This is a genomic window from Spectribacter acetivorans (assembly GCF_031846305.1).
In the GTDB taxonomy this organism is placed as follows: domain Bacteria; phylum Pseudomonadota; class Gammaproteobacteria; order Nevskiales; family Salinisphaeraceae; genus Spectribacter; species Spectribacter acetivorans.
On the sequence record NZ_JAVRHY010000001.1, the window covers coordinates 170,591 to 285,933 of the forward strand.

Consider the following 115,343-nt stretch of genomic DNA (forward strand, 5'->3'; position numbering starts at 1 on the left):
GTAGCCGCTGCGCCTGGTCCAGCGCCGCTTCCACGCCCGAGAGCTGCATCACGCCCTCGCGGTAGGTGTTCTGGCAGTCGATCATGACCAGGGCGGCGTCGCGCAGGGAGACCGGATCGTCGGACAGGCCGGAGACCTGGCGCAGGGTGGGGTTGCTCATGATGGGTTGATTCCTAGATTGCAGGGCGGGGCCGGCCCCGGTCCGCGGACCGGTTTCAGCGCTCGCCGGATGAGTCGATGTCTTCGTAATTGTCGTCGCGAAAGCGTGGCGTACACACCGCCAGGAATACCAGATCGGCGTTGCCGATGTTGGTTATACGCTGTCGCTGACCCGGCGGGATGACCACGGTATCGCCGGGGCCGACCGACGCGGGCGGCTGATCGCCGACTTCCACACGTCCGGCGCCTTCCAGCAGCAGATAGCGTTCGGTCGTGCCGTGCAGGCGGTGCCAGCGTGTTACCGCGCCGGCAGCCACCCGGGCCCGGACCACGGATACCGCGTCATCGGCCGGATGGTTCCACCATTCCGTGATCGCGCAGCCCTCGCGGAAATCGTATTCCGCGCCGGCGGCATGCTTTTCGATGCGGGCGGTGGGTTCGGGCTGACTCATGCGGGTGTCCTTGATTGTCCAGTCCGGCAGGCTAGTGGTATCGACGGCAGGCGACAAGCTCATGACGGCCTCGACGACAACTGTCATGACTGGCGCGAAGCGCCGCGGCTACCCGGTAGCATCAGTTCCGCAGCGTAGTCATCCCGGTCGTATTGCCAGACTCTAGATCCGGTTCCAGCGCAGGCCGGGATATATGCCGAAACCCCGGTCGAGGGTAATCCACTCGCATCCGTGCTCGATTGCCAGCGCTGCATGATAGGCGTCGGGGATCTGATTACCGTGTACCTGGGTCTGTTCGCATAGTCCCTGGAAAATGCGCCAATGCCCGCCGCCCGGCCGCAAGGTGCTGACACCATCCCGGGCAAGCAGGGCATCGATAAATGACATCGCATGCGACGATGGCGAAGGTGGATCGAAAATCTTCGGATGCGTGACCACTCGCAGAAGGCCGCTCAGTACCAGCTCGGACACGCCGATCCGACGGCCGGCGGCAAGCACTTCATCCAGCCAGTGGCGGCATTGTCGGTGATGCGTTGTGTCCTCCCGGTAGATGCTGACCAGAATGTTGACGTCAGGACTGAGCATCCATGGCGTCCAGCAGGGCAGCGTTGTCCGTCAGATCGATGCCATGTCGCGCGCCATTACCAGCGAAGCTCGGCAGCGGTGGTGGTGTTGCGCGAGATCGCGACGTCCTGGTGTCATCCAGTGCGTCGCGCAGGGCCTGCTCAAGCAATTGGCGCATAGTCAGGTTGTGCTGTGCCGCGTACGCCTTGGCGGCGCGGAATAGCTCATCATTGATATCGACGGTCGTTCTCATGCATAAAAGCATAACATCCGATATGTCGATATGTCTGCCGATTTCACATTGCGGTTCGATCTATCCCCGGACAGGTGAGGGCGGACGGTTCGTGCCGGTGTGCGGGCGCACGCCAGGGGGTATCTGTTCTCCCGCGCTTGCCACCGATGACCGCGATGACATGGCGCGCAAAAAAATGCCCGGGCGAACCCGGGCAGAAGGGATGCCTGGTTTGGCTGCTGCTCAGTCGAGCGGCAGCGTCAGGAGCGAGCCGGCCTTCATGTCCGGCACCAGCAGCTTGCGGCCATCCGCGCTCAGGGCGATGTCCGCCGCGGCCTTGAAACCGTCGCGCAGGAGCATCGGGGTGGCGCGCAGGTCGTGCAGCATGAACACGCGACCGTTGTTCCAGTCACTCACGTAAAGATTGCCGTGACTGTCGCGGACCAGGCCGTCCGCACCGCCGAAGCCGTTGTTCAGCGTGGTGAGTTCGCCGGTGTCCAGCTGCAGCCGGAACAGACGGCCGTTACCGAAGTCCGCGACCAGCAGATGGTTCGGGCCGTCCATCAGCAGGCCGTTGGGCCGGCTCATGGCATCGCTTTCCGTCGCATCAAATACCAGTTCGACTTCGCCCTCGGGCGACACGCGATAAATCCCCGCGTTGTCGCCGGCCTCGCTGCCGCTGTCGGAGACGTAGACCCGGCCCTTGCCGTCGACTTCCACGTCGTTGAGAAACGTGGCGGTGCCGGGGAAATCACCGGTATCCGCGACCACGCTGGTATCGCCGTCCAGCCCGACGCGGCGCAGCCGGGTGTTGTCGGCCACGTAAAGGGAGTCGCGCCACAGATCGATACCCTTGGGGTCATCCATGCCCTCGGCCAGCGTGCGGCGGTTACCGTCCGGGTCGATCACGGTCACGCGGCCATCGCCGTCCTTGCCGAATTCGCCGATCTCGGTGATGAATTGCCGCCCGTCGGCGTGCGCAACCACGGACTCCGGCATGGCGAAATCGGCGGTCGTTTCCGATTCGCCCGCGTTCGTGTCTGCGTCATCGCCTTTGTAGCTGATGCGATAGATCACGTCGGCGTAATCATCGGATACCAGCAGGGAACCGTCAGGCATCTGCAGCGTGTCGACCGGGCGGCCCCAGGCCTCACCGTCCTGCAGCCAGCCGTCGACGAAGACCTTTTTGCCGGTGGCATTGCCGTCTTCATCGAACGTCACCCGCATCAGGCGATAGCCGATCGGCTCGGAGCGGTTCCAGGAGCCGTGCTGGGCAACGATCGCATCGTGCTGATACTCAGCCGGGAACATGTCACCGGTATAGAAACGAAAGCCGAGATTCGCGGTATGCGCGCGGAACTCCGTGACCGGGAAGGTCACTTCCTGCGGCGGTTCCTTGTCTTCCCAGTCGCTCTGGCGGTCGTCGCCGCCGGCGTAGTAGGGAAATCCGAAGTGCATGCCTGCTTCCGGCGCCGCGTTGAGCTCGCCGGCGGGCCGCTCGTCACCCATCATGTCGACGCCGTTGTCGGTGAAGTAGGGCGTACCGGTGTCCGGCTGGAAGTCGATGCCCACCGAGTTACGCACGCCGCGTGCGTAGACCTCCATGTCGGAACCGTCCGGGTCCATGCGGATCACCGTGGCTTCGATGCCTTCGGGATCGCAGATATTGCAGGGCGCGCCCACCGTGACGTAGAGCTTGCCGTCCGGCCCGAAGGCGATGTAGCGCCAGCCGTGATGCGCCTTGTCCGGCAGATCGGTGAAGATTTCCTCGCGCATCTGGGCGAACGGCATGTCGATATCGAAGCCGGCGCCGCCCACGCGGGTGATGCGATGCTGTTCGGCCACGTACAGATTGCCCTGGTGCATGGCCACGCCATTGCCCACCTTGAGGTCATCCATCAGGGTGACTACGCGGTCGGCCTTGCGGTCCTTGTTCTTGTCGACCACGCCGAACAGTTTCTTGCCGCGCGTGCCCACGAACACCGTGCCGGTGGACTGGCCGAATGCCAGCGAGCGGGCGCCCGGCACTTCCGCGTACACCTCGATATCGAAGCCGGGCGGGAGGTCGAGCTGGTCCAGACGCTCGTCCATCGAGGCTGCACCGGCGGCGTTGGGGGTCAGGAAGGTACCGGCCAGGGTCAGGGCGATGGCCAGGGGCGCTTGTTTGATCGTGTCGTACATATCGGCTCCCGTGGGAATGCAGGCGCGCCCCGCTTCGATTCGGCGTCCGGGGCGCTGGTGTGCGATGCACAATGCCTGAGACAATGATGCAATTCCAATATCAATACCGGATTAGGCGATGTCCTATGCGTATCTTGGTCAGGTATCGCTGGGTGCACTGCGCGCGGTGCTGGCGGTGGCGGATGCCGGAAGTTTCCGGCGGGCCGCGGAAACCCTGCATGTGGCCCAGCCTTCGGTGTCGCGCAAGATCGCCCAGCTGGAAGACCGCCTCGCTTGCCGGCTGTTCGAGCGCAACTCGGCGAGCGTGACCCTCACCAGCGCGGGACAGCTACTGGTGGCGCGTCTGCCGGCGCTGCTGGCAGAACTGGATCAGACGCTCGGCGACGCGGGCAAGGCCGCGCTGGGCCTGGCGGGGGCGATCCGTGTGGGATTTTCCGAGGCGGCGATGTCGAGCTTCCTGCCGCCGCTGCTGCGTCAGGTCAAGCGCGAATGCGCCGGCTGCGAGATCGAACTGATCGAGGCCACGTCCAACGAGATCGCGGCCGGCGTGGCCGAGAACCGGATGGACGTGGGGTTCAGTCTCAGCGCGCCAGACGACCCGCTGCTGGACCGGGTGGCATTGCCCAGTGAGGCGGTCGGCGTGGTACTGCCGGACGACCATCCGCTGGCGACGGCCGCGAGTCTGTCGTTGTCCGACCTCCGCGACGAGCGTTTCATCCTGTTCCCGCGCCACGTGAATGCCCGGCTGTACGACCGCATGATCGAGTGCTGCATGGTCAGCGGTTTCAGCCCGCGCATCGACCACCAGGTCACGCCCCGCAGCCGGGCCATCGCGATGGTGGCGGCCGGGGAGGGCATTGCCACGATCTCGGCCCGGCTTCAGCACCAGTGCGTGCCGGGGACGGTATATCGGCCGCTGGCGCCGCCGGCGCCCAGCATCGAGTTCACCATGCTGCTGCGCGCCGGCACCGACACCCACTGGTCGCGGGTGATGCGGGACTGCGCCGGCCGGCTGGGGCCGTCGCCGGCCGGCGCGGCCGAAGCCGGTTAGCTGTCCGCCTCGTCGAAATCGCGATCCGTCGGCGCGTTGGTGCGCGCCCGCTGGTCCGGACGGCTGTTGTCCGCATCGGGCGCCCCGTCGGGGCCACCGTGATCCTCGATCACGTTGCCGCCATCCCCGTTGCCGACCAGGCGCAGATTAGCCGGGGGTGCGTGACCTTGCCGATCCTCGCCGAAGTACATGGTGAGGTGGGGGAACGGAATCTCGATGCCGGCGGCGTCGAAGTGGATCTTCACCAGGCGGTTGTAGGCGCGGCCCACCGCCCACTGCGAGCCCGGGTTGGTCTTGATCATCACCCGGATGTTGACCGAGCTGTCGGCCAGCGCGATCACCCCGGCCACGTTGATGTCGTCGATCACGTTCGGACCGTGCGTGGGATCGGCCTTGAGATCCTCGAACGCCGCCCGCAGCGCCACGATCGCATCGTCGATGTTCTCGCGGTAGGCAATGCCGTATTCGCCCACGTGGTAGGCGAAGTCGCGCATGTAGTTGGACACCACGCCCACCGAGGAGAACGGCACGATGTGATACGTGCCCGACAGGTCGCGGATGGCCACCGACCGGATGCTGAGCCGTTCGGCGGTGCCGGTGACACCGCCGGCGGTAACCACGTCGCCCTTGTTCATCGCGTTCTCGATCTGGATGAACACGCCGGTGATCACGTCCTGGACCATGGTCTGGGCGCCGAAACCGATGGCCAGACCCAGGACCCCGGCGCCGGCAATCAACGGCCCGATGTTCACCCCGATCTGCGACAGCACGATCATCGCGGTGAACGTAACGATGGCCACCGCCAGCGCGTTGCGGAACAGCGTCAGCAGGGTGGTCTTGCGCGCGGTAGCTTCGCCGCTGGCCAGCTTGGCCTCGATCACGCTCGCGCATACGGTCCAGAAGGCCAGTGCCAGCAGCAGGATGATGATCACGTGCACCACCATGGCGATTGCTGACGCACCGGCGTCCGAAGCCAGCCACTGGGCCAGGTTGAATACCCGCCAGGCGTCCAGCAGCAGCAGCGTGACCGTGATCAACACCAGCAGCCGAGCCACCCGCAGCACGTTCGGCACATAGGCGTTGAGCCGGTCTTCAAGCAGCGGCAGGCGGTCGCGTATGCGCCCGGCAAGATGCAGCCGGCGGCCGATCAGGCGTGACATCGCCGACAGCACCACCATGCCCACGGCCGCCGCTATCAGCGTCTGTAGCGTGGCCTTGAGCATGAACGGCAGTGCCTCTTCGGGTCGCAGCTGGCTGACCACGAACAGGATGGTGAAATAGGCCAGCGCGATGACGTGCCAGGATTTCGATGCAATGCGCAGCAGAATCCCGGCTACCGCGCCATCGCTGGCCAAGGCTTGGTTTTCCAGGCGCTCACGGATCAGGTCGCGATTCTTGAGGATCACGGTGATGGCGTAGAGATAGGCGGTCCCCATCACGATCAGACTGACCACGGACCCCGCCGCGCGGGATAGCTCCACGTTGACGATGGGTACGACCAGCATCAGCGCATAGCCGATGTAGCCGCTGAACCAGCGCAGCCGCACGCTCCACCAGTCGGCCACGTGGCTGCTGATAGGCAGTGGGCGTAATCCCTCGTAGCGCGAGGAGAACAGCGCCCGGATCAGCGCCTTGAAGATCTCGATCAGCGCGAAGGCGTTGATGAACAGCGATTCCCGCGTTCCGATGGCGCCCGCGTCGCCGAAGGCGAACAGGGCGGCGGCGTAACCGCCGGCACAGGCAGCCAGGATCACCAGAATATCCACGCCCAGCGACAGCACCATGATGGAGCCGCGCTGGATCAGGGCGGACAATCCGGTTTCGGTGGTCTGTGCCCAGCGTCCGGCGCGGGCGTAGAAGGGATGCGCCAGCAGCCGCAGCACCAGGAACAGTGCCACCGTGATCGCGATGATCACCGCCAGTGAAAACGCGCTCTGGCCGAGGGCCCGCCAGTCAATCGCGGCGCGCGAGGACTGGTTGTCACGGAATGCTGCCATCGCGGCTGACACCTGGGTGCCGAGGTCTTCCGCCAGCGCCTGGGTGGTGCGGGCCACTCGCCGGGGCAGGGATACTTTCTCTGCCGGAATCGCCGCCGGCGTATCTGCTGCCGCCTCGTCCGCCGGAGCACTCCCTTCGTCCGCCGTGGCCGGTTCGTCCGCCATGCCGCGTAGCTGGGCGATGAGCTTCTCGCGGGCGGCGTCATCCTCGAGCAGGTCCGCCAGCGTGGCGTAGGAAACCTCCGCCTCTCCAGACGGTGCGGTATCGGCCTGCGCCAGCGCGGGCTGGCCCAGCAGCGGCGCCATGCCGGCCAGTATCAGCAGGACAAAACCAAGGGAACGAATGCGGATCGTATCGGCCACGATAGGTGCTCCGGTTGAATTCGGCTGCCCGCGCGCGAAGTCGCTCACCGCGCCCAGCAAGGTCGGGTAACCTAAAGAAATCGTCGGGAGAATTCAAAAATTTACGCGCGATGCGCGGCGGGGTTTCACCACCGCCGGTGTGTCGCAGTCCTGCCATCGAGTCACCGCATGAGCCGCCCCCTGACTAACACCGTCGACATTCCGGTTGCTGATACCACCGTTGGTCCGCTGCTACTGCTGCGCGCGGCCGACCGGGACTTCATCAGTCTGGCTGCGGTGGTGATCACGCCGGTCGACGCGAGACCGGCCCGGCTGCGCGCGCCCTTGCGGTCGGTGAAGCCGCTGGCGCTGGCCCGGCTTGCCGGGGTCGCAATCTGGCGTTTCGACTTCCGTCTGTCGGCCCGGCCGGATGCCGGTTACTACTATGGCGATCACTGGTATCCGGTGCGCGCCGATCTGACCGGCGATCTGGACCTGGCGTTCGTGGCCTGCAATGGCCGCGAGCAGGGTGATACCCGCCGGGACCTGTCCGAGCGCAATGCGCTGTGGCGGCACCTCGCGGCGGTAAATCGGGTGTCCCCGCTGCACCTGCTGCTCCACGGTGGCGATCAGCTCTATGCGGATGAGCTGCTGTCGCTGGACCCGGTTCTGCGGGCGTGGGCCGATCTCGATGCGCCGCTGCCGGCCGACGACGAAATTCCCGCCGATCTTGACCGGCAGATGCTGGCCTACATGGTCCGTCGGTACTGTGATCTCTATCGGCAGCCCGGCATCGCGGCGCTGATCACCCGCGTGCCCTCGCTGATGATGTGGGATGACCACGACATCTGCGACGGCTGGGGATCGCTGCCCGTCGAACGTCTGGACCACCCGGTGGGGCGGCTGGTGTTCTCGGTGGCGCGCCGGGCCTTCTGTCTGTTTCAGTTGGGCGTCGATCCGGATCAGCCCCTGCCGGGACCGATGTGGGACGCCGGGGGTGACCATGTCGGCTGGGGGGTGGCGCTACCCGGCGTGGATATCGTGGCACCGGATCTGCGCTCCCAGCGTCGACCGGATCGCGTACTGGCGCCGTCCGGCTGGCAAGCGCTGACACGGTCGCTGACCGCGACAACGGCGGAACGGGTTCTGGTGATTTCCAGCGTACCGGGGCTGGGGCCGCGCCTGTCCGGGGTGGAAACGCTGCTCGGTCTCTGGCCCGGATCGCAGAAGTACGAGGATGATCTGCGTGATCAGTGGCAGAGCCGGGCGCATCGTGAGGAATGGCGATGGTTTCTCGAAGCGCTGCTGGCCGTGCATGAGCGTGACGATCAGCGGGTCACGCTGCTCTCTGGCGAAATCCACCTGGCCACCCGCGGCGAGCTGGCCGCCAGTACGGTGCCACTGCATCAACTGGTAGCCTCGGGCATTGCCCATCCGCCGCCGCCCACCGGCTATGCTCGCGCCCTGGGCGCGCTGGCCAGACTCGGTTCGTCGCCGCTGCCCGGGCACCCCATCCGGATGCGGCCGTTACCGGGCCAGCGGCGAATCTACTGCAACCAGCGGAATTATCTGCTGCTGCGGCGTCGCGAACGGGCCTGGTCGGCCTGCTGGCAGCTCGAATACGACGGCCCGAGCCCGTTGCTCGGGCTGGACTGATAGTCAGGCCGGCGGATTGCCCGGCAGCCGCGTGATGTCGTCGGCCAGCCGGGCGCTGGGCAGGGCCGAGTCGCACCACAGCGCCTGGGTGGGTTCGACCCAGGCCGGATTATCCAGCGTACCGGCCTTGACGAATGCCATGCCGGGCAGCACCGCCACGTCCGAATACAGCGGCGAGCCGCAGTCCCCGCAGAAATAGCGGTCCACCGGCTGGCCGCTGGTGCCGGTATCGCGATAGCAGCGGGGCTGGCCGGCATCGAAGTGTAGCGCGGACAGCGGCACGGCGATCATCACCGAATAGGCCGAGCCGCTCTGCTGCTGACAGTTGCGGCAGTGGCAGACCGCGGACATCGCCGGCGCCTCGGTAACGGTGTAGCGGATGCTGCCGCAAAGGCAGCCGCCCGCGGCCGGCATGGGGGCCGTGCTCATGCCTTTTCATCCCCGGTCACGATCTTTTCCGCCCATTCGTCCAGGGTGATCTCGCCTTCCTGTTCGACCGCTGCACGCTCATGCGGGCGCAGCACGTCCTGCATGCCGTCGATGCGCTTCCAGCCGGCGACCGGGGTTTCCCGGTCCGCGGCGGGCACATAACGGGACTGCTTGATCTGCTTGTAGCGGTGGATATAACGAGGGCAGTTCTGCCACAGCTCGTGCAGTCCGACGCGTACCACCAGCTCGGCCTCCTGCCATTCACTCAGCAACGGGTCGGTGGCGCACACCGACCCGCGGCCCTGCAGGCGGATGCGGTGCGGGGTCTCGAAATCGATGAACAGCATGCCGATCTCGGCGCAACTGTCGATGTTGCCCATCGAGTAGTACATGCCGTTGCCGTCGTAGCTGGGGAAAGCCAGGGTCTGGTCGTCCAGCACCTTCACGAAGCCGGTCGGTCCGCCCTTGTAGGAGACCGTCGGGCGTCCCTTGGGGTCGATGGTGGTCAGGAAGAACATGTCGCGGGATTCGATGAAGGCCTTCGCCTCCGGGGTGATCTCGGTGGCCATGGCCACGTCCTCCACCCGATCCGCGATTCCGCGGGTGCCGAAATGGTCCTGAAAGGCCCGATGTGGTTCTTCGTATAGTCGGCTCATGGCTCCTCCACCATCGCTGCAACAGAGCGCAGCATTGGCCCAACATCGGGCGGCGGTCAAGCCCGTTGTTGCGGACCGCTCACGAGGTCAGTCCGCGTGCCGGTGAAAATCCATGCGGGCGATCAGCGGCAGCACCAGCAGGCCGTAGGCCAGCATCGGCCAGATCGGCAGTTGCGGCCGCTGGAACAGCTCCGCCAGCAGGCCGCCGGCCAGGGGCACCGCGAAGGCCATGCCGTAACCCACCGCGAACATGCCGGCCGAGAAGGTGCCGGTATCGCCGGGCGCCACCACATGCGGCGCGGCTGCCACCATCAGGATCAGCTGGATGGCGGTGGCGCTGCCCAGCAGCACCGCGGCCACCAGCGCGGCGTTGCCGTCCAGCCACAGGAATGCCAGTCCCCCGGTGACCGCCATCACGCCGGTGATAAGAACCGGCTCGCGGCGGGCCACCAGACGCGGGGCCATCGGCACCATTACCAGCGATGCCGCCCCCTGACTGAGGTTAAACCAGAACAGGGTGGTGGCCAGCCGGTCGGCCTCGCCGCGCGCACCTAGCAGATCCGCCATATAGGCATTGGTGCCGAAGAACAGCGTGGAGGCTGCGCCCAGAATCAGCCCGAACGACCACATGCGCCGGTCGCCGCCAAGAATCGAACCCGGGGTTCCCGGTTCCGCATCCGGGGCCCGGTCGGACGGGCGGGTCAGCAAGACGGCAATGAGCAGGGCGGGCAGGGACCACACCAGAAGGGTCAGACGCCAGTCGTTGCCGGTCAGCGGCATGATCAGCGGCAGGGTCAGACCCGCGCCCAGAAACTCGCCCAGCAGCATGCCGTTCATGTAAACCGCCACCGCCAGTGCGGTGAATCCCGGGCACCAGCGGGCCACGATCGCCGGCAGCGCCGGCTGCATTACGGCAATGCCGAAGCCCATGACCGCGGTGGCGGCAAACAGCAGCGCGGCGGGTGGTGCCAGGCCGCGAGCGGCCGAGGCCAGGGCCATCAGCGCCACCGCCATCACCAGGGCCCGGCGGGCGCCCAGGCGGCCGATCAGCCAGGCGCCGGGCAGGGCGCCTAGGCCCAGCATCAGGACCGGCAGGGTGGTCAGCGCACCCACGCCGGCAGCAGCCAGGCCCAGCTCCCCGCCGATCTGCGGCGCCAGGGCCGGGGCCACCAGCACCGGCACGCGCAGGTACACGCCGGTGAACCAGAGCAGCGCCAGCAGCGCGAGACGGGACGGCGTCAACGGGACCCGAAACGATCGGTGGCGGCCAGCAGCTCGTCGCGATTGCCGGCCTCGAAGGCGGAATGGCCGGCATCCGGCACGATGCGCAGGTCGGCCTCCGGCCAGGCCTGGTGCAGGTCCCAGGCATTGCGCAGCGGGCACACCACGTCGTAGCGCCCGTGCACGATCACCGCCGGAATATGGCGGATGCGATCCACCCCGCGCAGCAGTTCGTCGTCGCGCTCGAAGAAGCCGCGATGAATGAAGTAGTGGCACTCGATGCGGGCGAAGGCCAGGGCGAAGCTGTCGTTGGAAAATGCCGCCTGCGCGTTGGGGTTGGCGTGCAGGAAACTGGTGGCTGCCTCCCACACCGACCAGGCCCGGGCTGCCGCGCGCCGCACGTTGCCATCGGGATCGGTCAGGCGTCGGTAGTACGCGGCCACCATGTCGTCGCGTTCCTCGGGTGGAATCGCCGCCACGTAGGTTTCCCAGGCATCCGGAAACAGGTTGCTGGCCCCGGACTGATAGAACCAGGCGATTTCCTGCTGCCGCAGCATGAAGATGCCGCGCAGCACCAGTTCGGTGACCCGGTCCGGGAATGCCTGGGCGTAGGTCAGCGCCAGTGTCGAGCCCCAGGAGCCGCCGAACACCTGCCAGCGATCGATGCCCAGGTGCGTGCGAAGTCGCTCGATATCATCGACCAGGTCCCAGGTGGTATTGGCCTCGAGGCTGGCGTGGGGCCGAGAACGGCCGCAGCCGCGCTGGTCGAACAGCACGATGCGATAGATGGACGGATCGAAGAACCGCCGGCTGCGGGCATTGCAGCCGCCGCCGGGACCGCCGTGCAGGAACACCACCGGCTTGCCCGCCGGGTTGCCGCACTGCTCGTAATACAGCGTGTGCAGGTCGGAGACGGCGAGTTCGCCCTGATCGTAGGGATCAATGTCGGGGTAAAGCGAAGGAGCTGGACACATGGGGTATTGGGAGCGAATGTAGCGTGCAATTGTGGCATGGGCGTATCACCTGACGATCCGATCTGGCTAAGCTCCTCGCTCAGGGATGCCGCAGACGTTGCCGTAGTCTTGCGCGCGGACACGGCTGAGCCTGTAGTGCCGTGAGTGCTGGCTTTGCTTGTCGGCTCGGTCCGATTGCTACCAGTATCCCCTCAAATCGTCGGCCGGCATTGCGACGGAATGAAGCCGGAAAATGGCGCAATCGATATCCGGGGTTTTCGGGAGGGTCCGCCGATCCCAGCAACGGATCGGCAGGCAGATTTGTGCCGGGCCCGCTTTTCCTTTTTCGCAACCGGGTAAACGCGTGGATTATTCGTTGCGCGCCGATGGGGCGACGCCTCCTTGCGTTACCGCGGTCTTTTTTGATACGAATCGGGAAAATAAGCGCAAACAGATTTGAAGTCTTCGCCCTTGGTGCTGGTGTTGCGTCTCGGCGCACCGTTGCAGTTCCGGTGGGTAACAGCGCAGAGGCTAGGTGTGGCTGTGAGATACCCGTACCACGTCGACTGCTTGCTCCTCGCCGTAACCCATACCTTTAAAGGGCGAGATGTAATCGAGGGGCAGTTCGAATCCCCTTTGGGTGTCAGACCTCGCTCGAGGGGGAACCATCATGGCTACGCGATTTACCAGGATCTGTTCGCGCACGGTAGCCGCTTCGGCCGCGCCAGCCCGTTCCTCGGCGGTGAAAGTGGCTAGAAAGACTTGCCTGATCACCATTGTATTTGGCGCGGCGCTGATCCTGGCAAGCTGCGGTGGAGACGGCGCCGGGCAAAGAGCACCTGCATCCGGCCTGTCCGGGACCGGGCAGAAGGGCCCGTTTCAGCCCGGTGGTACCGCCGTCGCGTTTCAACTGGGTGCTAATGGCGCCCGTACAGGAGGGCAAACTAGCAAGGCGGTGAACGACACCGGTGCCTACAGCCTGCCCGATCTGGACTGGAGCGGACCCACTGAACTCCAGATCAGCGGCTCTTTCTTCGACGAAACCACAGGTAACTTCTCCAGCGGTAATCGCACCCTGCGCGCGCTGACCGACGCACCCGAAGCCGCTAACGTCAACATTTTCACCCACCTTACGGCAGCCCGCATTCAAGCCCTGCTGGGCGATGGCATACCCTTCGGCGACGCGCGCACGCAAGCCCGGGGCGAACTCTCCACCATAATGGGCACCAACGCCGCACCGACCGTGCTGGATCTGTTGCAGGACAGCGACAACACCGACGACAGTGCCAACCTACTGCTTTTCTCGGGCGCGGCGCTTACTGCCGGCGGCGGGCAGAACGCCTTGGACGCCATGGCGGATGATTTTGCTGACGATGGCCTGATCAACGACGGAGGCAGGGATGCCTTCAACGCCATTGGCCAGGCCGCGGTCGGCAATGCCGACTTGCTGGCCGACGCCCGGACGAACCTGATGAATCAGTTCGGTGTGACGCCACCGGATGATGCTGATGGCCAAGCCCCGGCGTGGCTGCCTGAAGACACCGACGGCGACGGTGTCGCGGATATCGACGACAACTGCCCCGCGACCAGCAATCCCGATCAAACGGATACGGATGGTGATGGATCGGGTGACCCATGCGACGACCTGACCGATCGTGATGACGACGGCGTTGGAGACGCCAGCGACAACTGCCCGACGACCGCGAATCCCGAACAGGTTGATAGCGACGGGGACGGCATCGGGGATACCTGCGACAACTTCAATGATACCGACGGTGACGGCGTTGCCAATGCGTCGGATAACTGCCCGGCGGCAGCCAATCCCGACCAGGAAGATATCGACGATGATGGCATCGGTGATGCCTGCGATGAATTTAACGACAGCGACGACGATGGTGTCGCCAACGGCAACGATAATTGCTTCGCAACAAACAATCCTGACCAAGACGATGCCGACGGTGACGGGATTGGCGATGCCTGCGACAGCCTAAACGACAGTGACGGCGACGGCATCGCCGATGCGATTGATAACTGCCCCGGCATGGCTAATGGGAATCAGCCTGATGCGGATGGCGACGGCATTGGCGATGCCTGCGATGGCATCAACGATCGCGATGGCGATGGCGTGGCCGAGGGGCAGGACAATTGCCCGTCGATTGCCAATATGAGCCAGACCGATACCGACGGTGACGGCCTGGGCGACGCCTGTGACGAGCTGACCGACAGCGACGGTGACAACATCGCCGATGGTGAGGATAACTGCCCGGCGAATGCCAATCCGGCCCAGACCGATACCGATGGCGACGGCCTGGGCGATGCCTGCGACGACCTCAACGACAACGACGGCGACGGCGAGGCCAACGACGCTGACAATTGCCCGGACACCGCCAATCCCGATCAAGCCGATGTCGACGGGGACGGTGTTGGTGACGCCTGCGACGATCTGAATGATAACGACGGCGATTCCGTCGCCAACGCCGGCGACAACTGCCCCGACGCCGCCAATCCCAATCAGGCCGACGTCGATGGCGACGGCATCGGGAATGTCTGCGACGAGCTCAACGACAACGACGGCGACGGCGTCGCCAACGGCACTGACAACTGCCCCGACGCCGCCAATCCCGATCAGGCTGATGGCGATGGCGATGACATCGGCGATGTCTGTGACAATCTGACCGACAGCGACGGCGACAGTATCGCCGATAGCGACGACAACTGTCCGGCCAGGGCCAATCCGGACCAGATCGATACTGACGGCGACGGCATTGGTGACGCCTGCGACAACCTGACTGACAGTGACGGCGACAATATCGCCGACGGTGATGACAACTGTGCCGATACCCCCAATCCCGGTCAGGAGGACGTCGACGGCGATGGTGTTGGCGATGCCTGCGACGGCTTGAACGACAATGATGGCGATATCGTTGCCAACGATGTCGACAACTGCCCCGATACCCCCAACCCCGATCAGATCGACACGGACGGCGACGGTATCGGCGACGCCTGCGACGACCTGAACGACAACGACGACGACGGTCTGGCCAACGACACTGACAATTGCCCGGATATGGCCAACCCCGACCAGGCCGACGTTGACGGCGACGGTATCGGCGACGCCTGCGACGACCTGAACGACAACGACAACGACGGTGACGGTATTGCGAACGGCAGCGACAACTGCCCCGACACCCCCAATCCCGATCAGGCCGACGTCGACGGCGATGGTATCGGCGATGCCTGCGACGACCTGAACGACAACGACGGTGACGGTATTGCGAACGGCAACGATAACTGCCCCGACACCCCCAATCCCGATCAGAACGACGCGGATAGTGACGGTTTGGGTGACGCATGCGACGACATGACCGACGGTGACGGAGACGGCGTCGCCGACGACAACGACAATTGCCCGGCCACTCCCAATCCCGACCAGGAGGATACCGACGGCGACGGCTTCGGTGACCTCTGCGACATCGCGGCTGCCCCCGGCAGCATCACCGGCGCCGTCTTCGGGGGCGGGCAGCCAGCGGTCGGGGCGATGGTCACGCTGTATGCCGCCGGGGAAAGTCCGGGCGATGCCACCGTTGAACTGGCCGGCGCCATGACCGACGGCGATGGGCGTTTCACTATCGACCTGATGTCGTTGGTAACGAGCGGCGATCTGGCCGAGGGTCAGCTCGTCTACCTGACCGCGAGCGGCGGGGGCGCCGCCGGTGGCGGCGGTGTGAACAGCGCGAGCCAGCTAATGACCGTGGTGGGGCCCTACTGCGATCCGGCGGACTCCGGGTGCGATTTTCCCGATTCCGTCACCATCAACGAGCTGACCACCGCGGCCGCGACCTCGGTGCTGCAGGATTTCATCACCTTCGTGGATTGCCCGGATATCGTGGGCAACGCCACCCCCGGCACCTGCGCAGCCATTCCCGGTGCCATTGGCCTGAATGCCCGCGCCGGGACCCTTGGCGCCCTGGTGAACATCGGTAGCGGCCGGGCGTCGGATTTTCTGGACGCTAACGCTGCGGACAGCCCGGCTATCGCCGCCACCCGGCGACGGCTCAACAGCATGGGCAACATCCTGGCCGGTTGCGTCACCACCGACGGCCCGGAGGCGGCCGGCTGCGGCGATCTCTTCGACGTCACCATCAGCGCCGACAACACCCTGGCCGCGGCCTTCCAGATCGCGGCCTACCCGGCGGTGAACGTCGCCGGGGACAGTCTGTTCGCCCTCCAGCCCGCAACACCGGTCTACACTCCGGCGCTGAGCGCCGCGCCCGACAACTGGACCGTGGGCGGGCAGCGCTTTGCCTATGCGACCAACGCCGGCGACGACTCTGTGTCCGCGTACCGCCGCAGCGACACCAGCGGTGCGTTGGTCGAGCAAGCCGGTTCGCCGTTTGACTCCGGCACCGGGGCGAGATCAGTCACCGTCCACCCGAGCGGGGCCTTCGCTTACGTTACCAATACAGGCGACGGTAATGTCTCGGCCTACCGTGTTGACCCGGCCGCCGGCGAACTGACCCAGGTGGCCGACTCGCCGTTTGCCGCCGGTGAAGATCCGATATCGGTCACCGTCGATTCGAGCGGGGCCTTCGCCTATGTCGCCAACGAAGGCGACGACACCGTCTCGGCCTACCGCATCGATCCTGCCACCGGCTCGCTCACCGAGCTGGACGACTCGCCGTTTGCCGCTGGCACTGAGCCGCAGTCGGTAACCGTCCATCCGAGCGGTGGCTTCGCCTATGTCGCTAACGCCGGCAGCGACAATGTCACGGCCTACAGCATCCATCCAGCCAGCGGCGCGCTCGCAGAGTTGGCCGGCTCGCCGTTTGCCGCCGGCGATCAGCCGGTGTCGGTCAGCGTCGACCCGCGCGGTGCCTTCGCTTATGTCGCCAATGCCGACAGCGACAATGTCACGGCCTACAGCGTCGACCAAGCTAGCGGTGCGCTCACTGAGTTGTCCGGCTCGCCGTTTGCCGCCGGCGATCAGCCGGTGTCGGTCAGCGTCGACCCGCGCGGTGCCTTCGCCTACGTCACCAGTGAAAGTGGCGATAATATCTCGGCCTTCCACGTTGACCAGGCCACCGGCGAACTGACCCAGGTGGCCGATTCGGCGTTTGCCGCCGGTGAAGATCCGATATCGGTCACCGTCGATTCGAGCGGGGCCTTCGCCTATGTCGCCAACGAAGGCGACGACACCGTCTCGGCCTACCGCATCGATCCTGCCACCGGCGCGCTGACCGAGATCGACGCCGCCTCCCCGTACTTCGCCGGGCCGAGATCGTTCCCCTCCGACATCGCGGCGGCGCCGTCGGGGCGCTTCGCCTATACCGCCAACCCGGGCAACGACAGCGACGTCACCGCCTTTGCCATCGATCCGCTGACCGGCGCGCTGGCCCAGACGCCGGATTCGCCGATAAGCAGCCGTGCATTGGATAACGACGAAGCCAATGCGGTCGCCGTCGACCCCACTGAATCCTTCGTCTACGCGACCCAGAACAGTGCCACCGGCGACGGCGACGTGCTCGGCTTCACCATCGACGGCGCCACCGGCGATCTGACGGAAATCGACGACGGGCCGCTAGACAATCTTCCGGAGTCTCCGTTTCCTTCTGGTGACGAGATCAGCGATATCATTGTTGAACCGTCCGGCATGTTTGCTTTCGTCACTGAACGCATCACGTTGGCCACCGGCAGCCCGGGGAACATCCTGTCGTACAGCATCGACGGGCGAGGCGCGCTGCAAGGCGACGGCGGCTCCTTGTTTGGACAGGACGCTACCGGGGAACGGCCGGAAGACGTCGCCATCACTCCGAACGGTGAATTTGCCTACGTCGTTAACCGCTTCGGCGGCAGCGTTTCCGGCTACCGCGTCGACCCGGATGGCGGCACCGCTGGCGTGCTCATGGAACTGCCCGGGTCTCCGTTCTCCACGGGAACTGCCCCCACCGCGATACAGATCAGCCCGGATGGCGGCTTTGCTTACGTCACCCTGGGCGGAGACGATCTGCAGACTTTCGTGATCGACGCCACGACCGGCGCGCTCACCGAAGTGATGGGCTCGCAGGTATCCACAGGCGATTTTCCGTCGGATATTGCCATCGGACCCGACGGCGCCTTCGCCTACGTGCTGAACCTGAGCGACGACAGCATCGAGGTGTACGCGCTCAACGCCAGCGCTGGGGCCCCCGGCGACATGCCCGAGCAGACGCTGGCAGTGGAAGAGGGCGCGAGCGCGATCCTGATCGATCCGACCGGGCGTTTTCTCTACGCCACGAACGGGAGCTTCGGCACGTCGGGTAGAAACAACGTTTCGGGCTATAGGATTAATCCAGCCACGGGAGAACTCAGTGAGATCGACCTCGCTTCACCCTTCGCCGCGGGTAATGCGCCATCTTCCGTGACGACCGGGCCCTGACGGGTGTATCGCCTCGAAGAATGCTCCGGCCGCTTAGCGGCCTGCTTCCGATGCCTACGGCTTTACCCTCAATTCTCAGAGGGTGTTGGCCTCGAGGCTGGCGTGGGGCCGGGAGCGGCCGCAGCCGCGCTGGTCGAACAGCACGATGCGATAAATCGAGGGATCGAAGAACCGCCGGCTGCGGGCATTGCAACCGCCGCCGGGCCCGCCATGCAGAAATACCACCGGCTTGCCCGCCGGGTTGCCGCACTGCTCGTAGTACAACGTGTGCATATCGGAGACGGCGAGTTCGCCCTGATCGTAGGGCTCGATGTCGGGATAGAGCGAGCGGGGTGCGGGCATGAGGGTCGGCCTGGCGGGCGGATGCGCGGGATTGTGCCACGCGTCCCCGTCTGCCGGTCCTGTTGCTTCGTAGCGAATGCGGCCGGTTGACGTCACCAAGAAGCGAATCCGCCCGGGATAGCCGTGGCGCTGTCGCGCCTCGCTATGAAATAGGTAACGCTGTCATCGCGAGCGGCCGCAAGGCCGCGCGGCGATCTCCCGGCCGGATCATTGCACCATGGGGTAAGCAACCGGGTGAGACAGACAAGCCCTTTCGCGCCCCGCGATGATGGACGACGGCTCAGCGAGCGCCCAGCACCCGGGTCATGAACAGCCGGATGAAGGCGTCAAGCGGCTCGCGCGAGCGGGCGATCTTGGCTCGCAGGATGGCCCCTTCCCAACCGATGAGAAGAAACTCGGCCAGCTCGCGGGCATCATCCTCGGGATCGATCTCGCCGCCCGCGATCGCTTCGTCGAGGCAATCGGCCAGGCGTTCGCTCCAGTTGGCGAAGGCGCGCTCCAGTCGTTCGCGGAACGCCGGCTGCTGGGCCGCCAGTTCCTGCCCGAGATTGCCCATCAGACAGCCGCGACAGTAGTCATGGGCTTCGATCTCGTCGGCGCCGGCTTCCAGGTACTGCCGTAGCCGCTGGAGCGGCGGCGTTGTCGAATCCCCCAAAACCCGATCCAGGTACGCGGCATGGGTCTCGGCTACGGCGTCGATCACGGCCAGGCCGAATGTGTCCTTGCTGTCGAAGTAGTAGTAGAACGACCCCTTGGGGACCCCGGCGGCGCACAACACGGCGTTGATGCCGGTGTTGTTGTAGCCTTGGGTGCCAATGATCTCCGCACCCGTGCGAAGCAACAGGGCGCGTGTTTCGCTGCGGCTCATGTCGACAATATTAGACCAGTCGTCTAGTATTCGTCAAAATGAAGGCGATGATGCCCTGACGGGGTCGCCAGACGGCCGCGAAAACCGACGAGGAGCTGTGCCATGACGCCAAATCAACCCGAAGCCGTACCGCCCCGGCCCGAGGCGTCCGACGCCCGACCGGCCTGGGACCTGGAGCGGATTACCGCCGACCTGCGATCCACCCGCATGGACTGGCGCAGCGAAACCGGCCGCCTGCAGGAACTGGGCCGCCGCGATCTGCCCTCGCGCCGGGATCTGGCCGAGATCCTCGATCTGCTGCGCGGGGCGCTGTTCCCCATGCGGCTGGGGCCGCCGGCGCTGAGCGAGCGCAGCGAGGATTTCTACGTCGGCCACACCCTGGACACCGCCCTCAACCTGCTGCTGGAACAGGTGCGTCTGGAACTGCGCTACATGGCCCGGCACTGCGGCCAGCCCTGCGACGAGGGCGAGCCGGAAGCCGTGGCGCGCCGGATTGTGGGCGACTTCGCCACGGATCTACCGCGCATCCGGCGCCTGCTGGATACCGACGTGCTGGCCGCGTTCCGGGGTGACCCCGCGGCCAAGACGGTGGATGAGGTTCTGCTCTGCTATCCGGGCGTGGAGGCCATGATCCACCACCGGCTGGCCCATACTCTCTATGAGCTGGAAGTGCCGTTGCTGGCGCGACTGGTGGCCGAGCTGGCGCATTCCTCCACCGGCATCGACATCCACCCCGGTGCGCAGATCGGCCCGGGATTCTTCATCGACCACGGTACCGGCGTGGTGATCGGGGAAACCGCGGTGATCGGCGAGAACGTGCGGCTCTACCAGGCGGTGACGCTGGGCGCCAAGCGCTTCCCGGCCGACGACAGCGGCAATCTGCAGAAGGGCCTGCCGCGGCACCCGATTGTCGAGAACGACGTGGTGGTCTACGCCGGGGCGACCATTCTCGGCCGCATCACCATCGGTCGTGGCTCGACCATCGGCGGCAATGTCTGGCTGACCCGCAGCGTACCGGCGGACAGTCAGATATCGCAGGCCTCGCTGACCGACAACTGCCCGGACAACGGCGGCGGCAAGTAGTCAGGCTACGAGTTCGGCCAGCGAATCCAGGGCGTAGTCCGGGTTGCTGTCGGTGATCGGGTCGCCGTGGTTGTAGCCGTAGGTTACCGCTACCACCGGAAAACCCGCGGCGCGGCCGGCCTGCACGTCGTGGCGTGAGTCGCCCACCATCAGGCAGTGCTCGGGTGACACGCCGGCCTGCTCGGCGCAGTACAGCAGCGGTGCGGGATCGGGTTTCTTCTGCGGCAGGCTGTCCCCGCCCAGCGTCCAGCGGAAGTAGCCCTCGATTCCCAGTCCGCCGAGGATGGCCGGCAGAAAGGCCGCCGGCTTGTTGGTGACCAGCGCCAGGGGCATGCCGTGCTCGGCCAGGGCGGCCAGGCAATCCCGCACCCCGTCGAACAGGCGCGATTCCACGCAGGGCGCCGCCGCATACAGCGCCTGAAACCGGTCATGCACCGCCTCGGTACGCGCGGGATCCAGCCCGGCGTCGATCAGGGCTCGTTCCACCAGCTTGCGGGTGCCGTTGCCCACCCAGTCGCGCACCTTGGTCACACCCGCCGGGGGCGCCCCCAGTTCGGCGAGCACGGCGTCGGTCGCGGCCGCGAGATCCGGTGCCGAATCCACCAGCGTGCCGTCCAGGTCGAATACCACGAGCTCGATGCCCGCAAGCGCGGCGTGCATGGGCGTCTCCTATCAGGTGATGGCGCCGCCGAGGGCGAGCACCAGTAGGGTCAGGGCGGTGGCGGCCAGGACGAAGAATGTCGCTACCATGCCGACCATGCGGAATGTCAGGTTCTCCGGCGTGCGGGACACGCCCCAGGCGTGGCTGAGCCGGCCGGCCAGCAGCAGGGCACCCAGCAGATGCAGCCAGATCGCTGCGGCACCGAGCCCGGCCGCGGCATACAGCAGGATCAGCGCCAGCGGCACGTACTCGGCAAAATTGGCGTGCACCCGCATGGCCCGCAACAGGCGCGCGTCACCGGCGTCGCCCAGGGCCGTCTGGGTCGCCCGCCGCACGCGGATGACATTGATGCTCAGCGCAATGAACAGTAGCGCCAGCAGCGCGGCGTAGACGGAAACAATGGCCATGGGCGGGCAGCCTCGGATCAAGGAAGGTCGCGCATTGTCCGATGACCGGCAACGGATGACTACCCCGCGACCACGAATACCCCGAGTCCAACCAGCAGCAGCGCGGCCAGACGGTTGAGCGTGACCCGTGCGTGGGGGGCGCTCAGCCAGCGACGGGCGCGCTCGGCGGCCAGTACGTACACCGATTTCACCGCCAGGATCACCCCGGTGGCGAGCGCCAGCACCAGCAGACCGTCGGCGACACCAGCCTGATCCACCGACAGCACCGCCGGCATCAGCCCGAAATAGAACACCAGCGCGGTAGGGTCGGTCAGGGTCAGCAGAAAACCGGTGCCAAAGCCGGCCAGCCGAGCGCCCCCGTCGCGGCCGGCGGATGTCGATGGTGAAGCAAGCCAGGCCCGGATGCCCATGACCACAAGCACCGCGCCGCAACCGTAGCGGATCAGCGTGAATAGTCCGGCGTGGGCGTCGGCCACCATCGCCAGCCCGCCCAGCGCTACCGCGATCAGCACGGCATCGGCCGCGACGATACCCAGGACCATAACCATCCCGTGGCGCCAGCCAAGGCTGATCGAGCGGGCCAGAATCGCTGCGTCGGCCGGGCCGGGTACGACGGAAAGCAGCGCCATCGTCAGCACCAGCGTGGCCGCGCCGGCCGCGTCCAGGGTCATGCGGTTTTCCCCTTGTGCCGGCACCGGCGGCCGGCTCTGCTCATCGTCATGAGTCGGAAGTTTACTGCGTGCAGTTTGACTTCGGCGCGAGGCCTCCTAGACTAGGGGAAGATCAAGACTTAACCGTGGCAGGTGTTTCCGCCGCGCCCCGAGCGGCGCGGATAAACGGAAAAGCAAACGGGAAGTTGGTGCGAAACCAACGCTGCCCCCGCAACGGTAATCGACCCCGCGGTCGAGAGCCCGGAGACCGGCCTGCCATCGGCTATCAACGTCATTGCGGTGGGCGATGGCGTGGGGCATACCTTTCTTGCCGTCCCTCTGATAGCTGTTTGCAACAGGAACGCCCGCGCCGGGCCATGGCGCAGCGCGGGTGGTGTTATCCGGGGACAAGATGATTCGAACGCACACCGCGCCGGGCAGGGCGCTGGCGGCCGGCTGCATGCTGGCAGGGCTGTGGGCCGCGAGCGGCGCACTCCTGGCCGCTGATTCCGACACCGCCGAACTGGCGCCGATCGAGGTCGGCGCCGGCCCGCTCAACGCCGCCGACACCACGGAAGCGGCGCAGCGCACGGGCGCGGTGCGAACCATCGAGCGCGAGCGCTTCGCCAACCGCATTACCGATCTGGCCGGCGTGCTCGACGGCGAGACGGGCGTGCAGATTCGTCGGACCGGGGGGCTGGGCAGTCCCGCGGCCATCTCCATCCGGGGGTCGTCCAGCAAGCAGGTCCAGGTCTATCTGGACGGCATGCGGCTCAACGATCCGGTCACCGGCGGCGTGGATCTCGGTCTGTTCTCGCTGGCCGACATCGCCCGCATCCGCACCTATCCCGGCAGCCCGCCGGCGCGCTTCGCGGAAGCCGGCGTCGGCGGGGTCGTCTCGCTGACGTCGCTGGCCACCGGTCGTGATCCGGTGACCCGCGCCACCCTCGGCGCCGGTTCATTCGGCGCACGCCGGGCCGGGCTGTTCCACAGCGGCGGGGACGGGGATCTCGGCTACTGGCTCTCCTATGACCACCAGGCCGCAGACAATGACTTTACGTATCCCAATCAGGCCGCCTGGTTCAACCCGAACGACGGCGACACCACCACCCGCCGCAACGCCGATTTCGATCAGCATCAGCTGAGCGGCAAGCTGGGCTACCGGCTGGATGACGAACGCCGGTTGGATGCGCTGCTGCAATGGCGCGACACCGAGCGCGGCGTGCCCACCATCCAGAATTTCCGCGACAACCGGGCGCGTCTGGATACCCGCGATCAGCGTGTGCAGGTGCACTACGAGGATATCGGCGCCTTCGACGGCCGCCTGCACCAGAGCCACCGTCTGGTCTGGTCGGATATCGAGGAGCGCTATCAGAACCGGACCGGCCGGGTGGGGGTCGGGCGACAGGACGTGCAGACGGATACCCGCCGGATCGGCGGCAACAGCAGTCTGGGCTGGCTGCATGGCGGACACGTATTCGGCCTGACGGTGGATGCCTCGCATACCGGGCAGCGTCAGGACGACGCCCTGGATGCCGAAGGCGTCCTGCGGCGCGAGCGAGTCAAGCTGGTCACCGCGCTCAGTCATGAATGGCGCAGCGCCGGCGGTTTCCTTACGACCGAAGCCGCGCTGCGCCGCTTCGACGTGTTCGACGATATCGACACGGCCGGCGGCGGACGCCGCGACGACAGCGACGACAGCGACGAGGATCATCTCGGCTGGCAGCTCGGCGGGCGCCTGGCCGCAACCTCATGGCTGGGTCTCTACGCCAACGTCGCCCGGCAGATCCGGATTCCGACACTGCTGGAACGCTTCGGCCAGCGCGGCCTGTTCGTCGGCAACGCGGGCCTGGAGGCGGAAGAAGGCCTGAACGCCGAGATCGGCGCCTGCGCCGCCTACGGCCGGGGTCATGTCGAACTCACCGGTTTCCGGCGCGACCTCGACCCGGCGATTGTGGCGGTCTACAACGCCCGGGGCGTCGGCCGGTTCGTCAACATCGCCGCCGAGGTGGTCGGCGTCGAGTTCGAGGCCAGCTATCGTCCGCTGGACTGGTGGACGCTGACCGTCAGCGCCAGCACCCAGGATTCCGAGAACGACTCGCCCGGCATCGCCGACCGCGACGGCAAGCAGCTGCCGGGCGTTTACCACGACAGCGCGCGGCTCACCAGCGCCTGGACGCTGGGCGATTTTCGCCTGGCGCTGGATTACCGCTACGACGACGGCCTGTTCTACGACGCCGCCAATCTGCTGCCGGCCGACGCCCGCCGCACGCTCGGCGGCACGCTGGCCTGGGAACGGGAATGGTCGGGCGGACGCCGGACCGGACTGACCCTGGAAGTCAGCAACGCCACCGACGAGCTCTACCAGGACTTCAGTCGGTTCCCGAGTCCAGGGCGCAGCTATTTCGTGACGCTGCAACAGCAATTCTGATCCACAAGAAGGGAGATTCCACCATGCACAACACCAATCTATTCAAAGATCCCACAAGGGTCGCGGGTGCCCGGCTCATCGCCGTGGCGGCGGCTTCCCTGGCACTCACCGCCTGCGGGGGCAGCGGCGGCGGATCGGCGGGTGGCGGTGGCGCACCAATCACGGCCGACACCGCGGTGATCGCCACGTCGGGAACCGACTTCGGCAGCAATAAGATCGAGTTGGTGGATCTCGGCGAGGAGGGCGATATGACCATCATGCCGCTGGACAACACCGCGACCGATGCCGGCATCGCCGTGGATACCAAAGGCAGCGACTTCTACCGCATCGAGCAGTTCCAGGCCGATCGCATCAACAAGTTCAGCCTGGATGAGCCGAACACGAAAATCTGGGGCGAGGGCGGCTATTCGGCGCTGGCTCAGGGTGAACAGGGCTCCGCCAACCCCTATCAACTGGTATTCGCCAGCGACACCAAGGCCTATCTGCTGCGCTACGGCAAGCAGGATGCCTGGATTGTCGACCCCTCGGCAGCCACCGAAGATGAGTTCTGGACCGACGAAGTGCTGGACCTGTCCGCCTACACACCGGACGGCGCCCCGGCGCCGCGCATGTCCGCCGGCGTGATCGTGGACGGACGCCTGTTCATCACCCTGCAGCGCCTGGACGCGGCCTTCGATCCGGCCAACACCAGCTGCGTGGCGGTCTTCGATGTCGCCAACAATCAGCCGATTGCCACGGACGAGCCGCCGGATGATGCCTGCGGCGACGGCATCGCGCTGAACGGCCGCAACCCGGCTGATATCCAGTTCCAGCCGGGCATCGGCCTGCTGGTGCAGAACACCGGCGATACCTTTCCGGTCAACACGGAATTTTCCGGCGTGGATGTCATCAACCCCGACACTTACGAAGTCTCCACGCTGGTCACCGCCACCGAAGAGACCGGCATCGTTGACGACGTGGCCGTGGTGGATGACGACAACGGCTACTTCATCGGCTACCAGGGCACCAACGACAGCTTCATCACGATTGCCGACCTCCGCCGCTTCGACCCGGCCACCGGTGAGATCGACCCCGATCCTGTCGCCGGCCTGACGTCGCTGGATCTGCGGGACCTGGCCGTGGGTCCGGCAGGGCTGTTGTGGATTGCCAATGCTGATCTTGGCAATCCCCGTATCGACCTGCTGGAGCCGGGCATGGATCTGATCAGCAACTCCATTGCCACCGAACTGTTGCCCAGCGGGATCGATTTCGCGACCGCGGCACCCTGAGCGGAATCAGCCGACGGCGTCAGACCGGGTGGGCATGATTTATCGTGCCTGTCCGGTCTCGCCGGCGTCATCGCGCACGGCGTCCAGCCGGCGGCAGAGAATCCCGGCGCCCTCCAGAATTCGTACGCTGGAACGCTGCAGCAGATCCGCCGGCACGTGCACCAGGTTGTTGTCGCGCACTGCCTGAAGCGATGGCCAGCGCCGCCAGTCGTCCAGCCAGGGCGGACGCGCCGAGCCAGCACCACCGGCCACGATCACTTGCGGATCGCGTTCCAGCACGGCCTCCAGGCTGATTTGCGGTGCCAGGCTGCGGGTATCGGCAAACAGGTTGCGCGCCCCGCAGAGTTCGAGCACCTCGGCGATCACGTGATTGCTGCCGATGGTCTGCAGCGGGTCGTTCCAGACCTGGTAGAACACGGTCACCGGTGCGCGGTTGGCGTAGCGCTGGCGCAGCGCTGAAAGACCGTCGCGGAACGCTGCGGCGGCGTCACGGGCGGCGGCTGGCGTGCCGGCAAGCCGACCGAGGTCGATCACGGTTTGCGCAATATCATCCAGCGTTCGCGGCTGGTTCACGTAGACCGGAATGCCCAGCGACTGCATCCGGGCCAGGCTGGCGTCCGAGGCACCCGGTGCGGAGGCCCAGGCCAGCACCAGATCCGGTTCCAGTGCGGCGATGGCCTCCAGGCTGATGCCGCCGTAGCCGCCCACCTCGGGCAGCTCGCGCACCTCGGGCGGGTAGTCGCTGTGCGCCATGGTGCCCACCAGCCGGTCGCCGCCACCGGCGGTATAGAGGTTTTCCGCCAGATGCGGCGCTAGCGCGATGATGCGCTCGGCCGGCTGGGTCAGGCGTATCTCGCGGTCCATCGAATCCGTCACCACGACGGCCGATTCGGCCGTGGCGACGCCGGAGACGAACGCCAGGGTCAGGGCCAGCCCGCGCCGGCTAACCATGCAGCACCACCGGGGTGCCGGTGTCGGGATGGGCGATCACCCGGGCGTCGGCATCGAACAGCCGGCGCAGAATGGGTTCGGTCACGACCTCGGCCGGCCGGCCCTCGGCGATATGGCGGCCGTCACGCAGCGCGATCAGGCGGTCGGCACAACGGGCCGCCAGGCTGATGTCGTGCTGGATCATGACCACCGCCACGCCCTGATCGGCGAAGCGCCGGACCTGTCGCGTCACCAGCTGCTGATGCCCGATATCCAGCGCCGCCACCGGTTCGTCGAGCAGCAACAGCCGTGCGGGCGCATCCTCGGCGCGCCAGATCTGGGTCAGCACCCGCGCCAGCTGCACCCGCTGCTTCTCGCCGCCGGACAGATGGGTATAGGGCCGTTGCCGCAGATGCGCGATATCGGTGGCCGCGCAGGCCTCGTCGACAATGGCCTCGTCAATCCGCCGACCGGTGGCGTGGGGGCCGCGGCCCAGTCGCACCACTTCACGCACCGTGAACGGAAAACCCAGGGTCGAGAATTGCGGCAGCAGCGCCACCGCGCAGGCGCGCTCGCGAGCCGGCCAGTCGGCCAGCGGCAGGTTGCCGAAGCGGACTTCGCCGTGCTGCAGGACCAGATCCCCGATAACCGCGTGGATCAGGCTGGTCTTGCCGGCCCCGTTCGGCCCGATCACGCCCAGTACTTCGCCCGGCGCAACCTCGAGCGATATGTCGTCGAGCAGCGAGCGGCCGTTGATGGCGAGGCCCAGATTACGAATGGACAGCGTCATCAGGTCATGCCGTATTCGTGGCGGCGGCGCAGTAGCGAAATGAAGAACGGCGCGCCGAGCAGCGCCGTGAGCAGGCCGACCGGCAGTTCGGTGGGTGCCACCAGCGTGCGGGCGAGGATGTCCGCCCACAACAGCAGCACGGCCCCGGCGAGCGCCGAGGCCGGCAGCAGCCAGCGGTGATCCGGGCCGATCAGCATGCGCACGATGTGCGGCACCACCAGACCCACGAATGTGATGGCCCCAGCCACCGCCACCGATACCCCGACGCCGGCCGCCGTCAGCAGGATCAGCCGGCGCTTCACCGCATTCACCGGAATGCCCAGGTGCCGGGCTTCCGATTCGCCCAGCAGCAGGGCATTCAGGGCGCCGGCCTGGCGGGGCAGCATGGTCAGTACCGCCGCGGCAATCACCCCGACGATGCCCACCCGCGGCCAGTTGGCCCCCTCGAGGCCGCCCATCCGCCACAGGCTGATCCGCCGCAGCATCTCGTTGCTGGCATGGAACTCGAGCAGGCCGCCGGCACTGCCGGCCAGCGCCGCGATGGCAATGCCGGCCAGCAGCATGGTGGCCACCGAGGTACCACCGGGCCCGGTGGCCAGCCGGTAGACCAGCGCCACCGCGCCGGCACCGCCGGCAAAGGCGCCCAGCGAGATCAACGACAGCCCGCCCAGGCCGGCCAATGTCCCGCCGAACACGATCATCAGGCTGGCGCCGACCGACGCGCCGGCGGTCACGCCGATCAGCGAGGGGTCGGCCAGCGGATTGCGGAACAGGCCCTGCATGGCCGCCCCGCAGATGGCCAGTAGCGCCCCGACCAGGCCGGTAAGCAGCGCCCGCGGCAGGCGGATTGCCTCCACGATCAGGGCCGTGCGGCCGTCATCACCGATGCCGATAAGCGAGCCCAGAACCTCGGTGGCCGGCAGGGACACCGCGCCCACCATGATGGCCACGATCAGGCTGACGGGCGTCAGCACCGCCAGCGCCAGGGTCAGGCGAAGACCCGTCATGGCAGCCGGTCCAGGTCGATGGCCGCTTCGATCGCGTCAGCCAGACGGTTCAGCTCGGCTTCGCGGATGTCGTGCTGGCTGTCCGCCGCCGCGTCGGGCAGACCGGCCCAGGCCAGCAGGGCGTTGCAGCCGTCGGCGGTATCGAACAGGCCGTGCAGATAAGTGCCGGCAATCTGGTTGTCGGCCGAGACGGCGCCGTCGGGCCCGTCCCGTAACTGCAGAAACGGATTGGCCAGCGCGTCGCCCTCGGTGTGGCCGCAATGGATGCGATAACCACACACCGCGCCGCCGGCGGCGAGTGCGCCGGTGACGTTCTGCAGATGCTTGGTCTCGCCCAGCTCGGTAGCCAGCGCCAGCAGTCCCAGACCGGCGGTACTGCCGGCCTGGCCCTCGACCCCGTGCGGATCGGCCACCTGCCGTCCCAGCATCTGATACCCGCCGCAGATGCCCAGCAGCTTGCCCCCGTAGCGCAGATGGCGCCGGATATGAGTCTCCCAGCCCTGGTCACGCAGCCAGGTCAGATCGGCCCGCACGTTCTTGCTGCCGGGCAGGATGATCAGATCGGCCGGCCCGGGTTCGCGCCCGGGTCCGACCCATTGCAGGTTCACGCCCGGGTGCAGCCGCAGGGCATCGAAATCCGTGTGATTGCTGATGCGCGGCAGCACCGGCACCTGCACGTTCAGCGCCGTCTCCGAGGCCAGGCGCTGTTCGCTGCGGATTGCGTCCTCGGCTTCGAGATGCAGCCCCTGAAGATAGGGCAGCACGCCGAACACCGGCTTGCCGGTGCGGGCCTCCAGCCAGTCCAGGCCGGACTGGAGCAGGGCGATGTCGCCGCGGAAGCGATTGATCACGAATCCGATGATGCGATCGCGCTCGGAGGGCGAGACCAGTTTCAGCGTGCCCACGATCTGGGCGAACACGCCGCCCTTGTCGATATCGGCCACCAGCAGCACCGGGCAGTCGGCGGCTTCGGCGAAACCCATGTTGGCGATGTCGTTGTCGCGCAGGTTGATCTCGGCGGGGCTACCGGCGCCTTCCACCAGCACCCGGTCGAAACGCTGGCAAAGACGACGGTGCGACTCGAGGACCGCCTTCATCGCCGTGGCCTTGTAAGCCTGGTAGCCCACCGCGGACATGTCGCCGACCGGCCGCCCGTGGATGATGACCTGGGCGTCGGTGTCGCTGGCCGGCTTGATCAGCACCGGGCTCATGTCGGTGGTGGGTGCGACGCCGCAGGCCTGGGCCTGCACCGCTTGGGCCCGGGCGATCTCGCCGCCGTCGGCCGCCACGGCGCTGTTCAGCGCCATGTTCTGCGGTTTGAACGGGGCCACCGCGACCCCGCGCCGGTACCAGGCCCGGCCCAGGCCGGCCACCAGCGTGGATTTGCCGGCATCGCTGGCGGTGCCCTGGACCATGAGGGTGGTGGCGGTCATCGGGAATCGCGGCGGGTCAGTAGTCCACGCCGCGGCGGGCCTTGATGCCGCTGGCGAAGGCGTGCCGGACATCCTTCACTTCGGACACGGTATCCGCCAGTTCCCGCAGTTCGCGGCCGCCACCACGCCCGGTCACGACCACCGACTGTTCCGGCGGCCGGTTGGCGATGGCCTCGAGAACCTGCGTGGTGTCGAGATAGTTGTAACCCAGCATGTAGGTCAGTTCATCCAGCACCACCAGATCATAGGCCGGATCGGCCAGCATCGGCTCGGCCAGGGCCCAGGTCGCCTGCGCCGCGGCGATATCACCGCTGCGGTCCTGGGTGTCCCAGGTGAAACCGGTCCCCATCTGGTGGAAATCCACATGGGGGCAATGCTGTTGCAGATAAAGCTCTTCGCCGGAAAGCTGCACGCCCTTGATGAACTGGATCACCCCCACCCGGTGCCCGTAGCCGAGCGCCCGCATCACCATGCCGAAGGCGGAACTGGACTTGCCCTTGCCGTTGCCGGTAAGCAGCACCAGTACGCCGCGTTCGGTGTCCGCGGCCTCGATGCCGGCATCGACGCGGGTTTTCTGCTTTTCCATCGCCGCGTTGTGCCGGCGGGTTCTGTCGTCCGTGTCCATCGGGTCCACCCTGTTCGTCGTATTGCCGGTGCGCCGGCGGCGCACCGTTCGGGCGGGGAGGGTCGGGGACAGGTTGGCCGGACGGGCAGGGGCGCCCGGATACCGCCAGCCGGACCGCCGCCCACCGCAGCGCCAGAATCGATCACCACAGGCCGGTCTCCGGGCTTGCGAGCGGCTATTTGCCGGGGCCTGCGCCTTCCCGGACCATCCGGCCCAGTGGCGGTTGCAGACACCCATGACTCGCCTACCGTTGCGGGGGCAGCGCCGGACTGGCCGCGATTTCATCATCGCGATGCACCGGCTTCCCGTTTCACGCCGCCGCCATTGGCGGCAGCGAACCTGCAGGGCGCGAACAGTAGGCGCGCGACGTCATCGGGTCAACTTGCGAAGCTCCCCTCGGCGCGCCGGGACCGCCCGCCATGATCGGTCTGACGGCGGTTTTAGGGTGTGCTGGCCGCTCGTTGGATTTTTCGCCTATCCGCATAAGCGGATATACTCTGTTGCATACGTTTCGACAGCAGAACAGTCATGAGCGACGTCAAGGCGGCACTGGCCGAACGCATTCTGGTGATCGATGGGGCTATGGGCACCATGATCCAGAACCACGATCCGGACGAGAACGACTACCGCGGCGAGCGATTTGCCGACTGGGACAGTGATCTCAAGGGCAACAATGATCTGCTCACCCTGTCCAAGCCGGACCTGATCCGGGATATCCATGCGCAGTATGCCGAGCAGGGCGCGGATATCATCACCACGAATACGTTTTCAGCCACGACCATCGCCCAGGCGGATTACTCGATGGAATCGCTGGCGGCGGAAATGAACCAGGCGTCGGCGGCGCTGGCGCGGGAAGTGGCCGACGAGTACAGCACCGCGGACCGCCCGCGCTGGGTGGCAGGCGTGATCGGGCCCACCAACCGCACCGCCTCCATCTCGCCGGACGTGAACGACCCCGGCAAGCGCAACACCAGTTTCCTGGAGCTGGCCCAGGCCTATGGTGAAGCCACCGAGGCACTGCTGGACAGCGGCGTGGACATCATCCTGATGGAAACGATCTTCGACACGCTCAACGCCAAGGCCGCGGTGTATGCCTTCCGCAAGCTGATGCGCGAGCGCGGCGAGGATGTGCCGCTGATGATCTCCGGCACCATCACCGACGCCTCCGGGCGCACACTGTCCGGCCAGACCACCGAAGCCTTCTACAACTCGGTGGCCCACGGGCGGCCGATGACCATGGGCCTGAACTGCGCCCTGGGGCCGGATGCGCTGCGCGAATACGTGGCCGAGCTGTCGCGCATCGCTACTTGCTACATCCATGCCTACCCGAACGCCGGTCTGCCCAACGAATTCGGCGAGTACGACCTGGCCCCGGACGAAATGGCCAAGCACATCGGCGAATGGGCCGAATCCGGCCTGCTCAACATCGCCGGCGGCTGCTGCGGCTCGACGCCCGAACATATCGGTGCCATCGCCGAAGCCGTGGCCGGCGCCAGCCCGCGCCAGATACCGGACATCAAACCGGCCATGCGGCTGTCGGGGCTGGAGCCGTTCACGATCTCGGCTGCCTGAAGCTAGAAGAGGTAACCGCAGATTTCGCAGATTGGCGCAGATTGTTTTGGGTGAGCATCGGGACCCGCAGACATACGCAATCCTCGGTGCTGCCATGGAAGTGCACCGAGTCCTGGGGCCGGGCTTCCTGGAGGCTGTTTACCAGGAAGCCATGGCCCTGGAATTCGAGGCCCGCGATATTCCCTGTCAGCAAGAGTGCCGGCTCGACATTCGTTACAAGGGGCAACCGCTGGCGTGCTCGTACCGAGCCGACTTCATCTGCTACAACGAGGTCATTGTCGAGATCAAGGCTATTGAACGCATAACCCGGAATGAACAGGCGCAGGTAATCAACTACCTGCAAGCCACTGGTGCTGAGCGCGCGTTGCTGATCAACTTCGGGGAGTCCAGTCTTCAACACAGACGACTCGTCCTGTCGAGATCCCGGCCGCCTGACTAGCGCACCTGAAATCTGCGTCAATCTGCGCAATCTGCGGTTAAACGTCTTTCCTGGAAATTCCCGAAATCTTCGGATAAGTAAAGTTTATGGAACGTAACAATATCTTCGTCAACGTCGGTGAGCGGACCAATGTCACCGGCAGTGCCAAGTTCCGCCGCCTGATCAAGGAAGATCGCTACGACGAGGCGCTGGAAGTCGCCCGTCTGCAGGTCGAGAACGGCGCCCAGATCATCGACGTCAACATGGACGAGGGGATGCTGGACTCGGCCGAGGCCATGCGGCATTTCCTCAACCTGATCGCCGGCGAACCGGATATTGCCCGGGTGCCGGTGATGGTGGACTCCTCCAAGTGGGAGGTGATCGAGATCGGGCTGCAATGCATCCAGGGCAAGGGGATCGTCAACTCGATCTCGCTCAAGGAAGGCGAGGAGGCGTTCCTGGAGAAAGCCCAGCTGTGCCTCGACTACGGCGCCGCGGTGGTGATCATGGCCTTCGACGAGGACGGTCAGGCCGACGACGAGGACCGCCGCGTGGAAATCGCCGAGCGGGCCTACAAGCTGCTGCGCGAGAAGCTGGACTTCCCGCCGCACGACATCATCTTCGACCTCAACATCTTCGCCATCGCCACCGGCATCGAGGAACACAACAACTACGCGGTGGACTTCATCAATGCCACCAAGCGGGTGCGTGAATCCTGCCCGGGCGTGCACGTCTCCGGCGGGCTGTCGAACGTGTCGTTCTCGTTCCGGGGCAACGAGGGCGTGCGTCGGGCAATGCACTCGGTGTTTCTCTATCACGCTATCCCGGCCGGTCTGGACATGGCGATCGTCAACGCCGGTCAGCTCGACGTCTACGACCAGATTCCGGAGAAACTGCGCGAGGCGGTCGAGGACGTCGTGCTCAACCGGAATCCGGACGCCACGGAAGCTCTGCTCGACATGGCCGAGGAGTTCAAGGGCGACGGCAAGGAAAAGGCCAGCCAGGAAGACCTGGCCTGGCGCGAGTTCGAGGTCAACAAGCGCCTGGAACACGCGCTGGTCAAGGGCATCGACAGCTACGTGGTTGACGACACCGAGGAAGCTCGCCAGGCCGCCACCCGGCCGCTCGACGTGATCGAGGGACCGTTGATGGACGGCATGAACGTGGTGGGCGACCTGTTCGGCGACGGCAAGATGTTCCTGCCCCAGGTAGTGAAATCCGCCCGGGTGATGAAGAAGGCCGTGGCTCACCTGCTGCCCTACATCGAGGAAGAAAAGGCCGAGGCCGACAAGGGCAGCAACAACGGCAAGATCATCATGGCCACGGTCAAGGGCGACGTCCACGACATCGGCAAGAACATCGTCGGCGTGGTGCTCCAGTGCAACAACTTCGAAGTGGTTGACCTGGGCGTGATGGTGCCGCTGCAGAAGATTCTGGATACGGCGGAAGAGGAAAAGGCCGACATCATCGGTTTGTCCGGCCTGATCACCCCGAGCCTGGATGAGATGGTCAACGTGGCCAAGGAAATGCAGCGGCGCGGCATGACCCAGCCGCTGATGATCGGCGGGGCCACCACGTCACGGGCCCACACCGCGGTCAAGATCGACCCCACCTACGATCAGCCCGTGGTGTGGGTGAAGGACGCCAGCCGGTCGGTGCCGGTGGCCTCCAAGCTCGCCCTGCCGGATTCGCGCAAGACGATGCAGGAAGAGCTCAAGAAGGAATACGACGAAGTGCGCGAGCGCCACGCCAGCAAACGTCAGCAGAAATTCCTGTCGCTGGCCGATGCCCGCGCCAACAAGGTAAAGCTGGACTGGGACAACTACGACCCGCCGCACCCGGTGCTGCCCGAGGCCACCGACTACGCCCGGCGCCAGCCGGTGGCGGAAGCGGGTGAAGCGGTGGCGGCCGCGGGCGCGAACAGCGCCGCCCAGTCCGGCATGTACGTATTCGAGGATTTCCCGATCGAGATCCTGATCGAGACCATCGACTGGACGCCGTTCTTCATGTCCTGGGAGATGAAGGGCCGCTATCCCAACATCCTCAACGATCCGAACAAGGGCCCCGAGGCCCGCAAGCTGTTCGATGACGCCCAGGCCATGCTCAAGCAGATCGTCGACGAGAAATGGCTGACCGCCAATGGCGTGGCCGGCATCTTCCCGGCCGCCACGGTGAATGACGACGACATCGCGGTGCTGTCCGACGATCGGTCGCAGACCCTGCGCACGATCCACAACCTGCGCCAGCAGGCCGAGCACCGCGAGGGCGTACCCAACCGCTGCCTGGCCGATTTCATCGCGCCGCAGGACAGCGGCAAGCCGGACTGGGTCGGCGGGTTTGCCGTAACCGCCGGGCTGGGCTCCAACGCCAAGGTGGAGGAATTCAAGGCCGCCAACGACGACTACAGCGCGATCATGGTGGAAGCGCTGGCCGACCGCCTGGCCGAATCCTTCGCGGAGTGGCTGCACAAGCACGTGCGCACCGAAATCTGGGGCCACAGCGCCAACGAGGCCCTGCCCAACGAGGACCTGATCGCCGAAAAGTATGACGGTATCCGCCCGGCGCCCGGCTATCCGGCCTGCCCGGAACATACCCAGAAGGACGACATCTGGGAGCTGCTGGACGTGGAAAACACCACCGGCATCGAACTGACCGAATCCCGTGCCATGTGGCCCGGGGCGGCGGTATCGGGCTTCTACTTCAGTCACCCGGAATCCCGCTACTTCGTGGTCGGCCGCATCGCCAAGGATCAGGTGCAGGACTACGCCAAGCGCAAGGGCTGGGACGTGGAAACCGCGGAACGCTGGATCGGCCCGAACCTGGGTTACGAGCCCACGGAATAGGCGGGTGCGTCAGGCCGCCTCGATCTGGGACGAAATTCGTTCGGCGGTGCGCAGGAACGCGGCGATGTCGCTGCCGAGCATGGGGCGGCCGAGCAGATAACCCTGCAGGGTGTCGCAGCCCAGCGACTTCAGCAGACTCATCTGTTCGGCGGTTTCCACACCCTCCGCCACCACTTCCAGCTCCAGGTTGTGGGCCATGCCGATAATGGCGTTGACGATGGCACAGTCGTTACGGTCCAGCAGGATGTCGCGCACGAACTGCTTGTCGATCTTGAGCACATCCACCGGGAAGCGGTTGAGATACGACAGGCTGGCATAGCCGGTACCGAAATCGTCAATCGCGATGCGTATACCGCGCCGCCGCAGGCGGGCGAGCGCCTCGGCGGCAATGGTCGGGCTCTCGATCAGCACGTTTTCGGTGATCTCCAGCGTGAGCATCGACGACGGCAGGCCGTACTGGTCCAGGCAGCCGGCGATGCGCTCCACGAAGCGCTCGGCCACCAGCTCGCGCGGCGAAATATTCACGCCCACCGGGAGATCCAAGCCGACCTCTGTCCGCAAACGGGCGAATTCGCGACAGGCGAGGTTGACGACGGCGTCACCCAGGGCCGTCATCAAGCCGGCATCCTCGGCCAGATCGATGAAATCCGCGGGCGACAGTTCGCCGCGAACGGGATGTTGCCAGCGCACCAGGGCCTCGAAACCGATCAATGACGCCGTGCTCAACCGGAACTGTGGCTGGAAGCGCAGGAAAAGCTGATCACCGGCGGAGAGCGCCTCCCGCAGGTCCGTCTCCAGACGCAGCGTATCCGGGTCATCGTCGGCCTGGGCCTGGCTGAACCAGACGTGGCTGTCGGCCTTGTCGCGCTTGGCGTTGTACATGGCGGCGTCGGCGTGACGCAGCAGCGTTTCCGGATCGCGGCCGTGTTCCGGGTACATGGCGATGCCAAGACTCGCCCGCGGGTATAGCCGCTCGCCGTCGATGATCATCGGCTGGCTGATCAGCGACAGCAGCTCGTCGGCCAGTTTTCCCACCCGGGTGGCGTCCTGTGCGTCCGGGACCAGCACCACGAATTCGTCCCCGCCCATCCGGGCCACGAAGTCCTTGTCGGCAATCGCCTGACGCAAGCGGCCGCCGACCCGGCGGAGCAGCGCATCGCCGGCGTGATGCCCGCGCGCATCGTTGATCCGCTTGAGCCGATTCAGGTCGATCATCATCACCGCGAGCTGGCTGTCGGATTCACCGGCCTGCCTTACGGCCTGTTCGAGCTGCTCCTGCATCCGCCGGCGATTGGCCAGTCCGGTCAGCGAGTCGTGCAATGCCAGATGCTGGATTCTGGCCTCCGCCTTGCGCCGTTCGGAGATATCCGCGACCAGTGCCACGGCCTGCATGCCTTCGCCGGTGTTCATGGCATTGACCGCGATGCTGACCGGGAAAATCCGTCCGTGGGCATCCACCGCGTCAGCCTCGAAGCGCAGCGCGCCGCCCTCAGGCCCCCCACCGGCGAAGAAGTCGCGGGCAATCGCGAGTATCCGGTCGTGTTCGGCGGGCGGAAACAGGGTGATCATGTCGGCACCCAGCATGGTTTGCGCGGGGCGGTCGAAAATGCGCTCGGCCCCCGCGCTGAAGCTGGTGATCCGGTTGTGCTCGCCCACGGTGATGATCCCGTCCACCGTGGCTTCGACGATGGCGCGCTGGCGCTTCTCCGAGTCGGCATAGGCGCGACTGAGCTTGCCGGCGGCATCGAAGGCACGCCGTTCCGATCGCAAGAGGTTCCACAGCGTCGAAAAGACGAGTCCGGTCATCAGCAGTCCCGCGACCAGAACCAGCCAGTAGGCGCCCGTGAGGCCACGCCCGAAGGCAGGCAGGGGGCGTATCGTGACCCGCCATTCGCGCCCGCCGACGGTGACCGTGGTGGCACGCGACACCGTATTCGTCGGGGCGTCATGGGGCAGGGAGTCGAACAGCAGGCTGCCGGACTGATCGAATACCTGGACGTGGAAATCCTCCAGCCGTCTGACCAGCAGGGTCTGGAACAGGTCGCCCATGCGGAAGACGCCGTAGACGAACCCGGTCAGGGTCTGGTCCGCGCCCTTGCTGTCGGCCCCGTCGGCATAAACGGGCAGGTAGAGCAGCGTGCCGGCCTGGGTATTCCGGTTGAGTTCCTGCCGCAGGGTCACCGGGCCGGACAAGGCCGGTTCGCCGCTTGCCCAGGCGGCCTGCATTGCCTTGGCGCGAGTGGGTTCCGACCGCATGTCATAGCCCAGCGCACGACGGTTGCGCTCGTCCAGGGGTGAGAGATATTCGATCGCGGTGAAGTCGGCGCGGGCAGGTTCTCTGGGGTGCACCCGGAAATCCGGGAAACCGTCACTGCGTACACGTCGCTCGAAGTCCGCGACTTCCCCGGCTGTCAGGAAACGCGCGAAGCCGATCCCCTGAATACCGGGGTAGGCCGCGCGCAGATCCAGCGTATCGGCAAAGCGGTTCCATACCTCCCGGTCCACCGGTGACGTGGTATGGAAAAGCCCCGCCGCGGCGCGCAGCGCCTGGCTGTAATCCACCATCGGGTCATTGATCGTGTTCCGGATTTCGGACACGTGCCGATCGATCAGGCGATTCCGCGCGGCGCTTTCGGCGCGATAGCTGTTCCAGGCTCCCAGCAGCGACAGACCCGCCATCACCGCCACAAGAAGCCCGAGCAACGCGTAGCGGACCGCCGGTCGCCGGAGCAGGTTCGCGATCCACCGTCTGGGCATCATCTGTTGCCTGGTTACCAGTTGATTGAGCGATAACCGGAACGGCATTCGCCATCGGAAGTTGTCGGCCGATTTCCGATTACCGACAGTGGCATTTCAGCATGAGCACGCGAGGCTTCCATCGGGCCTGTCTCCGGTACGGGTCGCGCATCGGGTTTAACGCCGGATCAGTATACTTGGCGCGCGTTCGTACCAAGAGCAGACATGACTTCGACGATGGAAAAGGCTCGGCCCGGTGCCGGGCGTCTGACCCATGCGCCGGCCGATCATCCGGCCGTGGCCCCGGCAAAGATGGGGGTGGTTCTGGCCAATCTGGGCACCCCGGACGGCACCGATTACTGGTCCATGCGCCGGTATCTCGGGGAATTCCTGTCCGATCAGCGGGTGGTGGACTACGCCAAATGGAAGTGGCAGCCGTTGCTGCAGCTCGTCATTCTCAGCAAGCGACCGTTTTCCTCGGGCAAGGCCTATCAGAGCATCTGGAATACCGACCGGGATGAAAGCCCGCTGCTGACCATCACCCGCGCGCAGACCGAGCGGGTGCGCGAGCAGTTGACGGCTCGTTACGGAGATGCGGTGGAAGTGGACTTCTGCATGCGCTACGGCAACCCCTCGACGCCAAGCGTGCTCGAGCGCCTACGCGAGCAGGGCTGCGAACGGATCGTGTTCTTCCCGCTTTATCCCCAGTACGGCTCGCCCACCACCGCGACCGCCAACGACCAGGCCTTCCGCAGCCTGATGCGGATGAAATGGCAGCCCGCCATCCGCACCGTGCCGGCCTACTTCGAGCACCCCGCCTACGTGCAGGCTCTGGCCAACTCGGTACGCGATGCCTACGCCGACCTCGATCAACCGCCCACCCGGCTGGTAGCGAGCTACCACGGGGTGCCGGAGCGTTACCTGCGTGACGGCGACCCGTATCACTGCCACTGCCAGAAAACCACACGGCTGCTGCGCGACGCACTGGCATTCCCCGCGGACACGGTTGAAACGACGTTCCAGTCCCAGTTCGGACCGGAGAAATGGGTGGGGCCGCCGACGGTGGACCGTGTGGCGGAACTGGCCCGGGCAGGCCACAAGCACATCGCCGTGATCTCCCCGGCGTTTTCGTCGGACTGCGTGGAAACCCTGGAGGAAGTCCAGCAGGAAATCCGCGACAGCTTTCTGGCCGCCGGCGGCGAGCAGTTCACCTATGTGCCCTGCCTGAACGACCGGGACGATCACATCGACGCCCTGGTGCAGGTGCTGGAAACCGAACTCGCCGGCTGGCTGTAGGCAGCGGCGCGGGCGAGTGGGCGCTCAATGCGCCGGCGTCTGCACGAAATCCAGGATCAGTTCGGCGATCGGCGCGGTCGATTCCGGGGCCAGAATGTCGCCGGCCAGCACGTGCTGGGCAGGGTTGCTGGCCCCGGTATACGGCACCAGCTTTTTCCGGCTCGCACCGATACGCGAAAACGTGGCTTCGGTAGCGTCCGGGCTGACCACCCGGTCGTTCGGCGAGTAGATCACCAGAAACGGCACTCGGGCCGCGGCGAGGTCTGTTTGCCGGACCAGCTTCACCATGCCGGCCATGGGCAGCAGGGCCCGGGTCGGGTAGCGGTGCGTCCAGTAGCGGGCATGGCGTTCATTCTCCGGTGTCCAGCTGCGGGTCTCGCCGATCGCCAGTTCCGCGATCAGCCCGCCCCAGGGCCAGGTCAGCACCGCCGCATTGGGGTCGGGCAGGCCGAAGTTGGGAGATAGCAGCACCACCGCGCCCAGGGCCGGCGTTTCCGGCCGGGTGGCCAGCCAGGTAGCAATCGTGCCGCCAGTCGAGGTACCCATCAGCAGAACCTGATCGCCCAGTCGCTCACCGATGCGATACGCCTCGTGGGCGTCGTTCAACCAGGCGTTGACGCTGCCCTCCAGCAGCGCATCACCGTCGCGTCCGTGGCCGGTAAAACGGGTGTAGAACAGATTCGCCCCCAGCGCCCCGGCCACGCGATCGGCCAGCGGCGCGGCCTCCTGCCGGCTGCCCGAGAAGCCGTGCAGATACACCACCGACCAGTCCGTGCGTTCGCCCGCTTCGCCGGCCCAGACGATGCGCTTGCCGGTGCCCGGCACCAGATCGGGTACGGCCGCTTCGCGCTCGCTCAGATAGGCATCCAGATCGGCGGGCAGGGCAGACGGACGAAAGGTTGTGTCGATCGGCACCCGTGGGCCGAGCCCGAACAACAGGCAAGGCAGGGCGAGCAGGCTCGTGATCAGGATCAGGCGGTGTCGGGTCATCCCGGTTCGCGGCACGTCCACGGTGCGGCAAGTCTGCCATGGCGGTGGGCCGGAATCGTGCCGGGACGTGCCCGGCCGGACGCTGTCATCGCCGGGCCGCGAAACTGAAAGCGTCTCGTCATGGTTCGGGCATATCCGCTTAACACGGGCTGGCTAGCGTATGGGTCCTGCCGCGTGCCTGCGGCGACCTCGCCATCAGCCACCCTGGGGAACGCCATGCCTGAATCTCGACGCCTGCTGACAATCACCGGCGCGCTGGGCGCGCTGCTTCTGTCCGCCACCGCCACCGCACAGACGGTTTTCATCAACGAGATTCACTACGACAACGATGGTGGCGACGTGAATGAGGGGGTCGAGATTGCCGGACCGGCCGGAACCGATCTGTCCGGCTGGACCGTTGTCGGCTACACGGGTAGCAACGGCACCGAATACGATTCCATCACGCTCAGCGGCACGATCGACGATGAGGCGAGCGGTTTCGGCGCACTGGCTTTTCCCTTCAGCGGCCTGCAGAACGGCGCGCCGGACGGCATCGCCCTTGCCGATGATGGCGGCAACCTGGTTCAGTTTCTCTGCTACGAGGGCGACTTCACCGGTAGCGGCGGCGTGGCGGATGGCTTCACCTGTGAGGACATCGGCGTTGCCGAGGGCAGCAGCACGGGCGCGAATCAGTCCCTGCGCCTGACCGGCACCGGCACGGAATATCCGGATTTCACGTGGCAGGACCCGGCCACAGCCAGTTTCGGCAGCATCAACCCGGGCCAGACCTTCGGCATGGGCGAGCCCGGCGGCGATCCGCTGGCCTGTGGTGCCGATGCCACCCTGATCAGCACCATCCAGGGCGACGGCGCCAGCTCGCCGCTGGACGGCACGACCGTCACCGTGGAAGCCGTGGTCACCGCCGATTTCCAGGATGGTGATCTCAACAGTTTCTTCCTGCAGGAAGAAGAAGCTGACGGCGACGGCGACGACGCCACCTCCGAGGGCATCAAGGTGTTCCAGGGCGGCTCGGACGTTGCCGTGGCCGTGGGCGACCTTGTACGGGTGACTGGCGATGTGGACGAATTCTTCAACGCCACCCAGATCAGCAGCGTGACCGACGTGATTGTCTGCGGTGCGGCCACGCCGATTACACCGCTGGCGGTGGACCTGCCCTTCGCCAGCCCGAACCAGCGCGAGTCGCTGGAGCACATGCTGCTCACCTTCAGCGAGCCGCTGAGCGTTTCCGAGTACTTCGAGCTGGATAACTTCGGCGAGATCGTGCTCGCGTCCGGCGGCCGCCTGTTCAATCCCACCCAGATGGTGATGCCGGGCATGCCGGCCAACGATCGCCAGGCCGCCAACGACCTGCGCCGCGTGCGCCTGGATGACGCCTCCGGTGAATCCTTCCCGGACCCGATCATCTACCCCAACGGTGAACTCACCGACGAGAATCCGCTACGCGGCGGCGATACCGTCACCGGCCTGACCGGCGTTTACGACTACACCTTCGATAACTACAAGATCCAGCCGACGCAGACGCCCGTCTTCGTCAGCGAAAATCCGCGCTCGGATCACCCGGCACCCGATCCCACGCCCAGCCCGGGCAGCTTCCGCATCGCCAGCTTCAACGTGCTGAACTACTTCAACGGCGACGGGCAGGGCGGTGGTTTCCCCACGGCCCGCGGCGCTGAAACGCCCGAGGAGTTCACCCGCCAGCGCGACAAGATTATCGAAGCATTGCGCATCATGGACGCCGACGTGGTCGGCCTGATCGAGATCGAGAACGACGGTTACGGCCCGGACAGCGCCATCGCCGATCTGGTGAACGGCCTGAATGCCGTCACGCCGGATGACGTGACTTACGACTTCGTCGATCCGCAGGTGCCGCAGATCGGCGACGACGAAATCGCGGTGGGCTTCATCTACCGCACCGACACTGCCGCCACCGTGGGCCCGGCGGCGATCCTGGATGACTCGGTGGACCCGGATTATCGGGAATCCAAGAACCGTCCCGCGCTGGCACAGACCTTCCGTGATATCGACGGCGGCGGCGTGGTGACGGTGGCCGTCAACCATCTCAAGTCCAAGGGCTCGGCCTGCGACGACGTGGGCGACACCAATGCCGACGACGGCCAGGGCAACTGCAACGGCACCCGCACGCAGGCCGCGCAGATCGAAGCCGACTGGCTGGCGGGCAACCCCACCGGCAGCGACGACGATGACCGCCTGATCATCGGCGACCTCAACGCCTACGCCATGGAAGACCCCATCCGGACGCTGCAAATGGCCGGCTATAGCGACCTGCTGCAGAGCCTGATCGGGGCCGACGTCTACTCCTACGTGTTCGACGGCCAGTACGGCACCCTGGACTACGCGATGGCCAGCGACACCCTGGTCAGCCAGGTCACGGGTATCGACGCCTGGCACATCAATGCTGACGAGGCCGACGCGCTGGATTACAACATCCTGCGCTTCGGCCGCCAGATCCGCAGCGAATCGCAGATCGACACGCTGTACAACGTCAACGCATTCCGTTCGTCGGATCACGATCCCATCATCGTCGACCTGAGCCTGACCCCGGACGGCTCGCCGGACGACCGCGACAACGACGGCGTGCTCAACGACAACGACAACTGTCCGGATACCCCCAACCCGGACCAGACCGACAGCAACAACGACGGGCAGGGCGATCTCTGCACGCCATTCAATGCCGATGACACGGACGGCGACGGCGTGGACAACGTCGACGACAACTGCCCGACCGTACCCAACCCGGATCAGATCGACGTGGACAACGACGGCGCCGGCAACGCCTGCGACACCGTCAACAATCTGGACCCGGACAACGACGGCATCAACACGGCGGATGGCGACAACTGCCCGACCACGTTCAACCCCACCCAGACCGACTCCGACGGCGACGGCGCGGGTGACGCCTGTGATCTGTTCGGCGGCGACGACGGCATGGACAACGATTTCGACGGCGTGCCGAACGGCATGGACAACTGTCCGGAAAATTCCAATCCGGACCAGGCCGATGCCGATCAAGACGGCATCGGCGATGCCTGTGACGCGGTAACCGATAACGACACCGACGGCGACAACGTGCCCAATGGTGGCGACAACTGCCCGGCCGCTTTCAACCCCGATCAGCTGGACCTGGACGAGGACGGCATCGGCGACGTCTGCGACCCGATCAACGACCGCGACACCGACGGCGACGGCGTGGAAAACGGCCAGGACAACTGCCTGTACACGCCCAACCCGGACCAGAACGACCGCGATCAGGACGGCGCCGGCGATGCCTGTGACAGCAGCGATGTCAACGACATCGACGCCGACGGCGTGAGCAACGCCAACGATAACTGCCCGGCCACGCCGAACCCCGACCAGGCAGACCAGGACGGCGATGGCCGCGGCGACGCCTGCGACGGCCTGGACGGCAATGACCCGGACGGCGACGGCGTGGCCGACGCTAACGACAACTGCCCGTTTGCGCCCAACGCCGGCCAGGAAGACGACGACGCGGACGGCCTGGGCAACGCCTGTGACGCCACCGACAACAATGCCGGCGGTATCGCCCAGGCGAACCAGCGCGTGGAGATTGCCGGCGGGGCGGGCGAAACGCTGGGTGCCGGGCGCTTTGCGCTGACCAACAACAGCATGGAACCGCATCGCCTGCAGAGCGTCAGCATCGAGCTCACCGAGCCCGGCCTGTTGCGCCGCATGGAGGTGACCGCGGCTGACCAGACGCTGGACTGCGGCGATGACATCACCGCCAACAACCTCTGCGCGGCGGAAACCCCGATCGTGATCGAGCCCGGCGAGAGCCTGGAACTGAGCGTGTCGGTGGTACTCGACGGCCAGCAGATCGCGATGGCGGGTGCCGGTCTCGGCGGCGGCCTGCTCCTGCTACTGGCGGCGGGCGGTGGCCTCACGCGTCGGCAGAAGGCGATCGGCGCGATTCTTTTCGGCAGTGTCGTGCTGACGGCCTGTGGCGGCGATGGCAACGGCAACAGTGCCGGCCCCGGTGCCGCCACGCCCGCCAGCACCCAGGTCTTCATGAGCGGCGCGGACATTCGCGACGGGCAGGGCCGCAACGTGAACTACGGCATTGAGGAAGAACCGGTGGATCTGGGTACCGTCACCACGGAATAAACCCGCGGCATCCCGGCCCGGAAGGCACGCCCCGTCGGACAAACCAGTCCGGCGGGGCGTTTTCGTGTCAGCCGCCGAACAGCCAGCCGTGCAGCAGACGCCCGGGCATCAGGGCGAAGCCGCCGGCAATCATCAGCCGCCGACGTACAGCCCGATCATGTTGCTTCGGCCAGGCGATTGTTGAGCGGCATGTTGAACAGTACCGCTACTTGAGGATAGGACGCAGGTCCTCGAGCTTGTCGAACAGGTGCCACACGTAGCCGTCCGTGCCGTTCTCGCGGTGCGGATGCAGATCGGCCAGGGCCGGGTCATTGCAGTAGCTTTCAAAGGCCTCGCGCGATTCCCATTCCACCACGATCATCACGTTGCGCGGCTCGATCTCCCCGGCGGCGGACTCCCGGAACTTGCCCAGCGCCACCACCCGGCCGCCGTGCGCCGCCACTTCCTTGGCCGAGCGCCGGGAATAGGCCATGTATTCATCGCGATCAGCGACGTTGAACAGGTTCAGGGCGTAAACGGGCTGGGACATGCTGGCCTCCTTGGTTGACTGACGGATGACGCGGCCTGACGACCTGTTGTCGCGCCGCTGTGCCGAAGGCTACCAGCCGCAGACATCGCCTTCCGGCGACGCCGCCACCATGCCCTGCTGCGCCTCGGCCAGCGCGGTGGCGGTCAAGCAGCGGCACATCGGGGCCACCGAGCCCTCCGCGGCTGCCGAATAAGCGGCCAGGTGAGCCTGCCGGAACTGCTCGTAGGCCTCGCGCGCTTCCCGGATCCGCGCCTGAACTTCGGGATCGTCCGCATGACGCGAGAGCAGGGCGTCGTACTCGGCCTGCAGCCGCGACGCGGCGGCTGACGCGTCCTCGCAGGTTTCCTGGTTCATGCCGAGCTGCGTCGTCGGCGCCGACGCCAGCCGATCGGCCGCCATGGCGGATGACGGGACGAGCAGGGCGAGCGTGACCAGCAGCATCGCGACGTGTTTCAAGGGCAGCATGGTGTCAGTCGTCATTATCAGGCCTCAGCCGCGCGAACCGGGAATCCGCCGGCCAACCGTCACGAACCGGTAGGCCCCGACAATCGTCACCACGCCACCGGTGCCGATCAGAACCCCGGCCAGCGCCCACAACCACGGATGGTAGGGAAAGAAATGCAGCAGGATGGCCCCCGCGCCGGCCAGCGCAAGCGCCGTGCGGATATAAGCCAGCAGCGTCCGCTCGTTGGCGAGGCGGGTGCGTTCTGCGGCCAGGTCATCGCGTAACCGCGTGTCATTCATGGCGAGAGCACGCCCAGCGCCTCGAGGCATGCTCGTCCAAGCTCGATGCGTACATCAGGGTCGGTATCTGCCTGCATGGCCATGTTCAGGGCAAAGGCGTAAACGCGGTCATCCTTTTCCACCCAGCCGACCCACCAGCCCACGCCGGGGTCCGGCGCGTTCTCCCAGCCGGTCTTGCCGTAAAGCCGCCAGTCGTCGCCCTCGTCCAGCAGGACGATCTCCCGCACGCTTGCCTGAATCTCTTCGGATACCGGCAAATCGCTCCCGGCCAGCCGTGCCAGGAACTTCGTCTGCTCCACGGCGCTGATCGCCAGCGGGCCGTCCAGCCAGAAACGGTCCACCACGGTGCCGATGTCCTCGTTCCCGAAGCCGAGTTTCGCCACCCAGGCCTGCATCCGTTCCAGCCCGATCCGCCGGGCCAGTGCCTGATAGATCGGCACATTGGATATCGCGATGGCATCGCGCAGCCCCATGTCCCGTTCCCAGGCCGGGTAGGGCTGCGGCTGGCCGCCGTAGGGCAGCACGGTATCCACGCTCGCCACCGCGCCTGTGGCAAGGCCGATCAGGCTGTTCGGAATCTTGAACGTAGAGGCCGGCACGAAGCGGGTCCGGGCGCGGGGCTCGTTGTGGCCGACCAGACTGTCGTCATCGGGTTCATACAGGACAAACGTCCCGGTCACGCCGGCACGGTCGAACAATGCCTCGACTTCGGCGTTCGCCGTCCACTCTGCCGATAGCGCTGGCATCACGGCGAAACCCAGCATCATTCCGACCAGCCATTTCATGCCTCGTTGCTCTTGTCATCCCGTGACGGGCGACGCAGCTCGAAACCGCGCACGATCACGTACGCGATCAGGGCGACCAAAAATACGATCAGGAACAGCCAGGCCATGCTCTGCAGCGTCTCGATTACGGTGCGGTAGAGCTCTAGCGTCCAGCGCTCGGGCGTGAGCTCCAGAATCTGTGCGCCTTCATGCGGGGCGCTGATATACCGCTCCAGCTGATGCACCCGAACCCCGCCCGAAATGCCCACCACGAACGCCGCGAACTTGATATAGCGATGCCAGGCCGATGACAGCTCGGCGGACACGATCCGGGCCAGCACCGCGCCGATGGGGCGGTTGAACAGAAAAACCGTCACCGCGGCGACGCCGGCGGAAACGAGCAGGGTGACGATTAGCAGGGTGAAGAACATGAGCTTTGAACCCTAATGCGATGGTTCCAGGGAGGCTGCGCCGTCATTGCTACAACACGACCTGCCACGAATTCGAAAGTTGCCCGAGTATATGCCGCGGGCAGTTTCCTTTGCGCCAGCGTTTGATAAGCGTACCGCGCGATTATCGATAGCAGTAACGGCAGATCAGGAAAGCAACGGCTGGATGGCCCCGGCCAGGGCGGCACCCAGGGTTTGATGCTGGTCCTCGTCTAGGTGCACCCCATCAACCCGGCTGGTCGCCGTCGCCGAACCGGCATCGAAAAACCGGCAGCCGCATTCTTCGGCCACAGCCTCTATTGCGGCGGTTAGTCCAACCGCCTTGTCCTCGGCGCCCTGAAACTTCGGCGCGATATTTCCCATGGCCTTCCGGATTTCGGGTGGGGCCACCAGCATGACGGGCGGTACCGGCATGCCCGGTTCGACCGGCGCGCGCCGAATCGCGGCGACCAGCGCCTTCAGCCCCTGTGCCGATTCCCAGGCATTACGGTTGTGCATGGACTGGAAATCATTGGTACCCAGGAGAATGACCACCAGCGACAAAGGCGAATTGATCTCTATTCGCTGTTCCAGACCCTCGAGCCCGTTGCGGCCCGGCTTGTACGGGTCGTCCCAGACGGTACGGCGGCCGTTCAGACAATCCTCGATAACCCGGACGGAAAGCCCGGCATCCAAAAGCAGGCCCTCCAGGATGCCGGGCCACCTCTGCTCGAAGCCGAACCGCCTGCGAGTGTCCGGGATGATCCCCCAACTCAGCGAGTCCGCGTAAACCAAGATCTGGTGCATGACTTGGGTTCCTCTTGTAGCCGGCCCCCCGGCTGAAGAACAGTTCGTTAGTGGCAGACCAGACCGAAGCCCGAATCGCGACACCATGCACAACAGACTACTCCGGCGCCCAGAGCTTCTGTAGCCGTGGGACCGTCTCGCTGGGAGAAGGATCGCTGTCAGAATAGTCCACTGACACGACCCGGCTCATGCCATCGTCGCTTGGCTCGTCGTCCGCATAGGGAAACCATTCGCGGGCTTCATCCGGCGTGACACGCAGGCTGAGTTTGGTCGAGGGCCACCACTGCGCGCCGCCCTGGCCGCCGCCCTTGAAGACCAGTCCCTTGCGCACATCCACGACGTTAGCCCAGGGCACGAACAGCCAAAGCGTCTCCGGCGCGGCTCGTTCGTGGCCATCGGGGTAGACACCCTGACCGTGAACGTAAATCCCCTCTCGTACAGCGATGAAGCCGAGAAAACGCTTACGCCAGTTGCTCGGCCATAAACCAACTAAGCCAATGACGAGCAGGAGGGCGCCGAAGCCCAGCAATAGATAACTGCCCGAGACATGCCATTGGGGAAAAGTCCTTGCGATGTTCGAACCGAGATACAGAAGTCCCATTCCGATAGCCAGGATCACCAGGATCGTCACCCGAGAGAACCAGATCGACCGGCCAGCAACGATCATCGCGCTTTTCGGCGGTGAATTTCCGCGCAGCGCATTCGGGGTGTTCCTCACTGGGCGAGCATTGTCCAGGTGCTGCAGTGAGTCAGGCACACCGATGCGCTCCGCTACCGCGCGTGGCCATTCCCGCGACGAACGCCGCCATCGATAAACGGCCAGTGCGGCCATTCCCCAGAGAGCCAGGCCCATCAAGAACGCAACAGTGTGCCCGTCGGCGGACGAATCGGCATCCGCGAAAAACCAGGCAGCGAACATGAGTGCGCCGACGCCGAGCAGTACCAGGACGACAACGCAGGCGAATATGGTCTTAAGAACGTTCCCGGTACGCGTCGGCCTTACGGAATCTTTCAAGCTCACCATGCTGTTTGCCTGCGCAATGGAAGCACCCGTTATCACGAATCAAGTGGAAGAGCGCCTCGAAGCCATCGCCATTAATGCCCGACCTGGCTTTCACCGACGCCAGGCTTGGAAGCATTGAGCGTGTAGGCCCAGCGCCAGCCCAATGTCTGCAAGGGTACGAAACCGTGTGCCTTGAGGCATTCCGCAACCTCGTGGGCAGGCTCGAAATCCGGGTCGGGGTGGTGCTCCGTGATGGAAAGCAGGCCATTTGGCCTCAACACACGATCGGCTTCCCGCAGGAACGCGTCGCGCTCAGCGATTTCCCCGAATACCGTCACCAGGAAGAGGGCGTCGAACGACCCGTCGTCAAAGGGAAGTGACTTGCCGTCAGCCTGCCTGGTCGTGAAATTCTCGAGTCCAGCGGACGTCAACTTCGCGGCACACTTCGCCAGCATTTCCGGTTGGATGTCGAGAAGCGTCAACGTACCGTCCGGGATTCTCCGAGCTACCTCCACGCTGTAATAGCCCGACCCTGAGCCGACCTCGAGCACTTGCGCATCCGGCCTGACGGGCAAACGCCCGGCCACCGTGCGAGCGGACATGATCAGCCCGCGGCCGGGAAGGTCGAGAACCCACGACATCTGGTGCGGGAAAACACCCCGGCCGAATGCGTGGGACCATGTTCTTAGTGGGTCGGGGAGTTTCAAGGTTTGACGTGAGGGCTAACGCTGAAGTTATATATTACGCGGTTGTTCTTTGATTTGGCGTTGCCGAATAAGAAGATATAGCGCAAAACCTACAGCCAAGCCTGGAACGATACCCAGTAATAGGCAGACCCAGCCATTTTTGACAGAGTGTTGTTTTGCTTCATATAAAACCCACAAAGCAAGAATTCCCCAACAAACGAGAACATCGATCGAGTAGCCACTAGCGTAAGGATTAACGAAGCCCGCAGCGAAAGCACCGAAAATGTCTCGATTTACCATGAGTGGTGGAATAACAACGACTACGAAGACCAAAGTAAAAAAGCTGCGGAAACGTAAAGAAAAAATCTAAATGCTTGTTCTGACATATAGGACTCTGCCTTTATACTGATGTATAACGGGTTGCTAAGCGGCGCCGCCACCAGCGCCCGCCGCGAAGCGCCCCGACGTCTCCGGCGTCCGCCTTCAGCAACGGGTTATGTTCTTTCTTTCCAGCGCCGAGGACTACGGCTGCCATGCATGATGGCGACAACGACTATGGCTTCTTCTGCAATACGAAAATAGATTCCGAATGGAAACCTGCGAATCAGAGCTCGGCGTGGGGTTCTACCCCGTTTCCGCGGACGGGTTGGAAACGTCTAAAAGCTTCTGATCCTGCTTGGCGACTCGGCGTCGCATTCGTGGGTTGTGGAATCGCTCGATGTAGTCGAACACATCCGCTCTGGCGGCATCCAGTGTCAGATACCTCGCGTGCTGGATGCGCTCGCGCTTAAGTATTCCGAAAAAGCCCTCGCAGGGCGCGTTATCCCCGCAGTGGCCGACCGCACTCATCGAGCAGATCAGGGTGTGCTGCTTGAGCAGACGCTGATAATCGCCGCTGAGAAACTGGCTGCCGCGATCTGAATGCAAGATCACCGACCAGCCGCCCTGGCGTTGCCAGATGGCCATCTCCACCGCCCGCATCACCATGCGGCGATCCTGGCGGTGGTGCATGGACCAGCCCAGCACCACATGGCTGAACAGATCCAGCACCACGCATAGAAATAGCTTGCCCTCGCCGGTCTTGATTTCCGTGATGTCCGTGACCCACTTGGTCTCCGGCTCGGCGGCGGCGAAGTCTCTTTGCAGATGATTGCCGATACCCACAGGCCGGATGCCCGGCTTGCCGCGACCCCGGCCCTTTTTGCGAGGCCAGCCCTGGAGACCGTGACGAGCCATCAGGCGGGCGACGCGATTCAGGCTCACGGTTTCGCCTTCGTGCACGAGATCCTCCTGCATGCGAGGCGCGCCAATCACGCCTCGGCTGTCCTCATGAATCTCCCGGATACGTCTGAGCAAGCGCTGATTGGCCTGCTCGCGAGTACTGGCCGGCCGAGCCTGCCAGTCGTAATACCCACTCGGAGAGACGCCCAGACAGCGGCACATCAGGCGCACGGGATAGTGATCGCGACAACGTCGGATCGCCTGATACCTCAGGACGACTCCCTGGCGAAGTACGTTGCCGCTTCGCGCAAAAAATCCCGTTCCTTGGTCACCCGGGCCAGCTCGCGTTTGAGCCGCATCACTTCCTGATCCCGCGGGGTGCCGCTACCCTTGAAGGCCTGGCTGGCGCCGGCATCCGCCTCGCGCCGCCAACGGGTGAGCATGTTCGGGTCGATCCCGATCTCCCGCGCTACTTGCCGGCAGCTCACGCCTGGCTGGCGGGTCAGCTCCACCGCTTCACGCTTGAACTCGGGGCTGTATTTTCGTCGCTTGGTCATGAACACTCCTTACAGGCCCATTGTGAGCCTTTTCAGATGTGTCCGCAGTAACGGGGTAGAACCCATTGACCGCTCCATCACCCTAATACGCTCGCGAAACCCGCCGACAATTGATTGGGCCAACGGCTCTGGAAAATCCTTCGGTAAGGACGCAAGCACTTGCTCGATCGCCGGTTCGGCCGCTTCCGTCAGTTCGGCGCAGATCTCGTCCACGGTTGCGCCCGGTATGCCGTTTCTTTTCGCGGTCTGGGCGAAATGGTGTGGCCGGATTTCTTCGATGACGTAGTGGTGGTTGTGGCCCATGGCCAGGGCGGTCTTGAACTGGCGCCGGCGTACCTGGCCCGCGTCCACCGTGGGCTGTAGCGACATCACGTCGTACAACGGCGCGAGATTGAAGCGGGCACCGGGCCGCAGCGCAATACTGAAGTTCTTGGCGTGGCCGTCCGTGGCGCCTAGCAACCAGAACACGATCAACGCCTTGAGGAACGTGCGCTGATCGATGCCGGGATTGTCGCTGCCCTTGAGCACGCCGAGGATATCTGATGCGCCGGGGCCGCCATCCGCGTCGTATTTCAGCGTTGGCGGCACGGAAAGGGCCTGGCAGAAATCTTCCTGGGGCAGGCGCAGCAGGCGGCCATCCCGGGTCCAGCGGCGGTCGAAACGCTCGACTGACAGCACGCGTTCTCCATCGAAATCGATGATCTCGCTGTTGGCGCTGGGCAGGCCGAGTGCGGCGGTCAGCTTGAGGCATAGGTGTTCGTTCTCGACGCTGCGCCGCATGTCCAGGCCATTGGGCAGCGCACCCATCTGCGGTTTGAGGATGTGCGTTGTCGCTGTGCTGCCACGCGGGATGCACCACTGCCCATCCCGGTACAACAGGGCCGTCTTCTCCTGCGCGCCCGCGATGGAGATGCGGAAGGCGTCGTCATCGCTAACGCCCAGCGGCATGTTCGCGAGCCCGCGTAGCCGGTCCGCGATATCGGCATCGCTGAGCGGGTGCCCCGCGACCTCACCTGCCGGGCCGGGCGCCTCATCCTGTGGCAGGAACTGGAGCGCGCCCACGCAGTCCCGCCCGACGGCAGACAGCAGGCTGAAGGCGTCGTGGCCTTCAGCCCTGGCGCTTTCGGCCAGTCGCCGGCGTATCGGGTCGCCATCCGGCAACAGGTTGTCGAATACGGCGATCACCGGGTCGCCGGTGTAGCGGTCCTCGCGCAGGGGCAGCGAGACCGAAACCGGCAGGGCGTGCTCCCAGTTCAGCCAGGATTCCGCGTACTGGAAATCGATGGCGCCGCTGGCCAGACGCCGCAAATGGCCGACCAGGCGGCCGTTTAGATGCACGGCCAGCGGGGAACGCGAACGACGACGTGCCATCAAAAGACGTCTTCGATATCGGCGGCCCGGGAACGCTCGCGGACGACCAATTCCAGGTCCAGGGCGGCCATGACATCGACCAGCGTGCGGAGCTGCGTGCCGGATTCGCCGTTTTCAAGCGCGGAGATGGTGGCTTGCCGCAGATTGGTTTTGTCCCCGACATCGCCCTGACGCAGACCCAGGGCGCGACGCCGGCGACGGATGCTGGCACCGATTTGCTTGGTGGTCCGGGCGACCTGGTCCATGGCAGACTCCTGCTGCTTTATACGCTATTTCGTATAAAGCATGATATACGGTTTAGCGCATAATTCAACTTATGCGCTGTTTCGTATATCGAAGAACATCAGCAGGCAGCAGACGTCGGCAGAATCAGAACTCCCGGCGTTCTGTAACCCGCCATCGCGTGAGGATTCGGAAATTGCCGGGCCTGGGCAAGACAGCATGCTGCTGGCGGGGCTCCGGCCGACGCTCGTGGCCGGCCGGGCTCGCAGTCCGTTGTCGACAGGCCTTGCCGCCGGGCTTCAGGATATTTCGGGCGAGCCGGCGGTTTATCCGACTCCCAGCTTCGCCTTCAGCTCCAACCGCCGCGCATGCAGCACTGGCTCGGTGTAGCCGCTGGGCTGTTCGGCGCCCTTGAACACCAGGTCGGCCGCGGCCTTGAAGGCGACGGGGTTGTCGAAGTCCGCCGACATGCACGAAGTCGATACGATCGACGAGGGTTGCGGCATCAGGCCCGCAGCGCCTTCTCAATCGCCTGCTGGGCTTCGGCAGTGGCTTCGATCATGGGGTAATGCCCGACGGAGGGCAGCTTGACCAGCCGGCCGTCTGGCAGGTGATCGAGCGTGGGCTTGAGATAATCCGCCGTGATGAAGGGATCGGTCTCACCATAGAGGATTGCGACGGGCGACTGGATCCTGGAGAGGTCGCCCATGAAGTCGGCCGACGTCCAGTTCTTCAAATAGGCCTCCCAGGTGGGACGATCCATCGTGGCGCGGTTACGGGCGACCAAACGGTCCAGGTCGTCCGCCTCAATGCCGGGCGCCAGGTTGGAGCGGATTGCCGCACCCGGATCGTCCCACGCGTTCGCGAACGCGGCGTATGTGGCTTCGTCCAGGGGCGTGCCACCGGGCGACACTGGCGTGAGTGCGACCACCCGGGAAATGGCTTCGGGGCGCAGGGTCGCCACTCTCAAGGCCGTGACACCGCCCATCGAGTGCCCGACCACGGAGAACGAGGTCCACCCCAGCTCATCGACAGCCGACAGGGCCGACGCCGCCATACCGTCGACGCCCTCGGCCGGCTGGGAAGGCCGGCTGGCGCCATAGCCGGGAAAGTCCAGGTACGCCCAAGTGAAGTCCGTCACGTTGCTCTTTGCGCGGGTGCCGAGCCACACGCCGCTGTCCAATGCCCATCCGTGAAGAACCAGCACGTGATGCGGGCCGTTTCCCTCGATGGCAGCAAAGTGTGCGTCGATCGTCATGAGTGCCTCCTCCGAATGTATGTAGCGGGACCCGCGGCGCGGCTGCGAGCTTTTTTGTGCCACCAGGCCACTGCCGGTCGCATCACCGGTTAGGCGTGATCGCGTCGCTGGCAGCACCAGCGCCATTGCCCGTGCGGAGTTCAAGCCTTACGCCTGCGCCGGCGGCAGGTCAAGAAGCGCATCTCGGCATTTTCTCAACGGCCCGCCTCGCGCGCCTTGAATACGCCGACGGTCTGCCCTTCGGTGACGCGATTGCCGTCCCGGAAGGCGGCGTGGTTGCGGGCGTCAATTTCCCGGGCAGAGGTTTTGTCGCCCGGCATCGGCCATCGACGGCCCGTTTGGTCGTACGGGTGCCGTCAAGGCCTCACGAGTCATGCGATAGGCGGTGCGTGTCCTGCCTACGTCTTCTTCATGTCCGGCTTGAAAAATCGGTAGCCATAGCGGTTGTCCGCCTTGGCGGCGTACATCGCGGCATCGGCGTTTTCGAGCAGGGTAATGGTATCCGTACCGTGTTCAGGATAAAGGCTGATCCCGATGCTGCAGGAAACGGCGACCTCCCCTTGCGGCAGCACGACAGGCTGCGCGATGGTATCGCGGATTTTTTCGCAGAGGGCTGCAGCGTCTCGTGGGTCGGCCAGCTCGCTGAGAATTACCACGAACTCGTCGCCGCCGACCAGGGCGACAGTGTCGGTACCGCGGACCGCGCCGACAAGGCGGTCGGCGAGCACCGTGAGCATGAAGTCGCCGCTTCGGTGGCCGTAGGTGTCATTAACCGGTTTGAAACTGTCCAGATCGATGAACAGGACCGCGAATATACGGCCGCCGCGTTCGGCGTGGCGGATCTCTTGCGTCAGTCTGTCCTCGAGAAGGGCCCGGTTGGTAAGTCCGGTAAGTGAATCCCGGAAGGCAATCGACTGCAGGTGCTGGTTATCGGCGCGCAGACGGTCGGCCATTTTTGTCTGCTTAACGGTCGGCATGCCGAGGACTCTTCAAACGGTAATCTCTCACGGGCCATGGCTGTGCCGGTCGATCGAGGATTCGTCAGCGGACTCAGGCCATCGCCTCCGGCCAACCGCGCCCGTTCAGCAGCGTTTCCAGATCCTGTGGTCGGCACGCCCCGTCCGAGTCGTACCGCTGCTTGACGGAGCGGTGGATGCCGGTCCGAATGTTGTGGTCATGCAGCGGTCGGACATGGCTTGCTCGCACGCCCCGGCAACATCAACAACGCCAACCGCCGCCGCGGGGCCACCCTATCGACCGGACACGAAAAAGCTCGGCCTGGAGCCGGGCTTTCCGTTTGCCGTGCGTGAGTGCCCTCAGCCGATGCCGAGCTTCGCCTTCAACTCCAACCGCCGTGCATGCAGCACCGGCTCGGTATAGCCGCTGGGCTGTTCGGTGCCCTTGAAAACCAGATCGGCGGCGGCCTTGAAGGCGACCGAGTTGTCGAAGTCCGCCGACATGGCCCGGTAGGTGGGGTCGTCTTCGTTCTGGCGGTCCACCACTTTGGCCATGCGCTTGAGGGTCTCGATCACCTGCTGGGTGTCGGTGACGCCGTGGTGCAGCCAGTTGGCGATGTGCTGGGATGAAATCCGGCAGGTGGCGCGGTCCTCCATCAGGCCGACGTCGTTGACGTCCGGCACCTTGGAGCAGCCCACGCCCTGGTCGATCCAGCGCACCACGTAGCCGAGAATGCCCTGGGCGTTGTTGTCCAGTTCTTCCTGGATGGCCTCGGACGACCAGCTGGTGTCGGTGGCCAGCGGAATCGTGAGCAGATCATCCAGGCTGGCGCGGCGGCCCTGCTTCGCGATCTCGTCCTGGCGGGCCAGCACGTCACGGCGGTGGTAGTGGATGGCGTGCAGCGTGGCCGCGGTGGGCGAGGGCACCCAGGCGCAGTTGGCGCCGGCGTCCGGATGACCCTGCTTGGTGGCCATCATCTCGCTCATCACGTCGGGCTTGGGCCACATGCCCTTGCCGATCTGGGCGCGGCCGCGCAGACCGCAGGCCAGGCCGACGTCCACGTTCCAGTCCTCGTAGGCGGCGATCCAGGGTTGGGTCTTCATGTCACCCTTGCGCACCATGGCGCCGGCTTCCATGGAGGTGTGGATTTCGTCGCCGGTGCGGTCCAGAAAACCCGTGTTGATGAAGATGACGCGCTCGCGGGCCTCGTTGATGCAGGCCTTGAGGTTGAGCGTGGTGCGCCGCTCCTCGTCCATGATGCCCACCTTGAGAGTGTTGCGGTCGATGCCCAGCGCGTCCTCGACACGACCGAACAGCTCCACCGTGAACGCCACTTCCTCGGGACCGTGCATCTTGGGCTTGACGATGTAGACGCTGCCCGCGCGGCTGTTGCGGTGCGGACCGTTGCCCAGCAGGTCGTGCTTGGCGATCAGGCTGGTGCAGTAGGCGTCGAGAATGCCCTCGGGTACCTCGTTGCCGTCGGCGTCCAGCACTGCCGGCGTCGTCATCAGATGGCCGACGTTGCGGATCAGCATCAGGCTGCGGCCGGGCAGTCGCAGCTCGGCGCCGTCCGGGGCGGTGTACTCGCGGTCCGGGTGCAGACGGCGGGTGGTGGTCTTGCCGCCCTTGTCGAAGGACTCTTCCAGGTCGCCCTTCATCAGGCCCAGCCAGTTGGCGTAGACGCCGGCCTTGTCGACGGCGTCCACCGCGGCCACTGAGTCCTCGCAATCCTGGATGGCGGTGACCGCCGATTCCATCAGCACGTCCTTGACCCCGGCGGCATGGTTTGCGCCGACGGGATGGGTCGGATCAATCTGGATTTCCGCGTGCAGGCCGTTGTTCATCAGTAGCACGCCGTCCGGCGCGTCCGCGCCGCCGCGATAGCCGGCGAACTGGGCGGTTTTCTTCAGGCCGAAGGTGGCGGCATCCGTGGTGACGGACAGCGCGCCGTCGACCACGGCATAGGCGGTGGCGTCGGCGTGTGAGGCGCCGTCCAGCGGGAAGATTTCGTCCAGCAGTTTGTCCGCCTCGGCCACTACCACGGCGCCGCGTTCGGGGTTGTAGCTGGCGGTCTTTTCCTGGCCCGGCTTGTCCTCGATCAGATCGGTCCCGTACAGCGCGTCATACAGGCTGCCCCAGCGCGCGTTGGCCGCGTTGAGCGAAAAGCGGGCATTGGAAATCGGCACCACCAGCTGGGGGCCGGGCACGGCGGCGATTTCGTGGTCGACGTTGGACGTGCTGACCCGCACGTCGGCCGGTTCCGGCAGCAGGTAACCGAGTTCCTGGAGGAATGCCTTGTACCCCGCGGCGTCGTGCGGCTGACCGGCGCGCTCGCGATGCCACGCGTCGATCTGTTCCTGCATCGTCTCCCGCTTTTTCAGGAGTTGCCGATTTTTCGGCGCAAGATCATTAATGATCGACTCCAGACCTGACCAGAACGCATCCGCGTCCACGCCCGTGCCCGGCAGTGCGGTGTGGATCAATTCATGCAGCGGTTTGCCAATCTGCAAACCGCCGACGTGCACGCGTTCCGTCATGTCGAATGCCCCGTGTCTGGAGGTTGGGTCAGGCGCCGGCCGGCGCGTCGAAGACCGTCCAGTTTAGCAAACCCGCTTCCCGTTCGGCGTCATGAGCGCGTTGTCAGGGCGTGGGTCGCCGGCGTTGCCCCCGGCTTTCCAGCCGTCGAAGGAACTCGGCCATGATGCGGCGGTAGAGCTCGTTGCCGAGCACCGCGTCTTCCACGTCCCGGTCGATGCTGGGATTGTCGTTGATCTCGATCAACCGCAGGCCCTGGGCGGTCTGCTTGAGATCCACGCCGTAGAGCCCGTCGCCGATCAGATTGGCTGCCTTCACGGCGGTGCGGACGACGTCGGCCGGGGCCGCCTCCACCCCCAGGGTGCGGAATCCGCCCTCCTGGAACTTGCCGTCACTTTCGTGCTTGACGATCTGCCAGTGGGCGGCGGCCATTTCGTACTGGCAGACGTACAGGGCCTGGCGATTCAGCACCCCGACCCGCCAGTCGAACTCCGTGGGCACGAATTCCTGGGCCAGGGCCAGTTCCGACTCGTCCAGCAGTTCCGCCGCGCGCTTGGCCAGCTCGCCGGTGTTGTCCACCTTGAATACGCCTTTCGAGAATGCCCCCTCCGGCGCCTTGAGCACCATCGGAAAGCCCAGCATGTCCGGCAGGCGGGTGATCTCGCGTTCGCCGAAGATGGCCGTGCGCGGGGCCGGAATCCGGTTGGCGGCGAGCAGTTCGGCCAGATACACCTTGTTGGTACAGCGCAGGATGGATCGCGGGTCGTCGATCACCACCAGCCCCAGTTGCTCGGCGCGGCGGGCGAAGCGGTAGGTGTGATGACCCAGGCGCGTGGTCTCGCGGATGAACAGGGCGTCGAACTCGGCCAGACGGCCAAAATCGCGCGCGCCGATGAATTCCACATCCAGCCCCAGTTCGCGGCCGACGCTGGCGAACCGCCGCAGTGCGCCGCGGTCGGACGGCGGCTGCGCCTCGGCCGGGTCGACCAGAATGGCCACGTCGAAACGGAAATCCCGGCGCCGCCGGCTGCGCCTTCCCCGGGCCATGTAGGCGGACAGCGCGGTCGGCAGGTCTTCATGTTCCCCGTCGGTCAATGCCCGCGGCGCCAGCGATCGCAGGGCGGTCACCGCCAGCCGCCGGTCGCTGCTGATCTCGAGTTCCAGCAGCGGCGCCGGGAAGGCCCCGAAGGCCTGGCGGGCCAGCTCCTCGAATCCGGGCACCGTGGTCTGGCCGAACAGGATGTGCAATTGCCGGGGAAGCGCGACGCGCCGGTCCACCGGCAGTTTGTCGAGCAGCGCGGACAGTGCCGGTATTTCGTAGCCGTACAGGGCCTTGCGGGACAGGTCCTGAATGGTGGCCACCGAGGGAATCACGCGGTGGCCACGGGCCTCGGCCAGCAGCGAACAGTAATAGCCGGTGCTCTGGTAGCGCACGCTGCGGCACAGGTTGATGACGTGGAACGCGCCGGTGGCGTAGGCCGGGTCGGTCAGGTAATCGTCGGCGGCCACCACCCGCGCGGGGCTCTCCGCCGCCCGCCAGTCGCGCGGGCTTTCCACCACCAGAATCGCTTCCGCCATCAGGTCAATCGCTTTTCCAGACGCACGCCGTCCTCGCCGCCGGGATAATACGCCGGCAGATCGCGTTTGCGTTGATAGCCGTGACTGGTGAACAGCGCCAGCGAGGTCTGGTTGGATGCCCGTACCTCGCAGACCATGCGATTGCAGTCGCGCCGGGTGGCATGTGCCTCTGCCGCGTGGAGCAGCTGCCCCGCCAGCCCCCGCCCGCGCGCCGCCGGGTCCACCGCAATCGAATAAACCCGCGCCGCCTGCGCCCCGCGCCGCAGGAGCAGCGTGAGATAGCCTGTCAGCCGGCCGTCGCATTCGGCGGCGAGGTTAATTGCGTTGGCCCGGGTCAGCAGATAACGCAGGCTGCGCCGCGTCTGGGTGTCCCGGTCGAAGCAGCGTCGTTCCAGCGCCACGATGGCGTCGAGGTCGGCGGGCTCGACCGGCCGGATGAAAGGGAGATCGGGATCGTGAGGCGGCATGAGTGGACACGATAATGCCAGGCCGCCTGCAACGCACTGCCCATGGTCAGGCCGCCGTTGCGTTGGCCGGGATCCCGGGTGCCGTTTGCCAGCGCGGGTGCAGCGCGACGACCTCGCCGACGATGGTCAGGATGGCGCCGGCATTGGTCTGTTCCGGCGGTTCGGTGAGCAATCCGCCCAGGGTGGTCAGCCGCACCGTCTGGTTAAGTTTGGTGCCGTCGCGGATGACGGCCACCGGACAGTCGACACCGCGACCGTTGCGCAGCAGACGACGGGCGAGCAGGCCCAGTCGCCGGCCGCCCATGTAGAACACGAGCGTGTGGCCCGGCCGGGCCAGGGCGGACCAGTCGGGTTCGTCGCCTTCGCGGCCAAAACGGGCGGTGACGAACTGCACGCTGTGGGCGTAGTCGCGGTGAGTGAGCGGAATGCCGGCATAGGCGGCACAACCGGTGGCGGCGGTGATGCCGGGAATCACCTCGCAGGCAATGCCGGCACTGGCCATCGCCTGCGCTTCCTCGCCGCCGCGGCCGAACACGAACGGGTCGCCGCCCTTGAGTCGCACCACACGGTAGCCGGCCACGGCATAACGCCGCATCAGGCGATGGATCACGGCCTGGCGGGTGCGGTGGTTGCCGCAACGCTTGCCGACATGGATGCGTCTGGCCCGGCGCGGGGCCAGCGCCAGCACGTCGGGCGCGATCAGGCTGTCATGCAGCACTACCTGGGCGCGTTTGAGCGCCCTTACCGCGTTGACCGTGAGCAGGCCGGGATCGCCGGGGCCGGCCCCGACCAGCCAGACTTCACCGGCGCGTCGGCGGCGGGCCTGCCACCAGCGCGTCAGGCGATGGATGGCATCCTCGCCCGCCTGACGCGGCGCCTGAAACAGGTGCGCGGTGATCATGGTCGTTGCCCCCGGCATGACGGCAGGCCGAGGGTTGGCGACAATGGCGATTCGCCCGACGCCTTTACCCGGATGCTCCCGCCATGACCGATACTGATCCCACCGAACTCGCCGACGCCCTGGCCGGCCGCCGCATCGCGGTGCCGGAATCGCGCGCGCTGGACCTGTTCGCCGACATGCTGGAACGCCGCGGCGCAACCGTGCTGCGGGCGCCGCTGGTGGCCATCCACGACGCGCCCGATGCCGCGCCGGTCGAGGCCTGGCTGCGCGAGTTCGCCGACGGGGGTTGCGACGATCTGATTCTGCTGACCGGCGAGGGACTGCGGCGCCTGCTGGGTTTTGCCGAGCGCGCCGGCGGGGGTCTGCGTGATCGTTTCGTGGCGCGGCTGGCCGAGGTGCGCACGCTTACCCGCGGCCCCAAACCGGCGCGGGCCCTGCGCGATCTCGATCTGCGCCCGACCCTGACCGCCGCGGCGCCGACCACCGACGGGGTGATCGAGACCCTGGCCGCCGAGGACCTCACCGGCCGACGCGTCGGCGTGCAGCTCTACGGCACCGATCCCAACGACAAGCTGGTGGGCTGGTTGCGCGGGGCCGGGGCCGCAGTGTCCACCGTGGCCCCGTATGTCTACGCCGACGATGCCGAGGACGAACAGGTAGCTGCGCTGATCGACACCCTGGCCGACGGCGGTGTCGACGCCATCGCCTTCACCAGTTCGCCGCAGGTGCGCCGCCTGTTCCAGGTGGCCGGCCGGCGCGAGTGCGAGGAGCGCCTGCGCGCCGGGCTGGCGGCGACCATGGTGGCGGCGGTGGGGCCGATCATCCGCGATGCGCTGACCGAACGTGGGGTCCGCGTGGACCTGATGCCCGAATCCAGCTACTTCATGAAGCCGCTGGTCAATGCGCTTGCGCGGCAACTGGGTTCGTCTCGTTAGCATCATCGTCCGTAGTAGTGGCGTGGATGTCGATCAACCGGCGCAGGTCCGGAAGGCAGGAGCCGCAGTTGGTGCCCGCGCCCAGCGCGTCGCCGATGGCCGCCGGTGTAGTCAGTCCCTGATCCTGAATCGCCGTCTCGATGGCGCCGCGGCTGACGCCGAAACAACTGCACACCGGCGGACCGGTATCGCCGCCGGACTCGACCGGGCCGCCCGCGAGCAGGGCCATGCGGTCCGCGTCGGATAACTCGTCCTGTGCGAAAAGGCCACCCAGCCAGTGGCGTGCCGGCAGACCCGGCGGTTCGGGGGCCACGAACAGGCAGGCTTCCAGTCGCTCGTCCACCAGTAGTGCGCCGCGGTAAGCGCCGGCCCGCTCGTCGCGGAACTCCAGCCAGTCGGCATCGGGACTGGTGGCGCCCAGCAGCCGGCGCGCCCGCTTGGCCCAGTCGCCCACCGCTTCGCCGGCGGCCAGTTCGGCGCGCCAGAAGTGTTCGCCGCGGACCAGTACCCAGTAGTCCAGATCCGTTTCCCCAGTCAGCGCGGGGCGCGTCCGGGTCAGCAGAAAGCCGTGCCAGCGGGCGGCGAACTCGCGGAGGCGCAGCGGCGTGTGCTTGAACTCCGGTTCGCCGGACACCGGATCCACCACCGGGTTGACCAGCGCACCCACCCGCCCGGCGGCCGCGGTCTGCGCATTCCAGTGCATGGGCACGAACACGCTGCCGCGGGCCTGACCTTCGTCGACCCGGACCCGCGCGAGCATATGTCCCCACTCGGTCTCGAGTCGCGCCAGCGCCCCGTCGCCGAGGCCGAAAACCTGGGCGTCCTGCGGGTGAACGGCGGCAAACGGTTCGTCCACGTGGGCTGACAGCCGCGCCGAGCGGCCGGTGCGGGTCATGGTGTGCCAGTGGTCGCGCACCCGGCCGGTATTCAGCACCAGCGGGTGGTCGGCGTCCGGAGCGTGGGCCGGGCCCCGCGGGGTGATGGCGACGAAGCGGGCGCGGCCGGTTTCGGTGGGAAACACGCCGTCGGTGAACAAGCGCCGGGTGCCGGAAAGCGCACTTCCTCTCCCCCCGACAACGGGGGGAGAGGATTGAGGAGAGGGGGGCGATGGCAGCGTATCGGGCCACCCCCTCTCCCTGGCCCTCTCCCCCGCCCACGGGGGAGAGGGGATGACTTCCAGGACGGGCCACTGCAGCGGTTCCAGCGCGTCGTATTCCGCCCGCGTCAAGTTTGCCAACCCGCCGATATCGAAGGCGTAGCGCCCGTCATTGTCATGCGCCGACAGGGCCGCATGCTCGACAAATATGTCGTGGGGCGATCGGTAGTCGAAGGCATCGCCGTGCCCGAGCCGGCGGGCGACCTCGCCGATGATCCACCAGTCCGGTTTTGCCTCGCCCGGTGCCGGCAGGAACGGACGCTGACGGGAGATGCAGCGTTCCGAGTTGGTGACGGTGCCGTCCTTTTCGCCCCAGCCGGTCGCGGGCAGCTTGATATCGGCGCAGGTCAGGGTATCGGTGGCCCCCTCGCAGTCGGAGACCACCACCAGGTCGCATGTCTCCAACGCAGCACGTAGCCCGTCCGCGTTGGGCAGCGAAACCACTGGGTTGGTGGCCATGATCCAGACGGCCTTGATCCGGCCCTCGCCGATGGCCTCGAACATGTCGACCGCCTTGAGCCCCGGTGCGCGGGCGATCTGCGGGGCTCGCCAGAATGCGCCCACCGAATCGACAGCGTCGAAGTCGCGATGCGCCGCCAGGGTGTTGGCCAGGCCGCCGACCTCGCGTCCGCCCATGGCGTTGGGCTGACCGGTGATCGAGAACGGCCCCGTGCCCGGCCGGCCGATGCGGCCGGTGAGCAGATGGCAGTTGATGATGGCGTTGACCTTGTCGGTGCCGGCGCTGGACTGGTTCACACCCTGCGAGAACATGGTGACCGTCCGTTCAGTGCTGGCAAACCAGTCGAAGAAGCGAGCCAGATCGTGCTCGGCGATGCCGGTGGTCCGCGCCAGTTCGGCGATCGCGCCGCCGCGCCTTGCCTCGGCCAGGGCTGCGAACGCGCCTTCGGTGTGGGCATCCACGAAGCTGCTGTCGATGTGGCCGCCGGCTTCCAGGTGGGCCAGCAGACCGTTGAACAGGGCCACGTCCTGCCCCGGCGCCACCGGCAGGTGCAGATCGGCGTCCTCGGCGGTGGTGGTCCGGCGGGGGTCGATCACCACCAGCTTCAGATCGGGCCGCGCCGCGCGCGCCGCCTCGATCCGGCGGTAGACGATGGGGTGGCACCAGGCGGTATTGGAGCCCACAAGCACGATCAGGTCGGCGTCATCCACATCCGCGTAGCAGCCGGGGACCACGTCCTCACCGAAGGCGCGCATATGGCCGGCCACTGCGGAGGACATGCACAGCCGCGAATTGGTGTCGATGTTGCCGCCGCCGATGAAGCCCTTCATCAGCTTGTTGGCGACGTAGTAATCCTCGGTGAGCAGCTGGCCGGAGACGTAGAAAGCGACGGCCTCGGGGCCGTGCCGGTTGATCACGTCGCGAAAGCCGTCGGCCACGGTGTCCAGCGCCGTGTCCCAGTCAGCGCGTTCGCCACAGACTTCGGGGTGCAGCAGACGCCCATCCAGGCCCACGGTGTCGCCGAGTGTAGCGCCTTTGGAGCACAGGCGGCCGGCATTGGCCGGATGGCCATCGTCACCGGCAATGCTCACGGCGCCGTTGGCATCGACCGCCGCACGCACACCGCAACCAACGCCGCAGTAGGGGCAGGTTGTCCTGACAGGGTCATTCATCGAAGGGTGATCGGCAGATTGCGCAGATTCCACGACCGGGATGCGGCGGGGCAGCCGGCGAACTGGCACGCCGAACTGCGCAATCTATGGAATCCGCGGACAAGTTCATTCTTCAGGCACAAGGCACAGGAACAGCGCGCCGTCGCGATTCTCGACGGAGTACCGGGTGGTGTGGCCCTCGTCCGGTTCGCAGGCGGCGCCGTCGGCCAGGCCGATGCACCAGTTGTGCAGCGGGCAGGTGACCTTGCGGCCGTGGACGATGCCCTGGGACAGCGGTCCGCCGCGATGCGGGCAGGCGTCCTTCAGGGCAAATACCTCGTCGGCGCTGGTCCGGAACACGGCGATGTCGCCGTCGGGCATGCCCACCGTGCGGGCGCCCAGCGGGGGGATGTCCTCCAGCCGGCCGATCTCGATCCACTCGGCGTCGGCCATGATGGCCGCCATCAGCTCACCTCCTTGAGCGGGATGTAGTGCTCGCGGTTGACGCCCTGCGCCGAGCGCTCCTCCCAGGGGTCGGTCTGGGCGAATTGCTGGGAATGGGTGAAGCGCTCGGCCAGGGCCTTGCGGTTTTCCGCGTCATCGACCACGCGTGCCTTGACGTGGTCCAGACCCACCCGCTCGATGTAGGGGGCCGTGCGCTCAAAGTAATGGCCTTCCTCGCGATAGAGCTGGATGAAGGCCAGGCTATACTCCTTGGCTTCCTCCGGGGTCTTGACCCGGCAGAGCACGTCGGCGCCGCGCAGTTTGGTGCCGCCGTTGCCGCCCACCTGCAGTTCGTAGCCGGACTCCAGGCAGACGATGCCGAAGTCCTTGATCGAGGCCTCGGCGCAGTTGCGGGGGCAGCCGGACACCGCCATCTTGAACTTGTGGGGCATGAACGAGCCCCAGGTCAGGTGCTCCAGCTCCACCCCCAGCGTGGTGGAATCCTGCACCCCGAAGCGGCACCACTCCTTGCCCACGCAGGTCTTCACCGTACGCAGGGCCTTGGCGTAGGCGTGGCCGGAGACCAGCCCGCCCTGTTCGCGCAGGTCGCGCCAGATCGCCGGCAGGTCCTGCTTCTTCGCCCCGAGCATGTCGATGCGCTGGCCGCCGGTGACCTTCACCGTGGGGATGTCGTACTTCTCGGCCACGTCGGCAATCGCCCGCAACTCGCGCGGGTTGGTCACGCCGCCGAACATGCGTGGGACCACCGAATAGGTGCCGTCCTTCTGGATGTTGGCGTGGGCCCGTTCGTTGATGAAGCGGGAAGCGTCCTCGTGCTCGGCCTCGCCGGGCCAGCTGGCCACGCAGTAGTAGTTCAGCGCCGGCCGGCACTTGTGGCAGCCGTCGGGTTCGCGCCAGTCCAGCGCTTCGCGCACCGCCGCGGTGGTGGTCAGATGCCGGTCGACGATGGCGGCGCGCACCTCGTCGTGGGACAGGTCGGTGCACTCGCAGACGGTGATCTTGTCCGGTGCCGCTTCCAGGCCCTCGCCGAGAGTCGCTTCCACCAGCTGGGCGACCGCGTCCTGACAGGCGCCGCAGGAGGTGCCGGCCTTGGTCTGCTTGCCGACCGCGGCAACGCTTTTCAGATCGTGCTCGCCGATGGCGGCCACGATGTCGCCCTTGCACACGCCGTTGCAGTCGCAGATCTGGGTGTCGTCGGGCAGATCGGCCACGCCGGCGTCATTTGCCGGGTCGCCGCCTTCGGCGTAGGCCCGCCCGAACACCAGCCGGTCACGGAATTCGGATACGTCGGTGCCGTCCTTCATCAGCTGGAAGTACCAGCCACCGTCGCCGGTGTCGCCGTAGAGCACCGCCCCGGCCACCTTGTTGTCGCGCAGCACGATGCGCTTGTACACCCCGCGGCGAGGATCCTGGAACACGACGTCCTCGGTGTTCTCGTCGCCAACGAAATCCCCGGCCGAGAACAGGTCGATGCCGGTAACCTTGAGTTTGGTCGAGGTTACGGATCCCTCGTAGCGGCCGCTGCCGACCTGGGCCAGATGCGTGGCGCAGACCTTCGCCTGTTCCCACAGCGGGGCGACCAGCCCGTAGGTGGCGTTGCGGTGCTGTACGCATTCGCCCACCGCGTACACGCGCGGGTCGTAGGTCTGCATGGTGTCGTTGACGATCACGCCGCGCTCGCAGTGCAGGCCGGCGGACCGGGCCAGTTCAATGTTCGGCTTGATGCCCACCGCCATCACCACCAGGTCGGCCTTGATCTGGTCGCCGCCGGCGAAGCGCACGCCCTCGACCCGTTTCCGGCCAAGAATGGCCTCGGTCTTGGCCTCCATGCGGAAGGACAGGCCGCGCGCCTCCAGTGAGGCCTGCAGCATCTTCGCCGCCGGGGCGTCCAGCTGACGCTCCATCAGTGCATCCATGAGATGCACGACAGTGACCTCCATGCCCTGCTTCATCAGCCCGTTGGCGGCTTCCAGACCGAGCAGGCCGCCGCCGATCACCACCGCCTTCCGTTGGCTTTTCGAGGCATCCAGCATGCCGTTGACGTCGTCCACGTCGCGGAAGGTGATCACGCCGTCCAGGTCGTTACCGGGCACCGGGATCACGAACGGGTTGGAGCCGGTGGCCAGCAGCAGCCGGTCGTAGGGGACTTCGGTGCCGCTGCGGGCATGCACGATCCGGCGCTTGCGGTCGATGGCTTCCACCGGATCGCCGCTGTGCAGCGTGATGCCGTTGTCGTCGTACCACTCGCGCGAGTTGATCATGATCTCGTCGAGCTGCTTTTCCCCGGCCAGCAGCGGCGAGAGCATGATGCGGTTGTAGTTGCCGTAGGGCTCGGCGCCGAACACCGTGATGTTGAAATCGTCGGCGCGGATCTTGAGCAGGTCCTCGACGGTGCGCATGCCGGCCATGCCGTTGCCGATCACCACCAGGTCCTGTTTCTGCTCGGGCAGTTTGTCTGCCATGGGTCGTCTCCGAAGTTTCGTTGTCAATTCGTTGCCGCTGTCTTTTCCCCTCTCTCCGGTGTGGGGGAGAGGGGTGATTCGCGTCACGCCGGACTGGGCTCGGCGTCCGCCACATCGTCGTCGCGCTTGCGTTCGGCCATGGCCTCGCGGAGGGCAGCGTCCTCCTCGGCCTGCACCGCCGGCGAAAAACGCACGGCCAGCGCGGAGAAGGAACAGACCACCACGGCGCAGCCGAGGAACAGCAGGCCCTGGCCGTAGCTGAGGGATTCGCTCTTGAACAGGAAGCCGGCCGCCACCGCGCCGGCGTTACCGCCGGCGCCGACGATGCCCGCCACGGCGCCCAGCGCCTTCTTGTGCATGAACGGCACAAGGCCGAAGGTGGCGCCCTCGGACATCTGCACGAACAGGCTGAACAGGATCATCGAGGCGATGGCCAGCGCCAGCACTGTCATCTGCGAGAACAGGATCAGCGCGAAGCCCTCGACCAGCAGCGCCAGGAACAGGAACTGCACCCGGCCGCGCAGGCCGCGGTAGCGGGCGAACAGGTCCGAGAAGAAGCCGCCGAGCGTGCGGGCGAAGAGGTTCATCAGCCCGAACAGGCCCGCGATCAGCCCGGCGGTCTTCAGGTCCAGCTCGAATTCGTCGAAGAAGTAGATGGCCGCGACATTGTTGATCGTCAGCTCCACCCCGAAACAGGCCGCGTAGACGATGAACAAGGCCCACACCCGGTAGTCGGCGGCGGCCGTCTTGAATGTGCCCCAGCCCCCGCGTTCGTTCTTCGCCGGCGGGATCAGGCCCTGCTCGCGCAGTTCCCGATAGTCGCCGTCCGGCGCGTCCCGGGTGACGAACCAGTAGGCGATGCCGGTGGCGAACAGCACCATGCCGGGCACCACCATGGCCAGCCGCCAGCCCAGCGTTTCCGACACGCCGAGACTGACGATGGCGGTGAAGATCAGCGGCATCACGATCTGGGTGGTGCCGCCGCCGAGATTGCCCCAGCCGGCGGTGGTGGCATTGGCCGTGCCCACCACGTTGGGGCCGAACATCACCGACGTGTGGTACTGGGTGATCACGAACGAGGCGCCAATGGCGCCGATCGCCAGCCGCCCCATCAGGAAGGTCTCGAAGGAGTCGGCGAAGCCGATCGCCATCACCGGCAGCGAGCCCAGCACCAGCAGCCAGGTGTAGGTACGGCGCGGGCCGAACTTGTCGCACAGCGGCCCGATGATCAGCCGGACCAGCACGGTGATGGCTACCGAGGCGATGATGGTCGAACCCACCATCGACTTGTCCAGATCCAGATCCTCTCGCACCACCGCCATCAGCGGGGCGATGCCGAACCAGCCGAAGAAACACAGGTGAAAGGCCAGCCAGGTCATGTGGAAGGTGCGCATCTGGATCGACTTGAAATCGAACAGGCGGATGCGAGTGGCTTTGTTGGCGAGTTCCATGGGTCGTCCTTGCAGGTCTTGCCTCAGGCGTGGGTTTCGGGGTTGAGCCGGCGCAGGTCGGCCGGTGCCGCGGCCAGCGCATGGCGCTCGAAGGATTCGAGATAGGCCACCGGCCGGTCAGGGTCGAACACCCGGCCGTCTATGAAACGGTCCGGCCCCATGGCCAGGGCGCCGTCGGCGGTGCCCAGCGTCCAGGACTGGGCGTGATCGCCGGTGGGCCTCTCATCGGTGGCCGGCGCCGGGATGTTCAGTTCGGCGGCCACGGTGCGGTAAATGTCCGGCCGGTAGACCTCGGCCGCGGCCCGACGGATGTCGATGGCGTGTGGCAGCTGGCCCCAGCGCAGCATCTGGGTGATGAACCAGGCCGCGTGCGAGCGCCAGGGGAAATTGGCCGCGTAGCGGTGGAACACGTTGAAGTCGGGCAGTGCCTCGGGCTGCGAACCGGGGTGGTACTGGAAGCCGCCCGACAGGGCCCGGCGCAGCAGGGCGGGATCGGCATCCACATACGCCGGCCCGGCCAGAATCTGGGCCGCCTCGGCCCGGTTGCCCGGCACATCCAGCCAGGCGCAGGCGGTGATCAGGGCCCGCAGCAGCGCGCGGTGGGTGTCCGGATTGGCCTCGGCCCAGTCCTGCGTCACGCCGAGCACCTTCTCGGGTGCGTTGTTCCAGAGTTCGTAGCCGGTGATCACGGCATGCCCGACGCCCCGGGCCACCGCGACCTGGTTCCAGGGTTCGCCCACGCAATAGCCGGCGATGCGGCCGGCCGCGAGGTTGGCCACCATGCGCGGTGGGTCGATCACGATCAGGCGGACGTCGCGTTCCGGGTCGATGCCGCCGGCCGCCAGCCAGTAGCGCAACTGATAGTTGTGCGACGACACCGGATAGACGCTGGCAAAGGTCAGCGGCGCCAGCCCCTCGGCCTGATCCGCCTCGATCACCCGCTTGAGGGCGCGGGCCGACACCGGCCGCGTGGCCATGGCCTCGGGATCGGCCGCCTGCATCCGCTGATACAACTCGGCGGAGACGGTAATCGCGTTGCCGTTCAGGTTGAGCGACAGCGCCGTGACCATCGGCTGGTGAAAGCCGCCCACGCCCTGGCTGGCGGCAATCGGCATCGCCGCCAGCATGTGGGCACCGTCCAGGGCGCCGACTGCCACCTTATCGCGGATGGCCGCCCAGGACGGCTCGCGGGACAGCGTCACGGCCAGCCCCTGCTCGGCGAAGAAGCCGCGTTCGGCCGCGATCACCAGCGGGGCGCAATCCGTCAGCGGAATGAAGCCGAGCGTCAGATCGGTCTTGTTCGACGCGCGCTGGCCGTTGCCCCGACCGGCGCTGGCCAGGCCGGTGGCGGCGGCCATCGCGGCGCCCGCGCCCCCGGCCAGCAGCCGTCGGCGGGAATCCTGGAACGGGCGGCTCATGGCCGGCTCCGTTGCATTGCGGTCATTCTGGTCTTCATGGCGTTTTTCCTGGCCCAAACAAAAAACGCCCGCGCCCCGACCGGTGTGGTCGAAACGCGGGCGTCTTTGCCCTGAGCGATCTGCTTGTGTCGCCGGTGCCGGCATGCGGATCGTCATTGACCCGCCGGCATTGGCGCTTGCCGGTGGATTTGCAGCGACCGTGCCAACCGCTGACAAAAAGTACGTTACTTATTGATAATCAATAGCCTGTGCCGAATCTACAATGGTGATGATCGGCGCGCTCGCGGCGTGATCCGCACCAGGGTGGCTCGTTTGCCGGGGGCGTCGCACCAATGCCGGGCAATGGCAGCACTCACTCGAACGCGAAGGTGGCCTGCAGCCAGAGACGACGGGTATCCGCCGCAAACCCCTCGGCCCGGTAATCGGCAAACTTGACCAGCAGGCCAAGATGCTCGGTCACCGAGGCGGCCACGGAGACATCGATCTCCCGGCCGTAATCGGTGTGGCCGTGATCGGCCCGCAAGTCGTGGAAGGCGGCAGTCAGTCGGACCGGCCCTGCGTCGGCCGAGAGCTTCATGTAGCGGTCCACCACCCCGTCCGGCGGCGTGGCGATAAAGACATCGGCCCAGCCCTGGAAGGCGTGGTTGGTGGCCAGTGGAAACCGGAAACCGTAGGTGCCGTCGCCGCCGAGGACCTCGTAGCCGAGGGTCGGGGTGACGGGCAGCCCGGGCAGTGAAAGCTGCACCTGCCAGTAATCGGCGTCCACGGTCGTCGGGGCCTCGCCGTAATCGGACTGCTCGGCATAGGCCAGTTCATAGCGCAGCCGATGCAGGGCACCGGTTGCCCGCATCCCCAGCACGCGGTGGTCGGGCGCGCCGGGTGCCCGCGTGCCGTTGGCCTCGCGGTCGAAATCGACGAGGTAGGCAAAGCCGGTGAGCGCCAGCATTGGGTGGGCCTGCCAGCGGGCATTGACCAGGTGACTCTTCATCCGGTTGTCGTTGAAGAAGATGAAGTTCTGGCGCCAGAGATAGGCGTAGGTCAGGGTCAGGTCCGGCAACGGCTGGCTGACCAGGCTGACGGCATCGAAGGTCTGCTCATTCTGACGCCAGCCGACGTTGCCGACGAAGCGGGCGTTGTCGAGGATCAACCGCTGGCGGCCGATTTTCAGCGTGGTTGCCGGCAGGCCCCGATAACGCAGCCACGCCCGGTTCATCTGATCGCCGGTGGGGTCAGCGATGGTAGCGAAGCGGGTGTTGCCGTTGGTCGCGTTCAGGAACGACGGGCCGCTGTTGTAGCCGTCATCGCCGCCGATGGCATAGACGCCTTCGAACTCCGCGAAGGCGTCGAGGTGCTGCCAGTTGCCGGTGCGGTACCCCAGCCGTGGCCTCAGCGTGAGGGCATCCGCGTCCTCGCGGCCCTGCTGCTCCGCCTGTTCGAAGCGCAGGTTGAGATGCAGCGAGGCTTGGCCATCGGTTATCGCGCCGGTTAGCGGGCCGGCGCCGGCCGGTCCGGCTACCAGCGCGCCGAGAATCATCCAGTGTCTTGTCCGCATCCGTGTCATGCCAAACCTCCCGGGCAACAAAAAAGGCGCCCGCCCGGGCCCCGCGGTCAGCGGGAATCGGGCGAACGCCTTTGTTCGCAATCAGATTGTGTTGGCCTCGCCGCTGTCTTCGTGGATCGGCACTGATCCGGACAGCGCGCGGCTTAACCCTGATTCAAGCAGCGTTCATGCCACCGGCCCTCGCCCGGCACGGAACGCGTTTGGCGGCGGGGGTTTTGGCCGGTCCGAGCATTGACGACCACGCGGCAAGACGCGAGTCGTTGCACCGCAACACAGCACGCCGCAGCTAGTCCGCACTCCGTTCGAGCACGGATCGGGCCATTTCCACCATGGGCAGGCCGCGATCCATTGCCGCCTTGCGAATGCGGCGATAGGCGTCACGTTCGGACAGGCCGTGGTGCTCCATGAGCAGGGACTTTGCCCGGTCAATGACCTTGCGCCCGGCGAGATCGGCCCGGGCGTCGTCGCGTTCCCGGCGCAGGGCCTCGACATCCTGGTACTGACGCACCGCCACTTCCACCAGCGAGCGCACCAGTGCCGGCGAGACCCCTTCCACCACATAGCTGCTCACGCCCGCGTCGGCCGCCGCCGCGAGGGTTGTTCGGTCATCGCGTGGCGACAGCATCAGTATCGGTTTGGGGTAGCGCTGGCCGAGCATGGCCAGATGCTCGAGGGTGTCGCGAGAGGGCGAGTCGGCGTCGACCAGCACTGCATCCGGTGCCATGCGCGCCACCGCCTCGTAGAGGTCTGGGTCGTCAGCCAGAACGCCGACCACGCGAAAGCCCGCCTCCTCCAGCGCGGCGCGCAGGGTGGAGCAGCGCGTCGAGTGCACATCGACGAGAAGGACACTGAGGCTCATGGCGTGATCGACTGCCGGAATCGGCAATCAATGCTGCAAGTTACGTGCCGGCATCATCCGTTCGATCGCCGGCCAGCAGGAGTGGCGGCAGGAACAGGAAATCCGCCAGCAGCGCCAGTCCGATGATGATGGCGGTTAGCGCGCCCATGTGCACCGTCATGGTGAACGCCGACAGCGTCATCAGCACGAAGCCGAGCATCAGCACGAGCGAGGTCAGGCACAGGGCTACGCCCACGTTGGCGAAGGCGTCGCGCACCGCGTCCGCCGGACTCAGGCCCTTTTCCACCCGCGCCAGCCGGTACTTGGATAGCAGATGAACGGAGTCGTCGACCACGATGCCCAGGGTCAGGCTGGCCACCACCGAGGTGGCCAGGCCGGTCTGGCCGACCGTCAGACCCCAGACGCCGAAGCCCATGGCCAACGGCGCCAGATTGGGCACCAGGCTGACCAGGCCGAGCCGTACGCTGCCGAAGGCCCAGGCCATGACCAGCGCGATGAAGGCAAAGGCCAGCGCCGTGCCCGTGAGCATGCTGGTGAAGTTATGCCGGGCGATGGCCGCGAACATGATCGAAATGCTGGAACCCGGCGTCACCATCTCGGCAGGCAGGTTGGCGCGCATCCAGTCGCGGGCGCGGGTGTCGAGCGCCCGCATTTGCTGATCCGGAATCGGGTTGAGCACCACGGCCAGCCGCACCGCCGACTTGTCCAGACTGATCAGGTCGTTGATGCCGGTGCCCTGGGGCAGGGACATCTCGTAGACCAGCAGATACTGGGCAATCAGGGCACGCGAGTCCGGAATGCGATGCGCCGCCGCGTCGCCTTCGTTCATCGCCTGGTTGAGTCGTTCGACCAAGTCGGTGACCGATACCACACGACGGACCTCCGGCTGCTGGCGAAACCACTCGGCGAGCGATTCCACCCGGCGCAGGAAGGCCGGGTCCTGGGCCGCCCCGTCGCTGCCGGCGGTCAGCGGATACTCGATCAGCTGCATGCCGGTGAGTTCGCGGTTGATGAACTCGGTGTCGTGGCGGAACTCGATCGACTCGTCGAAGAACTCGACGTAGTTGTCGCCGAATCGGTTGAGCGGGATGGCCGATGCCAGACCTACAATCACTACCAGCCCCGCCACGATCAGTAACCGGCGCCGGGCGATCACGAAACCGGCCAGCCGGTCCAGCCACTGCCCGCTGACGCGGCCGGCGCCGGACCGGGGCGCAGGCAGTACCATCATCGCTGCCGGCAGGAAGGTGATCGACAGCCCCCAGGCGGCCACCACGCCGGTGGCCACGATGTTGCCGAGATCGCGGAACGGCGGGGAATCCGAGAAGTTCATCGCCAGAAAGCCCAGCGCCGTGGTCAGGCTGGTCAGCAGCACCGGCCGGGCGTTGATGCGCAGGGACTCGCGCATGGCCGCCGGTTTGTCGCGGCCGCTGGCCAGCGCCCCGGCGTAACCCACCAGCACGTGCACGGAATCGGCAATCGCCAGGGTGAGGATGATGATGGCCGCGGCCAGCGAGGCGGTATTGAGCACGATCCCGGCCCAGCCCGCGAGACCGAAGGCGATGGTCACCGACATCGCCAGCACCCCGAGGGTGGCCAGGGTGGTGGTCGCCCGCCGGAAGAACACCGCCAGCACCAGGAACATCAGCAGGAAGAACGGCGGATACAGGTGGGTCAGGTCCCAGCGCACCGAATCCACCATGGCCTGGTTGAGCATCACCGAGCCGGTCAGGTAGACCTGCAGGCCCTGGTGGTCGGCTTCCAGCCGTGCGGCCAGCTCGCGGACGGCGGTGGTGACCTCGCGAAAGGCCGCTTCCTTGCGAGCGTCCGGCAGGTCGAACACCACCGACACGCCGGTGACGCCGCCATCCGTGGCCAGCAGCCCGCCGGCGACGCGTTCGTTGGCCAGCGCCCGGTCGCGGGTCGCCTCGCGTTCCGCTTCGGATAGCTGGCCGGGGGGCACCAGCGGTTCCACCACCAGCTCGTCGCCGCGGGCAAAGCTCTGGTGGAAGTTGGTCAACGAGGTCACGCCGCTGGCGTAGGGCAGGGTCCAGGCCGCGTCGGTGAGCTCGCGCACGGCGGCCAGCGTGTCGGCGGTGAACACGTCGCCGTCGGCCGGGGCCAGCGCCAGGAACACGTTGTTGCGGCGGTCGAACTTGTCCTCGATGGCCTGGAAGTTCCGCCACTCGGGGTTGTCCGGCGAGAAATAGGCGTCGTAGGCGGCGGTGAAGCCCAGCCCCGGCAGACCGGTGGCCGCAGCCAGCGTGGTCGCCACGGCCAGAACCATGACGCGCCAGGGGTGGCCGACTACCGCACGGAAGAAGGCGCCGAGCATCGGGTGGCTTCGCGAGTCGGCCGGGTCAGCGGACGCGTTTGAGCGCGTCCACGCTGAAGTCCCGTTCGGTAAATCCGTTGTCGAACTCGATCTCGCGCCAGCGCAAAATGCTGGTGCCGCCGGTAAGCTGGTTGGTCATGGTGAGTTCGTCGGCGCGCCACTGGCCGTTGGCGTATTCGCGGAAGCCGTCCGCGGTCAGCGTCTTCAGATGCTGGCCGGCCTTGTTGTAGTACTCCACCCGCAGCGTGCGGTAATGGGTCTGGTCCAGCCAGGCCACCTGCCGGCTGTATACGGCGGTGTCCGCGTTATCCGGCGTGCGTTCGAGCACGTAGACTGGTTCACCGTCGAGTTCGTCCTCGCGCAGCAACGTGACATCGAACTTGTCCACCGACTGGGCGGTGAAATCGGCGTAGGAGAATTCGCTGCCCATGAAGGCCCCGGCGCGGTTGCCGGCGGCGATCCGCTTCACGCGCGACAGCGCCGGGAGGTAAAGCCATTGCTCATCCGGCCGTTGATCATGGGAGTGGGTCAGCAATGCGGTGCCCGCCACATCGGGCGGCGCGTCGATGATGGTGAGACTGCGACTGCCGCTGTCGGTGTCCAGGCTGCGGGCTCGCAGGTCGCGGCGGGCCTCGTCGCCACCGGCGGTGCGGATCACCATGGTGGCCTCGCCGCGCTGATCGGCATAATCGGCAAAGCGGGCTTCGGCGGTGCGGGCGATTTCCATGCCGCGACCGTCGTCCGCGGCAATCGCACCCAGCGGGAACAAAAGGGCGATGATGATGAACCAACGCATAGGCATTCCGGAGGGCCGCCGAGGCGGCAGCGTGAGGATGAAGGCGGATCGGAGGCAAAGTGTCGCATGGATGGCTGCGCTGACGCTGCTGCTGGCCGGCTGCGCCGCGCCGCTGCCCGAGCGCTCCGCACCACCGGCCAATACGGTGGCGGTGGCGGAAACCGATGTCGGTCTCGCCGGCCGTCTGAATACCCGGCTGGCCGCACTCGGCTGGGCGCTGGTGCCCTATCAGTCCGGGCAGAGTGCCGGCACCCCCGGGCCGGTGCCGGCTGATCTGGCCGACCGCGCCCGCTACCGGCTGGAACTGCGGGCCGAGGAGGTCGGTGCCTGCGGCAATCTGGAGCCCAACTACATCTACGACATCCGGCTGATCGACAATCGCGACGATTCGGTCGCTGCCCGGCGTCACGGCCGGGGTTGCGAGATCGACACCGCCCGCCGCTTCGGGGACCTGCTGCGCCAGCGCAAGCTGGTGCCGTCGGCCGAGGCGGCCTGAGTGGGGGCGTACTCGCCATTGCCGGGGTGCGGCCTGGTTGCTAGCTTGCCGGCATGGACGCCTGTCGCCGCCGTGATCCGCCCCCGACCATGACCGGTCCCGCGCGGCGCTGGCCGTTACTGTTTCTGCTCCTGCTGGGCATCGGTTCGGCCGCGGCGGATATCCGCGTCCACGTGAAGGAAACGGTTAACGATGGCGAACCGTCGCAGGCGGTGCACTGGTTCGGCGAGCAGCGCAGCATGCGCGATGACGGCAGCCGCTACATCATCACCCGCCTGGACCTGGGCAAGATCTTCATCGTCAACCGGCTGGCACAGCAGTACCGCGTGATCCCCCTGCCGGATCAGCCGGATGCCGAGCCCGCGGCGGTGAATGTCGAACGCACCGACGACGTCCGCGAGATCGAGGGCTGGCCGGCCCGGCGCTACCGGATCGGCGGGGCCGCGGCCGGCGACATGACCATCGATGTCTGGATCAGCGACGAGGTGCCGGTGGATATCGCCGGATTCCGCCGGTTGATGGTCAATCTCGGCCAGCGGCCGGGGTCCGAATGGATGCAGGCCTACCGGCAGATTCCGGGCTTTCCGGTGTTGCAGGAAGTCACGCTGGAGTGACCGGAACTGCGGCTGCACTCGGAGAGCCGGGTGATGTCGATCGAGCAGACCGAGCCGGCGGCGGATACCTACGACCCGCCCCAGGATTACGAGCGGGTGCCCTGAGCCGAAGCCTCCGCGCGGGCAGCTAGCGATGGCAAGGCCCGCAGCGTTACGCTGCGGGACCGCTCCGACCCGGGTTCCCCGCCATGCAGTTGTTCGTCTCTCCCACCTCACCGTTTGCCCGCCTGGTTCGCGTGATCCGCCTGGAAAAGGCGCTCGCCGACGAGATCAGCCTGGAATGGGTCGACCCCTGGGCCAGCCCCGACCCGCTGACCCGGGCCAATCCCTATTCCCAGGTGCCGGCCCTGCAGCTGGCCGATGGCACCACCATTGTCGACAGCCTGGTGATCGCCAGTTTTCTGGAAAGCCGGTTTCCCGAGCCGGCACTGATGCCGCCGGCCACAGCCGCCGCCGTCCACCACAAACTGGGTCTGGGCAAGGTGCTGATCGATGCCGCGGTGGACCTGGTGATCACCAAGCGCTTTCGCCCGCAGCCGGACAGCGACCCGATTCTGGATCGTCGCCTGGCCGCCATCGAACGCGCCGTGCCCGCGATTGCCGGGTGCGTCACGCCGGTGGAGCAGCCGGACCTCGGCGATATCGCGCTTGCAGTGGCGCTGGCCTATCTGGACTTTCGTTTTCCCGATATCGAGTGGCGGGTGGCGCAGCCGGGGCTGGCCCGCTGGGCGGACGAGCTCGGTCAGCGTCCGGCCCTGATGGAGACCCGGCCGCCGACGAGTTAGCGGCCCGGCGCCGGCCGGTTCGGTCCCGGTCGAACTTGCGCGATCCGCGGTTGCCAAACCGGCGCGCCATAGTAGTCTTGCGCTGCGCGACCGGCCTCTATCCCTTTCCAACAAGGCAAGCACACGATGGGTTTATTGATTGACGGCGTCTGGCATGACCAGTGGTACGACACTGATTCCACCGGCGGACGCTTCGAGCGCAATGAAGCGAAATTCCGCAACTGGATCACGGCCGATGGCCGCGCCGGCCCGTCCGGCGAGGGCGGTTTCGCCGCCGAGCCCGGCCGCTATCACCTGTACGTGTCCTGGGCCTGCCCCTGGGCGCACCGCACCCTGATTTACCGCAAGCTGAAAGGGCTGGAGGACATGATCAGCCTGTCGGTGACCCACTGGTTCATGGGCGAGAAGGGCTGGACCTTCGCCGACGGCCCTGGGGTCATTCCGGATCCGATCCACCACGCCGATTTCATCCATCAGATCTACCAGGCCGCCGTGCCGGACATGACCGGCCGCTGCACGGTGCCGCTGATCTGGGACAAGCAGCGCAACGCCATCGTCACCAACGAATCCGCCGAGATCATCCGCATGTTCAACTCGGCGTTCGACGGCGTGGGCGCCACCCCGGGAGATTACTGTCCGGCGGATAAGCGCGACGAGATTGACGAACTCAACAAGCGCATCTACCACACCGTCAACAACGGGGTGTACAAGTCCGGCTTCGCCACCAGCCAGCAGGCCTATGAAGAGGCCGTGGAACCGCTGTTCGACACGCTGGATTTTCTCGAGGACCGGCTGTCGCACCAGCGCTACCTCTGCGGCGACGCTATCACCGAGGCCGACTGGCGCCTGCTGCCCACCCTGCTGCGCTTCGATCTGGTCTACCACGGCCACTTCAAGTGCAACCGCCGGCGCATCGTCGACTATCCCAATCTATGGGGCTACACCCGTGACCTCTACCAGCAGCCCGGCATCGCCGACACCTGCAACTTCGAGCATGCCAAGCGGCACTACTACGAAAGCCACGACACGGTGAACCCGACCGGCATCGTGCCGGTGGGGCCGGATGTCGATTTCAACACTTCGCATGGGCGGAGCTGAGGCGCACCGCAGGAAGATTAATCCGCAGATTACGCTGATTGTTTGCGAGGTTTTTCCTGTCCGGTTGAAGATATCAAACCTTCCATTCCGAATCTGCGCAATCGGCGTAATCGGCGGATCCTTCTTCTTTTCACGGTCGTAGGCCCCACTCACACTGCCTGCCGGCCAGCGCCGCGCGCCACCCAATAGTCCACGCTGAGATAGCGGCCGGCCCCGGTGAAGAACAGGCTCAGCAGCATGATGAAGTAGGTCGCCGCCATCTGGATGCCGTTGTTGAGGATCACGAACTTGCCCTGCGCGGTCAGCCATTCGTAATCACCGTGCTCCTTGAGGATGGCGCGGCCGCGCTCGGCGCGTTTGGCGGCCTCCTGTGCATCCTCGCAGTTGAACAGGCAGAACATGGGGTCGGCGATGGTCTGCCAGCCGTGCTCCCAGTGCACGGCAAAGGCGGCGACCAGCATGGTCGCCATCAGCGGAATCGCCAGCCAGCGCACGGCGAGCCCGATCAGCAGGGCAATGGCGCCGAGCACTTCCGTGGCGGTGGCCAGAAATGCCATCAACCAGGGAAACGGCAGGCCCAGGCCCCACTCGGGGTTGCCGAACCAGTTCACCGTGCCGTCGAAGTTGTTGACCTTGTTCATGCCGGCGAGCCAGAACACCGGCGCAAGATAAAGGCGCAGGGCCAGCGGCGCCAGAAAGTCGAATGCGCGGGTCTTGTCCAGCAGGTGCTGGGCTGCAATGAAAAGCTGCATGGTCTGCCTGGTGTGGAATCCGGGCCAGATGACCGGGGTGCCCCGGGTTTGCTTGCGGGGCGGAGTCAGCCGCGGGCCGGCAAGCTTGCGTCCAGCCCGCTGTTGAGGTCGGGATAGCGCAGCACCAGCCCCAGATCGTCGCGCAGCCGGTGGTTGTCGAGGCGACGCGATTCGCGCAGGAACGACAGCCGCATCTCGCTCCAGTCCCGCTCCGCCTCGGCACGGCTGATGGTGGGCGGATCGGGCAGGCCCAGGCGCCGGGCGATGGCTCGGTAGGCGGCACCCATCGGGGTCGGCTGACCGTCGGCGGCGTTGTAGACGGCCCGGTCCGGGCCGCGTTCGGCGGCGGCGATGGCGGCGGCAGCCAGATCATCGATGTGGATGCGATTGGTCCAGGGACTGTCGGCGTCGTCCAGCACCGGTTCGCCGCGACGTACCCGTTCGATCGGCAGCCGGCCGGGTCCGTAGATGCCGGGCGCGCGCAGGATGACCACGGCACCGGGCCAGTCGGCCAGCCGACGCTCGGCGGCTGCGCGGCGGCGGGCGCGGTCGGTGATCGGGTTCAGCGGCCGGTCCTCGGTGACCCAGTCGCCGCCGCAGTCGCCGTACACGCCGCTGGTGCCGATGTAGATCAGCCGACGGGGCGGCCGGTGGGCGTAGGCGGCCAGGACGGCGGCCATCCGCGGATCGTCGTCGCCGGTTCTCGGGGGCGGGGCGAAATGGAACAGCAGGTCAGCATCGGGCAGATCGGGGTCGGGCTGGTCGAGGTCGACCGCCTGTGCCGCGATCGCGCTTCGGGCAAGGCGATCGGCACTCTCGGCGCTGCGCACGATGCCGGTGGCATCCCAGCCGCGGTCGGCGGCCAGCCGGGCGACTCGCTGCCCGGTGTCGCCGCAGCCGATGATCACGGCGCGGGTCACGGTGGCTATCGGGGGTTGTCCAGTACGGCTTCCAGCCCCTGACGGAACGCCTGGCGGGCTTCCTCGTCCTGGTCGATTTCCTCGAACAGCCGGCCGAGTTCCAGCAGCGCCGACGGCCGGTTGACCCCGCGCAGGCTGTTTTCCAGGTAACTGCGTGCTCGGCCCCAGAGCCGGTTGCGCAGACACAGACGGCCGGCCACCAGCAGCAGTTCCGGCTCCTCGCCATACTGCTTGAGCCAGGCTTCCACCGTGGCCAGCTGGGCCGTGCGGTTGTCGCTGGCGATATCGCCGAATGCCAGCGCCAGCCCCGCATCCCACTGGGTGCGCAGGGTGGCGCGGATCAGGTCGGCGGCGGCCACCGGCGCGCCGGCTTCGATCAGCTTGCGCACGTACACCAGTTGCACCGCGGGATTGCGCCGCAGGTCGCGCGGAACCCGTTTCCAGGTGTCCGGCAGCGTGTCGGCATTGGCCTCGGCCTGGCGCACCAGATCGGTCCAGGCGCGGATGGAGAGGTCGCGGCGTTTGTCCTCCCCGAGTAGTTGCTGCTTGCGCAGCACGGGCAGCAACTCGCGCACCTGGGCCCAGTCGCCCATGTGTTCGCTCAGCCGGGCCAGCAGCACCAGGCCGTGACCGTGAGTGGGCTCGATCTCCCGCAGCCGGGTCAGCGTGGCCAGGGCTTCGGCATCCTGGCCCTGCTCCATCTGCAGTTCGGCCTGGGTCAGCAGGATCGCCAGCTCGGAGCTGCCGCGCCGGGCGGCGGCCTGTTCCAGATAGCGGTCACGCCGGTCGGGTGCCTGCAGGTGCTGGGCGCATCGCGCCGCGCCGAGATAGTTGAGGGTCGGGTTGTCCTGGCGTTCGGCCAGCTTCGCGAGTTCGTTCTCGGCGTCGGCCCAGCGGCCCTCGAACAGCTTGAGCAGGCCCTGGTAGAGCGACCGGCGGGCCTTGCGTTCGCCGCGCCGGGCCAGCAACTCGCGCAGGTTACGGGGCAGCAGGGCACCGGTGACCGCCAGCCGCCACAGCAGCAGCGCGGTATAAAGACCGGCCACCAGCACCGCCAGGAAGAAGAACAGCGAAGTTTCCAGGCGCCAGTCCGCGTAGGCGATCTGCACGTAGCCGTTGTGTTCGCGGAATACCAGCGCCAGCCCGACGCCGGCGACCAGGAAGATGAAGAAGAACAGCAGCAGGCGTCGCATTTATTCGCTGCCGTTGTTGCCGGACGGGTTCTGGTCCGGGTTGCCGCTCAGCCGCTTCTGGGCCTGCTCGCGAAGGAAGGCGCGCATGGCCACCAGGCTGTCGCTGATGTCGGGTGCCTGCCAGTCGATGCCGGCCTTGCTGATGCCGTTGAGCTGTTCCAGCACGCCGGCGACCCCCGCGGCATCGGTATCGAAATAGGTCTTGAGCCACTGCCGGGCGCTATCCAGGTTGCTGCGATACACCTCGCCCTGGCGCTGCAGCAGCGCCAGCCGCGCGGACTGCAGCTTCAGCGTCAGGTTCTGGTACAGGAAATAGGCCTCGTCGGGCGGCATCAGCGGCTGATGCGGCTCGTCGCTGCGTCGGATGGTGAACATGCCCTCCAGTGCGGTGCCCAGCGAATCCACGAAGTGCTGCCAGCCGGGGGCGTCGATGAGCGTGTCGGGGTCGGGTGTCTCGGCGTCGTAATTGGCCGACATCTCGGATTTCAGGGTCAGATCCGGCACCTGCTCCACCAGGCTGGACAGGGTTAGTGCCATGCCCTCGATATCCGGATCGGGCAGCGCGTTGAGCGCGGCGATTTCGTCCACCACCTGCTCGCGAATCTCGAACAGCCGCGGATCGCCGAGATTGCCGATGTGACGGCTGGCCAGTTCCAGCGCGCGGCGGGCGCCGCCGGCGTCGCGATGCAGCAACAGGCGTTCGTTGGCGGCGGCCAACAGACTTTCGATTTCCAGCAGCTTCCAGCGCCGGGTGCCGCCCTCGACGCGCTCAACCAGTTCGCCCATCTGCACCCGGGTATCGTCCAGCCCCTGTTGCAGGTCGGCGATCTCGTCGCCCTGCGAAGTGACCGATCCGGTGGTGTCCTCGAGCTGCGACGACAGATTCCGCAGGCGCGGCATCAGATCGTCCTGGACGGTGGTTTCCAGGCTCTGCTCCACCGTGGCCATGCGGTCGTCGAGTTCGTCGGCCCGCTGATCGCCCAGCCAGGCGAGTCCGGCCACGCCGGCCACCGCCGCCAGGGCCAGCAGCAGGGCGAGTACGGCCAGTACCGCGGCAGCCCGGCCGCCGCGGCGTGGTTTGTCGGAGGCCGGCACGGCGGCGGTTTCCGCCGTTTCGGTCTCGGCGTTGTCGTCCGTGGTTTCGGTCGGCTCGGCGTCGGCCGTATCCGCCTCGCGGGCCGGTTCCTCCGGTCGTTGGGACTCGGTCATGTGTTTATGCGCTCCCCCGGCCGATTCCGTGGCCTGCGGCCGGGCAGCGCGCAAGCGTCTCCAGAATGGCGGCGTCGTCCATGCGCGGCGGCCGCAGCGGCATGGTGTTGAAACCCAGATCTTGTGCCCGTTTTAACACACGCTCACTCGGCACCACCAGTTGGCGGGCGCGCAGGTCCGGCCACAGTGCGGCCGGCGTGATGGCGGCGAGATGGGTCAGTGCCTCGCCGCTGGTGATGACCAGGACATCGGCCTCCGCCACCAGCGCCTGCAGCCGCGGCCGCGATGGGGTTACCGGCTGCCGGCGATAGACCGCCACTTTGCCGACCTCGGCGCCGCGCTGTTCGAGCGTGTCGGCGAGGGTAGTCCGGCCGCCCTCGCCGCCGATGATCATCACGCGCCGGCCGGCGGGATTGTCGAAGCGGGACAGGGCGAGCAGACCCTCGCTGGTGGTATCCACGGTCGGAGCCAGCACCTTGCGGCCGGTAGCGGCGCGCAGCGCCGCGGCCGTGGCGGCGCCCACCGCCGCAAGCTGCCCGGTCGGCCGGAAATCCGGCCGCAGGCGCCAGGCCCCTGCCACCGCATTGGCGCTGGTGAAGATCAGGTCATCGGCCCCGGCGGCGCTGTTGAGGCCGCGGTCCGAGCCGGCGGGATCGGTGGGGGCTTCGATCGCCAGCAGCGGTTGGCGCAGGGCGTGGCCGCCGGCGGCCTCGATGGCATCACACAACGCCTCGGCCTGGGCGACCGGGCGGGTGACCCATACGCGCAGGCCGGACAGCCGGTTCACAGCGCAGCGAGAATCCGGTCGGCCCCGGCCGCCAGCAGGCGTTCGGCCAGCGCGGTGCCAAGGGCCGCGGCCTCTTCGGCCGGGCCGGTGGTTTCGTCGGCCACTAGCTGGCTGCCGTCGGGGGCGCCGACGCAGGCCCGCAGGCGGAGTTGACCGGCGTCCAGTTCGGCGAAGGCCGCGATCGGCAGGTGACAACTGCCGGCTAGGCGGGCATTGACCGCCCGTTCGGCGGTGACACGCACGTGGGTGTCCACGTCATTGAGCGCGGCGACCGCCTCGGCGGCCGCGGTGTCGCCGGCGCGGAGCTCGATGCCCATCACGCCCTGACCGATGGCCGGCAGGCAGACCTCCGGCGGTATCTGCTGGCGGATGCGGTCGGCCAGACCCAGCCGTTCGAGGCCGGCACAGGCGAGCACGATGGCGTCGAACTCGCCGGCATCGAGTTTGCCCAGCCGCGTCCCAACATTGCCGCGCAGACTGTCGACCTCGAGATCGGGACGCAGGTGCTTGAGCTGGGCCGCGCGGCGCAGGCTCGAGGTACCCAGCCGGGCGCCGGCCGGCAGGTCGCCGGGGCTGTCGAAACGGTTGGACACGAACGCATCGAACGGGCTGCCGCCGGCCAGCACCACCGGCAGGTCGAATTCGGGTTCCAGTTCCGCCGGGACATCCTTCATGGAATGCACCGCGATGTCGGCCTCGTCGGCCAGAAGCGCCTGCTCCAGTTCCTTGAGGAACAGGCCCTTGCCGCCGATCGCCGACAGCGGCCGGTCGGTGATGCGGTCGCCGCGGGTGGATAGCGGCACCAGCGAAATGGTCATCGCGGGGTGCGCGGCCTGTAGCCGCTGCTGCACATCCCGGGCCTGCCACATGGCGAGCTCGCTCTTGCGGGTGGCGATGCGCAGGCGCGCGGTGGGGGTGTCGGTCATTGATCCTGTTCCAGCAGTTGCCTGACGTCGCCGAGCCGCCGGCGGCTGACCGGCACCGGCATCGCCAGATGCCGCAGCAGTAGCTCCGGGCCCTCGGGGCCGCGGCGCAGGGCCTGAATGTGGTCCCGGGCGGCCAGCGCCTTGCGGTGCACCCGAATGAAGCCCGGGCCCAGGGTGTCTTCCAGCGAACGCAGCGATTCCTCGATCAGCAGTTGGCCGTGCAGATGGTGCACGGTGACGTACTTGTCCTCGGCGATGAAGCAGACGATGTCGTCCACCGCCACGCGAGCGAGACCGTCACGGTCCTGCCCGTGCACGTATCGGCGTTCACCGGCGGCCGGCATGGTACCGGAATGCATCTGTGCGCGGCTGGGCTGGCGTGCGCGCATCAGCGCCGCCGCCAGCCGGTCGCGGCGGACCGGCTTGAGCAGATAGCCGGCGGCGCGGGTGTCGTGGGCCGACAGGGCGTGCTGATCGTGCGCCGTGGTGAAGATCACCGCCGGGGGCATCGGCTGCTCGGCCAGCGTGCGCGCCACCTGCAGACCGTCCATGCCGGGCATGTGGATGTCCAGAAGCACGACATCCGGCTGGTGGTGCTCGACCGCGTCCAGGGCGGCCTGGCCGTCGGCGGCTTCGCCGGCGACCTCCCAGCCGGGCAGTTCGGCCACCATCTGCGCCAGACGCTGCCGCGCCAGCGGCTCGTCATCCACGATCAGGAGCTTCACAGGTTGTCCGCCTCCGGCGCCGGCAGGTTGAGCACCACGCTGAAGCGGTCCGGGCCGCGGGCCGTCTGCAGGCTGGCGCGGCCGCCATAGCGCAGGGCCAGGCGTTGCTCGATGTTGGCCAGGGCCAGGCGCAGGCCGCCGCTGTCATCATCGGGTTTCTCGATCCGGGGATTGGTCACGCTCACCGCCAGGAAATCGCCGCGGCGGACCGCCTCGATGCTGATGCGCCCGCCGCCCGGCAGCTTTTCGATGCCGTGGCGAATAGCGTTCTCCACCAGCGGTTGCAGCGACAGCGGCGGTAATGGCCAGTCGGCCACTGCCGGTTCGATATGGCGATCCAGGGTCAACCGGTCCCCCAGCCGCAGTGCCTCGATGCGGGTGTAGGCGTCCACCAGTTCCAGTTCCTCGCGCAGGGTGGCCAGCGGGCGGTCATCGTCGGCCAGGCTGGCGCGCAGAATGTCCGACAGGTCCTCGATGGCGCGTTCGGCATCGGCCGGGCGCATCGCCACCAGGGCGGCGATGCTGTTCAGGCAGTTGAACAGGAAGTGCGGCCGGATGCGGGCCTGCAGGGCCTGGTAGCGGGCCTCGGCTTCGGCGGCGGCCTGGCGTTGCCAGGCGTCGCGCAGCCAGAAATAGCGCAGGCCCAGCGCCGACACCACGGCGCAGACGCCGAGATTGCGGATCAGGAAATCCTGATGGCTGATATCGGCCACCAGCGGGGCGATGCCGGTCTGCGGGCCGGCCAGGTACACGATCTCGCTCAGGGCGAAGGTCACCGCCAGCAGGCCGGTGTAGCTCAGGCCGGCCACCAGGCGGGCATTGAGGTGCCCCAGATGCCGGCGGATCAGGCACAGCGCGGCCACGCTGAAGATGCCGATCCACTGCAGATACAGCGACATCAGGAACAGCGAGAACCAGAAACCGCGGGCGGTCTGCAGCGCCGACAGGGCCAGCACCACTGCCACCAGCTGGCAGATCACCAGCACATCCACCACCCGCCCGGTGCCGCAGAAATCCGGCAGGAATGCCTGGGCGGGGCGCGTCGCCGTGGGGTTCATCCGGGCAGTGTTCGGCGCGGCGGTCCCGGGGTCAAGCGGCGTTGCTATAATTCGCGGCCTTTCGCAAACGGCGGTAGCCGCAGCCAACATGGCCGACAAGCCCACCAACCAGAGCTGGGGCGGACGCTTCAGTGAAGGCCCGGATGCCCGGGTGCAGCGTTTCACCGCCTCGGTGTCGTTCGATTGCCGCCTGGCGCCCTACGACATTCGCGGTTCGATTGCCCACGCCACCATGCTGGCGAAGGTGGGCGTGCTTACCGATGATGAGCGCGACCGGATCGTGGCCGGGCTGCAGGACATCGGCGGTGAAATCGAGCGCGGCGAGCTGGTATGGCGCGACGACCTCGAAGACGTGCACATGAACATCGAGGCCCGCCTGACCGAGCGCATCGGCGAGGCGGGCAAGAAACTGCACACCGGCCGTTCCCGCAACGACCAGGTCGCCACCGACCTGCGCCTGCTGCTGCGTGCCGGAATCGACGAGCTGTGCGCGGAACTGGCGCGCCTGCGGACCGGGCTGATCGACCTGGCCGAACGCGAGGCCGATACCGTGATGCCCGGCTTCACCCACATGCAGGTGGCCCAGCCGGTGACCTTCGGCCACCACATGCTGGCCTGGGAAGCCATGCTGGCGCGTGACAGCGCCCGGCTGGCCGACACCCGTCGTCGGGTCAATGTGCTGCCGCTGGGCAGTGCGGCGCTGGCCGGCACTACCTTCCCGATCGATCGGCCGTTCGTGGCCGAGCAGCTGGGGTTCGACGACGTCGCCGAGAACTCGCTGGATGCGGTGTCCGATCGTGATTTCGCGATCGAATTCCTGGCCGATGCCGCGCTGGTGATGACCCACCTGTCGCGGATGGCCGAGGAGCTGATCCTGTGGATCAGTCCGGCGTTCGGATTCGTCGAGCTGCCGGACCGCTACTGCACCGGCTCCTCGATCATGCCGCAGAAGAAGAATCCCGACGTGCCGGAAATCGTGCGCGGCAAGACCGGACGGGTCACCGGCCACCTGATGGCCCTTCTCACCCTGATGAAGGGCCAGCCGCTGGCCTACAACCGCGACAACCAGGAAGACAAGGAGCCGCTGTTCGACACCCTCGATACCCTGCGTGACTGCCTGGGCCTCTATGCCGACATGGTGCCGCACATCCGGGTGGATGCCGACGCCTGCCGGCGCGCAGCCGCCCGCGGCTTTGCCACCGCCACCGATCTGGCGGACTACCTGGTGCGCAAGGGCGTGGCGTTCCGCGATGCCCATGAAATCGTGGGCAAGGCGGTGCGAGCGGCGCAGGACGGTGGCGTCGATCTGGCCGATCTGTCTCTGGGCACGTTACGCGGTTTTTCCGACATGATCGGCGACGATGTCTACCAGGTTCTGACGCTCGATGGCTCGGTCGCCGCGCGCGACCACATTGGCGGCACCGCCCCGGCGCAGGTGCGGGCGGCGGCGGCCCGGGCGCGGCAGCGGCTGGCCGCGAACGACTGACGCGATCACGAAACCCTGCCCGCCATACGGCGTCCAAGTCTGACGGCTTCGACGTTTGCGGGAGGTTGCCATGCGACGTCGTCTTTACTTCCTCGTGCCCGACGCCGGCACGGCCGAAACCATTGTTGACGAACTGCTGCTGGCCCGGATCGAGGCGCGCCACATGCATGTGGTAGCCCGGGAGGGTACGCCGCTGGGCGATCTGCCCGAGGCGGATCTGCGCCAGAAATCCGACCTGATCGAATCCGCCGAGCGTGGGCTGGCCGTCGGGGGTGCCACCGGCGTGCTGGCCGGCCTGACGGCGGTGACGTTCCCGCCGGCCGGGGTCGTGGTCGGCGGCGGGTTGGTGGCCGCCACAACCCTGGCCGGGGCGGGCTTCGGCGCCTGGGCCGCCAGCATGATCGGCATTCGCCTGCCCAATCGCGAAATCCGCAACTACGAGCAGGCCATTGACGACGGTCAGCTGCTGCTGATGGTGGATGTGCCGAACGCTGATGTGGGCGGCATCGCCGAACTGGTGCGCTCGCATCATCCCGAGGTGAACATCGGTGACACCGAGCCGCACAAGCCGGCGTTTCCGTAACCGGTCAGCTGTTGTCGCGGCGGATGTCCAGACTCAGATCGTGGATTACCGCGCGACCCTGGTCGATGCGGAAGATGGCGGTTTCGGCGATCGTCAGCCGCGCGCCATCGTCGCCGGAGGCCAGCCGTTCATCCAGGTTCGATGACACGCGGATGCCGGCGGCGGTGCGCTGCATGGTCGTATCCCGGCGCGTGACCCGGTAATCCTCGGCTCGGTCGAAGGTTTCCTGCCACAGCTCGCGCAGCGCCTCCCGGTCGAGTTCGTCCCAGCCGCTGCCGTTGGGCAGGCGCACGCGGATGCGGGCGTCCGTGGCCACGTGGGTCACGATGCCGGCGGCGTCGCGTCTGCCGGCGGCGTCTGTGATGTTGTCCAGCGTCTTGGTCACGGCACCGCGATTGCCACGGGCCACCGGCTGTGGTTCGCCGCCGCCCTCGCGGGCCGCCAGATACCGCTGCGAGGCCGGGTGGCCGTGTTCCGTCGCTGCCCGGCGCAGCCAGGACAGCCCGGCCTGCTCGTCGCCCGCGTCCACCAACTGCATGCCGAGCGCGTACTGCGCCTCGGCATTGCCGTGGTCGGCCGCCTGTTCATACCAGTGGCGGGCGCGCGCCGCATCGGGTTCGGTGCCAAGCCCCTTTTCGTAGGCTTGCGCGGTCTCGAACATGCCGTTGGCGTCGCCGGCCTCGGCCGCCTTACGGTACCAGTGCAGCGCTTTTTCGTAGTCCTGCTCGGTGCCCTCGCCGGCGGCGTACATGTTGGCCAGGTTGAGCATGCCCTGGGTATTGCCGGATTCCGCGATCACCTTGTAGCGGTCGAAGGCCTCGTCGAACTGGCCCATCTTGTAGACCGCATAGGCCTTGAGCACGCTGACCATGTCGCGGGCGATGCGGTCCTGATCGTTGCCGTTGCCGGCTTCAGCCTGGAACTGCGCCAGGGACGCCGGCGCGATAAGGCAGGCCAGTAGCGCAAGCGCTGCTGTTCGGCGCCGTCGCGACGATCTGGGTCGAATGCTGAGAACGGGCATGCGTTTTCCTTCCGACTTGGTACGCGGCGGTAACCCGGGCGGGCTCACCGATCCCGTGCGTGGTCGCCCAGTCATAACATCTCTGTGGTCCCCTTGTTGGGCACGTCTGGCGCACGGGCAACGCCTGTACGCGCCGGCGGCTGCCAGCTAGGCTGCCGGGTCACGCATTCCGGAGCGAGGGGGAAGCGTTATGGGTGTTGGAAAACCGATGGCGGTGGTGTCGGCAGCCACGTTGCTGCTGGCACTCTGGTCGCTGCGGGCCGGGTCGATGATGGGCGGCGAGGGCCCGCCGCCCTGCGATTCGCAGGCCTGTTTCGTCGACGCGGTCGCGGCCTGCGAGTCGGGCGCGGCCTACATGACCCGGTCGGCGGCCGGTGCTACCGCCCAGTATCAGGTCGAGGGGGCCACCGAGGATGGACGCTGTCGGCTGGCGCTGATCTACATCACCCATCCGGAACCGGCCTGGCGCGAGAAGCCCCTGTTCTTCGCCGTGGATCCCGGCGGCGATGTCGGGGCTCAGCTCAAGCAGGCCGTCGAGGGTTGTCTGACCGGCGACGCGGACAGTGAATTCCGCTGCGACGGGCCGCTGCTGGACGTCACCGGGGATCGTTGACCGACCGCGGCGACAAGCCGGATCAGCCCATCAGGCCCAGCACGCCGGTGATGATCAGGTAGCCGGCCACGATGTAGTTGAGCAGGCGCGGCACCAGCAGAATGGCGATACCGGCGGCCAGTGAAACAATGGGCACCAGGGTGGCGCTGGAAATGGTCAGTGTCATCGGAAGGCTCCGGCGTTGGGTGGAAGGCCGAGCTTGGCGGGACAGGCGCGTCACCGCAATCCCGAATCTCGGCACAATAATGTGCCAGCCAACAGTTGGACGGCGAGTTGTGGTGGGTTGGGGTGACGTTGAACAATGCCGGCGTGGGGATGTTCGGCGGGAGAACGAGGTGTTTTCCACGGACGCGGTCGGTCACCGGTGGTGGGTCGCCACGGGTCTGGTCATGGCGCTTGCGGCATGCGGTGGTGGTGGCTCCGACACGCCGCCGGCGGTCCCGGACCCCGAGCCGGAGTTCCGAAGCATTTCCGGCGCCGGGAACAACGCCGAATCGCCGGTGGTCGGCCGCGCGGATACCCCGATGGCGCGAATGGTTCATCCCGCGTATCCGGACGGGTTGGCCGAGCCCTCCGGCATCGATAGGCCGAATCCGCGCGCCGTCAGCAACATCGTCGCCCGACAGAGCGGCAGTCTGCCCAATGCCGCCGGGGCCAGCGATTTTCTCTGGCAGTGGGGGCAGTTCCTGGACCATGACCTGACCCTGGCTCGGGAACAGGCGGATGCGCCCCTGCCGATTCCGGTACCGCCGGGCGACGAGTACTTCGATCCGGCCGGGTCCGGGGCGGTGGAGATTCCCTTCGATCGCAGCGAGTACGACCCCGATACCGGCCAGGCGGATCCCCGTCAGCAGATGAATGCGCTGACTGCCTATATTGACGCCAGCCAGGTGTACGGGTCCGACGAGGACCGGGCACAGGCATTGCGGCGCAACGACGGCAGCGGCAAGTTGCGCACCAGCGAGGGCGCGTTGCTGCCCCTGAATACCACGGGTCTCGAAAACAATCCGGACAGTGATGATCCGTCGCTGTTCGTGGCGGGCGATGTACGGGCCAACGAACAGGTTGCGCTCACGGCGCTGCATGTTCTGTTTGTGCGTGAGCACAATCGGCTGGCGGAGCGCTTGCATGCGGCCGACGCAGCGCTGGACGGCGACGCCCTGTATCAGCACGCCCGCGCCATTGTGATTGCCAAGGTGCAGCGAATTACCTATGAGGAATTCCTGCCTCTCTTGCTGGGCGAGAACGGGTTGTCGCCCTATGACGGCTACGACCCGGATACCGAGGCCCACCTGACCAACGAGTTTGCCACCGTGGCGTTTCGCCTCGGCCACAGCCTGCTTTCATCCACGCTGCGACGTATCGGCCCGGACGGACAAACCATCGCCGCCGGCGACCTTCCTCTGCGTGATGCGTTCTTCTTTTCGCCGGAGCGGCTGCGGGCCGAGGGCGGCATTGAACCTTTGCTGCGGGGCCTGGCCGAACAGCGGGCGCAGGAGCTCGATCCGCTGGTGGTCGACGACGTGCGCAACTTTCTGTTCGGCCCGCCGGGCGACGGCGGTCGCGATCTGATCGCGCTTAACCTGCAGCGTGCGCGGGATCATGGCCTGCCCGCCTACAACGAACTCCGGCGGTCGCTGGGCCTGACAGCAAAGGCGACGTTTGCCGATGTCAGCTCGGACCCGGAAATCCGTGCCCGGCTGGTCGAAGCCTACGACAGCGTCGAACTGATCGACCCCTGGATCGGCTGCATGGCGGAGGACCACTTGCCCGGCGCCATGGTGGGAGAACTGGCCTTCAGCATCCTCAAGCGCCAGTTCGAATCCCTTCGTGATGGTGATCGATTCTGGTACGAGCGCCTGGATGCTGCCACTTACACCGAACTGGGTGTTGAGGAGATCGGGCGGGCATCGCTGGCGCGAATCATCCGCGACAACACCGCCATCGAAGACGAGATTCCGGATGACGTGTTTCGCGTGGCGCCCTGAGTCGGCTTGTCAGTGCCGGTCACCCGATGATCGGTCCAGCCGCGCCTGCAGCAACCAGGTAGGCATGGCGCCCTTGCCCTTGATGTTGATCTGCCCGCGATACTCGGTGCGGTAGCGGGTGTACAAGGCTTGTTGGGTGCGCTGGTCGATCTGGATTTGGCCCGGCACGCCATGGGATTCCATGCGAGCCGCCGTATTGACGGTGTCACCCCAGAGGTCGTAGGCAAACCGGCGTGTGCCGATCACGCCGGCAACCAATGGCCCCGAGGCCAGGCCGATACGCATACTGATGCCGTAGTGTCGTGCTGCTGCGAGGCTCGCAATGGAGTCTCTCATGCCCAGCGCCATTTCCGCCGCAACCACTGCATGCCGGGGATTCGGGTCCGGCAGGCCCGCTACCGCCATATAGGCATCACCGATGGTCTTGATTTTCTCGACGCCGCAATTCTCGGCAAGGGCATCGAAGTGGCTGAAAATCTCGTTGAGCAGGGTGACCACCGCGTCGGGATGCAGTTTTGCCGCGAGTGGCGTGAAGCCGACGATGTCCGCGAACAGTACCGTCGCCCCGTCGCAGTGCTGCGCGATCAGTCCCGGCGAGTACTTGAGTTCCTGGGCAATGCCAGCTGGCAGGATATTCAGCAGGAGCTCGTCGGATAGCGCACGCTCTGCCTCCAGCCTTTCCTGCTGGTCGGCAATGATCCGGGATCGCCGGTACGCCTCCCGCGACATTCGCCACATCTGTACGCAGATCACCATGCCGGTGGCGTAGGCCGCGATCGGCATGAACAGGTAATAGAACATGTCGTACAGGTCGATCAATCCGTCCCGATGTGCGCCAATGGTCAGCCAGCCGGACACCGCGACATAAGCGCCGACACCGATGGCGCCCTGTAGCGGATACAGGCGGAATATGGTGAGCCCGAAGAACGCGATCACGATGAGTACGCTGGAGACCACGCCCGGGGACGGCTGGGCCCAGAAGCCGATGCCGATCACTGCAAAGCCGGAAATGACATTCACCGCGGCGCTGGCGGGCAGAACCCAGCGCCGCAGAGTGGGCCGATAGGTCAGCCACAGGCAGAGGAGCAGCATGCTGACGACCAGGGCCACCCAGGTACCGGCGACCGGGAATGCCGACCGAGCGGCCACCCAGAAACCGGGCAGACCGCCGATCCACGAGGTGATGGCTACGATGGTGCCGAATCGCACTATCGGGAGGACTTCGATCTCCTGCCATTCCCTGAAAAGCCGGTCGACTTCCGGCACTAGGAATCGAAGGCCGAGTGGGGTCATCGCCATCGATGGGCGAGCCGTGGGAAGGTTGCCCGGGCCACTGAGGTTCGCCAGGGCTGGCCTGGTACCAGCCGCTGTCGATGGATCTCCGTCAGAGATCAGAGTCCCGTGCACTGAACACCCCCTGCAGCAACGATCCTCACCGATGCTGACGCATGGGCGGCCACGCCGGGCGCGTCAGTTATCTTTATTACTATTGCACAGGTTGGGGCGAAATCGAAGCCTCCAGCAGCGAGGCCAACGACGTGTTCAGAAAAGCTTTCGCTTGAGCCGAAACAGGGCGGAAATGTCCTCATCGCCGTGGTCGTCGGCGATCAGCCGCTCATAATCGGCCAGCGTTCGCTCGGCCAGCGGCAACTGCCCGCCGCGCGTCTCGGCCATGTGCTGGCAGATGGCCAGATCCTTATGGTGCAGCGCCACCTTGAAGCCGAACCCGGTGTACTCGCCGCGGACCATCGTGGGCCCGCGGTTCTGGACGAACCAGTTGCCGGCGGCGCCCGAGCCCACCACCTCGATCACCTTGTCCAGCGGCAGATTCAGCGCGGTGGCAAAGGACAGGGCCTCGGTCACCGCCTGGTTGATGCCGGCCGCCATCACCTGGTTGACCGCCTTGGTCGCCTGGCCGCTGCCGGCGTCGCCCATGTGCACGATACGCTGGCCCATCGCCTCCAGCGCCGGCCGGGCGCGTTCGAAAGCGTCTTCGTCGCCGCCGACCATCATTGCCAGGGTGCCGTTGGCGGCGCCTTCCGTGCCGCCGGATACCGGGGCATCGAGAAACGCGCCGCCCTGAGCCGACACCTGTGAAGCCGCCTCGCGGGCAGTATCGGACGCGACGGTGGAACAGTCGATGACGATGGTGCCGGGCTGCATGGCGGGCAGAATGGCGTCGACCACGGTCAGCACGTCGGCGTCGGCCGACACGCACGTGACGATGACGTCGCACAGCCCGGCGAGTTCGCCGATGTCCGCCAGGGCGGATATGCCGTGCTCCGAGGTGAAGCGCTCGCGCGGTTCGGCTCCGCGGTTGTAGACGGCCCGCAGCAGGCCGGCGCGATGGAGATTGGCGGCCATGGCGTAACCCATGGCGCCCAGGCCGATGAATCCGGCTTGCATTGGATGACTCCTCAGTCCAGTAGGTAGGTGTAGCCGCCCAGCCCGTCCTCCAGCAGCGCCAGGCAGCCGTCGCGACTATCGCCATCAAGGCCGGCGGCGTCCGCCTTGCGGCGGTAGGCGGCGCGCAGGGCATCCGGCTCGAAGTGAACGTATCGCAGCAGTTCGTCGGTGGCATCGCCGCGTTCGGCCTCGGTCAGCTGCCAGCCGGTGTGGGTGAGTTCCACGTTCACCGCGTCGGTGTCGCCGAACAGGTTGTGCATGTCGCCCAGATTCTCCTGATAGGCGCCCACCAGGAAGATGCCCAGCCGGTAGCGCTCGCCGTCACGCAGGCCGTGCAGCGGCAGCGTGGTGTCGAGCCCGTCGGCGTCGACGTAGCGATCGAGCCGGCCGTCGGAATCGCAGGTGAGATCGCACAGCCGCACCCGGCAATCGGGATGTTCGTCGAGGCGCTGTAGCGGCAGCACCGGAAAGACCTGGTCCAGCGCCCACACGTCCGGGGTGGACTGGAATACCGAGAAATTGCAGAAGTACTTGTCCGCCAGCCGTTCACGCAGGGAAATCAGGGCCTGATGCTGGGCCGGATCGGCCGGCGAGAGGCGCTGCTCGAGCAGGCGGAAACTGGCGAAGGCGGTGCGCTCCGCCGCCGCCCGTGCGGCGAGGTCGATTTCGCCGGCGGTGAAGGCAGCCTGGGCGGCATCGAGGGCATCCTGGGCCTGGTGGACGGCCGCCAGGGCGTCGGCGGGCGGCAGGTCCGGTTCGGCGTTGTGATCGTCACCGGTCTCGCTGTCGATCACTTCGGTGAGCAGCACTGCATGGTGGGCGGTCAGCGCCCGGCCGGATTCGCTGATCACCGCCGGCTGCGGCAGATCGTGGCGGGCGCAGGCGGCGGCCAGTTCCCCGATCACGATATCGGCATAGTCGTCCACGCCGTAGTTCATGGAGCAGAAGCTGGTGGCCCGCCGGCCCTCGTAGTCCACCGCCAGGCCGCCGCCGACGTCCACGCAGTCCACCGGGGCGCCCAGATCGCGCAGGGCGTGGTACAGGCTGGCGGTTTCGGTCATCGCCCGGCGCAGGGCCGCGCGGTCGGCGACCTGTGAGCCGATATGCAGATGCAGCATGCACAGTGACTCGAGACGACCGGCGATGCGCAGCCGGTCGACCGCGGCCACCACCTGGCTGGCGGTGAGCCCGAACTTGGCCTTGTCGCCGCCGGTGTTCTGCCAGTGGCCGGCGGCCACGCTGGCCAGGCGCACACGCAGACCCAGCTGCGGCAGCACGCCGGTTTCGGCGGCCAGGGCGAGAACATCCTCCAGCTCCGAGGGTTTTTCCACCACCAGCATCACCCGGTGGCCCAGTTGTACCCCGGCCATGGCCAGGCGCAGGAAGGCGCTGTCCTTGTAGCCGTTGCACACGATGGTGCGGCCCGGCGGCGCCATCGCCAGCACCGCCATCAGTTCGGGTTTGCTGCCGGCTTCCAGGCCCACGCGCTCGTCGTCGTGGCCGATGATGTGCTCGACCACGGTGCGCTGCTGATTGACCTTGACCGGATAGACCACGGTGTAGTCGGCCGCGTAGTCGTGCGCCGCCCGGGCCTGATCGAATGCGCCCAGCAGACGGCTGATCCGGTCGCCCAGAATGTCGGTGAAGCGCACCAGCACCGGCAGGCGCAGGCCCCGGTTCTCGAGTTCGTCGGCCAGCTCCAGCATGTCGATGGCGGCGGCGTCGGGGCGTGGCCGGGCGCTGGCATGGCCGGTGTCGTTGATGCCGAAATAGCCCTCGCCCCACTGGGCCACGCGATACAGGTCGCGGCTGTCGGCCACCTGCCAGTCGGTCATCGGGGAGTCGGGAGGGTTCATTTATACTGGCCGGCCACGCAAGCGATGAGGCGGCAAATGGTACTGGATCAGGGCTGGTTCACTGAAACGGCGAGCGAGGTGGGCACCGCGTTCTCGCTGCGGATCAATGACCGATTGCACGTCGAGACCAGCGAGTATCAGACCATCGAGGTTTATGACACCGACACTTTCGGGCGGCTGATGGTGATTGACGGCTTCATCATGCTTACCGACCGGGACAACTTCGTTTACCACGAGATGATGACCCACCCGGCGCTGTTCGCCCACGGCAGCCCGCGGGACGTGGCCATCATCGGCGGCGGTGACTGCGGCAGCCTGCGCGAGGTGCTCAAGCACGAAGGCGTGGCGCGCGCCACCCAGATCGAGATCGACGAACGCGTCACCCGGGTGGCGGAGCAGTTCTTTCCAGCCCTGTGCAGCGCCAACGACGACCCGCGGGCCGAACTCGCCTTCGCCGACGGCATTGCCTGGATGGCCAACCGTGATCCGGAATCGCTGGACGTCATTATCGTCGACAGCACTGATCCGATCGGCCCGGCCGAGGGTCTGTTCAACGAGCCCTTCTACCGCAGCTGCCTGGCCGCCTTGCGCCCCGCCGGTCTGCTGGTGCAGCAGAGTGAATCGCCGCTGGCCCACACCCGGCTGATCTGCGACATGCACGCGGCGATGCGCCGCGCCGGATTTGCCGACAGCCACGTGCTGTCGTTTCCGCAACCGGTATATCCCACCGGCTGGTGGTCGGCCACCATGGCGGCGAAATCCGACGGCGCCCTGCAGGCGCCAACCCACGTGGCCGGTCTGGAAACCCATTACTACACCCCGGCCATCCATCAGGCCGCGTTTGCCCAGCCGGCCTTTCTGGCACGGGCCCTTCAGCAGACGCTCGACACCGACCAGAAATAGGGGCGGGGTCAGCGCCGGCTGAACGAGCAGGCCTGCTTGATCGTCTGCAGCCGACCCAGGTAGCGGTACTGACCGGTGCGCTGCTGCTGCGATACCTGAAGCTGGCAGGCGCTGGTGGCGGTATTCACCTGCTGCGTCATCCGGTACACCGCACCAGCCTGGGCCGTGAAGGCCCGCTGGGTGATGAAACAGTGGCGGTCGCCCGACTGCCAGAACGCTTCCACCACCAGCGGTTCCCCGGCCGGCACCGAGAGGCTTTCCATACGCTGGCTGGCCGATATCCGCTTGAGCCCGCCCACGGGCTGTGACGCCCCGGCGCAGAAACTGGGCTTGACGTGTACGCCCATGGTGCCGACGCCGGCCTCGCCGCCCATGGCGTTGATATCCAGCCGGTTGCTGGTGAATTCGATGACGGCCTGGCCCCCGCTGCCGGGGGTTATGAAGGCGGCCCTCTGTGACGTCGGTGTGGCGCCGGAGCAGGCAATCAGCAGCGCACACAGCAGTGCTGCCGGCACCAGCCGGGCAGGTAATCGAATCACGGATTGTCGTCCGGTTCCGGGTCGGTAACCGGTTATCGGCCGGTATACGCAGGCGTTCGCTTGTTGGCGAATGCGTCGATGCCCTCTCGAGCGTCGTGGGTGCGGCTACAGGCCACCATCTGCTCCAGCTCGCGGCCCAGATGGGCCTCGAGTGCGGCGCCCAGTGACGCGCCGGTGAGCTTCTTGGAGGCGATCAACCCGTTGGTGGCGCTGCCGGCCATCATGGCCGCGCGTTCCCGGGCGGTATCGGCCAGCGCATCGGCGGCCACGACTTCCTCGATCAGCCCCCAGTCGAGCGCGGTTTCGGCATTGATGGTCTCGTTGGTCAGCGTCATCCGGCGAGCCCGGCGCAGGCCGATGACGCGCGGCAGGAAGAACGTCACGCCGCAATCCCCGGACAGGCCGATCATGGTGTGCGCCGCGCAGAAACGGGCGTTGTCCGCGGCCACCAGGTAATCGGCGCACATCGCCAGGCCCAGGCCGCCGCCGGCGACCGCGCCGTTGAGCGCGCCCACCACCGGCACCGGCAGCCGGCCCAGACGCAGGATGGCGTCGTGGGCGGTGCGCACCAAGCGGTGAATCATGCCCGGCAGATCGTCGCGGCTGGCGTCCATGGCGCGGATGTCTCCGCCGGCGCAGAACATCTTGCCGCGGGCGTCGATCATCACCGCCCGCAGGCCCTCGGTCGCCTCCACCCGTCGCGCCACGTCGGATAGCGCCTCGGCCATCGGCAGGTTGATGACGTTGCCGTTGTCCGGCGTGTTCAGCGTGATGTGGGCGATCGAATCCTCGATTGCGCAGATAACGGGGGCGTCGGACATGAATACATCGGCAGCTGGAGTTTACTGCATTATCGCCAACGGGCCGGGGCATTGAAAGCAGTCGGCGCGCGCCGGCGGCAGACCGCGACTGGATTCGGTCCGATTTGGCCGGCGACCGACGCTGGGGTAGCGTCGGGATCGCAGGGGTATTGCCGAGCATCCGGCACGCGATTCGGGAGGAGCGGCATGTCGAAGAAAAAGGTGATTGTCGCCGGGGCATCCGGCCTGGTGGGTTATGGAGCTCTCAAGGCACTGGCAGAGGCGGGCTGCGACGTGGTGGCGGTGTCTCGCCGCCCGCCGATGGAACTGCATGGCGCCACCCAGATGGCCGCCGATCTGAACGACGCCGACCAGTGCCGCGACATCTTCGGCGCCATGTCGGATGCCACGCATCTGGTCTACGCCGCTCTCTACGAAAAGCCCGGGCTGGTGCCCGGCTGGCTGGAGGCCGAGCAGATCGAGACCAACGATCGCATGCTGCGCAATCTGTTCGAGCCGTTATCCGCGGCGGCAAACAATCTGCAGCACGTCACCCTGCTGCAGGGCACCAAGGCCTACGGCGTGCACGTGCAGCCGATCCCGGTGCCGGCACGGGAAAACCGTGACGAGATGCACGAGCAGCCCAACTTCTACTGGAACAGGAAAATTACCTACGTGAAAAGCAGGCGGGACGCGCATGGCACTGGACCGTGCTGCGCCCGTAGATCATCTTCGGCATGTCCATGGGCAGCGCCATGAACCTGATCCCGGCCCTGGGCATCTACGCCGCTCTGCTGCGCGAGGCCGGTCAGCCGCTGATCTACCCCGGCGGACCGGGCAATATCCTGGAAGCCGTGGATGCGGACCTGTTGGGCCGCGCCATCGCCTGGGCCGGCGAGGCAGTGGCCGCGCGCAACGAGATTTTCAATGTCACCAACGGCGACGTGTTCCTGTGGCAGAACCTGTGGCCCGCGCTGGCCGACATGCTGGGCATGGCGCCCGGTCCGGAAGAACCCTGCAGCCTGGGCGAGGCCATGCCCGCCCGCGCCGGTGAATGGGACGCCATCCGCCGCAAGTACGATCTGGAGACCCCGGACCTGGAAAGCTTCGTCGGCGAATCCTGCCACTACGCCGACTTCTGCATGGCCTACGGGGCGGAAGGCTTCGGCGTGGCCCCGGCGATCGTGTCCACTGTCAAGCTGCGCCGTGCCGGTTTTACCGAGATGATCGACACCGAAGACATGTTCCGGAAATGGTTCCGGGTGTTCGAGGAGAAGCGCCTGTTACCACCGGTGGGCTGATCCGGCTGGTAGTCCTCACTCGTGCCACCTGGCAGAGTTACTCGGTAACGCGCACAAGAGCGATTCTCGAGCGTTCGACTCGACGCGTTGCTTGCTCTAGTGTGAAACCGGCGCGCGGCTATGCTGAAAAGTCAGCCGTGTTTAATTGCTTAATGCCCGCGTGGGTCGTGAGGGCGTCGAAACGTCCTGTGCTCGGCATCAAATCCAGGGAGTTGGTTATGCCGATGAGATTCCGCGTGAGTGCCGTGCTTGCCCTCTCCGTGATGCTTTTGCTGGGCTGTGGCGGTGATCCGGTGACAGAGTCCGCCGGTGACAGCCCGCTTGCCGAGGCAAGCAGCGGCTGCACCGAGCGTGACGGTGCGTGGTTCGGTCGTTCGGCGGACGGGGCCTTCATCAGCAGCCAGACGCAGGAGGCTTGCGAGGAGCGACTCTAGTAGCGGCTCGAAGCGCGGGCAGGGAGTTACCCTGATGCGGGCCATGGCCGGGCCGCGCACCGATTCGCCTGGAGCGAATCGAAGCGAGCGCAACAAGCCCGAAGGGCCAGGCCCATGGATGGGCCAGACACCGATTCGCCGGGAGCGAATCGACGCGAGTGCAACGAGCCCGAAGGGTCAGGCCCACGGATGGGCCTGACAACCCCGAACCACTCTCTTGGAATCGCCGGTGCTGGAAATCCCGCCGGTAAGTGGTGGGCCCCCGGGGACTTGAACCCCGAACCAACAGATTATGAGTCTGCTGCTCTAACCGATTGAGCTAGAGGCCCGTCGCCGAGCGCGATTGTAACCCGCACGCGGTCGCTGCCCGTACCCGGGCGAGCATTGGTCGATGCCGCCGTATCAAGCATAATCCAGCGCCAATCCGACGGGCCGATGGCCCTGATCCACAACGCCAAGGCATTACCAACCATGAGCGTGACTGTCCCCTGGACCTTCGTGCGCCACCAGGCGCCCAATATCGTCGGCATGTTCGGCGCCGGTATCCGATCCGCTCTGCCGCGGCTGGGCGGTGGCGAGGTGGAAACGCCGAGTGCGCCGGTGACGCGCCGGATGGGTCCGTTTTCCCCGGCGCTGATCGAGGCCTACGCGGCCTGGGCAGGTGCGCCGCCGGATCGCTATGACGGGGTGCTGCCGCCGCATTTCTTTGCCTACTGGGGGCTCGGCCTGGTGTCGGAGCTGACCGGCCGGGCGCCCTACAATCTGTTGTCCGCGGTGAATCAGGGCTGCCGGATTGCAACGCGGACGCTGCTGCCGGCGGATGAACCGATCCAGGTGCGCGGCCGGCTGACCGATGTCAGTGATGACGGCCGGCGTATACGCATCGCCTCGCAGCTCGAGGCGGGGACCCGCAGCACCCCGCGAGCTCAGGATATCGAGGTGGTGGCGGCGGTCCCGCGCCGCCAGCCCGGCCCGCGCCGGGCGGACAGGCCTCGTGACCCGGAACCCGCGTTCGATACCGTTGGCCACTGGTCGGCCTCGGCATCGGACGGCCTGAATTTCGCCCTGCTGACCGGCGACTTCAATCCGCTGCATACGCTCACGCCGGTGGGCCGCCGCACCCGTTACCGTAGTTGCATTCTCCACGGCTTCGGGATTCTGGCCCGCACTTACGAGACTATCCGCAATGCCGGGATCGATATCGCCGAATTCGAGGTCCGCTACGTCAAGCCGGTGCCGCTGCCTTCGGCAGACCTGGCGGTTCAGGTGGCCCGCGAGCCCGATGCCGACGGCCGTCGGGCGATCCGGTTGCGCGGTGCGGATGACACGCTGCATCTGGCAGGTCATCTGAACGTCACGCTGACCGGGGCCGACGCATGAGCAATCTGACGCCGATTCCCGAGGACCGGCTACCGGTGGTGGTGGATGCGGTGCGCACGCCGTTCATCAACTCGGGCGGTGCTTATGCGGAACTGCGCAATCATGAACTCGGCGCGGTGCCGCTGCGGGCGGTGCTGGCCCGGACCGGGCTGGCCGCCGGCGATGTGGGCATGGTGACGCTGGGCTGTGTGGTGCAGGACGTGGAAACCACCAATGTCGCCCGGGAGGCGATGCTGACTGCCGGGTATCCCGCCCTGACACCCGCATCGACCATATCCATGGCCGGCATATCGCCGGAAGCCAGCATCGCCAACCTGTGCGACATGATCGCCCTGGGCCGGCTGGAGTTTGCGGTAGGCGGGGGCACCGAGAATTTCTCGGACCTGCCGATCCGCATGTCGCGCAACGTGCGCAAGCGGGCGGTGAAGCTGGGTACGGCCCGGTCGACGGGCGAGCGGCTGCGCATTCTGGCCGGTCTGCGGCCCTGGGACCTGATCCCGGACGTGCCGTCTAGCAGGGACCTGACCACCGGCCTGACCATGGGCGCGGCCTGCGAGGCCATGGCGGCGCGTTTCGGCGTCACCCGCGAGGCCGCCGATGCCTATGCCGAGCGCAGTCATCATCGTGCCGCTGCGGCATGGGACGCCGGCTGGTTCGACGAGGAAGTGGTGCCTGTCGAGGCACCGGACGGGCGCATGGTGACCCGTGACGACGGTATTCGGCCGGATACCAGCGTCGACCGTCTGGCCCGCCTCAAGCCCGCGTTCGATCCGGACCGCGGCATCATCACTGCCGGCAACGCGTCGGGGCTGACCGACGGCGCCACCGCCCTGCTGCTGGCCAGTGCCGGAGCGGCCGATCGCCGTGGCCTGACCGCCCGCGCCATCGTTCGGGATTACGAATTCACCGGTGTGGCCGACATGAGCAGCGAAATGCTCATGGGCCCGGCGGTGGCCATTCCGCGGCTGCTGCAACGCCAGGGCCTGACGCCGGCGGACATCGCCGCGTTCGAGGTGCACGAGGCCTTCGCCGCCCAGATTCTGGCCAATCAGGCCGGGCTGGCCGATGCCGACTACGCGCAGACGGTGGCGGGGCCGGCCGCGCCGATCGGCGGGATTCCGCTGGACAAGCTCAATATCCATGGTGGTTCGCTGGCCCTGGGGAACCCGTTTGCCGCCACCGGCGGCCGGTTGATTGCCACGGCCATTCGCCGCATCCGCGAGACCGGCGAGCGCTACGCCGTGATTGCCACCTGCGCCGGCGGCGGTCTGGGTGCCGCCATGCTGCTGGAGAATCCCGCGGCGCGCTGAGCCGCCGTGGTCAGCGGCTGGCCGGGCCCCAGTGCGGGGATCGGCCATCATCCGCGCTGATCTCGGTCAGCCCGGTGCCGTCCGCATTGATGCGGAAAAGCCCGTTGCTGCCGCGCTGGAAGTTCTCGAACGCCAGCCGCTTGCTGTCCGGCGACCAGGCCGGTGCGGTGGCGGCGAAACTCAGCCCGGTCAGCCGTTTCAGAGCGCCCGTTTCCAGAGTGAGCACGTACAGCCCGTGGCCGGTGACGCGGGACTGGGACCCCACGAACGCGATGCGCGTGCCGTCCGGTGACCAAGCCGGGGCGCGCGTGATGGGAAGGTCGATCGGCAGCCGTGTGGCCTCGCCGCCTGCCAGCGGGATGGTGAAGATGGCGGCGAACTCGTGTGCGCGGTTCCAGCTTTCGAACACCACGCGATCGCCATCGGGCGAGAAGGCGCCCGAGCTGGGCCGGTCGTTGGTGCGCGGCCGGATGGTCAGCCGCCGACGGTTGTCGCCGTTGCGGTCGATCACGAACAGCTCGTCGCGGCCGGATCGTTCCGAGGCAAACACCAGGTGCTTGCCGTCCGGCGACCAGGCCGCGCGGAAGTCGCTGCCGGCGTAGTCGGTCAGTCGCCGGTCGCCGCTGCCGTCGGCATTCATGATGTGGATGTCGCCGCCCACCGGGCGCAGGGTGTAGGCGATGTGCCGGCCGTCGGGCGAGATGGCCGGGTCGGCCTCGTCCTCGTCGGTATCGGTCAGGCGAAGCAGGCCAGTGCCGTCGGGACGGATGAGATAGAGATCCTGATGGCCGGGTCCGCTGTCGGCGTCCCGGTTGCTCTCGAACACGATGTGATCGGTCAGCGGGTCGACCGTGGCCTCGCCACAGCCGGCCAGAGCTAGAACGACAACGCCGCCGGCCAGGCGGCCGGCGGCGCGTGTCATCGATCGGACGAACGAGCCGGAGGCATGACGCATGGTGCGGCTGCTCCGGTCGGCCGTGGCCGGCCTACTCGTCCAGGAAGCTCTTGAGGAAGGTCGCCCGGGAGGGGTGGCGCAGCTTGCGCAGGGCCTTGGCCTCTATCTGGCGGATGCGCTCGCGGGTCACGTCGAACTGCTTGCCGACTTCTTCCAGCGTGTGATCGGTGTTCATGTCGATGCCGAAACGCATGCGCAGCACCTTGGCTTCGCGCGGGGTGAGGCTGGCCAGGGTGTTATGGGTGGCCTCGCGCAGGCTCTCGCCGGCGGCCGCGTCGCTGGGGGCGATGGCGTTGGCGTCCTCGATGAAATCGCCCAGGTGGCTGTCCTCATCGTCGCCGATGGGCGTCTCCATGGAGATCGGTTCCTTGGCGATCTTGAGCACCTTGCGCACCTTCTCCTCGGGCATTTCCATGCGCTCGGCCAGCTCTTCCGGGGTGGCCTCGCGGCCCATCTCCTGCAGCATCTGGCGGGAGATGCGGTTGAGCTTGTTGATGGTCTCGATCATGTGCACCGGGATGCGGATGGTGCGGGCCTGATCGGCGATCGAGCGGGTGATCGCCTGCCGGATCCACCAGGTGGCGTAGGTCGAGAACTTGTAGCCGCGGCGGTATTCGAACTTGTCCACCGCCTTCATCAGGCCGATGTTGCCTTCCTGGATCAGGTCCAGGAACTGCAGCCCACGGTTGGTGTACTTCTTGGCGATGGAGATCACCAGACGCAGGTTGGCCTCGACCATCTCCTTCTTGGCGCGGCGGGCCTTGGCTTCGCCGATCGACATGCGCCGGTTGATTTCCTTGATGTGATTGACGTTGAGCTGGCTGGCGTTCTCCAGCTCGGTGATCCGCTCCTGCAGGCGCAGCAGGTCGGGCTTGCGCTGGCTGATGGTGGCGGAATACTTGCGCTTGGCGCGGATCAGCTTGTCCAGCCACACCTCGCTGGTGAGATTGTCGGGCAGCTGGCGGACGAACTCGCGCCGCGGCATGCCGCCTTCCTTGACGCAGATCATCATCATTTCGCGCTCGATGCCGCGAATCTCGGCCATTGTTTCGCGCAGCTGGCCGGTCAGCCCTTCGGTCACCTTGGGGGTGAGCTTGAAGCGCATGAAGTGGGTGGCCAGCTTCACCAGCGCGGCTTCGGTTTTCTCGTCCTCGCGGCCGTACTTGTTCAGGGCGCGCACGGCGCTGCGGTTGAGTGACTTGAGCTTCTTGACCTGGGCGGCGGCCTCCTCGGGGTCGGGACCGGTATCGGCAGGGGTGTCGTCGTCCTCGTCGTCACTGTCCTCGGCGGCCTGCTCGTCCGCCTCGTTGGTGATGGGGTCGCCGGTATCCGGATCGACGAAGCCCACCAGCACGTCGGTCAGACGGGTTTCGCCGGCATCCACCCGATCGAAGATTTCCGCCAGCCGGCCGGTGGTGGCCGGGAAGTGGGCCAGCGAGAACAGCATCTCGGACAGCCCTTCCTCGATGCGCTTGGCGATGCGGATTTCGCCCTGGCGGTCGAGCAGTTCCACACTGCCCATCTCGCGCATGTACATGCGCACGGGATCGGTGGTGCGGCCGAACTGCGGGTCCAGCGCGGCGAGCGTGGCGGCAGCCTCCTCGGCGTCGTCGTCATCCTCGTTGGAGACGGTGTTTTCCGACAGCAGCAGCGCATCCTCGTCCGGTGCCTCTTCGTGCACCGTGATGCCCATGTCGTTGATCATGTTGATGATATCTTCGATCTGTTCGGGATCGACGATATCGTCGGGCAGGGTGTCGTTGACTTCCGCGTAGGTCAGGAAGCCCTTTTCCTTGCCGTGGGCAATCAGTAGTTTGAGTTGGGACTGCTTCTCGTTGCTCATGCTCGCCTGCTTGGTGGGGAGGTGCGCCCGGACGCCGCTGCCAAAGAACCGGACATTGTATCGGACCGGCCTTGCCGGCGCTATGCTTGCGGCCCGCGCCGCAGCCGTTCCAGCAGCGCCTGGGCTTCGGCGGCTTCGTCGGGTGTCAGGGACGTGGCCTGCTGCTTGTTCATGAGTGCCTGGAACCGCTCGCGCTCGTGCTGCTTTTCGCCTTCGAGCGCGCGTGCCACGCATTCGCGGAACTCGCGCGCCAGATCGTCGGGCTCGCCGCGCGGCGTTTCCGCGGCCAGCCGCTGAAGCGCATCGCCTGCCTCGTGGTCCCGCCAGTGTTCCAGCCACGCTGCAGCGGGGAGATGGGGGCTGGCGCTAAAAAATTCAATGCCATCAGCGAGAAGGTCCGCGCCGGCCACCCCGGTCTGTTTGAGGGTGGCGATGTCGATGGGCAGTTTATCGGCCAGCCGGGGATCGTTCATGAGCAGTTGCAGGGCGCGGCGGACCGGGGTGAACTTCATCGGGCGTTGGCGCCGCTCGGGCGGCGCCCGCCGGCCCGCGGGTGTGCCGCCCTCGCGGTAGAGCCGGTCGAGGTCCTCGGCCGGCAGGCCGCTGCGGCGGGCGATCTCGCGGATCAGATCGGCCTTGAACGCTTCCGGCGGCAGCTTGGTGACGAACGGCCGCGCCTTTTCCACCAGCCGCGATCGCCCGTCGGCATCCTTCATGTCCAGGTCCTGGGTGAGGCCGTCCAGCAACACCTGCGAGGCCGAGCGGCTGGCCTCGATCAGCCGGGTCAGCTCGGCCGTTCCGTCGGTCTGCCGCACCAGCGAATCCGGGTCCTCGCCCTCGGGCAGGAACAGGAAACGCGCGCGGCGGGTGCCCCGCATCACCGGCAGGGCGTTGTCCAGTGCCCGCCAGGCGGCGTCGCGGCCGGCGCGGTCGCCATCGAAGCAGAACACCACCTCATCGGTGGCGCGGAACAGCGCGTTCAGGTGCTCGGCGGTGGTAGCGGTGCCCAGCGTGGCCACGGCGTTGGCGAACCCGTGCTGGGCCAGGGCCACCACGTCCATGTAGCCCTCCACCAGCAGCATGCGGGGGATCTCCCGTAGCGCCTGGCGGGCCTCGAACAGGCCGTAGAGCGAACGGCCCTTGTGGAACAGGGGGGTTTCGGGGGAATTCAGATACTTGGCCGGGTCGTCGCCGAGCGCCCGCCCGCCGAAGCCGATCACCCGCCCGCGGCCGTCGCGGATGGGGAACATGATGCGGTTGCGGAAGCGGTCGTAGGCGTGGCCGTTATCCTTCTCGATCAGCATCCCGGCGGTGACCGCAGCCTGGCGGTCGCGTACCTGGCCGCGCAGGAAATCCCAGCTGTCCGGCGCGTAGCCGATGCCGAAGGCCTTGGCGGTGGCGCCGGTAATACCGCGGGATTTCAGGTAGTCGATGGCCGCCGGGCTCTGGCGCAACTGGTTCTGATACAGCCGGCCGGCCTGCTCCAGCACCGCGAACAGCGGTTTCTGGGTGTCCGCGTCCGGGCCGGCGCCGCGGGCTTCCTCCGGGATGGTCATGCCGGCCTGCCCGGCCAGGGCCTCCACCGCCTCGCGGAATTCCAGCCGCTCGTATTCCATCAGGAAGGACAGGGCGGTGCCATGCGCGCCGCAACCGAAGCAGTGGTAGAACTGCTTGGCGGGCGACACGGTGAACGAGGGGGTTTTCTCGTCGTGGAAGGGGCAGCAGGCCTGGTATTCCCGGCCGGCTTTCTTCAGCGGCACGCGGGATTCGACCACCGACACGATGTCGGTGCGCGCGAGCAGATCGTCGATGAAGCCCTGGGGGATGCGCGCCATGCCGCCAGTTTAAGGCTTCTGGCCGGTGCGGGCGCGCCGGGTGTCGGTCAGGCGCCTTCCATCAATCGTTGCTGTGCCGCCACGGGGGTTGCGCCATCGGGCGGACCGGCATGCTCGTAGCGGCCGTCGGCGCGCAGCAGCCAGGCCTGGGTGTTGTCGGCCAGGTATAGCTCGAGTTCGCGCATCAGCCGCTCGCGCAGTTCGGGTGCCTCGACCGGGAAACAGGTTTCCACCCGCCGGAAGAAGTTGCGCTCCATCCAGTCGGCGCTGGACAGGTAATACTCGGGCTCGCCGCCGTTCTCGAAGTAGAACACCCGGGTGTGTTCCAGGAACCGGCCCACGATGGAGCGCACGCGGATGTTGTCCGACACCCCCGGCACCCCGGGCTTGAGGCAGCAGATGCCGCGTACGATCAGGTCGATGGACACCCCCGCCTGCGAGGCGCGGTACAGGGCGCGGATGGATTCCGGCTCCACCAGCGCGTTCATCTTGATGATCATGCGGGCGGGTCGACCGGCGCTGGCGTGGGCGGCCTCGCGGTTGATCTTCTCGAGCATCGCCCGGTGCAGGTTGAACGGCGCGTCCAGGACCCGCTCCAGGCCGGTGATCTTGCCCAGGCTGGTGAGCTGCAGGAACAGCTCGTGGATGTCGTTGCACAGGGTCGGGTCGCAGGAGAACAGGCCGTAATCGGTGTACAGGCGGGCGGTCTTGGGATGGTAGTTGCCGGTGCCCAGATGCACGTAATGACGCAGGCCGTCGGCCTCGCGCCGTACCAGCAAGGTCATCTTGGCGTGGGTCTTGTAGCCGACCACGCCGTACACCACGTGGGCGCCGGCCGCCTGCAGCCGGTTGGCCAGTTCGATGTTGTCGGCCTCGTCGAAGCGGGCGCGCAGCTCCACCACCACGGTGACTTCCTTGCCCGCGTTGGCGGCATTGACCAGGGCATCGACCACCGCCGAGTCCGGCCCGGTGCGGTACAGCGTCTGCTTGATCGCCAGCACGTGGCGGTCGCCCGCCGCCCGGCGCACGAAATCGATCACCGGCAGGAAGGCGTCGAACGGGTGGTGCAGCAAAATATCGCGGCGGCGCACGGCGGCGAACAGGTCGCCGTTGGGGCCGAGTTCCGGGTCCAGCCGCGGGGTATAGGGCGGGTACTTGAGTTCCGGGCGGTCGACCATGTCGAGAATGGCCATCAGCCGGTTGACGTTGACCGGGCCGTCCACCTGGTAGAGATCGCCGCGGTCGAGCATGAAGCGCTCGAGCAGGTAATCGACCATGCCGCGCGGGCAGTTGTGGGCCACTTCCAGCCGCACGGCGTCGCCGTAACGGCGGGAGGGCAGCTCGCCTTCCACCGCCCGTAGCAGGTCGTCGACCTCTTCTTCGTCCACGAACAGGTCGGAGTTGCGGGTTACCCGGAACTGGTAGCAGCCCTTGGCCTGCATGTTGGGGAACAGGTCACCCACGTGGGCGTGGATCACCGACGACAGGAATACGAAGTCGTAGGGGCCGCTGCCGGTTTCCTCGGCGGGAAGCTGGATCAGCCGCGGCAGCGCGCGCGGCGCCTGCACGATGGCGTAACCGCTGTTGCGGCCGAAGGCGTCCTTGCCCTCCAGCGACACGATGAAGTTGAGCGACTTGTTGAGAATGCGCGGGAACGGGTGCGCCGGGTCCAGCCCGAGAGGGCTGATGACCGGCAGCAGTTCTTCCTCGAAGTACTCGGCCAGCCAGGCGCGCTGGCGCTCGTTCCACTCCGCGCGGCGCAGGAAGCGAATGCCGGCGGTTTCCAGTTCCGGGATGAGATCGTCGTTGAGCACGCGATACTGTTCCGCCACCAGATCGTGGGCTCGCAGGCTGATGACCTTGAGCAGATCCTGCGGGTTGATGGCATCGGCATCGGTGGCGGTGGTGCCGGATTCGGCCTTCTGCACCGCGCCGGCCACCCGCACCTCGAAGAACTCGTCCAGGTTGGTGGAGGCAATGCACAGGAACTTGAGCCGCTCCAGCAGGGGCACCTCGGTATCGCGGGCCTGCTCGAGCACGCGCGCGTTGAATTCCAGCAGCGACAGCTCGCGGTTCAGGTAGAGTTCGGGCGAGTCCAGACCCGGTGCCGGGTCGGGTGCCGGCGATGCCGTCGATTGATGGGCCTTCTGCTGCATGATGGACGTGCGCTCGGTACAGCCAATAAGTGTATGTGCTTCCTTGTGACAGTGAAATGACAGTAACGACTCAGCTGCCCCTCTACCAGGTGGACGCCTTTACCGACCGGCCCTTCGCCGGCAATCCGGCCGCCGTGGTGCTACTGGAAAAATGGCCGGGCGACGCCCTGCTGCAGGCGATTGCCGCCGAGAACAATCTCGCCGAAACCGCCTATCTGGTGCCGGCCGGGCCGCGCTGGGAGCTGCGCTGGTTCACCCCCACCACGGAGGTGGTTCTGTGCGGCCACGCCACCCTGGCCAGTGCCTTCGTACTGTGGCATTGCCGGGGTGAAAGCGCGGACTCGCTCGAGTTCGAGACCCGTCACAGCGGCAGGCTGCGGGTGACACGCCAGGCCGACTGGCTGCAGCTGGACCTGCCGGCTCACGATATCGCCCCCGCCGAGGCACCCCCCGAACTGCTGGCGGCCATGGGTGAGGCGCCGGCGGAAGTCCGCGCCGGGCCCAACTGGCTGCTGCGCTACCCGGATGCGGCCACGATTCGTGCACTGGAACCGGACCTGCGCGCAATCTCGCGTCTGCCCGACCGGGGCGTGATTGTCACCGCGCCCGGCGAGGAACCCGGCGTGGATTTCGTGTCGCGCTATTTCGTCCCCAATTTCGGCATCGACGAGGATCCCGTCACCGGCTCCGCCCACTGCATGCTGGCCCCGTTCTGGGCCCAGCGGCTGGGGCAATCGCGGCTGGCGGCCCGCCAGCTGTCCCCGCGCGGCGGCAACCTGCGCTGCGAGGTTGCCGGCGACCGGGTGTGGGTCGCGGGCCAGGCGGTGCTCTACATGACGGGCGCCATCACGGTGCCGGCGGATCGGTCATGAATACCGGGCAATTGGCGCTGCTCGCGGGCAGTCTCTACGGCCTGCTCGGCGTGCTGCTCGGGGCCTTCGGCGCCCATGCCATGCGGGACCGCCTGTCGCCGGAAATGCTGCGCGTGTGGGAAACCGCCGTGCAGTACCAGTTCTGGCATGCCCTGGCGTTGCTGGCGGTGGGTTTGCTGGCCGCACGCCTGGCCGGTGCGTGGCTGAACGCAGCCGGCGTCACGTTCGCGCTGGGGGTGCTGATCTTCTCGGGCAGTCTGTACGCGCTGGCCCTGACCGGCGTGCGGGTGCTCGGTGCGGTCACCCCATTCGGCGGGTTGCTGCTGATTGCCGGATGGCTGTGTCTGACGGTGGCGGTCTGGCGCGGATAAGAAAAAGCCCGGCCGGAGCCGGGCTATAAGGTGTGAGCGTCGGAGGATTTATTCGATGCGCTCGACCACCGCCACGATGTCCGCGGCAATGTCGAAATCGATGGTGAAGTTCTGGCCGTTCTGTGAGATCGAGCAGGTGCCATTTATGTTGAAGGCATAGTCCAGCGTCACCGTGGTCCCCACTTCACCCTGGCCGTTGCTGGTATAGCTGAACTCGGTAATCTGGGCGCTGCCCTGGAAGCCGCCGGGGCCGTTGCAGCTCTGTGACAGACCTTCCTCGATGGTCTCGCTGAGGGTGCCGGCATAGACCTCGCCCTGGTCGGCGTTGGTCGGGACCTGAGCCACCGGCACGTCGTAGGTCTCGTCGATATTCACGGACTGCCCGTTGCTGACGACGTTGCCGGTGACGTTGACACGCCAGACGGAGTCGGCGGGCACGTCGATGTCACCGTTGTTTCCGCCGTTGCCACCGCCATTGCCGCCGCCATTACCGCCATCGGGGGCTTCGGTCAGTTGCCCGAGGAAGGCGATGTCGTTGCCGGACACATCCGCCACGTTGATCTCGTTGAAGGTGCCGGTGTCGTTGCTGGACAACCCGTACATCAGGCCCGCATCGGTGTCGATCCAGTTGATCTCGGCCGGGTTGGGGCTGCCGCCGATCAGCAGATTGAACGGGTTTGTGAGGGTGGTGCCGTTGATCTGCAGGCTGTTGTCGCCCCCCACCACGGCAGTGACCGATTCACCGTCCGCGAACGGGCCGCCGGCGTTGATGCGGTCGTAGATCAGGTCATAACTGGCCACCAGGCCGGGGTTGACCGTGGTGGGCATGCGATCTTCATCAGGCACGGCATTGTTGCCGCCATCGCCGGGCGCGTTGTCCACGGCATCAAGGTCGGCCAGATCGGTGTCGGGGATGCCGTAGGCCGGGTTGTCGCCGGCTTCTGCCAGCAGGTCGCCGTCGGCGTAGGCGGTGGCCGCGGCACCGAGTGCCGCGGCGAGTTCGTTGACGAAATCGATATAGCCGGCCACGGCACTCCCGGCGGCCAGGCCGTCGATCTGACCGTCCGCGGCATCGGCGAACAGAGCCCGCGCGACTTCCAGCGCGGGCTGGAGGGCATCGCTGTCGCCGTTGCCGTCGTTGCCGAGGTAGGCCAGCGCCGCCAGCACCAGCGCGTAGCGACCGGCGTCATCGTTGGTCAGCTGACCCATGCCGGCCTCTGCCAGCGGGGTCGGGGGCGTGAGAATGTCGATGCCGCCGGCCAGGGCATTCGCCACCGCCGCGTTGATCTGATCGATCTCGTCGGCGTTCAGCGGAAACAGGCTGTTCCGCGTGGCCGCCAGGTAGCCGAGCTGGGTCAGCGGCGTGACCGCCACGTTGCCGCCGGCCGCCGGGGCCAGCGCGAACAGGCTTTCGCCCGGGCCGAACGCCACGCGGTTGCCCGTGGCCTCGTCGAAGTAAGTGGCGTCGTCATCGCCGCGGATCTCGATCACAACGGGCCCGTTATAGTTGCCGCTGTCGATCTCGGCGCTGCCGTCGTCGCCGGTATCGGTGCGACCGATCTCGGTTTCACCGTCCGCCTGATAGAAGATGGCGGTGGCGCCGGTGATCGCGCCCAGCGAGGCGGTGGCCCCGGTCATGGCCGGCTGTGCGTTCCCGCCGTTGTTGTCGTCCCCGCCGCAGCCGGCGAGCGATGCTGCCAGCAGGATCATGGCCGCCTGCCCGGCACGGATAGCAAATCTGTTCATGAACGGATCTCCCGGATGTCTCGCGCCCGGCATGGGCGCCTTGCGGGCAAGGCTAGTCAGTGGCCATCGATCCGGTTACCCCCCACAAGGGGGGATTGGCGCGAAACCGCCCCATCTGGGGGCGTGAGCATCGCGGCAAGCGATTGCTTCCCTTGCTCGCAGGACGGAGTAATAATGACGGCGACCCAACGCGCCGAGATGCATGCCGATGCGACTTGCACCCGAGCAGCTCATTTCCGCGGCTACCCTGGCGGCGGTGCTGGCAGGTGTGGCCGCGGTGTGGCTGGCCACCCACGCACCCAGTCTGGGGCTGGTGTGGTCCGTGGCCGACGACCGGGTGATGGTGGCGCCCCGACCGGACCGCCCGGCACCCGCCGGTCTGAGCGAACCACGCGCGGTCACTGCCCTGGAGGGCGGCGGCCAGCGGCTGGCAATCCAGCCCGGGGATCTGACGCCGGAGCCGGATGTCACCCACAACGCGATGGCGGACTATCGCGGCTTCATGGCCCGTCAGGGACATCTGGCCACCGCCATGCGCGCGCCCGACGCCCGGCTGCACACCGCCGGTGGCGCGGTGCTCGAGACGCCGCCGCAAGCGACCCGGCCGCTATCCGCCCTTCACTGGAGCTTCTGGCTCCAATTGATCTGCGGCGCTCTGGGGCTGATCACCGGCGCGGCCGTCTGGGCCTACCGCCAGAACGATGCGGCGGCCGCCTATTATGCGCTTACCGGGATATCCCTGGCCGCCGCTGCGATCAGCGCGGCGGTTTATTCCACCCGCGAACTGGCGCTTTCCCGGGAAGTATTCGGCTGGCTGACTGTCTGCAACAAGGCCGGTACGCTGCTCTACACCGCCGGCTTCATCGCCGTACTCTGGCATTACCCGCAGCGGCTGGGCCGCTTTCCGCTGGGGCCGCTGCTGGTGGTGTCCTATGCCTTGCTGACCCTGGCCGTCCTGCGCTACTGGCTGCCGAGTATGGACCTGGCCGTGCGTCTGCCGGTACTTGTCGGCTTCTGTGGTGCCATCGTTCTGGGCGTGATCCAGTGGCGGCGCAGCCGAGGGCGCCCGCTGGCCCGGGCGGGCCTGCGCTGGTTCCTGTTCTCCTGGTTTTTCGGCAGCAGTCTGTTTCTGGTGCTGGTATTCGTGCCACCCCTGTTCGGTGTGAATGCGGCCTCCGCCCAGGGTCCGGCCTTCCTGCTGTTGCTGATCATTCACCTGGCGCTGGCCGCCGGCATTCTTCGCTACCGGTTGTTCGAACTCGATCGCTGGTGGTCGCATGCCTGGTTGCTGGCGGTGTCCGGTCTGCTGGTCTGCGCACTGGATCTGCTTCTCATCCATCTGCTGGGGCTGGCCGGGCCGATCGCCCTGAGCCTGTCGCTGGCACTTATTGGCTGGCTGTACTTCCCGCTGCGCCAGTGGCTCTGGAGCTGGCTGGCCGACCTCGGCCGCGCCGCGCCGACGCCGCTGGTGCAGCGGGTCACCGAAGTGCTTGCGCGACCCGAAGACGAGCCGGACGTCGCCTGGCGCGTGCTGCTCAAGCAGCTCTATGAACCGCAGGAAATCCATCCTGCTCGCGACCTGAGCCGGGACGCCGTCAGCGAGGGCGGTCTGGCCCTGGACGTGGCCGGCGCCGCCCCCGCGGGTGGTCTGCGCCTGCGCTACTGCCGGCGTGGCACCCGCCTGTTCCGCGCCGATGACCTGGCCCTGCTGGCCGATCTGCGCCAGTTGTTCGACCAGGTGCTGGCCTACCGGCAGCGTCTGCAGGATGCCGTGAACAGCGAGCGCGACCGCGTGGCCCGCGACCTGCATGATGACGTTGGCGCCCGGCTGCTGACCCTGGCCCAGACGCTGGAACCGGCCGCCGCCGAACGCGCCCGCGCCGCCCTCGACGAGATGCGCGCCGTGGTACGCAGCATGCATGTGCGCCGCTGGCCGCTCGCGGTTCTGCTGGATGACTGGCGTGCCGAGGTGGCGGAGCGCTGCGAGGCCGCCGACATCGCCCTCGACTGGTCGGTGCCGGCGGAAATTCCCGACCAGGACCTGGATGGCGTGGCCGCGCTGGATCTGTCGCGCATCCTGCGCGAGGTGGTCAGCAATGCCATCCGCCATGCCGCGCCGGACCACCTGCAGGTCGTGATTGCCTGCGACGAGCGCGGCATGGACCTGGCCATCAGCCATGCCTACAGCGGCGATGATCCGGGCACCTGGCGGCCGTCCCTGGGACTGGTCAACCTGCGCGAGCGCAGTGCCCGGCTGGGCGGCGGCATCACCTGGCAGGCAACGGACGGCTGGCTGCATGCCCGCTGGTCGACGGCCTGGACGGCGCTGACGGCCGACTCCCCCCGTATGGAGGTGGCCGCCGCCACGCCCGACGCGCAAGCTGGGGGATAGCGGCCAGGCCGGTCGCACCGATAGCGCGTGAACAAGACCCTCGCCATGAGCCCGCCGCGTGATGTCCTGATCGTGGAAGACCTGCCCAGCTCCCAGGACTGGTTGGTGGCGGTGC

96 protein-coding genes, 1 tRNA gene, 5 pseudogenes and 2 riboswitches (2 of these 104 running past the window's edge) are annotated in these 115,343 nt (G+C 66.6%); of the genes and pseudogenes, 30 read left to right on the forward strand and 72 right to left on the reverse strand.

Going from position 1 to position 115,343, the window contains the following annotated elements; genetic code table 11:
- The 5 genes from RM531_RS00820 to RM531_RS00840 form a co-directional block, all read right to left on the reverse strand.
- Window positions 1-160, reverse strand: the 5' end (the start) of a protein-coding gene (locus RM531_RS00820) for a cysteine hydrolase family protein (protein WP_311656563.1). Its footprint begins 434 nt before the window's first position; only the first 160 of its 594 coding nucleotides appear in the window; it begins with the start codon at window positions 158-160; its stop codon lies beyond the left edge, outside the window.
- A 55-nt stretch (window positions 161-215) separates the two neighbouring features.
- The gene (locus RM531_RS00825; protein ID WP_349255372.1) at window positions 216-611 is read right to left on the reverse strand and encodes a cupin domain-containing protein; all 396 of its coding nucleotides are present in this window, start codon (window positions 609-611) and stop codon (window positions 216-218) included.
- A 162-nt stretch (window positions 612-773) separates the two neighbouring features.
- Complete coding sequence (locus RM531_RS00830) at window positions 774-1,196, reverse strand: type II toxin-antitoxin system VapC family toxin (RefSeq protein ID WP_311656565.1); 423 nt, start codon at window positions 1,194-1,196, stop codon at window positions 774-776.
- Window positions 1,183-1,428: a CopG family transcriptional regulator gene (locus tag RM531_RS00835; protein WP_311656567.1), complete on the reverse strand. Its 246-nt coding sequence runs from the start codon at window positions 1,426-1,428 to the stop codon at window positions 1,183-1,185. The genes RM531_RS00830 and RM531_RS00835 overlap by 14 nt, the downstream gene beginning before the upstream one ends.
- Window positions 1,429-1,650: 222 nt before the next feature.
- The gene (locus RM531_RS00840) at window positions 1,651-3,588 is read right to left on the reverse strand and encodes an SMP-30/gluconolactonase/LRE family protein (protein ID WP_311656569.1); all 1,938 of its coding nucleotides are present in this window, start codon (window positions 3,586-3,588) and stop codon (window positions 1,651-1,653) included.
- A 118-nt stretch (window positions 3,589-3,706) separates the two neighbouring features.
- Here RM531_RS00840 and RM531_RS00845 point away from each other — a divergent pair, with 118 nt between their 5' ends.
- The gene (locus RM531_RS00845) at window positions 3,707-4,639 is read left to right on the forward strand and encodes a LysR family transcriptional regulator (protein WP_311656570.1); all 933 of its coding nucleotides are present in this window, start codon (window positions 3,707-3,709) and stop codon (window positions 4,637-4,639) included.
- Here RM531_RS00845 and RM531_RS00850 read toward each other — a convergent pair.
- Window positions 4,636-6,999: a mechanosensitive ion channel domain-containing protein gene (locus RM531_RS00850; RefSeq protein WP_311656571.1), complete on the reverse strand. Its 2,364-nt coding sequence runs from the start codon at window positions 6,997-6,999 to the stop codon at window positions 4,636-4,638. The genes RM531_RS00845 and RM531_RS00850 overlap by 4 nt on opposite strands.
- 168 nt (window positions 7,000-7,167) lie before the next feature.
- Between RM531_RS00850 and RM531_RS00855 the strand changes: the two genes are divergently transcribed.
- A complete protein-coding gene (locus RM531_RS00855) occupies window positions 7,168-8,634 on the forward strand; it encodes a metallophosphoesterase family protein (RefSeq protein ID WP_311656572.1) in 1,467 nt (488 codons plus the stop codon).
- Between the two features lie 3 nt (window positions 8,635-8,637).
- Here RM531_RS00855 and RM531_RS00860 read toward each other — a convergent pair whose 3' ends face one another.
- From RM531_RS00860 to pip, 4 genes are all read right to left on the reverse strand, one after another.
- On the reverse strand, window positions 8,638-9,063 hold the full coding sequence (locus tag RM531_RS00860) for a GFA family protein (RefSeq protein ID WP_311656574.1): 426 nt from the start codon (window positions 9,061-9,063) through the stop codon (window positions 8,638-8,640).
- Window positions 9,060-9,719, reverse strand: coding sequence for a pyridoxamine 5'-phosphate oxidase family protein (locus RM531_RS00865; RefSeq protein ID WP_311656575.1), 660 nt, complete (start codon window positions 9,717-9,719; stop codon window positions 9,060-9,062). The genes RM531_RS00860 and RM531_RS00865 overlap by 4 nt, the downstream gene beginning before the upstream one ends.
- An 87-nt stretch (window positions 9,720-9,806) precedes the next feature.
- Window positions 9,807-10,961, reverse strand: a complete 1,155-nt coding sequence (locus RM531_RS00870) for an MFS transporter (protein ID WP_311656576.1) — start codon at window positions 10,959-10,961, stop codon at window positions 9,807-9,809.
- A complete protein-coding gene (gene pip / locus RM531_RS00875) occupies window positions 10,958-11,914 on the reverse strand; it encodes a prolyl aminopeptidase (RefSeq protein ID WP_311656577.1) in 957 nt (318 codons plus the stop codon). The genes RM531_RS00870 and pip overlap by 4 nt, the downstream gene beginning before the upstream one ends.
- Window positions 11,915-12,848: 934 nt before the next feature.
- On the opposite strand from pip, the gene RM531_RS00880 reads away from it, so the two are divergent.
- A complete protein-coding gene (locus RM531_RS00880) occupies window positions 12,849-18,308 on the forward strand; it encodes a thrombospondin type 3 repeat-containing protein (protein ID WP_311656578.1) in 5,460 nt (1,819 codons plus the stop codon).
- A gap of 81 nt (window positions 18,309-18,389) precedes the next feature.
- Here the strand turns inward: RM531_RS00880 and RM531_RS00885 are convergent.
- Both RM531_RS00885 and RM531_RS00890 read right to left on the reverse strand, forming a co-directional pair.
- Window positions 18,390-18,650 (reverse strand): annotated as a pseudogene (locus tag RM531_RS00885) (alpha/beta fold hydrolase); the annotation flags it as partial.
- A gap of 280 nt (window positions 18,651-18,930) precedes the next feature.
- A complete protein-coding gene (locus tag RM531_RS00890; RefSeq protein WP_311656581.1) occupies window positions 18,931-19,518 on the reverse strand; it encodes a TetR/AcrR family transcriptional regulator in 588 nt (195 codons plus the stop codon).
- A 102-nt stretch (window positions 19,519-19,620) separates the two neighbouring features.
- Between RM531_RS00890 and epsC the strand changes: the two genes are divergently transcribed.
- The gene (gene epsC / locus RM531_RS00895; protein WP_311656583.1) at window positions 19,621-20,601 is read left to right on the forward strand and encodes a serine O-acetyltransferase EpsC; all 981 of its coding nucleotides are present in this window, start codon (window positions 19,621-19,623) and stop codon (window positions 20,599-20,601) included.
- Here epsC and RM531_RS00900 read toward each other — a convergent pair whose 3' ends face one another.
- From RM531_RS00900 to RM531_RS00910, 3 genes are read right to left on the reverse strand one after another with little or no spacing between them, the layout of a single operon-like run.
- Complete coding sequence (locus RM531_RS00900) at window positions 20,602-21,261, reverse strand: phosphoglycolate phosphatase (RefSeq protein ID WP_311656584.1); 660 nt, start codon at window positions 21,259-21,261, stop codon at window positions 20,602-20,604. It lies immediately after the preceding gene.
- Between the two features lie 12 nt (window positions 21,262-21,273).
- Window positions 21,274-21,669, reverse strand: coding sequence for an MAPEG family protein (locus tag RM531_RS00905; protein ID WP_311656585.1), 396 nt, complete (start codon window positions 21,667-21,669; stop codon window positions 21,274-21,276).
- A 59-nt stretch (window positions 21,670-21,728) separates the two neighbouring features.
- Window positions 21,729-22,340, reverse strand: a complete 612-nt coding sequence (locus RM531_RS00910) for a LysE family translocator (protein ID WP_311656586.1) — start codon at window positions 22,338-22,340, stop codon at window positions 21,729-21,731.
- Between the two features lie 113 nt (window positions 22,341-22,453).
- Window positions 22,454-22,610: riboswitch (cobalamin riboswitch) on the forward strand.
- Window positions 22,611-22,731: 121 nt separating this feature from the next.
- On the opposite strand from RM531_RS00910, the gene RM531_RS00915 reads away from it, so the two are divergent.
- Window positions 22,732-24,750 carry a TonB-dependent receptor gene (locus tag RM531_RS00915; RefSeq protein ID WP_311656587.1) on the forward strand — a complete coding sequence of 673 codons (2,019 nt, stop codon included), beginning with the start codon at window positions 22,732-22,734 and terminating at the stop codon, window positions 24,748-24,750.
- A gap of 23 nt (window positions 24,751-24,773) precedes the next feature.
- Window positions 24,774-26,018: a hypothetical protein gene (locus tag RM531_RS00920; RefSeq protein ID WP_311656588.1), complete on the forward strand. Its 1,245-nt coding sequence runs from the start codon at window positions 24,774-24,776 to the stop codon at window positions 26,016-26,018.
- Window positions 26,019-26,057: 39 nt separating this feature from the next.
- Here RM531_RS00920 and RM531_RS00925 read toward each other — a convergent pair whose 3' ends face one another.
- Genes RM531_RS00925 through cobO form a run of 5 tightly spaced genes read right to left on the reverse strand, consistent with a single transcriptional unit; the run spans window position 26,058 to window position 30,803 of the window.
- Window positions 26,058-26,969 (reverse strand): cobalamin-binding protein, encoded by a 912-nt coding sequence (locus tag RM531_RS00925; protein WP_311656590.1) that lies wholly within the window; start codon window positions 26,967-26,969, stop codon window positions 26,058-26,060.
- Window positions 26,962-27,738 (reverse strand): heme ABC transporter ATP-binding protein, encoded by a 777-nt coding sequence (locus tag RM531_RS00930; protein WP_311656591.1) that lies wholly within the window; start codon window positions 27,736-27,738, stop codon window positions 26,962-26,964. Before RM531_RS00930 ends, RM531_RS00925 begins: the two co-directional genes overlap by 8 nt.
- Window positions 27,738-28,745: a FecCD family ABC transporter permease gene (locus RM531_RS00935; RefSeq protein WP_311656593.1), complete on the reverse strand. Its 1,008-nt coding sequence runs from the start codon at window positions 28,743-28,745 to the stop codon at window positions 27,738-27,740. Before RM531_RS00935 ends, RM531_RS00930 begins: the two co-directional genes overlap by 1 nt.
- Window positions 28,742-30,178, reverse strand: a complete 1,437-nt coding sequence (locus RM531_RS00940) for a cobyric acid synthase (protein WP_311656595.1) — start codon at window positions 30,176-30,178, stop codon at window positions 28,742-28,744. Before RM531_RS00940 ends, RM531_RS00935 begins: the two co-directional genes overlap by 4 nt.
- A 16-nt stretch (window positions 30,179-30,194) precedes the next feature.
- The gene (gene cobO / locus RM531_RS00945) at window positions 30,195-30,803 is read right to left on the reverse strand and encodes a cob(I)yrinic acid a,c-diamide adenosyltransferase (RefSeq protein ID WP_311656597.1); all 609 of its coding nucleotides are present in this window, start codon (window positions 30,801-30,803) and stop codon (window positions 30,195-30,197) included.
- Window positions 30,804-30,936: 133 nt separating this feature from the next.
- A riboswitch (cobalamin riboswitch) is annotated at window positions 30,937-31,161 on the reverse strand.
- A gap of 170 nt (window positions 31,162-31,331) precedes the next feature.
- Here cobO and RM531_RS00950 point away from each other — a divergent pair.
- The 3 genes and pseudogenes from RM531_RS00950 to metH form a co-directional block, all read left to right on the forward strand.
- Window positions 31,332-32,366: pseudogene (locus RM531_RS00950) on the forward strand (homocysteine S-methyltransferase family protein); the annotation flags it as partial.
- A gap of 40 nt (window positions 32,367-32,406) precedes the next feature.
- A complete protein-coding gene (locus RM531_RS00955) occupies window positions 32,407-32,814 on the forward strand; it encodes a GxxExxY protein (RefSeq protein WP_311656599.1) in 408 nt (135 codons plus the stop codon).
- An 86-nt stretch (window positions 32,815-32,900) separates the two neighbouring features.
- Window positions 32,901-35,636, forward strand: a pseudogene (gene metH / locus RM531_RS00960) (methionine synthase); the annotation flags it as partial.
- A 9-nt stretch (window positions 35,637-35,645) separates the two neighbouring features.
- On the opposite strand, the gene RM531_RS00965 reads toward metH, so the two are convergent.
- A complete protein-coding gene (locus tag RM531_RS00965; protein ID WP_311656601.1) occupies window positions 35,646-38,393 on the reverse strand; it encodes a bifunctional diguanylate cyclase/phosphodiesterase in 2,748 nt (915 codons plus the stop codon).
- A gap of 204 nt (window positions 38,394-38,597) precedes the next feature.
- Between RM531_RS00965 and hemH the strand changes: the two genes are divergently transcribed.
- A complete protein-coding gene (gene hemH / locus RM531_RS00970; protein WP_311656602.1) occupies window positions 38,598-39,668 on the forward strand; it encodes a ferrochelatase in 1,071 nt (356 codons plus the stop codon).
- Window positions 39,669-39,692: 24 nt separating this feature from the next.
- On the opposite strand, the gene RM531_RS00975 is transcribed toward hemH, so the two are convergent.
- Window positions 39,693-40,658 (reverse strand): alpha/beta hydrolase, encoded by a 966-nt coding sequence (locus tag RM531_RS00975; protein WP_311656604.1) that lies wholly within the window; start codon window positions 40,656-40,658, stop codon window positions 39,693-39,695.
- A gap of 216 nt (window positions 40,659-40,874) precedes the next feature.
- Here RM531_RS00975 and RM531_RS00980 point away from each other — a divergent pair, with 216 nt between their 5' ends.
- Window positions 40,875-44,798, forward strand: coding sequence for an ExeM/NucH family extracellular endonuclease (locus RM531_RS00980; RefSeq protein ID WP_311656605.1), 3,924 nt, complete (start codon window positions 40,875-40,877; stop codon window positions 44,796-44,798).
- Between the two features lie 205 nt (window positions 44,799-45,003).
- Here RM531_RS00980 and RM531_RS00985 read toward each other — a convergent pair whose 3' ends face one another.
- The 20 genes and pseudogenes from RM531_RS00985 to cobA all read right to left on the reverse strand — a co-directional run bounded on the left by RM531_RS00985 (window position 45,004) and on the right by cobA (window position 60,826).
- On the reverse strand, window positions 45,004-45,327 hold the full coding sequence (locus RM531_RS00985) for a DUF1330 domain-containing protein (RefSeq protein ID WP_311656606.1): 324 nt from the start codon (window positions 45,325-45,327) through the stop codon (window positions 45,004-45,006).
- Window positions 45,328-45,396: 69 nt separating this feature from the next.
- Entirely contained in the window at window positions 45,397-45,807 is a 411-nt protein-coding gene (locus RM531_RS00990; protein WP_311656607.1) for a lysozyme inhibitor LprI family protein, read from the reverse strand.
- A 9-nt stretch (window positions 45,808-45,816) separates the two neighbouring features.
- Entirely contained in the window at window positions 45,817-46,071 is a 255-nt protein-coding gene (locus RM531_RS00995) for a DUF202 domain-containing protein (RefSeq protein WP_311656608.1), read from the reverse strand.
- A complete protein-coding gene (blaOXA, locus tag RM531_RS01000; protein ID WP_311656609.1) occupies window positions 46,068-46,856 on the reverse strand; it encodes a class D beta-lactamase in 789 nt (262 codons plus the stop codon). The genes RM531_RS00995 and blaOXA overlap by 4 nt, the downstream gene beginning before the upstream one ends.
- A complete protein-coding gene (locus RM531_RS01005; protein ID WP_311656610.1) occupies window positions 46,853-47,266 on the reverse strand; it encodes a hypothetical protein in 414 nt (137 codons plus the stop codon). Before RM531_RS01005 ends, blaOXA begins: the two co-directional genes overlap by 4 nt.
- A gap of 165 nt (window positions 47,267-47,431) precedes the next feature.
- Complete coding sequence (locus tag RM531_RS01010; RefSeq protein ID WP_311656612.1) at window positions 47,432-48,070, reverse strand: SGNH/GDSL hydrolase family protein; 639 nt, start codon at window positions 48,068-48,070, stop codon at window positions 47,432-47,434.
- 97 nt (window positions 48,071-48,167) lie between these two features.
- A complete protein-coding gene (locus tag RM531_RS01015) occupies window positions 48,168-49,085 on the reverse strand; it encodes a hypothetical protein (protein ID WP_311656614.1) in 918 nt (305 codons plus the stop codon).
- Between the two features lie 80 nt (window positions 49,086-49,165).
- Entirely contained in the window at window positions 49,166-49,714 is a 549-nt protein-coding gene (locus RM531_RS01020) for a class I SAM-dependent methyltransferase (RefSeq protein WP_311656615.1), read from the reverse strand.
- A 93-nt stretch (window positions 49,715-49,807) separates the two neighbouring features.
- Window positions 49,808-50,059 carry a DUF2834 domain-containing protein gene (locus RM531_RS16045; protein WP_349255373.1) on the reverse strand — a complete coding sequence of 84 codons (252 nt, stop codon included), beginning with the start codon at window positions 50,057-50,059 and terminating at the stop codon, window positions 49,808-49,810.
- Between the two features lie 324 nt (window positions 50,060-50,383).
- Window positions 50,384-51,537 (reverse strand): IS3 family transposase gene (locus RM531_RS01025; RefSeq protein WP_432280491.1). Its coding sequence is split into 2 segments (ribosomal slippage): window positions 50,384-51,297 and window positions 51,297-51,537, totalling 1,155 coding nucleotides; the frame shifts between segments, so codons are not numbered across the junction.
- A 9-nt stretch (window positions 51,538-51,546) separates the two neighbouring features.
- Window positions 51,547-52,908: a type II toxin-antitoxin system HipA family toxin gene (locus RM531_RS01030; RefSeq protein WP_311656618.1), complete on the reverse strand. Its 1,362-nt coding sequence runs from the start codon at window positions 52,906-52,908 to the stop codon at window positions 51,547-51,549.
- Window positions 52,908-53,153 carry a helix-turn-helix domain-containing protein gene (locus RM531_RS01035; RefSeq protein WP_311656620.1) on the reverse strand — a complete coding sequence of 82 codons (246 nt, stop codon included), beginning with the start codon at window positions 53,151-53,153 and terminating at the stop codon, window positions 52,908-52,910. The genes RM531_RS01030 and RM531_RS01035 overlap by 1 nt, the downstream gene beginning before the upstream one ends.
- Before the next feature lie 303 nt (window positions 53,154-53,456).
- A pseudogene (locus RM531_RS01040) lies at window positions 53,457-53,600 on the reverse strand (hypothetical protein); the annotation flags it as partial.
- Window positions 53,601-53,635: 35 nt separating this feature from the next.
- Complete coding sequence (locus tag RM531_RS01045; RefSeq protein WP_311656622.1) at window positions 53,636-54,388, reverse strand: alpha/beta fold hydrolase; 753 nt, start codon at window positions 54,386-54,388, stop codon at window positions 53,636-53,638.
- 194 nt (window positions 54,389-54,582) lie between these two features.
- A complete protein-coding gene (locus tag RM531_RS01050; RefSeq protein WP_311656623.1) occupies window positions 54,583-54,708 on the reverse strand; it encodes a hypothetical protein in 126 nt (41 codons plus the stop codon).
- 78 nt (window positions 54,709-54,786) lie between these two features.
- Window positions 54,787-55,341, reverse strand: coding sequence for a diguanylate cyclase domain-containing protein (locus RM531_RS01055; protein WP_311656625.1), 555 nt, complete (start codon window positions 55,339-55,341; stop codon window positions 54,787-54,789).
- Window positions 55,342-55,704: 363 nt separating this feature from the next.
- Window positions 55,705-57,882: a malate synthase G gene (locus RM531_RS01060; protein ID WP_311656627.1), complete on the reverse strand. Its 2,178-nt coding sequence runs from the start codon at window positions 57,880-57,882 to the stop codon at window positions 55,705-55,707.
- A 103-nt stretch (window positions 57,883-57,985) separates the two neighbouring features.
- Entirely contained in the window at window positions 57,986-59,458 is a 1,473-nt protein-coding gene (locus tag RM531_RS01065; protein WP_311656629.1) for a RimK family ATP-grasp domain-containing protein, read from the reverse strand.
- Window positions 59,458-59,925, reverse strand: a complete 468-nt coding sequence (locus RM531_RS01070) for a GNAT family N-acetyltransferase (RefSeq protein WP_311656631.1) — start codon at window positions 59,923-59,925, stop codon at window positions 59,458-59,460. Before RM531_RS01070 ends, RM531_RS01065 begins: the two co-directional genes overlap by 1 nt.
- A gap of 46 nt (window positions 59,926-59,971) precedes the next feature.
- Window positions 59,972-60,826: a uroporphyrinogen-III C-methyltransferase gene (cobA, locus tag RM531_RS01075; RefSeq protein ID WP_311656633.1), complete on the reverse strand. Its 855-nt coding sequence runs from the start codon at window positions 60,824-60,826 to the stop codon at window positions 59,972-59,974.
- Between the two features lie 83 nt (window positions 60,827-60,909).
- Here cobA and RM531_RS01080 point away from each other — a divergent pair, with 83 nt between their 5' ends.
- Complete coding sequence (locus RM531_RS01080) at window positions 60,910-61,761, forward strand: uroporphyrinogen-III synthase (protein WP_311656635.1); 852 nt, start codon at window positions 60,910-60,912, stop codon at window positions 61,759-61,761.
- Here RM531_RS01080 and RM531_RS01085 read toward each other — a convergent pair.
- The 9 genes from RM531_RS01085 to RM531_RS01125 form a co-directional block, all read right to left on the reverse strand.
- Entirely contained in the window at window positions 61,724-64,549 is a 2,826-nt protein-coding gene (locus RM531_RS01085) for a molybdopterin-dependent oxidoreductase (RefSeq protein WP_311656636.1), read from the reverse strand. The two genes, RM531_RS01080 and RM531_RS01085, sit on opposite strands and share 38 nt — an antisense overlap.
- A 105-nt stretch (window positions 64,550-64,654) precedes the next feature.
- Window positions 64,655-64,993 carry a nitrite reductase small subunit NirD gene (gene nirD, locus RM531_RS01090; protein ID WP_311656638.1) on the reverse strand — a complete coding sequence of 113 codons (339 nt, stop codon included), beginning with the start codon at window positions 64,991-64,993 and terminating at the stop codon, window positions 64,655-64,657.
- Window positions 64,993-67,455, reverse strand: a complete 2,463-nt coding sequence (gene nirB, locus RM531_RS01095) for a nitrite reductase large subunit NirB (RefSeq protein WP_311656640.1) — start codon at window positions 67,453-67,455, stop codon at window positions 64,993-64,995. The genes nirD and nirB overlap by 1 nt, the downstream gene beginning before the upstream one ends.
- Before the next feature lie 83 nt (window positions 67,456-67,538).
- Window positions 67,539-68,906, reverse strand: a complete 1,368-nt coding sequence (locus RM531_RS01100) for an MFS transporter (protein ID WP_311656641.1) — start codon at window positions 68,904-68,906, stop codon at window positions 67,539-67,541.
- A 23-nt stretch (window positions 68,907-68,929) separates the two neighbouring features.
- Window positions 68,930-70,324, reverse strand: a complete 1,395-nt coding sequence (locus RM531_RS01105; RefSeq protein WP_311656642.1) for a CmpA/NrtA family ABC transporter substrate-binding protein — start codon at window positions 70,322-70,324, stop codon at window positions 68,930-68,932.
- A 352-nt stretch (window positions 70,325-70,676) separates the two neighbouring features.
- On the reverse strand, window positions 70,677-71,885 hold the full coding sequence (locus RM531_RS01110) for an alginate export family protein (protein WP_311656643.1): 1,209 nt from the start codon (window positions 71,883-71,885) through the stop codon (window positions 70,677-70,679).
- Window positions 71,886-72,171: 286 nt separating this feature from the next.
- Window positions 72,172-72,744 carry an ANTAR domain-containing response regulator gene (locus RM531_RS01115; RefSeq protein WP_311656645.1) on the reverse strand — a complete coding sequence of 191 codons (573 nt, stop codon included), beginning with the start codon at window positions 72,742-72,744 and terminating at the stop codon, window positions 72,172-72,174.
- A 40-nt stretch (window positions 72,745-72,784) separates the two neighbouring features.
- Window positions 72,785-75,079 (reverse strand): efflux RND transporter permease subunit, encoded by a 2,295-nt coding sequence (locus tag RM531_RS01120; RefSeq protein WP_311656647.1) that lies wholly within the window; start codon window positions 75,077-75,079, stop codon window positions 72,785-72,787.
- A 25-nt stretch (window positions 75,080-75,104) separates the two neighbouring features.
- Window positions 75,105-75,875: an outer membrane lipoprotein-sorting protein gene (locus RM531_RS01125; RefSeq protein WP_311656649.1), complete on the reverse strand. Its 771-nt coding sequence runs from the start codon at window positions 75,873-75,875 to the stop codon at window positions 75,105-75,107.
- Window positions 75,876-75,945: 70 nt separating this feature from the next.
- Between RM531_RS01125 and RM531_RS01130 the strand changes: the two genes are divergently transcribed.
- From RM531_RS01130 to RM531_RS01145, 4 genes are all read left to right on the forward strand, one after another.
- Complete coding sequence (locus tag RM531_RS01130; RefSeq protein ID WP_311656650.1) at window positions 75,946-76,371, forward strand: hypothetical protein; 426 nt, start codon at window positions 75,946-75,948, stop codon at window positions 76,369-76,371.
- Window positions 76,372-76,460: 89 nt separating this feature from the next.
- Window positions 76,461-76,985, forward strand: coding sequence for a hypothetical protein (locus RM531_RS01135; RefSeq protein ID WP_311656651.1), 525 nt, complete (start codon window positions 76,461-76,463; stop codon window positions 76,983-76,985).
- Between the two features lie 188 nt (window positions 76,986-77,173).
- Window positions 77,174-77,770, forward strand: coding sequence for a glutathione S-transferase N-terminal domain-containing protein (locus RM531_RS01140; RefSeq protein ID WP_311656652.1), 597 nt, complete (start codon window positions 77,174-77,176; stop codon window positions 77,768-77,770).
- 126 nt (window positions 77,771-77,896) lie between these two features.
- Window positions 77,897-78,868, forward strand: coding sequence for a glutathione S-transferase family protein (locus RM531_RS01145; RefSeq protein WP_311656655.1), 972 nt, complete (start codon window positions 77,897-77,899; stop codon window positions 78,866-78,868).
- 149 nt (window positions 78,869-79,017) lie between these two features.
- Here the strand turns inward: RM531_RS01145 and RM531_RS01150 are convergent, their stop codons facing one another.
- The 8 genes from RM531_RS01150 to RM531_RS01185 all read right to left on the reverse strand — a co-directional run bounded on the left by RM531_RS01150 (window position 79,018) and on the right by RM531_RS01185 (window position 86,438).
- Complete coding sequence (locus tag RM531_RS01150) at window positions 79,018-79,620, reverse strand: HvfX family Cu-binding RiPP maturation protein (RefSeq protein WP_311656657.1); 603 nt, start codon at window positions 79,618-79,620, stop codon at window positions 79,018-79,020.
- A 65-nt stretch (window positions 79,621-79,685) separates the two neighbouring features.
- Window positions 79,686-80,540: an NAD-dependent epimerase/dehydratase family protein gene (locus tag RM531_RS01155; protein WP_311656659.1), complete on the reverse strand. Its 855-nt coding sequence runs from the start codon at window positions 80,538-80,540 to the stop codon at window positions 79,686-79,688.
- A gap of 5 nt (window positions 80,541-80,545) precedes the next feature.
- The gene (locus tag RM531_RS01160) at window positions 80,546-81,733 is read right to left on the reverse strand and encodes a heme biosynthesis HemY N-terminal domain-containing protein (protein ID WP_311656661.1); all 1,188 of its coding nucleotides are present in this window, start codon (window positions 81,731-81,733) and stop codon (window positions 80,546-80,548) included.
- Complete coding sequence (locus tag RM531_RS01165) at window positions 81,734-82,942, reverse strand: uroporphyrinogen-III C-methyltransferase (RefSeq protein ID WP_311656662.1); 1,209 nt, start codon at window positions 82,940-82,942, stop codon at window positions 81,734-81,736.
- A gap of 4 nt (window positions 82,943-82,946) precedes the next feature.
- Complete coding sequence (locus RM531_RS01170; protein ID WP_311656663.1) at window positions 82,947-83,729, reverse strand: uroporphyrinogen-III synthase; 783 nt, start codon at window positions 83,727-83,729, stop codon at window positions 82,947-82,949.
- Window positions 83,726-84,655, reverse strand: coding sequence for a hydroxymethylbilane synthase (gene hemC, locus RM531_RS01175; RefSeq protein ID WP_311656665.1), 930 nt, complete (start codon window positions 84,653-84,655; stop codon window positions 83,726-83,728). The genes RM531_RS01170 and hemC overlap by 4 nt, the downstream gene beginning before the upstream one ends.
- The gene (locus RM531_RS01180) at window positions 84,652-85,380 is read right to left on the reverse strand and encodes a LytR/AlgR family response regulator transcription factor (protein ID WP_311656667.1); all 729 of its coding nucleotides are present in this window, start codon (window positions 85,378-85,380) and stop codon (window positions 84,652-84,654) included. The genes hemC and RM531_RS01180 overlap by 4 nt, the downstream gene beginning before the upstream one ends.
- Window positions 85,377-86,438: a sensor histidine kinase gene (locus RM531_RS01185; RefSeq protein WP_311656669.1), complete on the reverse strand. Its 1,062-nt coding sequence runs from the start codon at window positions 86,436-86,438 to the stop codon at window positions 85,377-85,379. Before RM531_RS01185 ends, RM531_RS01180 begins: the two co-directional genes overlap by 4 nt.
- An 88-nt stretch (window positions 86,439-86,526) precedes the next feature.
- Here RM531_RS01185 and argH point away from each other — a divergent pair, with 88 nt between their 5' ends.
- Together argH and RM531_RS01195 are read left to right on the forward strand one after the other, a co-directional pair.
- Window positions 86,527-87,924, forward strand: a complete 1,398-nt coding sequence (gene argH / locus RM531_RS01190) for an argininosuccinate lyase (protein WP_311656671.1) — start codon at window positions 86,527-86,529, stop codon at window positions 87,922-87,924.
- A gap of 70 nt (window positions 87,925-87,994) precedes the next feature.
- Entirely contained in the window at window positions 87,995-88,507 is a 513-nt protein-coding gene (locus tag RM531_RS01195) for a DUF1269 domain-containing protein (RefSeq protein ID WP_311656673.1), read from the forward strand.
- Window positions 88,508-88,511: 4 nt separating this feature from the next.
- Here the strand turns inward: RM531_RS01195 and RM531_RS01200 are convergent, their stop codons facing one another.
- A complete protein-coding gene (locus RM531_RS01200; protein ID WP_311656675.1) occupies window positions 88,512-89,528 on the reverse strand; it encodes a hypothetical protein in 1,017 nt (338 codons plus the stop codon).
- 190 nt (window positions 89,529-89,718) lie between these two features.
- On the opposite strand from RM531_RS01200, the gene RM531_RS01205 reads away from it, so the two are divergent.
- Window positions 89,719-90,141 carry a hypothetical protein gene (locus RM531_RS01205; RefSeq protein WP_311656677.1) on the forward strand — a complete coding sequence of 141 codons (423 nt, stop codon included), beginning with the start codon at window positions 89,719-89,721 and terminating at the stop codon, window positions 90,139-90,141.
- Window positions 90,142-90,163: 22 nt separating this feature from the next.
- Here the strand turns inward: RM531_RS01205 and RM531_RS01210 are convergent, their stop codons facing one another.
- On the reverse strand, window positions 90,164-90,307 hold the full coding sequence (locus RM531_RS01210) for a DUF3096 domain-containing protein (protein ID WP_311652421.1): 144 nt from the start codon (window positions 90,305-90,307) through the stop codon (window positions 90,164-90,166).
- 169 nt (window positions 90,308-90,476) lie between these two features.
- Here RM531_RS01210 and RM531_RS01215 point away from each other — a divergent pair, with 169 nt between their 5' ends.
- The gene (locus RM531_RS01215) at window positions 90,477-92,129 is read left to right on the forward strand and encodes a peroxidase family protein (RefSeq protein WP_311656678.1); all 1,653 of its coding nucleotides are present in this window, start codon (window positions 90,477-90,479) and stop codon (window positions 92,127-92,129) included.
- A gap of 9 nt (window positions 92,130-92,138) precedes the next feature.
- Here RM531_RS01215 and RM531_RS01220 read toward each other — a convergent pair whose 3' ends face one another.
- The 3 genes from RM531_RS01220 to speA all read right to left on the reverse strand — a co-directional run bounded on the left by RM531_RS01220 (window position 92,139) and on the right by speA (window position 96,370).
- Window positions 92,139-93,239, reverse strand: a complete 1,101-nt coding sequence (locus tag RM531_RS01220; protein WP_311656679.1) for an adenylate/guanylate cyclase domain-containing protein — start codon at window positions 93,237-93,239, stop codon at window positions 92,139-92,141.
- A gap of 432 nt (window positions 93,240-93,671) precedes the next feature.
- On the reverse strand, window positions 93,672-94,535 hold the full coding sequence (locus tag RM531_RS01225; RefSeq protein ID WP_311656680.1) for an NAD(P)-dependent oxidoreductase: 864 nt from the start codon (window positions 94,533-94,535) through the stop codon (window positions 93,672-93,674).
- Window positions 94,536-94,546: 11 nt separating this feature from the next.
- Window positions 94,547-96,370, reverse strand: coding sequence for a biosynthetic arginine decarboxylase (speA, locus tag RM531_RS01230; RefSeq protein ID WP_311656681.1), 1,824 nt, complete (start codon window positions 96,368-96,370; stop codon window positions 94,547-94,549).
- A 57-nt stretch (window positions 96,371-96,427) separates the two neighbouring features.
- Here speA and speE point away from each other — a divergent pair, with 57 nt between their 5' ends.
- Entirely contained in the window at window positions 96,428-97,294 is an 867-nt protein-coding gene (gene speE, locus RM531_RS01235) for a polyamine aminopropyltransferase (RefSeq protein ID WP_311656682.1), read from the forward strand.
- A gap of 8 nt (window positions 97,295-97,302) precedes the next feature.
- On the opposite strand, the gene RM531_RS01240 is transcribed toward speE, so the two are convergent.
- Complete coding sequence (locus RM531_RS01240) at window positions 97,303-97,833, reverse strand: hypothetical protein (protein ID WP_311656683.1); 531 nt, start codon at window positions 97,831-97,833, stop codon at window positions 97,303-97,305.
- A gap of 32 nt (window positions 97,834-97,865) precedes the next feature.
- Complete coding sequence (locus RM531_RS01245) at window positions 97,866-98,654, reverse strand: enoyl-CoA hydratase/isomerase family protein (RefSeq protein WP_311656685.1); 789 nt, start codon at window positions 98,652-98,654, stop codon at window positions 97,866-97,868.
- Between the two features lie 186 nt (window positions 98,655-98,840).
- On the opposite strand from RM531_RS01245, the gene RM531_RS01250 reads away from it, so the two are divergent.
- The 3 genes from RM531_RS01250 to RM531_RS01260 all read left to right on the forward strand — a co-directional run bounded on the left by RM531_RS01250 (window position 98,841) and on the right by RM531_RS01260 (window position 100,368).
- Window positions 98,841-99,392 (forward strand): NAD-dependent epimerase/dehydratase family protein, encoded by a 552-nt coding sequence (locus RM531_RS01250; RefSeq protein WP_311656687.1) that lies wholly within the window; start codon window positions 98,841-98,843, stop codon window positions 99,390-99,392.
- On the forward strand, window positions 99,371-99,934 hold the full coding sequence (locus RM531_RS01255) for a Rossmann-fold NAD(P)-binding domain-containing protein (protein WP_311656689.1): 564 nt from the start codon (window positions 99,371-99,373) through the stop codon (window positions 99,932-99,934). Before RM531_RS01250 ends, RM531_RS01255 begins: the two co-directional genes overlap by 22 nt.
- Before the next feature lie 224 nt (window positions 99,935-100,158).
- Window positions 100,159-100,368 (forward strand): hypothetical protein, encoded by a 210-nt coding sequence (locus RM531_RS01260; protein ID WP_311656690.1) that lies wholly within the window; start codon window positions 100,159-100,161, stop codon window positions 100,366-100,368.
- A 252-nt stretch (window positions 100,369-100,620) separates the two neighbouring features.
- On the opposite strand, the gene RM531_RS01265 is transcribed toward RM531_RS01260, so the two are convergent.
- Window positions 100,621-100,697 (reverse strand) — tRNA-Ile (locus tag RM531_RS01265).
- A gap of 142 nt (window positions 100,698-100,839) precedes the next feature.
- Here RM531_RS01265 and RM531_RS01270 point away from each other — a divergent pair.
- Complete coding sequence (locus RM531_RS01270; protein ID WP_311656692.1) at window positions 100,840-101,748, forward strand: MaoC family dehydratase; 909 nt, start codon at window positions 100,840-100,842, stop codon at window positions 101,746-101,748.
- Entirely contained in the window at window positions 101,745-103,058 is a 1,314-nt protein-coding gene (locus RM531_RS01275) for a thiolase family protein (protein WP_311656694.1), read from the forward strand. The genes RM531_RS01270 and RM531_RS01275 overlap by 4 nt, the downstream gene beginning before the upstream one ends.
- A gap of 10 nt (window positions 103,059-103,068) precedes the next feature.
- On the opposite strand, the gene RM531_RS01280 is transcribed toward RM531_RS01275, so the two are convergent.
- The 4 genes and pseudogenes from RM531_RS01280 to ppk1 all read right to left on the reverse strand — a co-directional run bounded on the left by RM531_RS01280 (window position 103,069) and on the right by ppk1 (window position 109,847).
- Window positions 103,069-104,013: a TolB family protein gene (locus RM531_RS01280; protein WP_311656695.1), complete on the reverse strand. Its 945-nt coding sequence runs from the start codon at window positions 104,011-104,013 to the stop codon at window positions 103,069-103,071.
- Between the two features lie 31 nt (window positions 104,014-104,044).
- Window positions 104,045-105,859: pseudogene (gene rpoD, locus RM531_RS01285) on the reverse strand (RNA polymerase sigma factor RpoD); the annotation flags it as partial.
- A gap of 77 nt (window positions 105,860-105,936) precedes the next feature.
- On the reverse strand, window positions 105,937-107,691 hold the full coding sequence (gene dnaG, locus RM531_RS01290) for a DNA primase (RefSeq protein ID WP_311656696.1): 1,755 nt from the start codon (window positions 107,689-107,691) through the stop codon (window positions 105,937-105,939).
- A 47-nt stretch (window positions 107,692-107,738) separates the two neighbouring features.
- Complete coding sequence (gene ppk1 / locus RM531_RS01295; RefSeq protein WP_311656697.1) at window positions 107,739-109,847, reverse strand: polyphosphate kinase 1; 2,109 nt, start codon at window positions 109,845-109,847, stop codon at window positions 107,739-107,741.
- Between the two features lie 56 nt (window positions 109,848-109,903).
- On the opposite strand from ppk1, the gene RM531_RS01300 reads away from it, so the two are divergent.
- A complete protein-coding gene (locus tag RM531_RS01300) occupies window positions 109,904-110,719 on the forward strand; it encodes a PhzF family phenazine biosynthesis protein (RefSeq protein WP_311656698.1) in 816 nt (271 codons plus the stop codon).
- A complete protein-coding gene (locus RM531_RS01305) occupies window positions 110,716-111,090 on the forward strand; it encodes a DUF423 domain-containing protein (RefSeq protein WP_311656699.1) in 375 nt (124 codons plus the stop codon). The genes RM531_RS01300 and RM531_RS01305 overlap by 4 nt, the downstream gene beginning before the upstream one ends.
- Before the next feature lie 48 nt (window positions 111,091-111,138).
- Here RM531_RS01305 and RM531_RS01310 read toward each other — a convergent pair whose 3' ends face one another.
- Window positions 111,139-112,836 (reverse strand): hypothetical protein, encoded by a 1,698-nt coding sequence (locus RM531_RS01310; protein ID WP_311656701.1) that lies wholly within the window; start codon window positions 112,834-112,836, stop codon window positions 111,139-111,141.
- A 208-nt stretch (window positions 112,837-113,044) separates the two neighbouring features.
- Between RM531_RS01310 and RM531_RS01315 the strand changes: the two genes are divergently transcribed.
- Window positions 113,045-115,228: a sensor histidine kinase gene (locus RM531_RS01315; protein ID WP_311656703.1), complete on the forward strand. Its 2,184-nt coding sequence runs from the start codon at window positions 113,045-113,047 to the stop codon at window positions 115,226-115,228.
- Window positions 115,229-115,255: 27 nt separating this feature from the next.
- On the forward strand, window positions 115,256-115,343 hold the beginning of the coding sequence (locus RM531_RS01320) for a response regulator (protein ID WP_311656704.1). Its footprint extends 581 nt past the window's final position; the window shows 88 of its 669 coding nt (coding positions 1-88); the start codon lies at window positions 115,256-115,258; the stop codon falls past the right edge of the window.

Excerpts from the sequence above, each read along its gene's own strand:
- RM531_RS00935 (WP_311656593.1), bottom strand. The coding sequence starts at position 28,745 with ATGACGGGTCTTCGCCTGACCCTGGCGCTGGCGGTGCTGACGCCCGTC.
- RM531_RS01270 (WP_311656692.1), top strand. The coding sequence starts at position 100,840 with ATGAGCGTGACTGTCCCCTGGACCTTCGTGCGCCACCAGGCGCCCAAT.
- RM531_RS01300 (WP_311656698.1), top strand. The coding sequence starts at position 109,904 with ATGACAGTAACGACTCAGCTGCCCCTCTACCAGGTGGACGCCTTTACC.
- RM531_RS01245 (WP_311656685.1), bottom strand. The coding sequence starts at position 98,654 with ATGTCCGACGCCCCCGTTATCTGCGCAATCGAGGATTCGATCGCCCAC.
- RM531_RS00965 (WP_311656601.1), bottom strand. The coding sequence starts at position 38,393 with ATGCCCAGACGGTGGATCGCGAACCTGCTCCGGCGACCGGCGGTCCGC.
- RM531_RS00900 (WP_311656584.1), bottom strand. The coding sequence starts at position 21,261 with ATGCACGCCGCGCTTGCGGGCATCGAGCTCGTGGTATTCGACCTGGAC.
- RM531_RS01135 (WP_311656651.1), top strand. The coding sequence starts at position 76,461 with ATGACCGGTCCCGCGCGGCGCTGGCCGTTACTGTTTCTGCTCCTGCTG.
- RM531_RS00995 (WP_311656608.1), bottom strand. The coding sequence starts at position 46,071 with ATGAATGACACGCGGTTACGCGATGACCTGGCCGCAGAACGCACCCGC.
- RM531_RS01100 (WP_311656641.1), bottom strand. The coding sequence starts at position 68,906 with ATGGAACTCGCCAACAAAGCCACTCGCATCCGCCTGTTCGATTTCAAG.
- cobO (WP_311656597.1), bottom strand. The coding sequence starts at position 30,803 with ATGGACACGGACGACAGAACCCGCCGGCACAACGCGGCGATGGAAAAG.
- RM531_RS00940 (WP_311656595.1), bottom strand. The coding sequence starts at position 30,178 with ATGACCGCCACCACCCTCATGGTCCAGGGCACCGCCAGCGATGCCGGC.
- RM531_RS00915 (WP_311656587.1), top strand. The coding sequence starts at position 22,732 with ATGATTCGAACGCACACCGCGCCGGGCAGGGCGCTGGCGGCCGGCTGC.
- RM531_RS00990 (WP_311656607.1), bottom strand. The coding sequence starts at position 45,807 with ATGACGACTGACACCATGCTGCCCTTGAAACACGTCGCGATGCTGCTG.
- RM531_RS01210 (WP_311652421.1), bottom strand. The coding sequence starts at position 90,307 with ATGACACTGACCATTTCCAGCGCCACCCTGGTGCCCATTGTTTCACTG.
- RM531_RS01310 (WP_311656701.1), bottom strand. The coding sequence starts at position 112,836 with ATGAACAGATTTGCTATCCGTGCCGGGCAGGCGGCCATGATCCTGCTG.
- RM531_RS01125 (WP_311656649.1), bottom strand. The coding sequence starts at position 75,875 with ATGCGTTGGTTCATCATCATCGCCCTTTTGTTCCCGCTGGGTGCGATT.
- RM531_RS01165 (WP_311656662.1), bottom strand. The coding sequence starts at position 82,942 with ATGACCGAGTCCCAACGACCGGAGGAACCGGCCCGCGAGGCGGATACG.
- hemC (WP_311656665.1), bottom strand. The coding sequence starts at position 84,655 with ATGACCGACACCCCCACCGCGCGCCTGCGCATCGCCACCCGCAAGAGC.
- RM531_RS01205 (WP_311656677.1), top strand. The coding sequence starts at position 89,719 with ATGGGTGTTGGAAAACCGATGGCGGTGGTGTCGGCAGCCACGTTGCTG.
- hemH (WP_311656602.1), top strand. The coding sequence starts at position 38,598 with ATGACTTCGACGATGGAAAAGGCTCGGCCCGGTGCCGGGCGTCTGACC.
- RM531_RS00980 (WP_311656605.1), top strand. The coding sequence starts at position 40,875 with ATGCCTGAATCTCGACGCCTGCTGACAATCACCGGCGCGCTGGGCGCG.
- RM531_RS01020 (WP_311656615.1), bottom strand. The coding sequence starts at position 49,714 with ATGTCGTGGGTTCTCGACCTTCCCGGCCGCGGGCTGATCATGTCCGCT.
- RM531_RS01200 (WP_311656675.1), bottom strand. The coding sequence starts at position 89,528 with ATGCCCGTTCTCAGCATTCGACCCAGATCGTCGCGACGGCGCCGAACA.
- RM531_RS01110 (WP_311656643.1), bottom strand. The coding sequence starts at position 71,885 with ATGACACGGATGCGGACAAGACACTGGATGATTCTCGGCGCGCTGGTA.
- RM531_RS01185 (WP_311656669.1), bottom strand. The coding sequence starts at position 86,438 with ATGAACCCCACGGCGACGCGCCCCGCCCAGGCATTCCTGCCGGATTTC.
- RM531_RS00930 (WP_311656591.1), bottom strand. The coding sequence starts at position 27,738 with ATGACGCTGTCCATTCGTAATCTGGGCCTCGCCATCAACGGCCGCTCG.
- RM531_RS16045 (WP_349255373.1), bottom strand. The coding sequence starts at position 50,059 with ATGGTAAATCGAGACATTTTCGGTGCTTTCGCTGCGGGCTTCGTTAAT.
- RM531_RS01055 (WP_311656625.1), bottom strand. The coding sequence starts at position 55,341 with ATGGCCGACCGTCTGCGCGCCGATAACCAGCACCTGCAGTCGATTGCC.
- RM531_RS01045 (WP_311656622.1), bottom strand. The coding sequence starts at position 54,388 with ATGACGATCGACGCACACTTTGCTGCCATCGAGGGAAACGGCCCGCAT.
- blaOXA (WP_311656609.1), bottom strand. The coding sequence starts at position 46,856 with ATGAAATGGCTGGTCGGAATGATGCTGGGTTTCGCCGTGATGCCAGCG.
- RM531_RS01140 (WP_311656652.1), top strand. The coding sequence starts at position 77,174 with ATGCAGTTGTTCGTCTCTCCCACCTCACCGTTTGCCCGCCTGGTTCGC.
- RM531_RS01065 (WP_311656629.1), bottom strand. The coding sequence starts at position 59,458 with ATGGCGGAAGCGATTCTGGTGGTGGAAAGCCCGCGCGACTGGCGGGCG.
- RM531_RS00975 (WP_311656604.1), bottom strand. The coding sequence starts at position 40,658 with ATGACCCGACACCGCCTGATCCTGATCACGAGCCTGCTCGCCCTGCCT.
- RM531_RS01315 (WP_311656703.1), top strand. The coding sequence starts at position 113,045 with ATGCGACTTGCACCCGAGCAGCTCATTTCCGCGGCTACCCTGGCGGCG.
- RM531_RS00890 (WP_311656581.1), bottom strand. The coding sequence starts at position 19,518 with ATGAGCCGCAGCGAAACACGCGCCCTGTTGCTTCGCACGGGTGCGGAG.
- RM531_RS01005 (WP_311656610.1), bottom strand. The coding sequence starts at position 47,266 with ATGTTCTTCACCCTGCTAATCGTCACCCTGCTCGTTTCCGCCGGCGTC.
- epsC (WP_311656583.1), top strand. The coding sequence starts at position 19,621 with ATGACGCCAAATCAACCCGAAGCCGTACCGCCCCGGCCCGAGGCGTCC.
- RM531_RS01225 (WP_311656680.1), bottom strand. The coding sequence starts at position 94,535 with ATGCAAGCCGGATTCATCGGCCTGGGCGCCATGGGTTACGCCATGGCC.
- RM531_RS00840 (WP_311656569.1), bottom strand. The coding sequence starts at position 3,588 with ATGTACGACACGATCAAACAAGCGCCCCTGGCCATCGCCCTGACCCTG.
- RM531_RS01050 (WP_311656623.1), bottom strand. The coding sequence starts at position 54,708 with ATGCCGGGCGACAAAACCTCTGCCCGGGAAATTGACGCCCGCAACCAC.
- RM531_RS00845 (WP_311656570.1), top strand. The coding sequence starts at position 3,707 with ATGTCCTATGCGTATCTTGGTCAGGTATCGCTGGGTGCACTGCGCGCG.
- ppk1 (WP_311656697.1), bottom strand. The coding sequence starts at position 109,847 with ATGCAGCAGAAGGCCCATCAATCGACGGCATCGCCGGCACCCGACCCG.
- nirD (WP_311656638.1), bottom strand. The coding sequence starts at position 64,993 with ATGGCGGCCATCATGGCCGACGCCGAGTGGATCGAGATCGGCCGGCTG.
- RM531_RS00985 (WP_311656606.1), bottom strand. The coding sequence starts at position 45,327 with ATGTCCCAGCCCGTTTACGCCCTGAACCTGTTCAACGTCGCTGATCGC.
- RM531_RS01130 (WP_311656650.1), top strand. The coding sequence starts at position 75,946 with ATGGCTGCGCTGACGCTGCTGCTGGCCGGCTGCGCCGCGCCGCTGCCC.
- RM531_RS01105 (WP_311656642.1), bottom strand. The coding sequence starts at position 70,324 with ATGAGCCGCCCGTTCCAGGATTCCCGCCGACGGCTGCTGGCCGGGGGC.
- RM531_RS01115 (WP_311656645.1), bottom strand. The coding sequence starts at position 72,744 with ATGAGCCTCAGTGTCCTTCTCGTCGATGTGCACTCGACGCGCTGCTCC.
- RM531_RS01085 (WP_311656636.1), bottom strand. The coding sequence starts at position 64,549 with ATGAATGACCCTGTCAGGACAACCTGCCCCTACTGCGGCGTTGGTTGC.
- RM531_RS01195 (WP_311656673.1), top strand. The coding sequence starts at position 87,995 with ATGCGACGTCGTCTTTACTTCCTCGTGCCCGACGCCGGCACGGCCGAA.
- RM531_RS01260 (WP_311656690.1), top strand. The coding sequence starts at position 100,159 with ATGAGATTCCGCGTGAGTGCCGTGCTTGCCCTCTCCGTGATGCTTTTG.
- RM531_RS01080 (WP_311656635.1), top strand. The coding sequence starts at position 60,910 with ATGACCGATACTGATCCCACCGAACTCGCCGACGCCCTGGCCGGCCGC.
- RM531_RS00910 (WP_311656586.1), bottom strand. The coding sequence starts at position 22,340 with ATGACCCTGGACGCGGCCGGCGCGGCCACGCTGGTGCTGACGATGGCG.
- RM531_RS00920 (WP_311656588.1), top strand. The coding sequence starts at position 24,774 with ATGCACAACACCAATCTATTCAAAGATCCCACAAGGGTCGCGGGTGCC.
- RM531_RS01120 (WP_311656647.1), bottom strand. The coding sequence starts at position 75,079 with ATGCTCGGCGCCTTCTTCCGTGCGGTAGTCGGCCACCCCTGGCGCGTC.
- RM531_RS01145 (WP_311656655.1), top strand. The coding sequence starts at position 77,897 with ATGGGTTTATTGATTGACGGCGTCTGGCATGACCAGTGGTACGACACT.
- RM531_RS01160 (WP_311656661.1), bottom strand. The coding sequence starts at position 81,733 with ATGCGACGCCTGCTGCTGTTCTTCTTCATCTTCCTGGTCGCCGGCGTC.
- RM531_RS01250 (WP_311656687.1), top strand. The coding sequence starts at position 98,841 with ATGTCGAAGAAAAAGGTGATTGTCGCCGGGGCATCCGGCCTGGTGGGT.
- RM531_RS01255 (WP_311656689.1), top strand. The coding sequence starts at position 99,371 with ATGTCCATGGGCAGCGCCATGAACCTGATCCCGGCCCTGGGCATCTAC.
- pip (WP_311656577.1), bottom strand. The coding sequence starts at position 11,914 with ATGTGTCCAGCTCCTTCGCTTTACCCCGACATTGATCCCTACGATCAG.
- RM531_RS00825 (WP_349255372.1), bottom strand. The coding sequence starts at position 611 with ATGAGTCAGCCCGAACCCACCGCCCGCATCGAAAAGCATGCCGCCGGC.
- RM531_RS00830 (WP_311656565.1), bottom strand. The coding sequence starts at position 1,196 with ATGCTCAGTCCTGACGTCAACATTCTGGTCAGCATCTACCGGGAGGAC.
- RM531_RS00865 (WP_311656575.1), bottom strand. The coding sequence starts at position 9,719 with ATGAGCCGACTATACGAAGAACCACATCGGGCCTTTCAGGACCATTTC.
- speE (WP_311656682.1), top strand. The coding sequence starts at position 96,428 with ATGGTACTGGATCAGGGCTGGTTCACTGAAACGGCGAGCGAGGTGGGC.
- RM531_RS00905 (WP_311656585.1), bottom strand. The coding sequence starts at position 21,669 with ATGGCCATTGTTTCCGTCTACGCCGCGCTGCTGGCGCTACTGTTCATT.
- argH (WP_311656671.1), top strand. The coding sequence starts at position 86,527 with ATGGCCGACAAGCCCACCAACCAGAGCTGGGGCGGACGCTTCAGTGAA.
- RM531_RS01070 (WP_311656631.1), bottom strand. The coding sequence starts at position 59,925 with ATGCCGCCTCACGATCCCGATCTCCCTTTCATCCGGCCGGTCGAGCCC.
- dnaG (WP_311656696.1), bottom strand. The coding sequence starts at position 107,691 with ATGGCGCGCATCCCCCAGGGCTTCATCGACGATCTGCTCGCGCGCACC.
- speA (WP_311656681.1), bottom strand. The coding sequence starts at position 96,370 with ATGACCGACTGGCAGGTGGCCGACAGCCGCGACCTGTATCGCGTGGCC.
- RM531_RS01030 (WP_311656618.1), bottom strand. The coding sequence starts at position 52,908 with ATGGCACGTCGTCGTTCGCGTTCCCCGCTGGCCGTGCATCTAAACGGC.
- RM531_RS01060 (WP_311656627.1), bottom strand. The coding sequence starts at position 57,882 with ATGACGGAACGCGTGCACGTCGGCGGTTTGCAGATTGGCAAACCGCTG.
- RM531_RS01275 (WP_311656694.1), top strand. The coding sequence starts at position 101,745 with ATGAGCAATCTGACGCCGATTCCCGAGGACCGGCTACCGGTGGTGGTG.
- cobA (WP_311656633.1), bottom strand. The coding sequence starts at position 60,826 with ATGATCACCGCGCACCTGTTTCAGGCGCCGCGTCAGGCGGGCGAGGAT.
- RM531_RS00835 (WP_311656567.1), bottom strand. The coding sequence starts at position 1,428 with ATGAGAACGACCGTCGATATCAATGATGAGCTATTCCGCGCCGCCAAG.
- RM531_RS00860 (WP_311656574.1), bottom strand. The coding sequence starts at position 9,063 with ATGAGCACGGCCCCCATGCCGGCCGCGGGCGGCTGCCTTTGCGGCAGC.
- RM531_RS00855 (WP_311656572.1), top strand. The coding sequence starts at position 7,168 with ATGAGCCGCCCCCTGACTAACACCGTCGACATTCCGGTTGCTGATACC.
- RM531_RS01280 (WP_311656695.1), bottom strand. The coding sequence starts at position 104,013 with ATGCGTCATGCCTCCGGCTCGTTCGTCCGATCGATGACACGCGCCGCC.
- RM531_RS00925 (WP_311656590.1), bottom strand. The coding sequence starts at position 26,969 with ATGGTTAGCCGGCGCGGGCTGGCCCTGACCCTGGCGTTCGTCTCCGGC.
- RM531_RS01010 (WP_311656612.1), bottom strand. The coding sequence starts at position 48,070 with ATGCACCAGATCTTGGTTTACGCGGACTCGCTGAGTTGGGGGATCATC.
- RM531_RS01305 (WP_311656699.1), top strand. The coding sequence starts at position 110,716 with ATGAATACCGGGCAATTGGCGCTGCTCGCGGGCAGTCTCTACGGCCTG.
- RM531_RS01035 (WP_311656620.1), bottom strand. The coding sequence starts at position 53,153 with ATGGACCAGGTCGCCCGGACCACCAAGCAAATCGGTGCCAGCATCCGT.
- nirB (WP_311656640.1), bottom strand. The coding sequence starts at position 67,455 with ATGGCAGACAAACTGCCCGAGCAGAAACAGGACCTGGTGGTGATCGGC.
- RM531_RS01150 (WP_311656657.1), bottom strand. The coding sequence starts at position 79,620 with ATGCAGCTTTTCATTGCAGCCCAGCACCTGCTGGACAAGACCCGCGCA.